Origin of the sequence: Paenibacillus anaericanus, assembly GCF_003994475.1 — a bacterium.
In the GTDB taxonomy this organism is placed as follows: Bacteria; Bacillota; Bacilli; order Paenibacillales; family Paenibacillaceae; genus Fontibacillus; species Fontibacillus anaericanus.
This window is the reverse complement of the sequence record NZ_RZNY01000015.1, coordinates 57,672-156,305: the sequence shown is the minus strand read 5'-3', so window position 1 is coordinate 156,305 and position 98,634 is coordinate 57,672. Positions and strand designations below refer to the sequence as shown.

Genomic DNA, 98,634 nt, shown 5'->3' with positions numbered 1-98,634 from the left:
GTACTTCAGTTTTATTAATGTCTACTTGACAGGGGTAAGATCACTCAACCGGCGTCAGCTTGTTTAGCTTTCTTTGGGGCCGATCCTGGTTATAAAAACGAATGAATTCTACCGAGTCAAATAAAAGGTAGAAAAGGAAAAAAATATAACTTCAATTAACTTATTATAAATTTTATATGATACTATAATAAAAGAAAAATATTACATAATTATACAACTAGGAGAGTAGATATTTTGTGAGCATTCCAAACAAACGATCGCACTAAAAAGGGAGGAGGTATTTTAATGAAGTCATGGCATTCAGCAACGTGTTCATAGCTAGCATAATGACAAACACTAATATAATTCCGGTTAAAATATAGCTGTGTATATAGAAAATCGCTTCGAACAAAATAGAAAATTGTATTGAAACTGCAACTAGAATTTATTTAAGTTAGGAGAAATATAGTCACTTGTGCTAACGTTTGCACAAAAGTCGATATTGTTGCATTTCTTATCAAGTCTGTTTAGTTGGCAAAAAACTTTGGGGAGGAAGGAAAATAATGAACAACAATTTCAAAACGATCTACGAATGTTTTCAAGATAGGGTCAATCAAAGCCCTGATTCAAGCTGTATCGAATACGGCGAAACTGTTTTGACTTATAGAACAATCAATGAAAGGGCAAACCAACTTGCCCATTATTTAAAGAGAAATAGCGCAGGTGCGGAATCACTCATAGGTATTTTCCAAGAACGTTCACCGCAACTTATTATTTCGATTCTTGCTGTATTGAAGTCAGGTGCAGCCTATGTGCCGATCTCAACAGCCTATCCTGATGAACGAATCGCGTACATTGTGAGTGAAGCGAACTTCATGATGATTCTAACAGGCTCTTCCTATCTGCAGAAAATAACAACGATAACGGATACGAATTCAACGTCATCGGTAAAATTGCTTGATATGGATAAAGAGTGGTCGCACATTTCTATAGAGTCTAGCGACAATATGCCTAGTCACAATTCGCCTAACGATCTTGCTTACATCATCTATACTTCAGGTTCTACAGGTACGCCTAAAGGCGTCATGATCGAACATAGAGGAATTCCTAATCTTGTTCAGGAGCAAATTCACAAGTTTCAATTGAACGACCATGACAGAGTGCTTCAATATGCTTCCATTTCCTTCGATGCTTCGGTCTCAGAAATTTTTACAACGTTTGTTGCCGGGGCAACACTTGTTCTAGTACCTGAAGATAGCTCATCTATTGGCGAAGGACTTCACCAAATTCTGAAGGAGAAACGGATTTCCGTAGTCACACTAGTGCCTTCTGTTTTGAATGGATTGCCGCATGAAGAGCTTCCTGATCTGAAGACATTGGTTACTGCAGGTGAAGCCTGCACGAAGAAACTGATTCATTATTGGGCGCCAAGGCTGAATTTCTTGAATGCATATGGTCCAACTGAAACGACGGTCTGTGCCACGATACATGCATGTGATGCAACTGATGAAATGATTTCATTAGGTGCTCCTATTGCCGGAACTGCTGTTTACCTTTTAAATAACCAGTTGCAGCCTATAGCAAATGGTGAGACAGGTATGCTCTACATCTCAAGTAAGGGGCTGGCACGGGGATACTTCAATGAGCCAGAACTGACAGAGAGGCATTTTATAGATAACCCCTTCAACGAGGGTATTAGCGATAAACTGTATCGCACGGGGGATATCTGTCTGCAGGCAGCAGATGGCGTAATCGAATGGATCGGTAGAGACGATCTTCAAGTGAAGGTATCCGGAATTCGCATTGAGTTAGGTGAGCTTGAATACGCGTTACGTGAATACGTAGATATTCAGGAGGCCGTGGTTACTTATAATTTTGAGCAAAATACGATAGGCGCTTATATGAGATCGGCCACTACGATTAAGCCAAACATTAGCCAAATCCGAAACTATCTATTAACCAAGTTCCCCAGTTATATGGTTCCGACTCGATTCCTATTTGTTGACGAGTTTGTGCTGTTGACTAGCGGTAAAATTGACCGTAATAATCTCCCCCCTATGGAGGAGGTTAGACCAAATATTGAGGTTGCGTATGTGGAACCAAGCACGCATTTGGAGAAAGAACTTTCGCAAATATGGAGTGAGGTCTTGAAGCTCGATAAGGTGGGCATTCATGATAACTTTTTCGAATTAGGCGGACAATCGTTAATGGCTACACAGATCGTATCACGTATCCGTTCTGTTCTCGGTATGGAAGTGCCGTTGCATATTATTTTTAGTGCCAAGCCGACCATAGAGCAGACGGCAGTAACGCTAGAAAAATATCAACTGGAACAGATGGATTCAAGTGAGCTTGAATTGTTGTTAGCCGAGTTAGAGAACGAATAGTTGAGGAGGAGCTCACATGAAGGTACTTCTGGTTCAGTCCATGGAATATCTGTATCCTTGGGGCGGCGCGCACAAAGCAAATCGAATATTGATGGAGGGACTGGCAGATAGAGGGCATGAATGTCGGGTGATTACGCCCTCGTTAGGCATTGTTGGTTATGAAGATTTTCTTGCAGAAAAAATTAGGAACAATGATTTCGAGATACTCGAGGATCAACCGGATGAGTTATTCGTTATCCGTAGGAAAGGGGTTAAAGCCTACACGGTTAAGAGGATGTTCCAAGTGTTCCCGTTTATCAAGAAAATTATTGATGAGTTCAATCCGGATATTACAATCGTATCTGAGGACAATACTCACTTACTACTTGAGACGGTATTGGAGACCCAAACGAGAACGGTGTTCTTCGCACATAGCCAGGCTACACTCCCCTTCGGTCCGGAATGCTTTCAAGAAGATCACTCCAAGATTGAGTTGTATAAGAAGCTTGATGGCATCATCTCCGTCAGTGAGTACTTGAAGGGTTACTTTCTCTCCCATGCAGGTCTAGATTCGGAGGTCATTTACTTTCCATCTTATGGTCCAGGACCATTTCAATATTTGGCAGATTTCAACAATAAATATATAACGGTTATTAATCCTTCGGCTATTAAGGGGCTCTCGATCTTCATCGGATTGGCGCGGCAAATGCCCCACCTGCAATTCGCGGCCGTTCCCACCTGGGCTACAACGGATGAAGAGATTGAGGAGATGAGATGTGTACCCAACATTACAATCATGAAGCCTGCTGAGAATATTAACGATATCTATAAACAGACTAAAGTGTTTCTTATGCCTTCGCTTTGGGGTGAATCATTCGGACAAGTCGTTGTTGAGGCTATGCTGCGCGGTATACCGGTCATTGCAAGCCATGTAGGCGGTATACCGGAGGCTAAGCTACACCTGGACCATATCCTACCTGTCAATCCCATTAAACAATATAGCAATGAAAAGGTACTTACCAGTTCCATTCCTGTCCCCGTCATTCCAGAGCAGAATGTGGAACCGTGGATCGAAGCCTTGAACAAACTGACCTCGGATGAAGAGCATTATCACAGTCTATCGCAAGCCTCCTACCAGAAATCTACTACCTTTCACGCTAAATTAAGCATTGCAGCCTTCGAGACCTACTTTCAACAAGTAATCAACACAGCGGAACAGCCTCAAGGCGATCTACCCTCTGACCCTGTCAACCTAACCGCAGTTCGCGATAAGAATAACCTATTAGAGCGGATTAATACGCTTTCTCCCGAGAAGCGTAAGCAGTTATTAGCAAATCTCCAGGAAAGAAGGTAAGGATTTGAGTGAACTATTAGATCGGATTAGCAAGCTCCCGCCAGAGAAGCGTCAGCAATTGTTAGATAAAATCAAAGATAAGACCACTCGGAAGCCATTGCCGAATCGAACTATTTCCCCATTACAGCGAGATAGTCATACACATGAGTTTCCGTTATCTTTCTCCCAGCAACGACTCTGGTTTATGTATCAATGGGAGCCGGATAGCCCATCGTATAATATACCTTGTGTATTCAGAATTCCAGTGGAATTAAATATTGCCTTATTAGAGCAATCCCTCAATGTACTCGTGGAGAGACATGAAATTTTACGTACGACATATAAAATGGTGCAGGAGGAAGAGACGGTTCAGGTTATACATCCATTCTCACCCCTAAGCTTGCAGGTATTCGATCTCAGTAGTCTATCTGAGAAGGACAAGAAGCGTCAGATGGAGACCCTTATTAAACAGAAATCGATGATACCGTTTAAGCTTGAGAATGAACTACCGATTAAGGCGCATTTGCTGACCCTGAATTCACAGGAACACTATTTATTCCTGAATATTCATCATATTGCTTGTGATGGTTGGTCACTCGGTATCATCATGAGTGAAATACAGCAGTCTTATAAGGCGCTCAGGCATAATCTACCCTTAGAACTGCCACCGATATCCATTCAATATGCCGACTATGCTGCTTGGCAAAGAAGCTTCATGGTTGATGAGGTGCTGAACTATCATCAGAGCTATTGGTTCGATAAATTTCAAGGGGAGTTACCGGTGCTCGAGCTACCTGTCGATAAACCGCGGCCACCCGTGAAGAGCTCTAACGGATCACATATCATACAACCCTTGTCCGAAGGTTTCTATCATCGACTGCAACAATGGTGCAAAGAAGAAGATGTGACAGTTTATATGATGACACTCACTGCCTATGCTATATTACTGTATCGCTATACAGGTCAGACCGATATCATTATCGGATCTCCCGTTGCTAATCGAAGTCGGGAAGAAATCGAGCGAAATGTTGGTTTTTTTGTAAACACGCTTCCCATTCGAGTTCATCTAAGCGAGACATCAACGTTCAGGGAAATGGTTAAGCAAATCAAACACATTGCCCTGGAAGCGCAAGAACATCAAGATTTCCCGTTAGATAAGTTAATCGAGCTGCTTCCGATGGAAAGAGATTTGAGTCATAGCCCTCTTTTTCAGGTCATGTTTATCTTACAGAACATGCATGTGGGATGGAATGATGACTCGGAAGAGTTTCCCTTACAGTTCGACAGTTCTACACATACGAACAGCTCTAAATTTGATATGACCTTCTCCGTTAATGCACATAATGTAGAAGTGGAGTATAGTACTGATTTATTTCATGAAGCTACGATGAAGAGGATGCTGGGACACTACTTCAATCTGCTAGATCACGCATGTTCCGATCCTGATCAGGTTATCGCTGGTATTAACCTAATGTCAGTAGAAGAGAAACAGCATTTACTTGTTGAGGGGAATAAGACGGATGCAGATTATGACAGTGAATTTCACCTTGTACAGCGTATAGAGGCGGAAGCCGACAAGTCACCTCATCATCCTGCTCTTATTTTTGAAGGTGTTACCTACACCTACGGTGATATGAATAAGTGCGCTAACCGTCTGGCTCATTATTTACTTTCCCAAGGGATCGGACCCGAACAGGTGGTTGGCATTTTTATTGAACGGTCTGCTGAGTATGTTATCGCTATGCTAGCTGTATTGAAAGCTGGAGGCGCGTATGTGCCACTCGATCCTTCCTATCCTAAGGAACGTTTGACTTACATGATTAAACAGTCGGGTATGCAGATCCTTCTTACGCAGAGCAAGCTATCGGGGGATATTCAGTTTGAGCAGATTGACGTTGCTGTCGTCGAGGTTGATCAAGCTAATCAGAGACTACTGTTAGAACAGCTTAGTGACGATAATCCAGTGTTGCACACGGAATCCGCCAATCTCATGTATATTGTGTTCACCTCAGGTACGACTGGCACTCCCAAGGGGGTTGCCGTTGAACTTCAGCAATTCCACAACTATATTCAGGGACTGATCAAGCATCTAAGTATTCAGGAGCCATTAAGTTATGCTATGGCATCAACCTTTGCCGCAGATCTCGGTACAACCAATGTGTTCGGAGCTTTATGTACCGGAGGAACACTACATGTCTTATCCTATGATCTGTCCTGTGATCCTGATGGCGTTGCTGAGTATTTCAGGACCAATCGAATTGATGTGATGAAGGTTGTGCCGAGTCATTTTGAAGTGATGATGGAAGCCGCTCAACCTGAACTCGTGATTCCGCATAAGATACTAATTCTAGCAGGTGAAGGCTTAAGTTGGGAGACCGTTCGGAAGATCAATAGACTGCGACCAGATGTGATGATTGAGAATCATTATGGACCCACGGAAACGACCGTATCGGCTTTCGCTTATCCGATCAAGGGCGATTTGCATGCACATCCCTTCAACACAGTGCCGATTGGGTATCCCTTTGGAAATGTACAACTTTATATTCTAGATACTTACCTTCAACCTATTCCTATAGGTGTACCTGGTGAATTATTTATTGGCGGGGCTGGTGTAGCAAGGGGTTATTTCGGAAATCAAGAGCTTACCGATACAAGATTCGTTCTGAATCCTTTTGTAGAGGATGAAGGTGCGCGGTTGTACAGAACTGGTGATCGTGTTCGCTATATGCCCAATGGTGCCGTTGAAATATTAGGACGGATGGATCGTCAGATCAAGATACGTGGTTTTCGAATTGAGCTTGGGGAGATTGAATCTGTCATTACTTCATTCCCTTTCGTAACAGATGCTGTGGTCTTATTGAAGGATGTGGGTAACCAGGAGAAGAAAATTGTTGCTTATGCTGTGTTCGACCTAGCTGAACAGGTGGGAAATCCGCAGGTTGGGCTGAGGAAGAAGCTAAAAGATAAATTGCCAGAGTATATGATCCCAACCCATATCATCCCAATGGATTCTCTTCCGTTAAACCCGAATGGTAAGGTAGACATAAGCCTGCTGGCAGCTATGGAAATAGCTGTGAAGGTGGCAGATCCTAACGGCGCACAGCCACAAACGGCTACTGAAATTAGAATTTGGGAAGTATGGAAAGTCATACTGGGCGTTGAAATGATCGGAGTGGATGACAACTTTTTCGAATTGGGCGGAGACTCCTTCAAAGCGCTGAAGGTTGTAAGGCGATTAGGCGATTGGATTAGTATTATGGACTTTTTTAAACAACCAACTATTCGTTCCTTGGCGGAGTACATCGATCAGGGGAAGGCATCGGATCATCATTTGCTCCACAAATTAACAACACACCCCGCACAGACTGCAGCAGATATGTCATTGGTGTGTATCCCCTACGCAGGGGGAAGTGCGATTACGTATCAACCACTGGCTGCTCAAATGCCCAGTCATATCGATTTGTATGCGATTGATCTTCCAGGTCATGATTACAGTCGTAAGGATGAAGCGTTACTTCCGATCGAGGAAGTTGCATATTTGTGTGTAGAACAGATCAAACAGATGATCAAGGGACCGGTTGCTCTATACGGTCACTGTGTGGGTGGAGCCTTAACGATTGAGATCGCAAGACAGTTGGATAATGAGAATTATCCGTTGAAGAGTGTCTTTCTGGGGGGCACTTTCCCGATCGCCCGAATTCCGGGGCGTTTCTTCGATTTCTATTCCAAGCTTTTCCCATCTGACCGTAGCATGTCCAATAAATCGTATCATGCATTCCTGAAGGCATTGGGCGGATTTACGGAAGTGGAAGATCAGGATGAGCGAGATTTCATGATACGTTGCTTGCGACATGATGCACGAGAGAGCGAGAATTACTATACTTCTGCTTATGCGGATCATCAATTGACGAAGTTAAGTTGTCCGATTACATGCATCATTGGGGAGAAGGACAAGGCAACCGAGCTTTATGAGGAACGGTACAAGGAATGGGAATATTTCAGTGAGCAGATTGATCTCGTCGTGATCCCTCAATCAGGTCATTACTTTATTAAGCATCAGGCGGATCAATTGAGTGGGTGGATCAGTGATATTGTTAAAGTCAAAGATAATTTGGCTAACGGCATTGAGGAGTTGACCCCGCCGCAAAAACGAGTTGCTGTTCCGAATTTAAGAATGTTCTTTACCGTTATATTGGGGCAATTAATGTCGATCTTAGGCTCAGGACTAACTGGTATTGCTATTGGCGTGTGGGTATTCTCACAAACGGGGTCCGTGGCGGATTTTGCGGCTATCTCTTCCGCATCATTAATTCCAGGTATACTTATTTTGCCTATTGCAGGTGCTATCGTTGACCGATATAACCGACGGCTAGTCATGTTATTCAGTGATGTGATGATGGCCATACCTATTATTGTACTTGCGATACTCATGGCTACGAATTCGCTTGAAGTATGGCACATTTACGTAACATCAGCTGTTGGTTCCATCGCCCGTTCTTTTCATAGACCTGCATTCATGGCGGCTATTGCGCAAATTATTCCGAAGCAATATTTGGGCCATGCTAATGGTCTTGTTCAGTTAGCTACTTCGACCAGTGAGATGATTGCACCCCTTATAGGTGTAGCGCTGTATACTATGATCGGTATGACTAACATATTTATACTCGATTTCTTTAGCTTTCTGATCGCTATCACTACACTGGCTATCGTAAGATTCCCGAATACATTATTCCATCGAAGAGTGGAATCATTCGCTAAGGAAGTGCTAATGGGATGGAAATTTATTATTAGAAGACCGGGTATGCTCTATATGATTGCGTTTTTCTTTGTAGGGAATGTTCTGTTCGGTTTGGCGACTGTACTCGTTCAACCCCTTATTCTTTCATTCGGGTCTGCGAGAGATCTTGCAACGGTTACGATGACAGGTTCCATTGGAGCCATGGTAGGCGGACTCTTGATGAGTATCTGGGGTGGTACGAAACGTATGGCAACAGGTATGGTTGGTTTTGTTATTCTAGAAGGGCTGTCAATGATTGTTGCTGGACTACGCCCTGATGTCTTCGTTACTGCCGTAGGGATCTTCGGCATCTGGTTCTCCGTTACACTCGTGAACACGCACTGGCAATCTCTCATCCAGTCCAAAGTTGGATTGGAACTTCAAGGACGGGTATTGGCCACCAATCAGATGATTGCTATGTCTAGTATGCCGATTGGCTATTTAATAGCTGGGCTACTCGCTGATTCGGTATTCGGTACAGCGATGAATCAAGGGGGCGTGCTTGCAAATACGCTTGGACCTATTCTAGGTGTGGGTCCCGGACGGGGGATTGGCGTATTGATCATCTGCGTAGGGGTTCTAGTGATGATCTGGTCGATCATTGGATTTAATTTCAAGCCATTACGTCATATGGAGGACCACTTAGATGATGCCGTTCCCGATGCAATCATGGGTGATATAGATTCCTTGCAGGAAAGACTTGATAATCACGTTAAGGAGAAAGTTAACTCAAGTAGCAATAATAACACGCTTAACGTGTAGATTTAGAGTTGGAGAAATTGACTACACAGGGATGGGATGAGATGGTCAGTCGACGCACTTGAAGAGCAATATCATGAAGAAGTTACAGAATTTATTTAGAAGGAACTGACAGCTGATAACAATTCACGCTGCAGGGCTATCGCCCCTTTGTTGTCAGATGTATAATCATGGAATAAACTCTGACAACAAACGCCCCAGCCTAAGATAAGAGTTATCTAAGGCTAGGGCGTTTCGTGAATACATAAACAATATATGAAATTAATGCAAAGACAATAGATGCATAAGGAGCAGATGATATGATTCTTGAACCAACCATACAGGAAATTAATGAGCTATTTCAATCACATCAAATTAACGATGAAATTGTTGGAGTTCAAAGGTTGTCCGGCACAACATCAGGGCTTGTATTAAGATTAGAATCAACTCAAGATAATAAGTATATTTTGAAATTTGATGATCCAAGTCAAATTCAATTAGTTCAAAAGTTGCTGGAAACTTATCAGAACTCAGAGTTATTACCAAAGATCCTATTAACAGCACAAGACAGTTCATATTTTGTCTATACATTTATTGACGGTACGACTCATTTTAATCGTGGATTGAAAAAGAGCTGGTTAACACTTCTAGTTAAAAATTTATTCAATAAATATGTGCATTATCAAGAAAATGATATTTGGGGGAGAATTGAATACCCCCGAAAGACCTGGAAAGAATTTAATCAAATAAGTATTGAGGAAGCTAGAATAAATATAGGAAATATTTTGCCGCTAGATGACTATAACTTCGTAAATTCAAAAGCGAAAAAAATATTCGATAATGATATAGACCAAGGTGAAAAGTTTTTATTGCATGGTGATACAGGGGTCCATAATTTTGTATATAATCAATCCACTCTAATCGGTGTAATCGATCCTTCGCCAATGGTGGGACCAATAATTTATGATTTTCTTTATGCGTTCTGTTCTTCACCGGATGATATTAATATTGAAACTTTATTTTCTTCCTTTGAATTTCTTGAACAAGGACATATAGAAAAGTCAAGATTGATAGAAGAAGCACTTATACATTTATATTGCCGAATTGGCCTTAGTGTAAAGCATCATCCTGATGATTTGCCCGAATATCTAAAAGCATGGAATGAATGGAAACAATTATGTGAGCGTGAAGGACAATGGAGGATCTATACGATTGACTAATCGACTACAGAGGTAAAAGCATAAGATCATAAGCACATAAGAACATTAATAAGCGGAGGATACATGAGCAATAATTCCTTTAACATTAATTCCATAAGATTAGATATTAAAGATAATCAAAGTCCTGGATTTTATTTAAGAACACACGGTCGCGGAGGCTTTATATATTTTGTTGAGGCTGATTACGTCGTGCCTATAGCAATTGAAATGCCTGCTGTTAAGGAGTTTGACTTATTAATATTTGGAGAAACAGAACAGATTAAAGAAAAGTATTATTTAATGACTAATGAAACCATGGTTATAGATACTAAAGATAGATTTAGAATACAGGAATTATTAGTACAGTGGTTGAAATTTAAAGGATTGAAACATGACATTAAGATCGGGATATGAAGTGGAGGGATATTATTGTGCTCCATCCTGTTTTTATTGAAGGAGATTTAATCGATAAGTTTCGGGATCATCTTTTACAGTATCCTTATTATCACGTTATTCATGAAGGATTAACGGATTTAGGATGCTCGATTGAGAGATTTTCCAATATTGAGGCTGATGGGATCATAAATAGTTTTAAGAAATCTGATTTCCCGCTAGCTTGTCATTTGGGAAGTAAGAGTACTGAGAAATTTTTTGATTATCACATAGCATTAAGATATGGGAACGACAAGAAAGAAGTCTTTGTTTATGAATTAGTAGTCCGTGAGGAAAAAGAAAAAAATATTATTAATGGATTACTCATGGCATTTTATCTACTGACAATAAGCAGATATGGGATTGAGAAGATGCTAATTCCATATAATCTAACAAGTTTAGGGACTATTGATGATATTAATGTTGAATCTATAAGTAATAACTTAACATTACTAACACTTAAAAAATAATTACGCTAGATATCGATGAATCGTTCGTAGATACAAGAACGTAAGGAAGGGGGAGTCTTAATGCAGTATGAGTGGATAGGAAGCAAGCAACCATTTCTAGATCAAATTTCCCTAAAGTCATTAGGAGCAATTCATATTGGTTGCTTTGGTGGCAGTAAGAGCAATGGAGCTTTCAAAAATGAAGATGCCCTATTTTTAATGCAAGAAGATGGGTCTTGGATATTTACCTGCCTATTAGATGCCCATAATAGTGCAGAAAGTGCAGAGATTATTATTGAACTTTTAAAGAATAATAGTAATCAAATACATAAGATTTGTAGTTCGGAGACTGCTTTTAGTGATATTGAACCTTACATCTTAAGTTTGTTTGTTGAAGACAATTTTAAAAGTCGATGCAAGGATATTACAGGTGAAACTTCTTGTCTGATTTGTTATCAATCTGGTGCGTATTTATGGTGGTTTTCGATTGGGGATTGTATGGCTTATTTGTTTCATCCAGATTTAGCAAAGTTTAATCAATATGGACTTAATCAAAGACAGTTTTTTGAATGGGTCGGGCAAGTTAATACATTTGATTTATCAGTACCTTGCTACACTTCTGGTAGGAGACAACTGAGATATGGTTCGAATTATATAGTATTAGCAACAGATGGAGTATTAGAGTATGGAGATGGATATTATCAATCATCACATAATCTGTATAATTCATTTGTAAAAGGAGATAGAATTGATCAAAATCTACATACGATTTTAGATAATATTATGAAAGATCGAGTTAGGGATAGCGCTTCAGTTGTTTGCTGGGAAGTAATAAATAAGCAGCAAGGTTTGTTTCCTTCAGATTAATCGAAAAGAGCATGAAACATTGACAGACCAGTTATATCTACATACCTCAACAACCTATATAGATGAACATAAAGAAGTGTAATTTTTAAATAAGGAGTAGAATTTGTGAGAGATCTTTCAGAACTTATCTTTGAAGATAACGCATGGGCGATGATTCAAGATTGGATTCGTGATTCACAAGCAAAGATACATATACTTGAGAATACAAGAGCTGAAGGTGAAGAAGCGCTTGTTCATTTACAAATCACTAATAAATCTACTATGGGAGCCATTGCTCTAGAGTGTGGAGGCTTAGTTGTTGACCATGGTTGGTTGTACATACTTGGTTCGGGGCACCCAGAGATTTTTGGCTCTCTAATTAATAACAAGCATCTATCACTTCTAGAAGAAGGATTTGTTGTGGCGTATGACGTAGTAGGAGGAATCTTTGCTATTAATACAGGGGGATTTGACAATAGTTCTCGTAATGTTTTTTATTTTGCGCCAGATACTTTGGAATGGGAAGACACAGGGAAAGGATATACTGATTTTATTTATTGGGTATTACATGGTGATCTGAATAAATATTACGAATCATTTAGATGGAGTAACTGGCTAGATGATGTAAATGTATTAACTAGTGATCAGGGGATATCTATATTTCCATATATGTGGACGACACAAGGCCAGGATATTGAAAATAGCTTTAAAAAAGCTATTTTTATTAAAGAAATATGGGGGATACAAAGTGATTTTAGAAGTACTATGATTTAGAGCCAGGGGGGAATTACATGCTTAGTTATAAAATCAATGACGATACTCAATTGAAACTTTTAGAATTACGTTATGCTGAAGAACTATATAAGTTAAGTGATAAGGATCGGGTATATCTACGAGAATGGTTACCTTGGGTTGATGCTACAAGTATTGAAAATATTAAGAATTTTATTCAATTTAACCTTAAGGCATTTGCAGATAATAATGGAATGAGTTTAGGGATCTTCTATAAAGATAAAATTGCAGGATGTATTGGTCTACATAACATTGATTGGGGAAATAGAAAGACATCGATTGGATATTGGCTTGGTAATGAATATCAAGGGCTTGGAATTATGACAAAAGCTTGTAAGTTACTAATTGATTATGCATTTAATGAATTAATGCTTAATAGAGTAGAGATTCGAGCAGCGGAATTTAATATGAAGAGTAGAGCAATACCCGAAAGATTGAAATTTATGAATGAAGGTAAAGTAAGACAGGCAGAATGGCTTTATGATCATTTTGTAGATCATGTTATATTCGGAATGTTGAAAGAGGATTGGAATAAACAACAATTGAATCCCAACGACAATTGATCAGTCCTAAGATAAGAGGTATTTAAGGCAGGGCATTTCGTGAATATCGAAACATTATTTTAAACTAGCTTAATAAGGAGAAGACAGGAATCCATGAACCATTTTTGATATTAATTATTGAAACTTGAAAAGGGTGGAAAGATCTATGGGAAACTCAATATCAATGCCTGAAAATCTTAGACACTTAGTTGATTCGATAAAAATGTCAAATGGATTAACTTCTGTATTTATTGAGGTGTTGACAATTAGTGGGTCGATTCTAGCTAAAGCAGATCGAGAAAAAGAAATAATAATATGGTTAGCTCAACAAGATCAATCTGTGGTAGGCATTGGAACAGTCGGTTTTGATATTGACGATATACCATGGACAACAGAAAATTTTGAAAGAGAGAAAGACTTCATGCTCAGAGCCATATCTAATGCTATAGGAGGATTAGGCTGGGAACGATTAAGTTATGAACCACGTAAAGATTGGGTTATTGGATGCTTAGAACAATTTAAGTTAATGATTGATATCTTTGATAAATCTAATATTAATATAAATAGTTACATAGAATGGTCTGAGATTGAAGAGGGTGACAATAACCCAACAATCCCCTTCGGCTATCCTAAATGTCAGAAACATAGTATTTACTTATCATGTCACGGATGTATTCTCTGTAATGATGAAAGTTATTAATAATATCTTTAAGATGCACTCCGGAGAAGTGTGAGTATGCAGAGAGCTCTGTAGACTGAATGGAGAGGAGTAGAAAAAGTGTATGTATAAAGTAATACTTTCAATAGCACTTTTCATTTTATTAATTGGATGCGCTGGAGTGGCTGATTATGATATTGATTTACCAGGAGATTATTCAGTCGTCAGATTATCAGGGCATCAAATTATTATTGCTCCTAAGCTTACAGATGATTCATGGGGATCCGCTGTTATTCCAACAGAAGTAGGTAGTGTTGGCTGGAATGATGATTTTATACTTGTAATGCAATATAGTATGATGAAAGATCCCAAAAGTTCAAACGGGTATGAAATTCCGGATAAATCAAAAATGAATTACTGGATTATTGATATACAACAAAATCAGATTATTGGTCCATTGAATCTTTTGGACTTTGAAGAAACTAAGACAAAATTAAAAATACCAGAAACTATAAAATTAATTGACCTAGCTAAGGTGAAAAAATAATAGTTCACTAAGGTCGATGATGTCAGTTATTTAAGCTAACTTATTGGTTATCATATCTATAATAATAGAATAAGCACAGACAACAAACGACCCAGTCTAAGATAAGAGTTATCTAAGGCTGGGTCGTTTCGTGAAAAGTTGAGTGTTATCAGAAATTCTGGGAAATTGGGAGTTGATACAATGAAGAAAGTGAGTACTTTGATATATCTCTACATATTATTCGTATTTGTTATAGCAGGATGCAATAATGCTGACACGGAGATTAAAGAAGTGAATCTACAAGGGCTCAACAACGATATCAAGACCTTTGTAGATAAAATTAAGAATAGTAACGGCTTATATTTATATTCACCAGTAGGTGACAAGCAATATCTAATAGTTAATTATTCGAATGTACTTCAAGGAGAAGAAGCAAAATTTCTTGATTCCATTAAAGCACAAATACTTGATCAAACCTTAATAATTAATTTTGAAGAACTAGGAACACATGATTACACTGATAAAAGATTAGAGAACATTAGAATCTTTAATTTGGGTAAAGTTCGAGAATATGAGAAGATCCAGATCTTTAAGAATGGAAAAGAGACTGAATTTGATTTAGTGGGCGGATAATGAGGGGTATGAACTTTGGTAACCTAGCACTCTTATAGAATATATGAAGTATTGGAGGTCAGTCATGGAAACACTCTTTTCTGGATATGGCATAGAAATAATCGAAAGAGATAAAAAACTTTTTATACAGTATGATGCTGGTGAAATAGTGGATCTAATGATAGAAGTCGAAGTAACAGAGGACGAATCAATAAAAGCACAGAAAAGTGACACAGATGCTTATGAAGTGATAATTAAATTACAAAATGAAAAAAGACCATATAATAAACTCAACTATTAAATGAAATAAGTAAACTTTCAGGAGAATTCAATATATGGATTATTGTAACCTTATTGAACTAATCAATCTTTCATATCGTATCGGTATTCAACACATTGAGCTTCATAGGGAAATGATAGGTAGAGTTTTTTTATTACATAATGAGGATAAACGCTATGTGTTAAAAGTATACCGCAGCAATAAAACGGATGACGCGTTGCAGACAGTTCGTATTCTTGATTATTTAAAAGCCAATAGTTATCCGGTTGTTTCCATTGTACAGACAGTTCAAGATGATAGCCACATCGTCCTCAATTGGCAGGATGATAATTGCATAGGCATAGTATATGAGTATATAGAAGGTGATACACCAGACGGTAAGATTGAAGCAGAATTGATTGGAGAACAAATAGGTTCACTACATCAATTAATGGAAAAATACCCTGACAAACTTATAAACAGAACAAAATTAGTGTACATCGATGACTATATTTCGATTATGCGAGAATTGGATTTTGATTCTGGTAAAGTAATAGAACTTGAACACTATGGAAATAAATTGTGGGAACGCATGCAAAGTCTTCCTAAAGGATTCTCTCACGGTGATCTTCATACAGGTAATATGATTACAAACCATAGCGGACAGTATGTTCTTTTTGATTTTGACGAAGCTTCTGGCGATTACCCGAGTATGGATGTGGCATACATGAGTGACGATACCAATTTCAATCTTTTTCATGACGCTGCTTACGATAGAACTATGCGTCTATATGAACGCTTTTATTCGGGTTATAGTAAAATACGCACATTAAGTGACAATGAGTTTTATGCTGTTTTCGATTTTATTGCAATAAGACATTATCAGATCATTTCAAGGATCGTTCGGTGCCAAGGTTTATCGAGCATTTCCAAAGACTTTTGCGATGAACAATATAATTGGCTCATAAGATGGAAGAATCTTTGTATGAAAAACAAAAACTAGGTTATTGATTGCATGTGCTTAGAGGGGGACGCTGACATCCGAAAACCCCGTATTCACGCTGCAAAGCCTAATATTATTAACATATCGATGAATTTATGGAACAAAAGTATTAGAAAATAAAGACGAAGTATGCTAACACGTATAGTTCTACGGATTACGTTTATAAAATGGAGGTTTCATGATGAAAGCAATGATAATTAAAAAATATGGGAAATATCCTCTTCAATTGGCAGACATTCCAACACCGGTAGTGGGTGATTATGATGTGTTGGCAGAAATCCATGCAGCAAGTATTAATCCTATCGATGTCAAAGTACGGGATGGCAAAGTTCGTATGCTGTTGAAATACGATATGCCGCTTGTTTTAGGAAATGATTTCTCAGGTATTGTCATCAAAGTAGGAAAAAAGGTTGAAAAATTTAAGATAGGTGATGAAATTTACGGCCGGCCAAGAAAGGATAGAATTGGAACCTTCGCTGAATATATTTCTATACATGAAGACGATATAGCCCTAAAGCCTCAAAATCTTTCCTTTGAGGAAGCTGCATCAATCCCATTGGTCGGGCTAACATCTTATCAAGCATTGCATGATATATTACAGATATCGGAGGGACAAAAGGTATTGATTCAAGCTGGATCGGGCGGCGTTGGTACTTTTGCAATTCAACTTGCCAAAGCGATGGGGATTTACGTTGCAACAACTACAAGCGATGCTGGAGTTGAATTGGTCAAGTCACTTGGAGCCGATCAAATTATCAATTATAAAAAAGAACAATTTGATAAGGTCTTACAAAATTATGATGGAGTATTCGATACAATTGGCGGAGAGACATTAGAAAAGGCTTTTAAAATAGTCAAACAAGGAGGACAAATTGTATCAGTTTCAGGGTTGCCCAATGCACGCTTCGGAGAAGAGTATGGGTCCGGGTTCATAAAAACAAATCTTTTTCGATTAATTACCCGGAAGCTGACAAAATTAGAGATGAAATATAATGTAAACTACAGCTTCCTGTTCATGAAACCAAACGGTAGACAGTTGGGCATAATTTCTGAGCTTATTGAAGCAGGAAAAATAAAGCCTGTTATTGATCTAATATTTCCTTTTGTAGAAGCTCAAAAAGCGATGGAGTATTCCGAATCGGGCAGGGCAAAAGGAAAGATCATATTAAAGATAAAGTGATAAGTAATTCGTAGAATGTCCCCGACATCTTATAACAACGTATTCACGTTGCGGGGCTATCGCCCCTTGGTTGTAATATGTATAATAATGGAATGATAACAGATGGCAAATAACCCAGCCTAAGATAAGAGATACCTAAGGCTGGGTTATTTCGTGGATAGCTAAACCTTAGGCGTAACTGCTAGAAGTAGGTAGTAGCTGATAAAGATCAAAAGGAGATATTATGACAATCAAACTTGTTGGAAAGTAGATCAAGGAGCATAATACTCCTGCGATATCTTTTTGGAGAATTCAAGATTTCAGTACAAAAGGATTGAACCAACATTGAGGGTAAATTTCATTAAAGTTAAAATGATAAAACCCAAAGAACTAATTATTATGAATATGGGGGGATGTCAAATGCAAGTAGAAACCCAAAGACTAATCATTCGTGACTTTAATATGGAAGACTGGGTAGATGTACATAAATACGCATCAAATCATGTGGTAACTGAACATATGATTTGGGGACCAAATAGCAAAGCTGAGACACAAGCATATGTAGAGGAGCAAATCACAAAACAACAATCAAGCGACCGAACCGATTTTGAGTTCGCAGTAATACTTAAAGAGGCAAATATTTTAATTGGTGGATGTGGAATTTATATCAAAGAAAATAATGCTGAGATAGGCTATTGTTTTAACCCCGAATGGTGGGGGAGTGGCTATGCTACAGAAGCTTCAAAAGCAATGTTAATGTTCGGATTTGAAAACTTCAAAGTACATAGAGTGTTTGCGACATGCCGCCCTGGAAATATAGGGTCAGCCAATGTCTTGAGAAGAATCGGTATGAAACAAGAAGGTCATCTAAGGGAACATATGTGGCACAAAGGGAAATTCCATGATTCTTATTTATTTTCAATATTAGAAGATGAGTATTACTGAAAAATATCAATAAATTTTAAGAGCTAGAAGAGGGCGATAAATTCAATTTAAATTTCATTTTTTAGGGAAGTGAATAAGTTGTTTAACTCAAAGGAACTAATACAAGAGAATCTAAATAAAATTATCAACAATTATAACTCAGAGATAGCTGGAAACGTCGAAGCTAAAATAACTTCTTTTAGTTGGAATGGGATGTTAAATGATTTCTTACTTGAATTCACTATTGGAAATACTAAATTAACTTTTCGAGTCAATAGTGAATTATGTAAAGAAAAAGGCTATAATTTCAATGATATGAATGTAATTGATCAATTTGAGAAAGAGATTCATTACTTGAAACGTGCTTATTATAGGGGGATTTACAGTAAAGATTATTTGCCCTTCGTTACATGGTAAATATAAAGAATGAGTAAAGACATCGCAGTGGAAGGAATTGGGTACATACTTAAGGAACATGAAGGAGAAAAAATCGTTAAGAATGTATGAATGTAAATAATACATATGGAGGTAATTACGTATGAAAACTCACTACTATCTCAGTTGGTTTAATGATTTTTTTCCAGAGAAGCTGGTCCAATGGTTGCATGAGGATATACAAGACAGAAAATCGCTTGTTATGATTAGCGCTGACCCGTCTGGTTATACAGGTGAGCAAATTAACTTTGATGATGTTTCTGAATGGACATGGTTGAATCAGGCTAATATTATTTTTGATGAATGTCATTTCATTGATTACCGCATGCAGAAGGAAGATGCCCGGCGATTAATTCAAAACGCTTCTGTCATTTTTTTATGTGGTGGATATCCTGTTTTGCAGAACGATTTTTTGGCTGAATATGAATTATCGGATGTTATTAAGAACAGCAATGCCGTTATAATGGGTGCCAGCGCCGGTGCGTTAAACATGGCTGCAAAATGGTTAAGCTTGAATAACACTGATGAAGTTGAAACAAGTACTATTTATGATGGTATTGGCTTTGATCATTTTGCCTATGAATCTCATTCTCAACGCGACTACGCCACGTTTGTTCAAGGTTACCTGTTCCCCTTGTCTGAAGAGATTGATGTTTACGCGGCAGAACAGGAGAGCGCTATACGTGTAAAGGACGGCAAAATAGAAATAATGGGTCCTTTATATTTAATTTCCCGCTCAAAGATTCAGAAATTGGTTGAGACGCTCTAATTAGGGTGAGTGGCTCTGACCTAACGGAATTAACTGTATTTAAACAGATGCAATCTTAATATCCCCAGGACTTATTGTTGGGCAGAAATGATAAATTGTTTAGACCGCCTTCAATGGCGGTTTTTCTATTGAATATACTTAAGAATATTGCTAAGGAAAGTGGTATGGTTGAAAGCAAATGATTGAAATTTAGAGGAGGTCAAGATGGATAGTTTTGGATTAGTGTGTTTAATCGCTCTAACACTATTAGTTATTGCAATCTTTTATGCATTTGTATTTTTGGACTTTATCAATCCAAGTGCTCTGCAAGTTCAACTATTAGGTGTACATATTTTACTATTCGGAGTGATTATTTTATTGGCATTTGAAGGTTCTTCTGGATATGGATTTACCTTTGGGTTAATTGGGCTTATTACAGGGATTTTCGGTTCATTTAGAGAACCCAAAGAGTCCAAAGATTGAAAGTTGATTAAATTGTAAGGAGGGCTCCCATGCAAGATAGAGTTTCATTACTAATAGTTTTATCAACTCTACGGTTACATAAGGAAATAACCAGGCCTAACAAGCAAGAAATAGTCAATTATACTCTATCAGAATTTATAAATAATATATCTGAAGAAACAATCGAGAGTAGTCTTAATCAATTAATAGGTAAGGGAATTATCAATTGCGTGGATGATATATTTGAAGTGCATCTCGGAGTCAGACATATATATGTTGAAATATTACAGTATGATGATACTAATGAGAACTTAGATGAAACTATTGCAATTCTTGATAAGAGAATAAAGGATATCGAAAAATTAGATTAAATAACATATTCGTAGAAGTCCCCGATATCATATAACATAGTATCTACGTAGATACGCAAACGTTAGATACAAGATCGGCAGTATCAAACCACAAAAAAAATGAAAGAGGAAATAGTATGACATGGATAGGACTTATAAGACATGGAGTGACTGATTGGAATTATGAACACAGAGCACAAGGACAAACTGATATACCTTTAAATGATGAGGGACGAAGACAAGCTGAATTACTATCTAGGAGAATGGAAAACGAAGACTGGGATTATATTTATTCAAGTGACTTATCAAGAGCACTTGAAACAGCTGAAATTATAGGGAGTCTTAAGAATATTGAAGTGAGAACTGATCAACGATTAAGAGAAATGAACTGCGGACTTATCGAGGGAACAACTGAACAAGACAGAGTTAATAAATGGGGATACGGATGGTCCAAACTAGATCTTGGCATAGAATCAAACGATGAGATAATGACAAGGGGAATGAAGTGTATTATGGACATTTCCGAAAGACATCCCGGCAAAAAAATATTGATAGTAAGTCATGGAGCACTGATTGGACTTACCTTAAAGAAACTAATTCCGCATATCGATACACAAGAACAGCTTCATAATACATCGGTGACAATTTTAAATAAAGACCAATTTAGATGGGATTGTGAACGATATAATTGTATTACTCACATTGAAAACGCTAAGCATAATGAATAGAAATCCAAAGAAGGCATTCCCGGTGCGAAAAAGTACAAATGTGATTGTATTCACACTACGCAGTACCATCCTTTAGTTGACAGAGGTATAATCATAGAAGACAACAAACGACCCAGCCTAAGATAAAAGCTATCTAGGGCTGGGTCGTTTTGTACAACTTTAGATGAACCCTGTGCATGATAATATTAAGGAGGCGATTTCATGGAAGTTGTGTTTAATGAATTTTGTATCAGTGATGACAAGACAAGAATTGATAAGGAAATCGTGATAGATTTTTTATCCCGAAGCTATTGGGCTAATAAAAGACCTAACGCTCGTACAATTAAAGCAATAGACAATTCTTATTGCCTAGGTGTTTACAAAGAAGCAAAACAAGTCGGTTTCGCGAGAGTTATTAGTGATGAGGCGACGTTTTTTTATATTTGTGATGTATTTGTTTTGGAGGAATGCAGAGGTAAGGGTATAGGAAAGAAGCTAGTTGAAATGATTGTAGACTCAGAAGAATTTGAAGGAATGATGGGTCTATTAGGGACATTGGATGCTCACGGGTTATATGAGAAACACGGATTTATTAAGGATCCAGATCGTTTTATGAAACGACCTCCCAAATGGAATGTATAAAATTAAAGCAATGGAAAATCAGAGAAGAGCTAACTTCGCTTAACATCGTATTTATGCATCAGGACTATCGCCCTTCGGTTATCAGTTGTATAATCGTGGAAGAAAACTAGGACAATAAATTATTGGCAGAGTTTTAATTAATTACATGAATTATTCGGATAGGTGTGAAATAAGTTGAATAAAAAACAGTTTAATTGGTTACTGATATCTTTAATTTTGTTATTTTCTATGGCCGCATGCAGTACTCCCGAAAAAAAAATCTCAACTAATCAAGAAAAAAAACTAGTAATCAATGATCAAGACATAACTAAAGGTGAAATTTATCTAGGAATGACATTCGATGATGTATTAGAAAAGATTCGGCTTTTAAATTTAGAACTATACTCCGAGGATACTGAGGAAGGAATAGAAAATTCTCGCACTGTTAACATGCTGGGCACGAATGAATATATTTTTAATTTCGATAAGTCTTTAAAATTAGTTTCAATAAGTACATTGGATACTTTAACAACTCCTAGTGGATTAGAACCGGGAAGTAGTATTGAAACAATGAAGCAAATTTACGGAAACAATACGGATACCGCCCAAGAAGGAGAATTCACCTTATACCGTTACAATAAAGGAGATTATAGTTTAGTATTTTATACGATGAATAGCAAAGTCTATTATTGGTCTATCTACCAAGATTGCAACTTTGAGATGATAGATAAAAATTTCTCATACTCTTGCAATAACTAGTAATAAAATATCAGCAATGGATAAGGAAAATCTAGGGATATTCTGGGGGTAAGAAAGTGGGAATTTCGATATTTAAATCTAGTCTCAGTGAAGCAACGATTATTCACGAAATGCAAATTAAAACCTTTATGCCGTTACTAAATAAATATCAAGACTTTGAAACTAGCCCTGCTAATGAATCTGTGGAACGAACAATAGATCGATTAAATCAATCATTTACGGATTATTACATTATTAAAAGTTCAAATCTTACCGTAGGCGCAATTAGAATTGTAAGGAAAGAGAACAAAAGATATCGTGTTGGCCCAATATTTATTTTGCCCGAACATCAAGGAAAAGGAATAGCTCAAAGAGTATTTTCGATTATCGAAGATATATATAACGATGCGGAATTTTGGGAGTTAGATTCGATAGTGCAAGAGTATGGAAATTGTGCTCTCTATGAAAAGTTAGGTTATCATAAGACCGGGGAGACCAAACAAATTAACAATAAAATGACAATTGCGTCTTATGAAAAAACCTTGAACAGCGTATAACAATTCGGAAGTTAATGAACTGATACATAATCAAAATTAATAAAAAACTATACGGAGGTGTATTTTGTTGATTGAATCTGATGAATTAAAGTTTCGGAAGACAGAAGTAGCTGATTTAACATTTGTCTTAAATGCCGAAACGGATCCTGAAAACACACCATTTATTGGGCAATGGACGGTTGAACAACATTTAGAATCATTAACAAATGAAGATATACATCATTTAATAATTGAGAACAAAAACGGAGACAAAGTTGGATATGTAATATTAACTGGTTTACTAGATTCGAATAAAGCTATATGCATAAAGCGTATTACTATTCAGATGAAAAACAAAGGTTATGGGAAGGAATCGTTGAAGCTTATAATCAATTGGTTTTTTGAAGAAACTGAGGTTCATCGGTTATGGTTAGATGTTAAAGAATTCAACACCCGAGCAAGGCATGTGTATGAATCCGTTGGCTTTATTTTTGAAGGAACACTAAGAGACAGTATTTTCAAAGGAAATAAATTTGAATCTATTTCTGTAATGTCGATTCTTAGGCATGAATACATGAGTAATCTACTGTTTAATTCTTATAGGTAACCAAAGCTTAAATTCACTGCTTCCGTTACCAGCAAACCATCCGGGCTGAAATATCTGTTCTTCTATGAATGGGCGATTTTCCATATCAAGCTCATAAGTTTTCATTTCAATTAGGCAGTCATATATTTCCTTTGATGACTTTTTCATGGACTGTCCAATATCAATCGACCCATCGTCGTGAAATTCATTCAGTACGACATCTCCGACAATATATAGTCCCTGTGGGGCGTTATCAACCTCAACACCATGAAACCGACCATTTTCATCTATTTCATGTTCATAGAGAAACATTTGTGCTACATATTCATGAGAGTCACAGTCCTCACCCTCTGAATGGTGCCCCATAGGTGCATAACCAATGCAACGTCTGGCAGCATAATCGCTTAATGCTCCTATTGCCCATTCACGAAGCATAGAAAATGCCTTATCTTCCGGATCTATGCCATCAACGCGGAATGTTGCGGCTTTTATTCCGCTGAATTCTTCAATTCGGACGATCGGCTTTCTTCCCATTATGATATTTCCTCCTTGTACTTTTAAATTAATTGAAATCCGCTCCAGCTCATTATAAATTCCTAGCTTTCGAACAGTAGCTGGTGGCATGCCATGGAAGGTATGAAATGCTCTTGTAAAACTTTCAGATGATTCATATCCATACATAGTAGCAAGATTAATAATTTTGATGTCTGAATTTATCAGTTCTCGAGCAGCCAGTGTCATCCGCCTACATCTAACGTATTCTGAAACCGTCATATCAGTCGCAAACAAAAAAAGACGTTGAAACTTTGTTAAAGAACAACAGGCTTTTTTAGCTACCTGATTATAATCGATTTTTTCATGAAGATGTTCTTCTATATAATTTATTGATTCATTTAGATTCTCTACCCATTCCATTTGATATTTTCCTTTCTTAATAGAGTATTAGCTGCGTATAACAGTAAAATAACTTATCTGTATATTACGACAAACTTAATAATAAATCCTTGCAGAACAAATTATCTTCTGCTAGTGTTGTTGCCTTTCAAGATTCGTGAATAAAACTGCAATGGCAGTTCATCGATTAGATGCGCTAGGGATGTATAGGATACCTGGAGAGAGAAGTCATTTATATGTAGCATTAATGAACCAGATAACGTCTTAATTGTGTAAGCTAATAATAATCTATGTCATCCACCCGGGGGGATGATTAGAGAAAAGAGGATTAATTATGGGGCTAGATGCATATGTGAATTGTAATTGCGTGAAAGAGGGAAAAGTTAAGCCTCCTCCTTTTGATATCAGCTTGCTGGAATGGACCGACGAGGGGATCGATTTATCGGACTCTGCCGATGACGGAACGTACCATCTTTTTTTGAAATGGCGTGAACATGCTTGTGAGCATGAGAATTTTAGATACTACTATAATCGGGTCGCCAATATCGCTGGAGGGAACTTCTTTTTTGGAGCGATGGAGCGACTGGGACAAGAAAATTTTCCGCTATTAAATTCGATATGGGGGAATACCTTATCCGCGAGCCAGGCGAATAAGGCTCTGAAAGAATTGGATATTCTGGAATCCAGGGTAAGCGAACTCCAGGGAGTATTTCTTCTGGAATCTAAGTCACAGGAAGAATATGCTAGGGCTCTGCCCGGCGATGACAGGTGGTTCTACTCTTCTGGAATGGAATTTACTTATCGGTTAAATGACAATGGATTCCGTATCGTAAACCAGGACAACCTAGAGCTATTTCGATCAATGGCATTCACGCAGGAAGTGGTCTGTTTGGAGAAAGATAGTCGAGTAGGCCGGCTAGTGTGGTTTTGCGATTCTGAGACGGGAAGCCTTCACAAGTCAACCCACCCATTGAGTAAAAAGATCTGGGGAGTCGAGGAACTCTACTATCCAAACTCTATGCAAGTCGTTACAAGGGAGCTTAAATGCTCAGATCTGCATTCAACAGTAGTATTAAGAGAGCTGTTTGAGGCGTCCCTTCAGACGGGTAATTCGATCATCTGGGTGTGAGCTGTAGTTGGATCGAATCATTGGAGAAAATATTATCTGTGGTAGTCAATCCGAGTCAATATACATATGAAAAGTGAGGATCAAGATGAATAGTGTAAATGTCCTGCATTATGATGCTTTTTCTAGTGTTCCGAATAAAGGAAATCCCATTGGTATTGTGTTGAATGCTGACTTCTTAACTGAGGATGAAATGCAAAATATAGCTTTTAAAGTCGGCTTTAATGAGACTGTGTTCGTGTTGAATTCAGAGAAGGCTGATCTAAGATTGAAATATTTTACTCCAGGACATGAGATAAATCTCTGTGGACACGCAACCATAGGGTCATTATATTGTCTAAAGTCCAATGGGATGTTCGAGGATAGAAATCTTATTCAGATTGAAACGAATGTAGGTATACTACCAATCAAATTTGATCAGATGAATGACCAACTATCAATAGAGATGAAACAAGACAGGCCTCAATTTACATCTTTTAATGGGGATATAGATAAGCTAGCCAAGTCAATAGGACTTGTGAAAGAAGAGTTGGATTTAGACAAGCCTATCGTTTATGGAAGTACTGGCACTTGGACTTTACTGGTCCCAATCAAAAAATTGAGCAGCTTTAATCATATGATACCTAATAATCAACAGTTCCCAGATGTACTTGCCGAGAATGTCAGATCATCCATACATCCGATTTGTTTTGAGACTTATGATAATAGAGCGTTGATGCATGCAAGACATTTTTCCTCACCTTACTCAGGTACAATTGAAGATCCAGTAACAGGGACGGCATCAGGTGTAATGGGTGCTTATTATTTATTGTATTTAAATCAAAACTTAAATTCTGTAGAGTTTATTGTAGAGCAAGGCCAGGAAATTGGAAGAGATGGAAGAGTACATGTAAAAGCAATACGAAGCGAAGAAGATATAGATATTTTTATTTCAGGAACAGCAATATTTGTACAAGAACTTAAGATTGAGTATGTATAATTGAAGAAGAGCCAACATTAGAAATCCGCGTCATTATAAAAAACTATATTCAAGGAGATGGAATAACTGTGGAGCTGTTTAAGCAAATACCATTGTACAGATTTTTGGCCTTATGTAATGAGAGTGGCATGGAAAAGACAATATTAGATTGTGGGGCTGGCGGAGATTCGCCTCCATTAAGTTTGTTTGCAGATTATGGATATTCTACATGCGGAATAGAAATGAATAACGAACAACTTAAGAAGGCCGATCAGTTTGGACAAACAAGAGGACAAAATTTAAACATCCTACAAGGCGACATGAGACACTTGCCAATGAGAGATGAGTCAACGAGTTTTGTGTACTCGTATAACTCCATTTTTCATATGAGAAAATCAGATGTGAAAGAGTCAATAAATGAAATGAAACGAGTTCTAAAACCTAATGGATTACTATTTGTTAATTTCTTAACCCTTAAGGATTTTCGAGTTGGAGACGGAGTTGATTTAGGAGAACATCAATATGAACAAATGGAAGATGATGAATTAGTAATACACTCTTATTATGATTATCTTGAAGCAGATTCTATGTTTGATGATATGCAATTAATATACAAAGAAGATAGAGTACTAGAAAGAAAGTTCGAAGGCGAATGGATACGGCAAGGGTTTATCGATTACATATATATAAAAAGTAAATAAGGGGGAGTAATATGGAAAAACAAAAATCTACAGAAACGTTGTTAAGTTGAAAAGCATTGACATGTTTCTGTTAATCAGAGCAAAAGGCAACGAAGCAATATCAGATGAAGATTTCACCAAGATGCAATCGCTAATCCCAAATTGCCTTGGCCATGAAATGTCACATCCCGACCACAATGTTCATTTAGGAAACAAAGAAGAGTTTTATAAATATTTTGATGAATTTTTGAAGAGTTAAGAACTGGCTCGTAAGGAGAATATATTATGGGTACTATGATCCTTAAACGTTTTAATGGAATTGAGAAGTTTAAACTATTAGAATCAAGGGCTTATGTTGTTCGTAGAGCTGATGAAGCAATAATGATGTGGTTTGAAACTGAGACAGACTCTCAAGCCATTATGTCAGTTGATGATACTGCTAACTTCGCAAGGAATCCAAATGCTGAAATTACAGTTTATCTAGATAAGTTAATACTCAAAGAATTTGGGATTAGAACATTTGAACTCTCGCAAGGATATAACGAAGAAAATAGAGACCTGGATGCTAGATTGTATTATTTTGAGCATCAAGATGTAAATGAAAACTTAATAAAATTGGAGTATAGAGGTAATGGGGTCTTTTTTCTTCAATGGAGTGGAACAACGATAGATATTAGTTATTATGACGACAGTAAACCAAAGACGATCCTTGAAATAGAAGGGGACTTTTTATTAGAGGATTACACATCTTGGGAATGAATGATCACTGACTCATAAATCCTTATATAAGGGGAGAGACTTATGATAGTACCACAGTTATATTTGAATGGTACTTGTTGTGAAGCTATAGAACTTTACAAAACGGCATTTAACACGGAAACAGATTCAATTATGTTTGACACTCAAAGGGAACCGGAGAAAATTGTTATTCATGCAGAAATGCACGTTCTTGGAACTAGATTAATGCTTAGCGACTTCGGAGGCACTAGAGAATCATCGGCAGATACTACTATGGAGATAGTCGCCATATTTGAGAATGATGATGTTTTAAGAAAGGCATATCAAGTTATGAATGATGGAAGTAAGACGATTACTCCAATAGGTCCAACATTTTATAGTCCATGTCTAGTTCAGTTTATTGATAAATTCGGCGTTAGATGGTGTTTTATGGTTTAAAGTTATTTTAGGAGGGGATCCATATGGAAGTTTTTGCAGAATATTTAGCACGTATCGATAACCCGCAACATCGGGCTAGAACGGAAGAAGTTTTGGCTTGGATAACTAAGAAATTCCCGCATTTAATGCCAAAAATAGCGTGGAATCAACCTATGTTTACCGATCACGATACATTTATCATTGGCTTTAGCGTAGCCAAACAGCACTTGGCTGTTGCCCCTGAAAAGGCAGGGATTAATCATTTTTCTGATGAAATTGTGCAGGCTGGATATGATCACACTAAGGAGTTGGTTCGTATCAAGTGGGATCGTCCAGTTGATTTCTCGTTACTTGAGAAAATGATCGAATTTAATATTTTGGACAAGGCGGACTGTTCAACTTTTTGGCGGAAATAAAAATAAGATTGCCTATAGAAGCTGGAGTTGGTACATGTAATGAAATTTGAATTTAAGAACTTTTCATGTGATGTGGATGTATTTTATAAAGATCAAGATATTGTAGTCAGGTTTTATGATGGTTCAAGAGAACAAACAGAAAATGAGATTGTAAATTTAGTCGTTGTTGATCCTGGTTTTGTTATTTGTTTCTTAAATTCAAAGGTGATGCGGCATTGCTCAGTGGTTACTTAGATGAAGTAGTTTTTAGGTCGGATGAGATGGTCGAGGCAGCGATTCAGTATATTGAAGGTTTAGCTACCCGATCAACAAATATATATATGCCGTATCATATTACACGAATTAAAGAAACTAGTTTTGTTGAGTACAATGGAGAATATTAATGAAGTATATGCTGCGGACCTGGCACTAACGCGCCTTAAGCCAGTGAGAGTTCGTGATTACATAAGTTAGGTGAAATTACTGAAAATCGAAATGGGGGGGTCACTGTGAAGTTTATATATGCCTTATTACTTTTTACTTTAATCCTGACGGGATGTAATAACTCTTATTCATCTGAGGAAGCAAAGAAAAACGGTGATATAATTACGGGTCCTCCAGGAGAAATTAACTTTGAAAAGATGGATAAGTTCATAGAAGACATAAAAAATGATCGGAAAGTAAGATTAGAATAACTAGTTATACAATTGAGGGAGATCCAATTCTAAATGATGTAGTTTACAAAAATGGCGTAATTAAATATACCTACGATAGTTCAAGAGATAAACATGGTGGAAAAGCTAAAGGAAAGTATAAAACTCAATGTAAGAAGATTGAAACAAGAGAAATCTCTGGAGATGGCGAAGGAGATAGGACTGAATATATATTGACTGGATGTGAAGAAATAATAGGAACACATGACTCAGACAATGAAGAAATATATATATTAAATAAATGGAAGTGAATTCGGTCTGAAATAAAAATTAAAGCAAGAAAATAAGTATAAGCTAGAACGAAGATGGCATCCGCAAGGAACTAAAATAATTCACTTAAAATGGAGAAACATTATGAAGCTTATGCCAGAATATGCGCAAACGTTAATTGTAGGCGTATTATTTCAAAAAACATGGAGTTGGTATATTACTGAAAGAGAATATTGGTTTCTAAATACTGAAATGGAAGATAGGTTTGGTATTACCGTATTGGATGTAACAACTGCAGAGACCTTTCTAGATAAGATAATTGATTTAAAGGTATCAACAAGTGATTTAAGGAAGTTACTTGTAGAGCTTGAAGATGCGTTTATGAGTACTGATGAAGTACTTGAGTTTATACCCACTATTTATGTGAATTTTGATGATAGAGTCTTTTATTCCTTCTTTCCAGAACCTATGTCATTTGAGAATTACGTTCCAGTAGGTTGGATTGGTGAATATAAAGATTTTTTTGATGAAGTACCAGAACAGGAACGATATTGGTTAGTAGATGGAGATCATTTTTTGGATGAAATATTTAAAAAGTTTAAGAAGATATAATGCAATGGAGGTGGTCCATTGATGAAGCGGAGAATCGCATTAATAATTATTTTGTTCATAGTTCTCGTTGCTGCTGGAATTATTCGATTTTATAAGAATCTTTCACCGGAAATAAAGCCAACTGATCTAGTAATAGAAAGTACAATTCAGAAATTGGACGACGATCTATTTATAATCGAGATGCAAGTGAATCGCAAAGCAGATGATAATTATTCGAATTTTGTGTATCCATTAGTATCTGGTCTAGGTAATATCTCTTTTATTGAAGAAGACAACTTATATTCACCTTCTTCAGTTGGAGATGACAGTGAAAGTCATGAACTGCTATTGAATAATTTTACTTTTAAGCAACTGAATTATGACCTTAACGGTTTTTCCATCCCAAGTAATAAAGGAATATATAAGATGAAATTTACTTTAAGAAAGTTTGATGATTTTCAAGAGATAAAAGATCCACATATTTATTATATTCATAAAGAAAAGAGGTTTGGAAAAACACTAAACTGGATTGAGAAGTTTGATGTAGAAATACTTGAATAAGTGGAATCGAGACGCTGGATAATTAGTGAGGTGATTGTGATGGCGAAGCGAATATTATTTACCGGTGGGGGTTCTGCAGGTCATGTGACTGTTAATATAGCTTTGATTCCTAAGCTTGTTAATATGGGCTGGGATGTTAAATACATGGGTTCAACACAAGGCATTGAAGCAGAATTGGTTAAGAAACTTGCTAATGTGGAGTACACTAGTATTTCAACTGGGAAGTTAAGACGGTATCTTGACTGGGAAAACGTAAAGGATCCTTTTCGTGTTATAAAGGGAGTTTTTCAAGCCTACCAATGTATAAGAAAAATGAAGCCAGATGTAGTTTTTTCAAAAGGTGGTTTTGTTTCGGTCCCTGTAGTTTTAGGAGCATGGTTGAACCGTGTACCGATTATTATTCATGAATCAGATATCACCCCCGGGTTAGCTAACAAGATTTCTATTCCTTTTGCCTCGAAGATATGCGTAACTTTTCCAGAAACAAAGGAACATATAAACAGTGACAAGGTATTATATGTTGGAGCAATTATCCGAGAAGAGCTTATGCATGGTAGTACGAGCAAAGGACTAAACCTGTGTAATTTTTCAAAAAATAAACCGGTTATTGTCTGTATGGGTGGAAGTCTGGGATCACAACGAATGAACGAGATACTTCGAAGAAATTTGCATCATTTAATCAATAAATTTCAGATTGTTCATATATGTGGTAAGGGACAAATAGACAATTCATATAATATCTATCGCGAATATAAACAATTTGAATACGTACATAGTGATTTGGTCGATATTTTAGCCATGACAGACATTGTTATTTCACGAGCGGGATCAAACTCTATATTTGAGTTTCTATCGCTAAAGAAGCCTATGTTATTAATACCTCTTTCTAAAGAAGTCAGTAGGGGAGATCAAGTATTGAATGCTCAATCGTTTAAGACCTCGGGTTACTGTGAAATTTTGCTTGAAGAAGACATGGATGATGATGCATTTAAGGAAGCCATTCATAATGTATTTGAGAAGAGATTTGAAATTATTGAGAAAATGGAACAGAGTGGAAATAACAATGCTATTAACAAAGTAGTTGAGCTAATTACGACTATTTCTATGTAGGGTTGAGGAGGTTCACAATTTGAATGGAATGATTAATAAAGGGAGAAACAATGTGAGGGGATTTAACTTCATTTTGGGAATTATTTTTCTGATAACTATAGTTTCTTGTTCTACGACAACGACAGAACCGGAGACGACAGGGATTAACGCTAATAATGATTTATTATCACAATTTGCATTCGAGGGTAGAATTTACTCTATTGAAGGTAACGTAACACCTGTCGAGAAAATAGAAAAAGAAGTTGGAGAAATAAAAGAAATTTTAGACGATGTTAAGGAAAACGGTCAAGCTAAATTATTCAACACCAAAATAGACTTAATAGAAGGAACAAAAATATATTCCATTCAAGATGTAGACAAAGATACAGTAGTAGCCGTCAAAATTAAAGATATATATTATACTGCGTTTTTTTTGGGGAAATTAGATTAGCTTTCGGGGGGAAGTATGAAACCTAAAGCAATTATCTTGGATTTAGACGGAACACTCTTAAATTCAAGTAAAAAAATATCGCTTAGAAATTTGAATGCAATTCAGGCCATAAGACAAAAGAATGTGTTGACATGAAAGATGTTCTTTGTTTTGGAGATGACTTTAATGATTTAGGATTGTTTCAATCATGTGGGTATTCAATCGCAATGGGAAATGCAATAAAGGAATTGAAAGAAATAGCATCTGAAACCACGGAAACGAATGATAAAGATGGAGTAGCCATAATATTGGAGCGAATTGTTAGCAGTTTCGAAAGGTAAGCGTCAAATAGCCCACACCTGTTCACCAAGATGTGGGCTATTTGATGCTCGCTATTTTCTCGCTATTCACAATTCTCAAATATTGGCTCAATATTTTCTTTGATAAATTCTATTCTATCTTTAGCACGTGGATTAAAAAGAGAAGCAATAGAAACTACCATTTTTTTCTTTGTATTGACATAAATAATATTTCCTCCATCTCCCATAGCTGCATAGCCATGCTCTTTATCATTACCAATCCACCATAAATATCCATATGACAGATTGAGTTTTTCCCATCGGCTATGTTCCTTTGTACTCTCGTCTATCCATCTTGTCGATACAATTTGTTTTCCGTTCCACATTCCGCCATCTAAGTATAATTGACCTACTTTTGCCATATCTGTAGGAGAGAGAGTAAGGCCCCATCCTCCTGTATTTACTCCAGCCCTGTCAGCAACCCAGCCACTGATATTTTTAGCTTTATTAAATGCGAGTTGTTCCTCTTTACTATGAAAAAACACATTACTCTCAACAGTAATTCCCAGTGGCGAGAATAAATTTTCTGTTGCGAAATCAAACACAGATTGCCCAGTTGCTTTTACAAGAATGCCCGATAAAATATCTGGTCCTATGAGGGGAGTGTATCTAAATTTCCCTATCTGCCCCCTACCTCCTAATAAATCAAGCGTAAATTTTACCCAGTCATCACTCGTGAAATACTTTATGTAGGGTGTAAACTTATATTTATACGGAGCTGTCATTGTCAGCAAATTCTTAAGTGTAACATTCTGTATTGTTTTTTCTCTTCTTTTAACGGTGTAATCCGGGAAAAAATCCAATACTCTCTGGTTCATACTTTTGATGTGCCCATTGTCCATGGCAATCCCAATCAATATGGAAATAATACTTTTTGTTACTGAATAAACATGGATTCGGTTAGTAGCAGTGCATTCATTAAAGTAATTTTCATATAGTGTTTTACCGTCTTTTAGTACAACCATGCCTGCAATATTGCTATAATCATTGTTTATTTTCTTTTCCAACTCTGTCACTTTTTCTTGATTCATATGTTTTCTCCTTTATCATTTATTGTCTTTCTAGCTCAATCGTCCTTTCTTAGTTCATATGATTACCTCCTCTATCTAAAGGTTAAATTGATTAGAAATTATTTTCAACACATTTTTTTTGATAAATTTTATTTATATATGGTACAGGTTATCTTGTTACAAGGTGGGGGGGATTTGACGCTTACTTTGAAAGAGAGTGTAACTTCAGCTAACACCGTATTCATGTTGCAGCTGGGCTTTCGCCGCTTGAATTCCGTATGTATAATAATGGAAGGGTATCGGATGACAATATATCATAGGTCAGAGTGCAGGAGCAGCAGTTCTCAGGACTTCAATTGAACATGCAATGATCTTGTAGTAAAGATTATTGTGAAGATTGCTTACTATTGTTAGGTAAGAGAAGAACTATAATTTGTGTAGATTGTTATAATCATTTTTTGAGTAAAATAAAGAAATCAACTATTAGAAGATATGTCTATGTGGTCTTCGGATTGATAATCTTAATCCTGTTAACAATAAATTTGTTGAATTATTTTATATCTGATAGTTCGGATATAACAATATTTTTATTAGTTGGATTTGGGCTATTTCTCGCAACAGTTGTGAATATAGTTAGATTGATTCAATATAGAAGTTGGAAGATAACAGAGAAATATTCAAGGACAATGAAAAATAAATAGAAGCTTTGTGAGAAGGATGATAGGTAGGTGGTGATATAGTGTGTAAGAGTTGTTTTGTTCTAAGAGAACTTTTTACAGCAGCAATAAGTGATGCACATCAAAAATATATTCCTACTATTTCCTTTATTAAAGAAATGATAAAGCAACAAAGACTTGAGTTATATGCTGGAGATTGTCCTTTAGAAGAAGTGGCAAGACATTTATCTGAAGAAATTCATTATACTGTTCGTCACTATTTAAGGTGCAAGAGTTGTAAGCAGTATTTCTTTATTGGTGCTTGTATTAGAGGTACGCCTATCTATAAAACAATAGAAAGCATTAATGATGTGAATGTCAAAAATATGTGGGGAAACTATGGATCCTTATACGAGACAAAAAGGAGTACATAAAAGAATGAGTGTTTTCAAGAAATTAAGAAATGAATATGTAATTTGGCATGCAAACCGCATTAAGTTCCCAAAATTCTCACCAAGCCCAATAGTTAGAAAAAAGGTCTCTTTTTCTGGTAGGGTGCAAAAAGTTGGATTCCGCTTAGAAATATACAGTATTGCTGAAAGAATGAAATTAACGGGATGGGTAAAAAATTTAGAAGATGGAAGCGTGGAAGTAGAGTTTCAAGGAGAAGAGTTGCAAATATCTTTTCTGGTCCATTGTATGCAGTCATTGAAACGGGCATCTGTAAAGAAACTGACCATAATTGATCTGCCTATTAGTGACGGTGAGGAAAACTTCATAATAGTGAGATAAGTGCTTATTTCAGCAATCGGGTACAATTCTCAGATAGTGATTACGACCAAATTGAAGGACAAATTTGTCTTTTGGCTTGGTCTATTTTGTTTTCGCTACATTCGAAGTGTATGAGTGTTCGAAAAAATAATAAACTTATAAATACTTATATCTTTTTCTATATTACTTATATATACTTATATTAATAAACGAAATACTTAAAAAAGGAGTGCATCCGATGTGTTTCAAGAAGACAGATTATTGAAAATACTTGATTACTTAAAACAACAAAAATCCATGAGTGTTGGAGAAATATGCTCGATCTTTCAAGTGTCGCGAGATACGGCGCGCAGAGATATTGTAAGATTAGTTCAAGAAGGAGTTGTTGTTCGGACGCATGGAGGGGTAGCCTTGCCTGAATTGCAAAAAGAGCTATCTTCCTATCAAGAACGTCTCATTGATGAATCCACCAGCAAGAACTATATTGGCGAGCATGGCGCTAAGTTGATTCGAGATCATGAGACTGTATTCTTGGACGTATCTACGACCGTACAATTTGTTGCGGAACATATTCAAGCGAAACAGATAACAGCGGTTACGCATTCTATTGATAATGTAGGAATTCTCTCCAAGCGAGAAGATCTGAGCATCTACGTGCTCGGCGGCTATCTGCATACCCAAAATCGCTTATTATACGGACCTTCTGTCATCGATAAAATTAGTGAAATTCGTGCCGACAAAGCGTTCATCGGAGCGACGGCAATCCAACCTGACGGACTCTATTATCCATATGAAGAAGATGTCCGGGTGAAGAGAGAAATGGCGCGGCGGTCAGATCAGGTCATTCTTGTTGTGGATCATACAAAATTCTCGGTGAAATCGAGGTTCAAGTTAGACTTTGATTGCGTGGATATTATTGTAACCGATCAATCCATACCAGCCGAAATGAAAGAAATATTAGACCACAAAAATATTACACTTATAGAATGTCAGACAAATCACCAACAGGACGGAGTTGAGTAGTAATGAATAACAAAAAAATTCAACATGTAAATGTACTGCTTCCACATCAAATACTTCCTTCTGCAACGGTCTGGATCGTTAACGGAAAGGTGGAGAGAATTGAAACACAAGATCATGAGAAATTCGAAGGTGATTATGAACCTATTGATGGCAGAGGGATGTGGCTCATACCAGGGATGATTGATGTTCATATTCATGGGGCCAATGGTTATGACATGATGGATGGAACCGAGGCAAGTATTCAAGAAGTATCACGCGCTTGTGCTGCAACCGGATGCACCTCATTTCTAGCGACATCCGTGAGTTCGACGATGGAAGATCTTTTGAATATGATTCGGAGCGTAAAATCTGTAATCGGACGAGAACAAGGGGCAAGGATCGCCGGCATTCACTTGGAGGGGCCTTATTTGAATCCGAAGCGCAAAGGGATGCAAAACGAGAAATATCTTCGTCATCCCGATCTTGAAGAAATGAAGTTAATTTTTCAGGAAGCGGGCTCGCTCATTAAAATGGTAACGATAGCTCCAGAATTGCCTGGGGGTATGGAGCTCATTTCCTTTCTAAAAGAACAGGATGTTGTGATTGCCATCGCTCACTCCGACGCCACATACGAGGAAGCAAAGATGGCTTTTGCAGCTGGTGCGAGTCATGTAACACATTGTTTTAACGGCATGAGACCGATTCACCATCGAGACCCTGGACTGATCGTAGCCGCATTCGAAGAACCACATGTAAGTCTGCAAGCTATTGTTGATCAAGTCCATCTTCATCCAGCAATTATCAGATTGATGCATCGTCTCAAAGGGCCGGAAGGCATGGTACTAATTACGGATGCGCTTCAGGCAATGGGGTTGGGTGATGGTAATTATATTTTTGGTGGTCACCATGTCACCGTATCCGAGGGAGTTGCAAGGCTAGCGGATGGCACCTTAGCATCGAGTACCGTAACGATGAATGAAGCGTTACGCCTGACAGTCGTTAACGGAATTTCGATGACGGATGCTGTGCACATGGCTTCAACATCGCCGGCGCGTATTCTAGGGTTATCTCACAAAGGAAAAATCGAGGTAGGATACGATGCGGATTTAATCCTGTTGGATGAGAGATATCAAGTGCAATGGACTATGATTGAGGGTGAACTTCTTTGTTAGAAAAGAAGTAATCACAAGAACCTTATTCTTACTGAGGGCTATCGCCGCTTGATTGTCATATGTATAATAATGGAATAGGTGTAGACAACAAATGACCCAGCCTAAGATGAGAACAATCTACGGCTGGGTCACTTCGTATATACCAGAACGTTACCAGAGATCCACGGAATAATTATTTTAAAATACAATCTTACTTCGATAGAAGGTGTTATGGAATGTTTACAATATTTCCGTTTATACTAGTTATCGTTTATGGTTTATTTATTTTACTTGGTCTATATGCTTTATATTTATTAATTAAGTTATTAATTCGTGGAATAGAAGCACTAGATATATATTTAGATGAAAAAAGAACTAGACGATTATAAATACCTAAGCACTCGGATTCGTGAATACAGAAACGTTATCAGAAACCGCAGATAAATCGGAGGAACTTGGGTGAAGAAGATTTTTGTTTTGATTGTAGCTTTTTTCATACTAACCGCTTGTACTAATGAGAACTTTAGTTATAAAGAAAACAAGACTAATGTTGTTAACAAAACCGATAAGCCAATAGAAACTGAAATAACTTTTGTTGAAAGAAAACTTGATGATACTATGGGGGGAATAAGCAAATTAATCAAAGAATATGAAATCAATCTAATTAAAGCTATAAATGAAGGTGAATTTTCATATGTAGAACCTAATCTTTTTCCCAATAGTAACCTGTTTGTATCGCAAAAGAAGCTAGTAAGTAACTTATTTACTAGAGAGATTACTGAGGAGTTCCAAAATTCAGATATATATTGGACTTATTATATTGATACTAATAAATTTGATGTTGAAGTTACTGAGTTAATTAAAATTAATTATCCAGGCAAGGATGGAGTGGTTAAGGAATTTCATTGGATATATTCGGTAGAGAAGGTTGGAGAGTCCTCTTATGTATTAAGTGATATTAGGGAATGGGCTAATTTTGAGCAAGATATTGAACAGCGTATGGGTGCAGTCAAAGTGGATGGTTACTATGTAGATGAACTCCTTGAATCTTACCCAAAAACTCTAGAAGAATGCTTAAATACTTTAGATATAACTGAAATCAAGAGAATATCAGCGAATGAAACTGTATTAGATAAACAAAAAGCCTTAATGACAAGTCTATTAGTTAATAGGTCCAATTTTTCTGTCCAAATGAGCATAGTAGATTATGGAGAAGTGGACTATATTGATATTGTGGAATTAATAATAACTTACACCAGTAAGGATTATAAGCAAGAAACATTTAGAGGCAAATACCAATTAGAGATTGATGAGATTAGAGATGCAGTAACATATGATGGTTATGCTGAGATTAAAGATATAAAGGAAATAAATATTTGAGGATTATATTAATCATATGTTGCATCATCTAGCACAAATTAGAAGCTAGCGTTTCGGTAGGTCGCAGAAAGGATTATTTCTATTAATTCTGGGGAGTGGTTACTTTGAATCGAAATCAAGCATCCATAATAATTAGTGAATATTTCGAATCATGGATTAAGAAAGACATTGAAATGTTTAGTAGGGCTGTACATGATGCAGCTATTATAAGGGAATGTACTGGTGCGGTCATGGAAGGAAAGAATGAGTTATTAATCTGGTTTGCTCAATGGAATGACAGTGACAATAAGGTTGATTACTGGGAAATCAAAGAAATTGGGTTTGATGAAGTACGTAATGTAGCTTTTGTGGAATGGAGATTCAAGTGCTTATATGATGGGAAAGAATACGAATGGGATGGGTCTAGCATAGTTTATTTCAAAGAATCATTAATTATTGAATTAAATGAGTATGAAATGAAACAAGATAAATTCTTTCCATAGCGTAGAAACCTTAGATGAACCCATCCACAAATCAATTAATAAATAATCTAAAGGGGTCTCATCACAATCATATTCGGGGGGGATATAGGGGGCGCTATGTACATAGCCTTGTGTTTGTCATTATTACTGACTTTTTCATATAAGATAGTCGAAGTCATTATAAAGAGATTTTCAGCTAACCTGGTAAGATACAGTTTATATTTCTGGGCTGTTGGCATTTTGATATTAGTACCTTTTTTTAAGTGGAATTATATAATTAATTCGCCAAGTAACATAATAAAAGTAATGCCAGTCTTCTTAATTCTTCTTATTGCCAATTGTATAGCGTCGCGATATTCGGGATATAATCCAGTCGGTAAATTCAACACAATTAATTTTATCATTGTATGGCCAGTTATTGAAGAAATTGTTTTTAGGGGGTTAATCCTTCCCTACCTAAACCAATATTTAGCTACCGGGCAGATATTTGAATTTATTTTTTTACCAGTGTCATATACGGTGATTATCTCTGCATTATTATTCGCAATTTGTCATCTGCAATATTATAAGTTATCGCGACAAAGTACAAGATTTATGGTTTTTGCTTTTGTTGGAGGAATTACATTTGGAGGCCTTGCAGATATAACACATTCGATTCTGTTAACATGTGTGCTACATATTGAATTTAATTTTTTGGCTGTCTACTTCGCGAAAAAGTCCTTGAGAAACCGTTCTTAGTGTGTCAAATCATGGATGAATTAAACTAGAGGAGAAATCATGATGTATACAAGAAAAATTGATGAGATTAACGGAAGAACTCTATCTTATTTGGACTTTGCAGGTTCTGGATTTCCATTGGTAGCTCTTCACGGTCATTTTGGAAGAAATACTATGTTTAGTGGCTTGTCGGAAGCGCTAGGTTCTGAATGGAGAGTAATAGCGATTGATCAACAAGGACATGGTTGGAGCGATCCATCCGGAGATTATAGTAGATCTTCCTATATTCAAGATACGGTTCAACTTATAACTAAGTTAGACATTGGTCCTGTTGTTTTATATGGACATTCTCTTGGCGGAGTGAATGCTTATCAGATTGCTGCTCAATATCCTGAGTTAGTGAAAGCAATCATTATTGAGGACATAGGTGCTGTTGCAAATGATGATTTATCCTTTATATTAGAATGGCCTGAACGCTTTCCAACTGTACGTTCCTTTAGGGATTTTCTTAAAGCAAAAGGTTTTAAGGATGATACATATTTTCTTGAGAGTTTAACAGAATATTCGGATGGTTGGGCATTAAGATTCAAGTATCAAGATATGGTACTCTCACAACAATTACTTAATGGAGATCACTGGGATGATTGGTTATCCTCTAAATGTCCAGCTCTGCTACTACATGGTCATAAAACATGGGTAATGACTACAGAGCATGCTAGAGAAATGGCAACACGAAGACCGAACACCGAATTGATTGAGTTTCCTGAAAGTGGACATACGATACGTGACGATGATCCTATAGGTCTTTATCAAGCTGTGAAATTATTTCTAAACACCCTTACCTTCTAGAAATTTAATGACAAGAGACGAGGGAAATATGATTTAAAAAAAAGTAGCTATTTATACAGGTATAGTAATCATTTTGCTTTTAATTTGTATCAATGGATACAGGACAATACGGAATCAAGAATTGTTTGAAAGTAGAAATGGAGATAACGTAGAATTTTTATCCAATACATATTTTTATGAACTTGATGACTTATATGAGCGAGTAAAATCAGAAAATGAAAAATGGTATATTTTTGATGGTTCAAATAGAGTTGCAGCCAAAGCAGTAATAACTAAGATGATGAAGGATTTAGAAAGTAACCCTAGTATTTTAAAAAATCATGAAAACGATAATCTTTATTTTGAAACATTTGATAAAAATATTAGAAAATTAAATAGTATTACAGAGGAAATACATTATTTTAGAAACACATTGAACTCATATAGTGATGCACCTACAAGTTTAGATGAAATGATAACCTTGACCTCTGAACATAAATGGAAGTTATTCAGTGCAAAATTCCATAGATATAATTATGAGGGAGTTAACGCGGCATTAAATGTTAAATTTATCTCAGCAGATGGTAGGTTTGAGGCTGTATATAATACAGAGACAGAAGAAATTGTCACGGATCCCGTTAACATGGGAACATATAATTACGCCCCCGGTTCAATGAATCCCAAAAAATATTATAAGCATTATTTTTTTGATTTAGTACCATGGAAAAAGTGGGGTAATGTTGAGGGAGTTTCATATAAGGATATTATGAGCTTAGCATCCAAACATGGTTCAGTAGAACAGAAGAATAATACAAAGAAAATCGAAAAATGGATAGAGGAAAAAATCGAATTGAAGTAACTAAAAGGAATGATGATTATAAAGAACAAGAAAGTAAGGATTATAGTAATCATAATGGCTCTCCTAGTAGCTTTATTAATAGTAACGCCCGTTATTTACGTACAAATGAACAAAAATATATATGCAAATAGAGTTACTGACTATCTATTAGAAGAACAGAATTATAGTAGAGCAGAAATAGAATCCGTTAAAGGAGTATGGGGTATTAAGCTGCCAGCATTTTATACGATCGTTACTTTTAAAGATGAGCCCTATGTGGAGTATGTATATTTTGCACATAATGAAGTATTGCAGTTTAGTTATATATTGAATGAAGAAGGCCTGGAAGAAGGTATTATAGAATCTGATTTGAAACATTACGATCCATTTGAGTAGATATATAAGAATAAAATTTCTTTGAGAATATATTTGAAAATTTAAGTGATTTGAAGGGGAGTAGAGCTAATTCATGAATATTAAGATAAACCCTCTCTCATCCAATGAGATTGATTCAGTTATACAACTTATTAAGGAATCGTTCGATACACAAGTATCTCCTTGGTATACTCCTGAAGGTGTTCAAGAATTTTATAAATACATAGATTTAAAGGCTTTTAAGGGAAGGCAATTTAAAGATCATGCGGTTTATGCTGCATATATGAATGATAGTTTAGTTGGAGTAATTGAAATAAGAAATAATAATCATATATCTATGTTGTTTATTAATAATGACTATAGAGGACACGGTGTCGGTACAACCCTGATTAAGTATATAGTCAATATCTTGCGGGTTCAGGATATCAGAATAATTACGGTAAACTCTTCACCCAATTCAGTGGATTTCTATAAAAATATGGGATTCAGCTATATTGAGGAAGAGAAGACTATAAATGGCGTTATATTTATACAAATGAAATTAGAGATTAATACACATTAAGTGAGTGAGAGATAAACAGACGTCATGAAGACGTCAATATATATATTAAGGCGGTGCAGAAATGTCAGACAATTGGAATACTTACTTTACATCCATCGACGATAAGCCAGCTTCAATCTTGTTGGATTTGGAGCCTTGGGTAAATAGATCAGATGAGATGTTGATCCATCTGTATCGGCTCAGTGTCACATTAAATGAACCAAATGAAAATGGACTTACTTCGAATATGGAAGCATCAATTTTGTATGATATAGAGGATTCAATCCATGATTCGTTAGATAGTAATTATATGTTTGTTGGAAGGATCACCACAGATGGTAAGAGAGATTTCTTTTACTATACGGATCATGTAGATGGAAGCAAATTAGAGAATATTGCCGAAAAGTTTCTTGAAAATTATAAGTACAGCATTAACTGCATTGAAGAACAGAAGCCAAGAGCCTTCTATCATGAGTTTCTATATCCAAATAAATCCGAATGGCATCGAATGGGTAACAGAGAGTTGGTAGATAAACTTATTGAGCTTGGAGACAATTTAGAAAAATCGCGATCAGTGAATCATTGGATCTATTTCAGTTCAGAAGAGTCATGTAATTATTTCAAAGAGAAAGTTCAAAAAGACAGATTTCAAATCGAAGATCAGGTTATTCAAGATGATAAGTACTCATTAAGAATTTCTAGAAATGACTTTGTTCAACTTCATGCCATCAATGAAGTAACCGATTATTTAGTAAGTGTGGCACAACAATTTCATGGAGATTATGATGGCTGGGAAACTCAAGTAATAAAAGAACAGGAAGGTTTTTCGAATAGGTTGAAAAGACTTCTTAAGTCGAAAAAATAGCCTAGTAGTCTATATCTTCGTATTAGATTCTTATGATGCCTGAGAGGAGAATGGTTGTGTTCGAAGAAGAAATCAATAATATTATTCAAGAATATATTAGTGCCTATAATTCATTTGATGTTGAGGGTATCGTAAATTTATTAAATAAAGATATTGAGTTTAGAAATATATCAAACGGCGATATTAATACAGAGACAAAGGGCATTCAAGAGTTTAGAGATTTGGCAGTGAAATCAGCAGAGATATTCTCAAGTCGTTGTCAAACGATTATTGATTGCGAGTTCTACGATGATAGAGTTGAAGTTGAAATTGATTATGAAGGAATATTGGCAATGGACCTTCCTAATAATCTAAAAGCTGGAGATAAGATTCGGTTAAAAGGAAAATCAATATTTAAAATCAAAGAGGGAAAAATATCAGTAATTGAAGACTATAGTTACGACGAATAGGAGCACAGATATGTACCTTAGAAGTGTAGAATTACTAATTGAAAAAAATGAAAATCTTGATCAGTATCCTTTTAATATTCCAACGATAAATTCATTGAACAAATTGGAATTCAGGAACAACGTTACTTTTTTTGTTGGTGAAAATGGATCGGGTAAATCTACAATACTTGAAGGTATTGCTCATCAATGTGGGTTTAATACTGCCGGGGGCGGAAGGAATAATTTTTATGAGATTAATGCTGCTGGCTCTTCATTAGGAGAATATTTGCGACTATCTTGGTTACCCAAAATCTCTAATGGTTTCTTTATGAGATCCGAATCATTTTACCAATTCGCGTCTCATATTGATAGCATTGGTGCCCATGAGCATTATGGTGGACGTTCATTGCATGAACAATCTCACGGGGAGTCATTTCTAAATCTGTTTGTGAACAGATTTAATCGAAAAGGGCTGTATTTACTCGATGAGCCTGAAGCTGCATTATCTCCAGCTAGGCAACTATCTTTATTGCGCATTATTCGTGATCTTGCTGATACATCTCAATTTATTATCGCTACTCATTCTCCCATTATCTTAGGTTATCCGGGAGGACAGATATTGAGTTTTGATAATGGAGGAATAGCAGAAATTGCTTATGAAGATACAGATCATTATCAAATAACTAAAAGCTTTCTGGAAAACCGAAATGGAATGTTGAAAGAACTATTTAAGGACTAATTGGAGCATTTCTTAGAAATGAGGAACGTTCTTTATTTTTGTCTAAAACAATGAGAGAGTTGGAATAACGATGGCGAATCTTTCTATTTTGAAGAATGGCAAGGCAAAGGCGATTCGATTATCCACTTTAGAGGCGATTTGTAAGGCTTTAGAATGTCAGCCTGGAGATGTTTTAGAATACCAAAGTGACGAAGACACGCAAGAATAATGAATTATGGAGTAGCTGGGTTTTGTATTATAATGGAATAAGCTCAACAACAAATGACCCAGCCTACGATAAGAGCTATCTAAGGCTGGGTCATTTTCATGAATAAACTGAAGGAGCAATATAAATGATAATTTATTCAGAAGAAAAAGAACAACGTGCAAGAGATGTTGCTGAAGTCTTTAAGAACTCGGGAATCAAAAGACCATTTGATGACTATGAGAGAATACAAAAAATGATAGATAACTCAGATGTTATGATTACCGCTTGGTTTGATGGAAAGATGATTGGCGTAGCAAGAGCAATAACTGATTTTTCATATTGCTGTTATTTATCTGATCTTGCAGTAGATAAAAGATACCAAAAGCATGGAATCGGAACTGAATTAGTAAAACGTATACAATCTATAGTTGGTGATGAATGTTCTATGGTACTGCTTTCTGCTCCAGGAGCAGTTGAGTATTATCCACGATTAGGGTTTGAAAATTCGGATAAAGCATTTGTGATTAAAAGAAAGAAGTAATGAAGGAGGAATATGGATGAGGGAAAGTTTTAATATAAATGATTTAATCTGTCGAACAGACGTTACAGCCCCATTGATAGTAATGATGTGTGGTGTGGCAGGGTCAGGCAAAACAACATTTGCTCAGCGTTTAGAAAAGGTGGGCTTTGTACGTCTCTCCATTGATGAAGAGATATGGGCTACTAATGGTCGATATGGGATTGATTATCCAATTGAAATGTATGAGCAGCTTAAAGTAAACGCAGAATTAAAGTTACGTAATCAATTAGTGATTTTAGTGGAGGAAAAGCGCAACGTAGTCATTGATTTTAGTTTTTGGCAACAGAAGAGAAGGAATGAATATAAGAAGCTTATTGAAGATGTTGGTGGAGAGTGGAAACTTATTTATTTGAAAGTCCATCCGAGTGATTTACGTGAACGACTTCGAGTACGGAGCCAGCGATTTGATGCAAATGCTGCATTTACAATTACAGATGAAATATTAAATTCATTCCTACATGGTTTTGAAGTACCTTCAGGAGAAGGGGAAATTGTGATAGAAGATAAGGAACAAACATAAGGGAACAATAGTGTAAGGCGAATGGAGTGAATTACCGTTGGATATGGATGAAATATTAAAATCAAAAATCGGGGAAATATTTACGCTATCTACTGGTGAAAGAGTGAGGGTAGTTAATGGATTTTCTTGTTATGAAGCAGATTATCTCGAAATTATGAATATTGGAGATGCTTCTGAAAAAGTCTATAGAATAAACATAACAGACATGAGGATACTTAAAAGTCCTGACTTTAAATGAGTGTAAGTTTTAGCGTTAAATGAAGAAAACAAAATAGGGAGGTATTACAATGTCCATTAGTGAATGTATGATATGTGAAAAAAATTGCAATGATGTGCAGCAAGAAGCTTATCTGCCAACGGTAAGTATTTCAAATGAGCAGGTTAAAGTAATCATGGTATCTGAAGCATTGCCTAAGAATTTGGACGACTATTTTTATACTAATGAAGAAGCCTCTTTTTTCAGGACGACTCAGCAAGCTCTAGCGGATTCTGGGTATAACATAAATTCTCTCGACGACCTTAAAGATATGGGAATATATCTAACAACAGCAATTAAATGCAGTAAGAAAGATTATTTAGTTTCCGCTACTACAATCAAGAATTGTAGTCTGGTGTTAGAAAGAGAGATTGAGCCATTTATTAATGCTAAATCTATAATGTGTATGGGGGATTTCGCGATTAAATCAATGAATTACATATATAAGAGAAAGCATGGTGTCAAAGTTATACCAAGTGGATCCACATATAAAATCAGAAACCAAGAGTATATATATAACAATATTAGATTTTATCCGTCATACACACAGACTGGAGATAGTTTTAATATCGAGAAGAGTAAGAGATACATGATAGCTGAAGACATTAAGAATGCTTTTGAATATGCAGGAATTATTAAATAATCGAACTTAGGTGAATAAATGAATATCATTTCAAAAAAGATGATAACTACAATCGCTTTAGGAATAGTAACAATCGTATTCCTGTGTTTTGGTTTAATTACTTTTTATATGAAGTCTTATTTACCCGAATTGCCTTTTGAAGGTATGACGAAAAAACAGGTATATGAAAAAATCACCAATAACAATTCAATAATATATCTGACTAACAGTAAAGGATACAATTGGTATATTTATCAAGGCAATCAAAAGGATGGACGAAATGAAATAATAAAACGATTTAACACATTAGGAATAGTATTTAAAGAACAACTGGGGGCAGGTATTATATTCACTAGCAATAATAACAAAGACGAGATAATTGTCGAATCAGAGATGTGGACAGGTAAATATATTATTTTTCAAGTACCAGATGCAGTGAAATTCTAGAGATTTTGGGGGTGGTTGAATGGGGAAGATAATTTGTTTTATATCAGAGGATTTTGCTGATTTTGAGATTACCTTAGCATTTCATAAAATTAAGAATATTGGGAAAAAGGAAATATTCTCAATGGGATATAATTATGAATCTGTAATTAGCGAATCTGGTCTGTATTATAAACCCAATTTGACTGTTAATGAAGCAATGGAACTTGAAGATATTGAGGGACTTATTATCCCTGGCGGACCGATTCGAAACCAGCAGAAAGAATTAACTGAACTTATTATTAAACTTGATCAAGAAGAGAAGATGCTAGCTGCAATATGTCATGGACCACAATATCTGGCAAGATCAGGTATATTAAATAGGAGGAATTTCACCACATCTTGCTCTATAGAAAGAATAAAAGAATTAGATGTTGAAGATCCGTTTCCACGTGAGAATTTCATAGATCAGCGAGTAGTTAGAGACGAACATGTGATTACTGCCAAGGGACGTGCTTTTGTTGATTTTTCCTTTGAAATTTTCGATTATCTAGACATTTATCAAGGCGAGCATCGAGATAAAGAGCAATTATTTAAAGATATAATGGACAGATAATTAAGAACAAAGAGGTGAACTATGAGCGAAGTTAAAATCACACCATTCGATTCAAAAGGATTATTACAATTGAAGGATTTAGATTGTTTTCCGTTGCCCATTGAAAGAGATTCAATATATATTATGTTTTATAGATTTTTCAGAAACACCTGTAGACTTGCTTACATTAATGAAGAATTAGTTGGATTTGTATTAGGAGTGGTTGACCAGACTGAGCAAAGTCACGTATACATTCACTATTTATTTGTTAAAGAGGAACATAGAGGGCAACATATTGGTATAGGACTTATGAATGAATTAATTCATTATTTAAGAAATAATAATTATTCTAAAGTTACCTTAATGACAGGAAAAGATAATGAAATTAACAAACGTTTCTATTCGAGACTTGGATTTAAATTGGAAAATGAAATAAATGAAGAGCTGGAAAAAGACCTTGTTATTAATTACATATTGAAAGACAAAAAAATGCTATTCTTTAGACTGGATTTATAGAAGATCAGAAAACCATTTTTTGAGAAGGATCTCGAGTTTTACAAAAATAATTTTATAAGCAACAAAACAGGTTTTATCCTGTTTTGTTGCTTTTTATATTGAGCGTTAATTAAACTATACCGGTTGTATGGGTATACATATTTCACAATAATCGTTAAAAATCATGTCACCAATGTATCTTTCAAAAATGGCCTTGTTATCAATTTGGTACCCGTTATTTTTCAAATAAGGAAAAATCTCAGTCCATGCTTTTTGAATTTCTTCTGCTGTATGCTTGAGTTCACAAATAACATATTTTCCACCAGAAAGTTCGCTTTCGTAAATTGAATCATCGATTTGAAAATCGTTTGAAATGACAATGCAAGCATCATATCGACAGTTTTCTGGAAGTGTTGTTTCCGGGTTATCTTGTGGAATTCCGAGTAGGATTGTCGATTCAGTAAGCAGGTTTTTCTCCTTTGCCCATTTTTTCAAATTTTCCATTGCTTGATTGTTCACAGGACCATATGGACCAACTTGTCGTACATATGCGATGCGATAATTAGGTAGAGTTTCGATGTTAATATTCATATTTTCATTTCCCTTCTGTATTAGAATATTCTTACATTTCGAATGCTAACATGGTATAAAAAAATAATCATATGTTTTTTTTGAATTCTCAAATGTCTACTAAACAATTTACGCCCTTGGCTCTATCTCTTGGCATACTCGCTAAGGCTAGGCTTATAGTGAGTTATAGTTCTTATTTGGAAGGTATTTCATTTCTAAGATGGAATAGAATATAGAGTCATGACGTACTGAAAACTAAACTATAGAAGGGGAGTTTTCGATGGAACTTCAAGAAATCAATCAAAAATTAAAAGAAACAAGAGACGAATTACTAGGAATTCTTAATGGATTACGCGAAGATCAATTTAATAAACGGAAAGACCCATACAGCTGGAGTGTTAGTCAGGTATGTCAACACATAAGTAAGACAGAAGAATTATATGTCGTAGCAATAAAGAGAGGATTAAAGAGCAAAGAAGATTCGTTTATAAAGAACAAAGCATTAGAATTTCTACTTGATAGAAGTAAAAAGTTAGAAGCTCCAGACATTGTTAAACCAACTGATGAAATTTTAAAATCTCAAGAAATCATTGATAAATTAAATGATTCAAGAGAGAAGTTAAATGACCTATTAAACACAATAGAAGATCCATCCTTGCTGAGTAGAAGGCAATTTATACATCCAGTTTTTAAAGAGATGTTATTAATTGAATGGGTTAGATCACTGTACTTGCATGAACAAAGACATATTAAACAAATTAATGAAATTAAAAATGGATAAATTAACTGAAGACAAACTTAGGGAATTGCATATCAAACCTGAAATCACCGTTTATGATTACATGCATATAAAAACCGATCGTCATAGAAACATTGTTGGAAATACTGACTGCATAATAAAAAAAGCGATTAGCGATGATATTATGCTTGATGGCAGAAATGTCGATGTACTAGCAAATGAAGCGACAATGGGTAGGGATTTTGCGCAAAGACGAATACATCGTAAGTCTAAAGTATACCAAACGGATAATCTTCCGCTCGATTTATATGTTTGTTATCATAATGACTTACCTATCGGAAATTGCGAATTAATGGTCTTGCATAACATAGCCAAGATCGAAGATTTTGATATATTAGAAGAATATCAAAGGAAAGGTTTTGGTAGCACTATTATCAAATATTTACTAAAAATCGCAGAAGAGAACGATGTGAAAGATGTATATCTAATTACAGATAGTTCTGACACCGCTAAAGAGATGTATAAGAAATGTGGATTTGAAAAAATAGGAGTTAAAACAGAATTGTTTTTTGAATTGAAATAAATTCGAATAGAAGAAGGTACCGAAAGACAACAAATGGCCCATCCTAAGATAATTAAGGTTGGGTCGTTTCGTGAATTCACAAACGCTATACGTAATTCTTGACATCATATAAATTTTCGCGAGGTGTTTCAATGAAGCTGTTATATCACTTTAGTGAGGAATCTAATATTAAGTTGTTTAAACCAAGGGTTAAACATAACAGACAAGACATGCCCCCAGTAGTTTGGGCTATTGATCAAGAACATGAACATACTTTTTATTTTCCAAGGAATTGCCCAAGGATTGTATATAGAAGAAATGAAGGAATAAGTGCTGAAGATAATCTCAAATTTTTTGGGATAACTAATGCAGATACAGTTATTACTGTTGAAAACCACTGGTATGAAACAATAATGAATACAACGACGTATCGTTATTCAATGCCAGCAGAAAGCTTTAAATTATTCGATAAGACAGCTGGATATTACATAAGTGAACATGAAATCACGCCAACAGAAATAAAACCGATAAATAATTTACTTAAAAGACAAGTTGATTTGGGGATTGATGTAAGATTTACAACGAATCTAAGTCCATTGAGAGAAGCGTTAAGACATTCAACAGTTTCAGATTTTGGAATACATAGATTTGAGAATGGTATGTGAAATTCCTGAAATAAATAATTAATAGAAATACAATGTATCACTGACGCTTACTAAGAATATTTTCGAGGGGAGATTATGTATGAAAACGATACCGACAATTCAATTAGAAAGATTAATATTACGACCTTTCAGTTTAGAGGATGCCAAAGAAGTTCAAGAATTAGCAAGTGATAAATATATTGCAGAAACTACATTATATATCCCACATCCTTATGAGGATGGAATGGCAGAGAAATGGATAGAAACACATAGTGATAATTTTAATGAAGATAGATTGCTTGAATTAGCTATTGTACATAAAGAAGAAAAATATGTAATCGGTGCAATAAGCATGGGCTGTAATAAGAAGTTTGATCATGGGGAACTTGCCTATTGGATTGGGAGAAAGTATAAGAATAATGGATATTGTACTGAAGCAGCTAAAGGAATAGTAAGATATGCGTTTGGAGAAATGAAATTAAACCGTGTATTTGCACGTCATCTAGGGAAGAATTCTGCATCGGGTGCAGTTATGAAAAAACTAGGCATGAAGCATGAAGGAGTGTTAAGACAGCATGTTAAAAAATGGGGGGAATATGAGGACCTTGTGCATTATGGTCTTTTAAAGGATGAATTTAATTAAACATAATCGCTTGACTTGGAGTTAACTCCAAGTGGTAAGCTATTTATGAAGGAAACAATAACTAATGGAAAGTGAGAACAATCAAATGGAATATGTGAAACTTGGAAATACTGGCCTCGATGTATCTCGGCTTTGTCTTGGCTGTATGAGCTTTGGTGTAGCAGAGCGGTGGGTTCATCCGTGGGTCCTTGATGAAGATCACAGTCGTCCTATTATAAAAAAAGCACTGGAGCATGGAATTAATTTTTTTGATACGGCAAATGTGTATTCAGACGGAACAAGCGAGGAAATTGTTGGACGAGCACTAAAGGATTATGCTAATCGTGATGAAATTGTCCTTGCGACAAAGGTTCATTTCCGTATGCATCAAGGTCCCAATGGTGCTGGTCTTTCCAGAAAGGCAATCATGAGTGAAATTGATAAGAGTCTAAAGAGATTAGGAACAGATTATGTAGACCTTTATCAAATCCATCGCTGGGATTACAATACCCCTATTGAAGAAACAATGGAAGCATTGCATGATGTTGTGAAGGCTGGGAAAGCAAGATATATAGGTGCTTCTGCTATGTACGCATGGCAGTTCCAAAAAGCACTACATGTAGCTGAAAGAAACGGATGGACTCGGTTTGTATCGATGCAGAATCATTTGAACCTTATCTACCGAGAAGAGGAAAGGGAGATGCTACCTCTTTGTAAGGAAGAAAAAATCGGTGTAATTCCATATAGCCCGCTTGCTTCAGGAAGATTGACGCGTGATTGGTCAGAAACCACAAAGCGCTCCGAAACGGATCAAGTTCAGAAATCTAAATACGATGCAACTGCAAGTACGGATCGAGTGATTGTGGAGCGTGTTGCGGCCATTGCAGAACAACGTGGCGTTCCCCGCGCTCAAATCGCACTTGCTTGGTTATTGCAGAAAGAACCAGTAACTGCTCCTATTATCGGTGCTACGAAAATGTCTCACCTTGAAGATCCAGTAGCTGCTCTTACGATTGCCTTAACAGATGAAGAAATTACATCGCTGGAAGAGCCATATGTTCCCCACCCGGTAATGGGTGCAATCTGATAGAAGAAATGACAAGAACGCCCTAGCATTTTCAAGGGCGTTCTTGATTTGAATGGGGAGGGGAAACAACATGTTGATTGCAGAAGTAAGTAGAAAATTTGATCTTTCACAGGATACACTGCGTTATTATGAACGAATCGGACTTATACCACGAGTGAACCGAAATAAAAGCGGAATCAGGGATTATACGGAAGAAGACTGCCGGTGGGTTGATTTTATCAAATGCATGCGAGGAGTAGGTCTTCCAGTTGAAACTTTGATTGAATATGTTGGATTATTTCAACAGGGGAATGAAACCCTAGAGGCCAGAAAAGAACTCCTAATCGAGCAAAGAAAGCAGCTCTTAACCAGAATGGAAGATATGAAGAACGTATTGGAACGCTTAGAATATAAAATTTCTAGCTATGAACAGACAATAGGTGCAAAAGAAAAAACTCTAATTAGACAGCAAGATTAGTTTTGTGATTAACAGCGCGTATAAACCATTCACAACCCAGGTCTGGAGTAGTGTAATTGGGGGGCTATCGCCCCTTAGTTGTCAGATGTATAATCATGGAAGGATCATCCTATGTGGAGGTGTTTGTATGATTAGAGTAGGCATTGTTGGAGGAACAGGGAAACTGGGTAAGGATATAATTAGGTTATTAATTGAACATACAGAAATTACATTGGGTGCTGTTGTTGCCAGAAAGAATAACCCATTTGCAGGCAAGGAATTGGGCTCATTAATCGAAAGTCAGATTACAGATATCATAATCCAAGATGATATTCTTGGAGCGAGTGAGAAATGTGATTTATATATTGATTGTACAAATGTTGACTCTTTTATGGAAAATTATGATGCATATGTTCTTGGTAATAAACCAGTCATAATAGCAACTACAGGTTTTGAGTCTAAGGATATGGAGAAAATTAATTTGCTTGCTGAATCAATTCCTGTTGTTGTTTGTCCTAATTTCAGCATTGGAGTATACAAATTCCTCAAATTAATCAAACTGGCAGCCAGTGAATTTTGTATAGATGCAAATATTGATATATTAGAATATCATCACAAATTCAAGAAAGATAAGCCAAGTGGTACTGCAATAGAAATAGCCAAGACAATAAGAGAATCAGGTTTTGAAGAGCAAATTAATGTACATAGTGTAAGGGCAGGAAATATTGTTGGAGAACATAGTGTTTTGTTTACTACAGATGATAACGAAAGAATTGAGATTTCACACAAGATATATTCTCGAGATGGCTTTTCCAGGGGAGTAATGGAGACGATAAAATGGATTATAGATAAAGATGTTGGATTGTACGGAATTGAAGATATATTTAACTAACACTTTAATCTTATCATAATGAAAGCTGGGATTGAGATGGATTTGCAACAAAGGCAGTTATGGAATGAGGATCACAAAAGATTAACAAGTATTATACAAAAACCAACAGAACATGAGAAAACAATTGAACTTTTTTTAAATCAACATGCCTTGTTATACTCTTCCAAGATGGATAATTCACAGGTTAATACTTTAGAGGATGAATTGTTAAATAATATTACTGATGAGACATTTCGAAAATACCCAGTTGTATCTCCAGGTACAAAAAACTCAATTGTATGGCACATTTGGCATATTGCTCGGATTGAGGATATGACTATGAATATTCTTGTAAGTAATAATGATCAGGTTTTGGATTCTGGGGAATGGAATAAGAAACTAAAGATAGATTATATTCATTCCGGAAATGAAATGATAGAGATGGAAGTAGCAGAGTTAAGTTCTAATATAGATATAAATGCTTTGTTATCGTATCGTATTGAAGTGGGTCGGAAAACACGGGCAATAATAAAGTCGTTACAACCGGGTCAATTTAAACAGAGTGTAGAGTCTGTAAAAATAAAAAAACTATTGGATCAAGGAGCAGTTAAGAAGGAAGCAACATGGTTACTGGAATATTGGGGGAAGAAGAACATCGCTGGTCTAATCCTTATGCCAGCAACCAGGCATAATTTTCTTCACCTAAATAAATCAATACGTATTAAGGATAAAATTCAGAAGTAATATTATGAATATTGTAACTGCTTAAGATTCTATTTTTGAGGTGAACCTAATGAAGATTATTCTTAAAGAATTAATGCCAATTGAAAGCCAAGATGTATTTCATATGATTCAAGAAATCGGAGAAGGGCAAAATGGATTTGTAAATAACTTATATTCTGATGACCTACAAGTATTTCAAGAAAAACTAAATAGAAATCATGGGATGTCACAAGGTATTAATTTGCCCGGAGGGGCCGTGCCTCAAACCATATTCTGGTTCTATATTGAGGACAAGCTTGTTGGGTACGGGAAGATGAGACATTATTTAAATGAAAAATTACAAGAACATGGTGGACATATTGGTTACATAATTCGTCCCTCGGAGAGACGAAAAGGATATGGGGAAATTGCCTTAAAAGAATTAGTAATCAAAGCGAATGAAAAAGGAATTCAAGAGTTATTACTTACATGTGATGAGTCTAATATTGCGTCAAGAAGAGTAATAGAATCAAATAAAGGAATACTAAGTGAAATGAAAGATGGAATATGTAAGTACTGGATAAAGGCGTAATTCAAAATATAAACTAAAGAAGGTAATGAACATGAGGATTGAACATATTGCCCTTTGGTCAAATGACCTTGAACAAATGAAATCATTCTATATGAAATACTTTAAGGGAATTGCGAATGACAAATATACAAATAAAATGAAACAATTTGAGTCTTATTTTTTGGTCTTTGAAGATGGAGCAAGAATTGAATTGATGAAGAAACCAGAAATACTAAAACACGACAATAGGTTAACTTTATTTGGGTACGCACATATTGCATTTTCAGTAGGCAGTGAAGAAAAGGTAATCGAACTTACAGAAACATTACGAAATGATGGATACACCATTTATAGTGAGCCGAGAACTACAGGGGATGGTTATTTTGAAAGTAGTATTCTTGATCCTGAGGGTAATTTAATTGAAATAACAATTTGAGATGCAAAGATATGAAAGTGAAACCTGAACTGGAGGTGTTATATGATAATCTCATTGATTGCGGCTATATCGAAGAATAAAGTAATTGGAATGGATGAAGTAATTCCGTGGAGTATACCAGGTGAACAAATACGATTTAAGGATTTAACGCTAGGTAAATCAATCATCATGGGAAGAAAAACGTATGAGTCGATAGGTAAACCATTACCAAATAGAAGGACCATTATTGTTTCAAGAAATCCAGAACTATTAGTTGATAATTGTCTTACTGTAAGGTCACTTGATGAGGCATTCAGATTGTTAAAAGAGGAGGAAGAGATTTTTATTGCGGGTGGTGGAGAGATTTACAAGGAGGCATTACCACAAGCAAACAAAATCTACCTAACCGTAATAGATAAAGAAATTGAAGGGAATATCTACTTTCCTGAATTTAATAAAGAAGATTACATAACTACTTATGAAAAGAGGAATGACGGTGAAATGCCCTATACATACTACACATATGAGAGAAAAGAGAGTATTGTAGTTTAATATGAACTAAATTTATACTAGGGAGATATGGAAATGAAAAATACAGCACTCTTAGTTGTAGATGTTCAAAATGCATTAGTGCAAGCACAACCTTTTGAAATAGAAAAAGTGATAAGTAATATAAAAAGATTAATTACGACATGTCGAGAACATAGCGTAGAGGTAGTTTATATTCAACATAATGATGAAATCGGTGATGAATTAGAACCAAATACAGAGGGCTGGAAGATACATAGTGAGATAAGTCCAAATGCAAATGAAACAGTAATAAATAAACACTTTAATTCTTCTTTTAAGGATACGAATTTAAAAAACTATTTGGATAGCAAAGGAATAGATCAATTAATAATTACAGGTCTGCAAACAGAATACTGTATAGATACTACTTGTAAAGTTGCGTTTGAGTATGGGTATAAGTTAATTATTCCAGAGAAAACAAACACCACATTTGATAATGGAAATATGTTAGCGCCGGATTTGTATACATATTATAATACCAATATTTTTAAAGGCCGATTTGGTATTGTAGAAGATATTGAAGTGACTATAGAAAGATTAAAAGCCTAGACATCAAGAGCCCCAACCTGAGGATAAGAACTATCTAAGGTGGGGCTTTTTTAGGCAAAAAGGAGGATGTACTTATATGAAGATTGTAAGTGTTCTCGAACATTATGAATTACTCATTGATGAGGGTAATGATCCTATACAAGATCCTCCACAACTACAAGCGTATATGAACAGGTGGGATGGACCGTCTTTTTTCAATGAATTAAATCCTGAGAATAAAATAGTTTTAGAAATTGGAGTTGGAACGGGAAGAATTGCAAAGACCGTATTAAGCATGGGCTGTGAATTTCTTGTAGGAATTGATATATCACCAAAGACGATTAACAGGGCTAGATCTAATCTAAGTTCGTTTTCTAACATTGAACTAGTGATGACGGATATAATTAATTACAATCGTCCGAACACATTTGATCTAGCATACTGCGTACTGACATTTTTGCACATAGAGGATAAGAAGAAGGCGTTAAGTAACATTTACAATGCACTTAAGGATGAGGGGACGTTTGTTTTATCTGTTAGTAATGACGATGAGTGGATTGAGTGTGGTGATAGAAAGATAAAGCTTTACCCAGCTGGAATAGAAGAATATGTTCGTCTTTTCCAATTAACTGGTTTTCAAATTCAATCAATACAGGAAACGGAAAGTAAATATGAAACGATTATTACAGGTAAGAAGTAGACGTACTACTAACACTGTTGGTGTGGCTGTTAAATCCGATCGGAGGAATAATGAAGAAGACAAAACTGTTTATATTTATAGGTATTATGATCGTTATAATAGGTAGTATTTTTGTTTATAGTAATTTATCTGAAAATGTAACAATAAGAACTGTGAGTACATTAATAGAGAAGGTTGATCGGGGGGATATTAAGGGGGAGCTGAGTAATGAACAGGTGGATTCAATAAAAGAAATGTTTGCATTCTCTGATCATAATGAATTAGATAAACCTAGAATAGACATAAGAAGAACCTACAAAAACAAAGATGAAGAACAATTAATCGCGACATTTGAAGTGTTTCAATATAGTAGCAACAATCAGCTTGAGAATATATACGTAGGGCATTTATCTTTTACATTAGTGAAGAAATCAATCTTCAAATGGGAAGTAGTAGATGTTAAGACTATAAGTACGATGAAGAAACAATTGTGATGAGATCTTAGCTCTTAGGGATTCTTACAATCAAACAGTGAAAAAACCGTCCTTTTGGACGGTTTTTGTATCACTTATACATATTCAAAATAGTGGAGGGATCTTATTTTGTTTCATCATCAAAGGTCACCCGGACTTATAAATTTCACCTCTGGATACATGTCGTTCGGCCCCTGAATAAGATTTCCACCCGTTCCTTTCAGTTGCTTATTAAAGAAACCGAGTACATATTGATTTACGATGCTTGATCCTCTTTTACCATTTATATCTCCTGTTATCCCAGTCAGTTTAATCAACTCAGAATAGAATTGAAGGTCCGTGAAATTAAAGTGTTGGGTTCCTTCTACATAAATCGCACTTCCCCCCTGATTGATAACATTTTTAAAAATGTGCAGCTCATCTGAAAGTTGTTTAATTATTTCGTTATCCGAATTTTTATCATTTTTAAAATCTACTAACCAGTCTTTAAAACTTCCCGATCTTATGAACATAAACGGCTTGTTTATAACATCTCTATTTTCCACTTCAAATAGTGACCCATCCATATTAATCCCGGCCTTGATTCTATGATCTAAATAAGTTGCATTAAACGCCGTTGCACCCCCAAAAGAATGCCCCATCACGCCTACGTTATTTAAATCTATTTTCCCTTTAAATTGACTTTCGATTGCACCTGAATTTAGCTTTTCAAATTGATTGATTACAAACTCTACGTCTTGTGTCCATATATTTCCAACTCTTTTACGATCATCTAGTGTTGTATTCTTTGTTTTATAGCCCGTTACACTGCCATTGGGAAAAATGGTAGCAAAGGTGCTATACGTATGATCGATTGTGACCACGATAAACCCATGACTGGCAAGATTCTCGGCTTGTGATGCATGTAGAACTTTACTGGTTCCCATGCCATGAGATAGCAGTACCAAGGGATAAGGACTTGTAGAAGGTAATATTTCTACATTTTCATAAGAGTTGGTTCTACTGTACTTCCAGTAATCGAACACAAAATCGGGAAGGTTTAAAGAATTAGAGTATGTCTGAATATACTTTTTGAACATTTCTTTATCTTTTGGAAAAAGAGCTTCACGCTTGTTGTTATTCCTATTTTCAGTAGGATACCAAATTTGAACCATTAGCTCCCGCTTATCGCCTTTATCTTCAGTTAAGACTTCATCTCTGTTCTGATCCGTAAAATGAAATGTTTGAGTACCCACTTTCTCTGGACCCTCAGGCTTTGGCAAATCAAAGACAGGCAAGACTATAGATAAGCTGGTAGATACAACAATGAGAATGATGATGAGGGAAGATAAACTATATTTCAACAGCTTCCCTATTTTTAGATTCACCATCTTTTTGGAATGTCTGAATAAAACGATGAGTATGAATAGAACCGTCATGATATATACCAAAAGCAACTGCCATCTGTATCCTTCAACAAACAATTGAACTACTAATATAACGCTACTTCCTATACCCAAACCCAATCCTGTTTTCTTTGCACTTCTTTTAATAAACAATAAATCTACGAGTAAAGCGAAACAGGATAGAACTAAAAGTATTTCAAATAATCTCATATGTAACCCTCTCTTTCATCAATGGAATATCCTAATTCAAGCGTGAGCGGTTAAGACCTGGGAAATAAAGTATGCGGCAGGACGCCGGCCGAATTGGACAAACTGTGTAAAACCGTCCCAAAGGACGGCTTTACATATCGCTTATTAGCGTCTGGAAAATCGTGGATGAAACTTACTCCGTACACTTATTTTGCTTCTTTCATAAATGATCTAACGTCCTCAGCGATTTCTTTGAATTTGGTATGGTGCAAATAATGGGATCCATCCATGGTTATTACTTTTCCATGTATCGAGTCTTTGATCTGCCCTTCATGCAGAGGTATCCATCCTTTTACACCTTGATTATCTGCTTGTACAAAGAGTAGAAGCGGAAGGTCTTTAGGGAATGTTAAGCCCTGAGCCCCTTTGAAATTGGAAGAAATATGGTCCATCTCATTCAACATCGTGGAACTATTCGAGTTTTTATTCGACTGCATTTTCATCTGCTCTACGGTGTGATCATCAAATGCGAGTTCAGCGTAGGGGTCACCACCAAATTTGACCGCCAATCTTTGGAGACCTGATTTTTTAAGAAATGCAAAGGTTTTTAATGGGAATTTAACATCCATACCCGGTTGTGTTGGAACACTGCTANTGGGAATTTAACATCCATACCCGGTTGTGTTGGAACACTGCTATCGATTCCGACAAATGCAGTCACCTCGTTTGGATATTTGTTCACATAATCAATGCCGTAGATGCCTGCAATGGAGTGGCCCATGAGCATGTATCGGTTAATGTTAAGCTGCTGTAGCGCTTCATGAACTTCACTTACGATATTCTCTGTGGTTCGTTCTTTTTCAGTTCCATCACTTAATCCATAACCGAAAGGTTCAACTGCAACAACTTTGTAGAATGGAGATAATTGATCGATGAGCAGCTTAAAATCAAGCGCTGGTGCAGCTGTTCCATAACCAGGCAGAAGCACGATCGTTTCCTTACCTTCGCCTTGAATTAACACATTCATATTTTTCCCGTCTACAGATACGTGCTGGCCGTAGGGCTCTATTTTCCCTTGCTCCGATTTTGTGGCGAACACATTCACGATAAATACAATGGCTAGAAAAAGCACGATGGCAACGGCTATAGCTCCTAAGGTTTTGAGTAAAATGCGCAGCGGCTTACGCATCCTCTTTTTCGTTACCTCTTCTTTTGGTTTCATGTTCATCTTCTCCTGTCATTCTTCTCTATATTGGGCTGCCTTGAATAAGAAGCCGTTAAGAGAAGCATATACGCCGAAGATGTACTCCCCATGACGTCAATATGAACGGAATATGAACTGGCCTAGTACACTTATTTTATTTCTTTCATAAACGCTCTGAAGTTCTCTACGATTTCTTTGGCTTTGGTACGATGTATATAATGATCTGCTTCAAACCGCATCACTTTTCCATGTACAGAATTTTTTACTTGCGCTTCATGCTCCGGTACCCATCGATCCGTTACTGGATGATTCGCTTGGATAAAGAAAATAATAGGAAGATTTTTGGGGAATGATATGCTCTCAGCTGCATTAAAATTAGAATACATATGTTCAACTTCATTTATTATGTTCGCATTAAACATGTTTTTGTGCATAAGAATTCTCATTTGTTCTTTCGTTCCATCATCATAGGGAAGTGCAGCTAATGGGTCCGTACCCAATTTCATGGCTAATCTGGAGAGACCTAATTTTTTGAGCCATTTAACCATTTCGAGCTGGGACGATTCAACCTTCTCCGTTAGCGTCGGAACACTGCTATCGAGCCCGACAAATGCAATAACCTCGTTTTCGTATTTATTCACATAGTCGAGTCCGTAAACCCCTGAAATGGAGTGTCCCATGAGAATATAACGTTCAATGTTAAGACCTTGTAAGGCATCGTGAATTTCACCGACAATATTCTCTGTGGTCCGTTCCTTTTCGGTTACATCACTTAATCCATATCCAAAAGGCTCGACAACGACGACTTTATAAAAGGGGGATAGTTCTTCGATTAGCGGCTTAAAATCCAGTGCGGGTGCCGCTGTTGCAAGACCAGGTAGGAGTACGACGGTTTCTTCGCCTGTTCCTTGGATCAGAACATTCATATTTTTACCATCTACAGATACGTGGTGACCATAGGACTCTAATCTTTTTGATTCTGATTTATTACATAAAATATTAACGGTATAAACAATAGCAAGAAAAAGCACGATAGCGATCAATATTGCTCCGATAACTTTAAGAAACATGTTTCGTACTTTATTGGATCTCGTTCGATTCCTCGTTTTCAATTCCGCTTGGTGTACCATTCGCATCTTCTCCTGTTCATAAATCTGTTTATTGGGCTAGCCTACAAGAGGCCTACGAATGAAAGTGTAACCAATGAAGATGTACTCCCCGTGACAACAATATGAACCGAGTATGAACAAGCAAAAAAAAGGCCGCGTCATCCTATGCACAGCGAAAAACCGCCCAAAGGACGGTTTTCTATATCACATTTTTACTTTGCTACTTTCATAAATGTTCTCACGTTTTCAGCGATTTCTTTGAATTTGGTATGGTGTAAATAATGGGATCCATCCATGGTTATTACTTTTCCATGTACCGAGTCTTTGATCTGCCCTTCATGCAGAGGTATCCATCCTGCTACACCTTGATTATCCGCTTGTACAAAGAGTAGAAGTGGAAGGTCTTTCGGGAATGTTAAGCCTTGAGCCCCTTTGAAATTAGAGGAGATATGATCCATTTCATTCAAGGTTGTGTCATTATTCATGTTTTTAAATGAAATCATTTTCATTTGTTCTACGGTTTTTTCATCAAATGCCAGTCCTGTATACGGGTCTGCACCTAGTTTCATCATCAATCTTAAGAGACCTGATTTTTTGAGGAATTCTAATTTTTTTAATGGGAAATTGACATCCATACCCGGTTGTGTTGGAACACTGCTGTCGATTCCGACAAATGCAGTCACCTCGTTTGGATATTTGTTCACATAATCAATTCCGTAAATACCTGCAATGGAATGGCCCATGAACATGTATCGTTTAATATTAAGCTGCTGTAGCGCTTCATGAACTTCACTTACGATATTCTCCGTGGTTCGTTCTTTTTCCGTTTCATCACTTAACCCATAGCCGAAAGGCTCAACCGCGACAACTTTATAGAATGGCGATAATTGATCGATGAGCAGCTTAAAATCAAGCGCTGGTGTAGCCGTTCCAAAACCAGGCAGGAGTACGATCGTCTCCTCGCCTTCGCCTTGAATTAACACATTCATATTTTTCCCGTCTACAGATACGTGCTGACCGTAGGACTCTATTTTTTCTTGCTCCGAATTCGTGGCGAACACATTCACGATAAATACAATGGCTAGAAAAAGCACGATGGCAACGGCTATAGCTCCTAAGGTTTTGAGTAAAATGCGCAGCGGCTTACGAATCCTCTTTTTCGTTACCTCTTCTTGTGATTTCATGTTCATCTTCTCCTGTCCCTCATCTCTTTATTGGGCTGCCTTAACGAGCCGCTAAGAAAGCTTATACGAAGAAAATGTACTCCCCATGACGTCAATATGAACTGAATATGAACAAGTAAAAAAACTGCGGCCCACATACAAGGAAGTTTGCATGTGGCCGCAGTAGCATGGAGAACGCGGTTTAGTCAATCTGATGGATACCCGGTGAAACTAACTAATCAGTTGGCGTAGTGATTGGCAAGGCGATAATGAAGGTTGTTCCTTGACCAAGCTCACTTTCCACTCGGATGTCACCTTGATGGAGCGATACGATCTGTTTAACGATGGCGAGTCCCATACCACTACCGTCATACTTACGACTGTGGGAACGATCGGCCTTAAAAAAACGCTCAAATATACGCTTCTGATACTCAAGGGGAATACCAATGCCAGTGTCAGATATTCGGACTGTCACATTTTTGATATCTTGTTTGATGCTTACGTTAATTACGCCGCCATCTTCGGAAAATTTGATGCTATTGCCGAGGATATTCGTCCATACCTGATTTAACAGGTCATGATCAGCGGTTACTTTAACGGTCTGTAAATCAAGCTCGAAATGTATGTTGCGAGCAGACCATTGCGGCTGGAGCGCCACGAGTACCCGCCTTATTTGTTCATCAAGGCTGAGTGTGAAGAGCCGAAGTTGCTGTGACTGCGATTCAAGCAAACTCAGCTTTAGCAGGCTATCGCTCATTTTGGACATCCTCTTCGCTTCAGCGATGATAATATCAAGATAACGGCTTCGTTCGTAATCTGAGAGGTCAACTTTCTTAAGCGCTAGAGCATAACCGGATATCGAAGTAAGCGGAGACTGAACCTCGTGCGACACGTTCGTTACGAATTCCCTGCGCATCTGCTCAAGTTGCTGCAAATCGTGCATCATTTCTTCGAAGCTGCGGGCCAAAGTACCCAACTCACCCGTTTGCTTAATATTCAGCTTGACGTTGAAGTCTCCAGCTGCTATCTGCCTAGTCGCTTTTGTCAGTTTTTTGATCGGCGTTACCAAGAATATAGAGGCAACCAGAATCAATAAGCTTCCTGTAATCAACGAACAGGTTGCAAAGATTATTGCCCACCTTATGACAAAAGAGGCGGAAGGTGGGGAGAGCATCTCCAGAAACATCGCTTTCGTTCCCATTTCCGTTTTCAACGGCAACCCTAAGAGGACCGTAGCAATACCTCTCGGAGAGTCTTGAACAACTCCTCCGTCTAATACTTTCTGTAGTTGCTCCATCGTCACATTGCTAGGTTTCTGTCCGTTAGGTTTTCCGTAAGACTGGAACTGGCCCGTTGCTTCGTAAATTCGAATATGATAAGAATTGAGCTGCTTCATTCCACTTACGAACGAGTCCGCTTCACTTAACGGAAGGATCTTATAAATCTGGACAATGTCTTGGCCAAAGTTACGTAAGTTGATTTGAGCGTTTTCGTTCAATTTTCCTTCAAATATCCAAGTTGACACATAGAAAGAAATGATCGTACCCGCGATGACCGAGACTAGAAATGTCAAGACAACACGTATATATAAGGATCTGATCATTCGTATACCTCAAGCCGGTACCCAAGCCCGCGTACCGTTTCGATACGGAAATCGGGTGTATTTGCGAACCGTTCGCGCACGCGTTTAATATGTACGTCTATGGTTCGATCATCTCCAGCATAATCGATCCCCCAAATTTGATCGATCAACTGCTCGCGTGTATAGACTTGTCCGGGTGTTCCAGCGAGCTTATATAGCAATTCGAACTCTTTGAGCGGCAAAGTGAGTGATTCCGTCCCTCTCGTCACCTTATATGTCTGCCGATCAAGAATGACGTTGCCGATCTGGATCGTCTGCGTGGAACCAATCCGGTATCGTTTCAGTAACGCCCTAACACGAACCGTTAACTCTAACGGATCGAATGGTTTCGTCAAATAATCGTCCGTCCCAAGTTCGAAGCCTTTCACTTTCTCCCATGTTTCGCCTCTCGCAGTCAGCATAAGTATCGGAAGATCAGGATTGGCTTTTCGGAGCTCCTTGCATAATGTCCAGCCATCCATAATAGGCATCATAATATCGAGTACGACAAGATCGACATGCGTTGAGGCGTAAATGGCTAGTGCTTCTTTACCATCCGCGGCCTCGGCAATTTCGAATCCATCGTTGCGTAGAAACAAACAGACGAGTTCACGAATGTTCGCATCGTCGTCAGCAACTAGTATAGTAGGCATCGGTTCCCTCTTTTCCTGTTTCCACCCTAAATAGTAATAATCATTATACTACAAATCGTTTCGAATTCATCGGGGCTATTCCCTTTGGGGTTTCGGGATGTATAATAATGGAATGACAAAGGTAGGAAAAATAACCCATATTTTAAGTAAATAAGGAGGAAATCATGGAATTGTTAAAAGACGAACAAAGACTCCATGATGCTAATGGAAGTAATGGAAATGATCGATGGAATATTTGGCTTAAGATTTGGATCAGACCCAGAGAGACGATGAGGCGTATTCTTAATGAACCAAACAATGTAGATCAGGTCATTGTACTCTTGCTAGTAGGAGGGTTTATCTACGGTTTGAATCAATCAGTCCTAAAGAATTCAGGTGATTCAACATCATTATGGTCTCTACTTTTATCACTAACATTCGCAACGATTATAGGAGCAATTATTTACTATTTTGTAATCGGGGGATTATTTTACTGGGTAGGTAAGTTGTTAGGTGGAACTGGTTCATATCGAGATGTTCGTTTGTCATTAGCTTACGCGTACATCCCTAGTGTAATAACACTGGTGACTTGGATCCCATCCCTTATCTTGTTTGGCAAAGAAAACTTTACTTCAGAAACTCCAAGGATGGATAGTAGTATTGGTTTACTCATCATTTTTTTAATTTTTGGAATAATTGAGTTTATTATAGGCATTTGGAGTGTTTTTATTTTCTTAAAATGCCTTGGGGAAGCTCATCGGTTTTCTGCTTGGAAGGCTTTGTTAACGTTTATATTACCATTTATCTTACTAGTAATACTTGGTGGAATAATCGCAGTAGCTTTAGGTGGATAATTTGTAGGTGAAGGTGGTTGGCAGATGGATAAGTATACAAAACCAAACTGTCATCTTATATCCATCATACATATTATCCGTGTGTACAAAGTGGGGAGTGCTGTCTATGGGAGAACGATTATATTACCTTATTGAATTTATTGTATTTATTGGAATTGGGGTCTATTCTCTATTTAAACCAGAGTACCTAAAGAAACTAATAAGTAATAAACTTGTAGTAAGGATACTTGCAGTGGTATGTCTGGCTTATGGTTGTGTGAATCTTTATAATTTTTTGAATTACTAATTCATATTGCGATATGTATAATAATGGAATAAGTCCAGTCGACTCGACAAATGACCCAGTCTAAGATAAAAGCTATCTAAGGCTGGGTTATTTCGTGAATATGTGAACGTTGTTGTGGGAAAGATCTTTGCCAATTACCTTGAAAGGAAGATCTAGAATATGATTATAGAAACCGACAGGCTTTTTATAAGTGATTTTAAGGAGGAGGATTGGTCGAAGGTTCATAGTTACTGTTCCGATGAAGAGGTAACAAAATATACATTGTGGGGCCCCAACTCAGAAGACCAAACGAGGGATTATATTAATAGCTCTATTTTAGCTCAGTATATAAAACCTAGAGAAAAGCATGAGTTAGCAATAACTATCAAAACTACTAATGAACTAATTGGTAACTGTTGCTTAAACATTGAGGGGAGCAATGCTGAGATTGGGTACTGTTTTTCTAAGGAATATTGGGGAGACGGGTTTGCTACAGAGGTTGCAAATGGACTGTTAAAGTTTGGCTTCAACCAAATGGGACTTCATAGAATTTATGCGACGTGTAGACCACAGAATACCAGCTCAGCAAGAGTAATGGAGAAGATCGGAATGAAGAAGGAAGGCCATTTAAGAGAACATGTTAGATCCAAGAATAATTGGCAGGATTCGTTTGTTTACTCAATACTTATACAAGAATTTGAATCTATTTTGAATAACAATAAGACTACTTCTGGGATAATTCTATGAAAGCTATCGTAGTCTTATCGTTGCTTCTAGTACTTATGGGATGCTCGGGTGGGTTGAATTCAAAAGACGAACCTATCTCGCCAAATGCCACCAACTCCACTAATGAACTCAAACAACCAATCGGAATTGAGACTACGGACGTAACATTCAATGATTTTATTGTACCTTCAGAATATCAATTAAAGCGGAATCTTAGTCATTCTGATATCGATGCTACGTACAGATTATACGAGTTCGAAGTGGGCAACTCTCTTCAAGAGATAGAGGATTGGATAAGAAGTGAATCATCTCGCTTGGGTGGAGAAATTATGGAGCGATACACGTTTGATACTAAGTCTGAGGAGAGTATGGATTTAATCGTTCTGTTACCCTCCAAAGTCGGAACGAGAATAATTAGCACGTATACTCCCCGATACATGGACAAGAAACACTTAGTAATTGAAGAAACACTTATTAAGCAACCCAGAACAATTGACCAAAATTACGAAGACCATGCCTTAGTTATATATACTCCTACGGAGAATGGATTAATAAAAGAATCATTTAAAGGTAATTACTATCATCAACATACCGATATTTTTTCAGTCTATTTCTATACACAAGCATTTTTCCAAGAGTTAATTGAAGTTAATAAATACAATCTAGAACTTAAATATGATATGACCAAAGATGAGTTGGATTATACTGTTGGATATTTTGATAAGGAAGGAAATGAGATGGATCCATATGACATAACGGATGAGAATCGTGATGAATTTACGTTCGGGATTCAACTAAAGAAAGATTTCCTACCCCGTGATGAAACCCAAAGAGAATTGATATTATTCAATTGGGCAAAGACAGTTTTAATTGGTGACAAAGCGGATTCACGAGTGTATGAAGGTAGTGAGAAAGTTAATTTTTTATCTGCAGGAAAAGTGTTTAAATCATTTACATTATACGAGTTAGTGACTTGAAGAAAATTGAACTGAATTATTGGACTGATGATATACCAAAAAATCTGGGAGGAGCTTAGCGCATGAGTATTTTAGAATCACTAATCGAACAATCGAAGAATCCCAATAAAAGAATAGGCAAAATCATGTTAAATATCATGAACAAAGCTCATATGAGTAGAACAAAGTTTGCATTAAATAAGCTAAGCATAAAAGAAGGTTACATCCTATTGGATATCGGTTGTGGTGGAGGGGAAACCATACGTGAAATGTCCAAAATGAACACCGATATAAGAATATTTGGGGTTGATTACTCGGAGACATCCGTAAATTTATCAATTGATAGAAATTCTAAAGATGTGCAGTTTGGGAAGGTTGAAATAGTTGTAGGAGAAGTATCAAAATTACCCTTCGAAGATAATTATTTTGATATCATTACAGCAGTTCAGACCCATTACTATTGGCCCGATCTTAAAAATGATGTAAAAGAAGTGTACAGAGTGATGAATACAAATGGGAAACTCTTAATTGCTGCAGAAATATATAAAATTAATTATCATATGGAAGGTTATAAAACAAGTGATGAAGTGAAAGAATTGCTGCAAAGTTTAGGATTTAGGAAAGTGACGATAGAAGAAGATGGAAAATGGCGATACGTTATAGGAGAAAAATAATGCTAGCAAATCAATTAGACGGTAAAGAAACTATACATAAAGTTAGACTCTTAAGAAAAATGTATTTGGCTGGGCTATTGGGCGGGAAAGTGATGCCTGAGGACGCTAATCCAGGTTTAGACAGGGATTCTGCAACCAATTACTTATATTTCACTTTACCGATGGCACTTAACTATCAACGTAATTCATACACACTATGGGATTCAGCACAAAAATCCTTTAACGATAAAGAAACTGTTGGAATATTTAATCCTAGTTATGTAGCATCAATAGATGAGAATGAATTGAGAGAACTACTATTGAAACATAAGCTAGCGCTGCAGCCAAATAAGCATTGCGCTACTTGGAGAACATTATGCCAAACTATACATACTCACTTTGAGGGTGATATCCGAAATTTATTTATTGAGTGCGATTGGTATATCCCGAATATTCTTGAGTATATCCAAAAGTCGCATAAACAGCATTTTCCGTACCTGAGTGGTCCAAAGATCTGTAACTATTGGCTATATGTTATTAGTAACTATACGGGTGCTAAATTGTCTGGAAAAGAGGCATTGTCAATTGCCCCTGACACCCATGTAATTCAATCGACAGTACGTTTAGGTTTAGTAGAAGAAAGAGATATAAATGACAGTAATATTCAAAGTAAAGTAAATAAAGTTTGGAAGGATCTTTTAACTAACACGGAATTGTCGTTAATTGATCTCCATACTCCCTTATGGTTGTGGAGTCGTAATGGATTTAAGGAACTAGTAGAAAGTTAACCAGGGACACCAACAATTATATGGAGGTATTTATGAACACTTATATTTATATGGTAAGGCACGGAGAATCACTTAAAACGGAGGGGAACGAGAGAACACGAGGGCTAACTGACAAGGGTAAGACGGATGCCCATATAATAGCTGAATTATTAAAAGATGAGGGAATAAATACGTTCGTTTCAAGTCCGTATAGTAGGGCAAGTTTAACTATAGAGAATTTAGCCCATTCATTAGGTAAAGAAATAGTAGTATTTGAAGATCTTAGAGAAATAGACTTCTCAAGCGATGATAAGATATTGGATGATAAAGAAGTGTACCCAGCAGTAAGAAAGATGTTTGCTGACCCAGACTTCTCGTTGCCTGGAGGGGAGTCTATTACGACTTGTCAGAAACGATCTATAACTACCTTGAAGCAAATTCTAAGGGAATATAAAGGTCAGAAAGTTGTACTAGGAACTCATGGGGCAGTTATGACATTAATGATGGGGTACTTCGACAGTCAGTACGATCTGGATTTTTTATTTAAAACTTCGAAGCCCGATATTTACAGAATGGAATTCGATGGGGAAGTATTGAGGGAAACCAAGAGATTATGGCAAGGTTAATTACAGCAGTGTGCCTGAAATCCTCAATAGAAGGAGAACAATAAAATGCGACTCCACAGGATGATTCCCTTTTTACTTTTATTTTTCACCATGGGTTGTTCAAGTTCAAGTCCCGTTTTCGCACCACCACCTTCAGTTTCAAGTAATCTAGAACCTAAAAGCAAGATGTATAGTGACGGATCCATGCATATTGAAGAGAAGGCAACTTCACTTGGAATTGTGCCATTCGATACGACAGATACAAGTGGAAATGATAATGTTGACTTTGATTATTTAATAGAAGAAGTTCCTGAAGTAGAAGAGTATAAATTAATGAAGCAAGGGATTAATCCAGATTACGATTTTTATATTTATGAAAATCCAGAGGCAATCTTTCTTAAAAGTACTGATTGGGAGAGTGAATACTATATAGTAGAAGTTGGAGAGAGAACTGGATCAGAAACGATTCATATTTGGCATAAATTTGCGGTTGAATATGAACTAGAAGATGTCTTGATCTATGATAGTTCAACTGGAAAATACATAACGTTAGATGAATGGAGATCGAAGAAGTAGCGAAGCATAAACGATCATTATAAAAGAAGGTGCATAGCGTATGAATAATGGGTTCTCACACTGCCTACAAATCTTTCCGACGATCAATATTAACAGAACAGCAGAATATTATGAGAGATTGGGGTTCAGAGCTGTCTATTATCTAGATTCGATAGAGCCACATGTATGTTTATATCGGGATTCAATAGAGATTATTCTAACACAGTCTAAGCAAGATATATTTGTACCCAATAGAGTAAGTCATGGATATGGTTATGACGCTTACTTTATCGCAACTGAACAACAAGAAATAGAACATGAGTTTATAAATCTAGGTGTTAAGATCGTGCGCCCATTATCAACTACTGATTATTACAATAATGAATTTGTATTTGAAGACGTTGATGGTCGATGGATTGCAGTGGGTAATAAGATATTATAGATGAGCAGAACGAGAATATATCGGAGGGTGAACTAGATGAAAAAGTATATTTTATTACTAAGCCTGTTACTTGCTGTTGGATGTTCTAATAACAAAGTAAATAACGAAGTTCAAACACCTCTAGATTATACTTTAGAACAAGCAGAGAAGAATGGTGACATTATCGTGGGTCCTTCGGGTCAAAGGAATACGGAAAAAATGGATGATTTCATATCAAGCCACAATAATAATGAGAAGGCAACATTAAGAATTGCTACTTATACTGATGAAGGTGATGCAATTCTATATGACTTAAGTACAGACGAAGATACAATTTATTATTCAAGTGACAATACTAGAGACGCTTTCGGTGGAGATGTTGGAATTAAGAAGACAACATGTAAGAACATAGTTAAAGAAGAAGATACAGAAACCACATTATATATTATCGAGGGATGTAAAGATCGTATAGGACCCTATGATTCGGTAAGAGATATAGATATAGTATTAACATTAGTAAAGTAGTATCTCCTTGGCTCTCAGAGGTATACACTTTTAGTAAAACGAAGGAGGACTTACATGCAAACATTTTTCCGTTATAACTGGACGGTAAGAGAACAATGGTATCAATGGTGTGAAGATGTAATGTATGATGAGTTGATTCGTGAACGAACCGGTGGTGTGGGTAGCATATTGCAAACTCTATTTCACATTATTGATGTTGAATGGAGTTGGATCCGTATATTACAAGGAAAGCCAGACTTCCAAGAAGATTTTGAGAATTATAAGACTTTAGATAAACTTATAGAACTAGATCTTAAGTTTCGGCCTGAGGTAGAGGAATTTGTTGAAGCATGGAACGAAAGCATGGAGAAGCGCCCTTGTTATGATCCCCAGCCTGATGGAAATGTAGCTATAGATGCGTGGGGAGAAGTTATGCGTCACGTGATTGCACATCAGATCCATCATATGGGACAATTATCGGTATGGGCGAGAGAAGTTGGCAAGAAGCCAATATCCGCAAACGTCATTGGTAAGGGTCTCATTAAACTAGAAACAAAAGTTGAAGATAACGGATAAAATTCTAGTGTCCAAGTGGAGGTTATCGATATGGTCATGTCTATCAAATTAGCTAAAGAACAAAAAGCAGAAATTATTAATAACATTCAAGCCTATTTTGAAGAAGAACGATCCGAGAGCATAGGGGAATTAGGGGCGGATCAATTAATTGATTTTATGATACAAGAATTAGGACCGCACATTTATAACAAGGCAATTGAAGACTCAAGAAAGCTAATAACTGAAAAAATGAATCAAATTGATGATGAGTTATACACATTAGAGAAGCCTATTAAAAACTGGAAAAGATAGCTTTCAGACAAAAGACGCCTCAGCCTAAGATAAGAGTATCTATGGGCGGGGCGTTTCGTAAATACTCAAATATTGTTAGGGGTGATCAGATGGGGTTGAAAATACATATAATAGGCGGTGCTGGAAGTGGTAAGTCCTACATAAGTGAGAGATTGGCTCAGCAATTAAACATTCCTCATTATGATTTAGACGATATATTTTGGGATAATACCTCGTATAGTTATGGTGTTAAAGCCGATGAGGATTTACGAAACCAACGCTTTCAAGAAATAGTAGACTGTGATTCATGGATAATTGAAGGGGTATATCTGGGGTGGATTAAATCGAGTATTGAAAGGGCCGATAAGGTATTTATATTACAACCAAATATGAAGCTTCAACATAAACGTGTTATTTTCAGATTTATTAGGAGAAAGTTGGGTCTCGAACAAGTAAAAATGAAGGAAACGTTCAAAGGACTAAGAGAACTATTGAAATGGAATAAAGGATATAACGAGAAGAAACTTCCGAGTTTTATTGCTTCGCTAGACCAATACAAGAATAAAGTAATAGTAACGACCGATAGTGAGGACATATTTAAATACATATAAGATGAAGAATGCCCCTATGTTATTTGTGGGTAGATAAAATATTAAATTGTTGAGGTGATGTTGATGAAGTTAAGGAGAGCAGAACCAAGTGATATTGAAGGGCTTGCCTATGTTAGTGTTGAGACTTGGAAAACCACATATGCTGGTTTAATTTCAGATGCATTTTTATCAACTTTAACTGTAGAAGGGCGCAAGGAGATCTGGGATAGGTCTTTCAAGAATCTTAATATAGATGAAGTAACATTTGTATTGGCTGATAATCAGGATAGAATAATAGGATTTGTAAAGGGTGGTCGCTGTAGAGAAAGTAATTGTGATTCGGCCGCAGAGGTTTATTCAATATATATATTGAAAGAGTTTCAAGGAAGTGGGTATGGAAAATTACTATTCAAAGAGATGGTAGAACATTTAATAGGAAGCCATTATCATACACTTAAAGTGTGGGTTCTGGAAGGTAATCCAGCAGTACACTTTTATACTAATTTAGGAGGCCAGATAGTTGGAAAGAAAGAAATAAAGATAGGAGAAGAAACACTCATAGAATTAGCAGTACAGTGGAAGGACATTAAAGATATACGCTAGCTGTAGGAATGGGACGAAACAAGTTGAATGTTAAAGAGGTCATACATATGAAAATAATGATCATTGGCTCGAGTGGTTCAGGTAAGTCAACATTTTCACGGGAAATAGGAGAATTATTAAAGTTGCCTGTGTATCATCTAGATGCTTACTTTTGGAAGCCAGGCTGGATTCAGACTCCACATGAAGAATGGGAGAACTTTAATACACGTTTAGTAACGAAAGAGGAGTGGATCATTGATGGCCACTACGGAAGAACGGTTGAAATTCGAATGCAGGCGGCGGATGTTATTATTTTCTTTGATTTGTCTCCGTGGATCACAACATACAGAGTAATTAAGAGAAGAGTTCAGTATCATGGGAAGACAAGACCAGATTTAAATGAAGGTTGTCCAGAGTCGTTAGACTGGCAATTTATAAAATATGGTTGGAATTTCCGCAGGGATAAGAGACCTGGAATAATTGAAAAACTTAAGAAGCATTCATCGGATTCAAAAATCATAATAATTAAGAATCGTAAGGAGTCAAGGTTGATAATACAAGCACTAAGAAGTACAGGTAAAAGCTATTTAGAAGATAAGGAGAACGCCCCAGACTAAGATAATAGTTATCAAAGCCTGGGGTATTTCGTGAATACAAAACAGCTGCTTGAAAGGAGAGCATATGTCGTTTTACAACAACTATCCACTAAATTCGAACCAGGATATATTTTCGAAAAATTCAACGGGACGATATTTTGCCTATTTATCGAACAGGAGCAAGTGTTTATCTTTTTTATCAAATAACATAGAAGACTTTGATTTTAATAGCAACGAATTATATAAGGCGATGCCAATGGGTTACACGACACTAACCATTTTAGAAAGGGCGTTTCTTATTGATGGTGAGGGTATCAAGACATGGCCTGTTGAGAACGAAGGAAAAATCTACATTATTAGAAATGAAATGGTGCCGAAGCATTACTGGGGTCAAGACCAGAAGGAATATCATTTACTTCTTGAGTCATTTAAGGGAACCTATGCATTAAAGAATGCAACGAAGTGGTGTGAGGATTTATTTATAAAAATTAGTAACGAAGAGAGTAATAGTAACGTTTCAAAATTAATAGGGGCTGTAGTAGTAGAAGAATTTAACTGGCATTAGTTGAAAAGGAGAAAACTTATGACTCAATCCATCGCAATTATTTCAGATATTCATAGTAATAGTATTGCACTAGAGGCTGTATTAAAGGATATTTCAGCTCGCGATATTAAACTAATCGTTAATTTAGGAGATAGTTTGTTCGGTCCGATTGATCCAGTAGGTACGGCTCGTCTATTAATGAATAATACAGATGTTATAAATATTATGGGGAATTGCGATCAGATTCTTTTAAAGGAAGAAAGTGATTCTGCTACATATAAATTTGTAAAACCATTTATCAATGATGAGATCAAGCAGTGGATCAGATCATTTAAAACCACATGGGAGTTTGAAACCATTCTGTTCTGTCATGGAACACCGTTTTCAAATGAACAGTATTTGTTAGAAGAAGTAAATGAGATGGGTGTTCAATATAAGAATCAACAGCAACTTTCAATGGAACTTGAGGAAGTGCCACATCATTACATTTTTTGTGGTCACAGTCATGTATTTAGAACAATATATTTACCTAGTGGTAAGTTGATTGTGAATTCTGGAAGTGTAGGGTTACCTGCCTATGATGACGAGGCACCTTTTCCGCATGTGATGGAATCTAACTCCCCCTATGCCGATTACGTTATTGCTCATAAGACTGAGGATGGAAATTGGAGTATTGAACATATAATGATTCATTATGACTGGGATAAAGCTAGTTCTATTGCTGAAGATAATGGGCGAAGAGATTATGCATTTGCAATAAAAACAGGCAGGGCATTAAGGGAGTGATGCCCCAACACAACTGAATTTTCTATTATAAAAGGAGATCTATGATGAAAAGGAAATGGTTGCTGTACATTATTATAATTTTATTATGTTCAAACCTAATTACGCTCTATTTTTTATGGAATTCTAGACCAGTCGTTGAATCACAAAAGGATACTAATAATTTTGTTCTATATGAATTAGAGGGAAAGGGAGACAACTGGCAGGTTAATGATTATAAGGTTCTCAAAACGACAACGAAAATCAAAAGAAGTTTAGCCAGATTAGTGTACCTAGGAGAAAGCAATCAACTAGATCAATCAACATACTTTACATTCCAGGTCATTGAAGAGAATAAGGTCGTATACTCGAATGAATACACAAGTGAAGGTGGATCCATTAGTATATTATTAAACATTGATGATTTAGGCTCAATTGAGAGTGAGTTAACTAAGTTCGATATGGATATCAGCCGTGAAAATATTGAAAACACAGAAATTAAATTGATATGGGAAGATAACAATGGAAAAATAAACGAAGAAACGATTAAATTATCTATAATTGATGAGGTATCAGACGTTTATCTAAAACCTAACAAATAATCATTGAAAGTGGGATCACCATGATTACTATACAGCAAATTAAAACTGAAGATTTAGAAGATCTATGCGAACTCTTCGATGAGCTAATTAGCGAAAAGACAAATTACACAAAACTAGTAGAGGTATTTCAAACTATAGAGAACAATGATAATTATATTATTCTTGGTGCATTCAATGAGGATGGATTAGTTGGTACTCTTATGGGGATCATTTGTCATGATTTTGTAGGAGAATGTAAGCCATTTATGGTAATCGAGAATGTTATTGTGTCCAATCGTGCTCGAAGACAGGGAATTGGGAAGAAGCTAATGTTAGAAATCGAAAGGATCGCCAAAGAAAGAGATTGTTACTATATCATTTTAGTATCGGGGGAACAAAGAAAAGAAGCCCATGTGTTTTATGAGAAGTTAGGATTTAAGGATGAAAAAGTAGAGGGATATAGAAAACATTTATAGTAAATGGAGGGCTCAAAAATATGATAACTATTCAATCGGTCGAGTATCATCAAAAATCAACATTACGGAACCTTATTGAACTATATAAATACGATTTTACTGAGTATTATCCAGAGGATGTCAATGAGAATGGTCTATATGAATATAAGTATTTCGATCATTATTGGACCGAGACCGGTAGACATCCATATTTTATTCGTGTAGAAGGTATACTGGCTGGATTTGCTTTGGTAAGGGAGATCGAAACTACGGATAATAGTACAATTTATTCAATAGCTGAATTCTTTGTAATGAAGAAATATAGACATCAGGGGATTGGCCAATATGTTGCAGCCGAATTGTTCAATAAATTTAATGGAGTTTGGAAAGTTGCTCAAATTGAAACGAACAAACCTGCTCAGAAATTTTGGAGAAAGACCATTGAGGGATATACAAATAACAATTTTCAAGAAATTAGAGAAGATGGGTGGGATGGACCCATTCAAACATTTTCGACAATAACCTAATAAAGCAGAAGATAATTCAGACTAGAAGGAGCAATTAATGTGCTGAGAAAAGAAGCATTCATCTTATACCTAGTTCTAGTAATGTTCGTATCTGGATGTTCGTCAAATTCGCTAGAGGGTATGCAGAAATATCAAAACGATAAACAAGGAATAGAATTTAAACTTCCAGAAGACTGGACGGTCACAGATAAATCAATGGGGCAAGGGATTACATGGCTAGTTGTTTCAGAAGATGAATATATTGAATTAGAAGGACACACTGGGCCATTTATAAATATCTATGGCTTCAAACCTGGTGATATGAGCATTATTTCTGAAAAATTGGAATCTCTTAGAGAGATTAGTGATGGTAAGGATTTAACTGAAACTACATCAAAAATAGGAGGCAAGGAGGCTATAAAATTTGTAACCGAAGAGCTTGGTGAAGGGAACGAAAAAGGGAGAATCGTATTTTACATAATAGACGATAAGGACATGTCGATGTTAATTGAGACCATTGAATTAGCAGAAGATCACGATAATAGTATAAAGAAAATGGACAATACAATTAAGTCGATAAAGTTTAAATAATAATCAAAATACATAAGATTCAAAAGGGAGGACACATGAAATTCATTATCATTTTTGGGCCACAAGCAGTTGGTAAGATGACAGTAGGGCATGAGCTAGAGAAAATAACGGAATTAAAACTTTTCCATAATCATATGACTATTGAATTAGTTTCTCCCTTTTTTAATTATGGTACAGCTGCGGGAAAAAGATTGGTTGGTTTATTTCGTCGGGAGATATTTGAAGAGGTTGCAAAGAGCGATTTAGAGGGATTAATTTTTACATATGTATGGGCGTTTGACTTGAAAGCTGACTGGGACTATGTTGATAAAATATGTGATATTTTTGAATCCAAGGGCGGGGTTGTTTACTTTGTCGAGCTGGAAGCAAATTTAGAAGAAAGGCTTGAGCGTAACAAAACCCCACACAGATTAAATCACAAACCAACAAAAAGAAATATAGAGCGTTCTGAACATGATTTAAGAAGTACAATGGAAAAATACAGATTAAACTCTTATGATGGAGAAATCCATAAGGAAAATTATATTAAAATTAACAATACTGAACTAAGTCCCGAGGAAGTCGCAGTGATCATCAAGGAGAAGTTTCATCTATAGACTACACATGACCCAGTCCAAGATAAGAGCTATCTATGGCTGGGTCATTTCGTGAATCGAAAAATATTGAGGAAGAATATCTTAAATATAAACTAAGAAAGGAAGAAAAATTATGAACGAATGCCCTTGGTGTGCAAAGGAAGTAGTTATAGTGAATAATATTTGCCCTGAATGTAAGCATGAAGTCTTACTGGATAAACAGGGGAATGTTACTTTTGAATATGCTGAAGAAATAGAAGAGTCTACAAATAGCGAGGAAAATTTAGAACAAGCAATAATGGAAAGATTTAAGTGTGTAAAGTGTGGTCACAATGAATGCGATGTTAAGGAAGTAGCAATGACAGGGACAGGATTAAGTAAAATTTTTGATGTGCAACACAATCATTATTTATTCGTATCATGTGATTATTGTGGGTACGTCGAAGTGTACAATCCAGATATTCTTGCAAGGAAGAAAAGTGGAACCGTAGGAACTATCATGGACATATTCTTTGGGAGTTAAGTTAATTATTTATAGGGTTGACTTAGAGTGAACTCTAACTAGTAAAATGAAGTTAATCAAAGAGGAGGCCTCTTCATGATTGATACGGAATTATCCATTCAGCAGGTTGCAGCTAGAATAGGACTTAGTGTACACACCCTTCGATATTATGAAAAGATTGGTCTGATGGAACCCATATGCCGAGCATCAAACGGACATCGTACTTACCATACGCATGATCTTGAATGGATTATACTTCTTATGCGATTACGCTCTACCGGAATGCCGATTGCTGAGATGCAACGGTTTGCGGATATGATGCGTCTAGGGGATGCGGGGATTAGTAAGCGAAGGGAACTGCTGGAGGAACATGAGCAAAAACTGCTTTTGCAAGCTAAGGAGCTCCAGGATACTTTGAGTGTTCTACGTGACAAGGTTACATATTATAGGGCATGGGAAGCAGCCCAGCATCAAGAGTAGGATGAAATGATCAGAGTCCAGACTCACTTTTGTTGAGGAGGAATGTTACAGTGCAACAACTGCCATTAGGTGCCACAGGTATGAAAGTAAGTGCATTAGCCCTAGGGTGTTTAAACTTCGGCTCACGTACAAATAAAGAGATGTCCTATCGTTTACTAGATCAATATCAGGACGCAGGCGGATCTTTCTTGGATACGGCGAACAATTACGCCTTCTGGAATGATGGATGCGTTGGTGGGGAAAGTGAATCGCTGCTTGGTCAGTGGATGAAAGAACGTGGTAACCGGTCACGCATGACTATAGCAACAAAGGTTGGAGCTAAGCCGACCTTTCCGGGTGGTGGATTTGAGCATAAGGAAGGATTAAGTCGCAAAGCAATCGAGCAAGCGATCGATGAAAGTCTGCGGCGTCTTCATACTGATTATATTGATTTGTATTATGCTCACATTGACGATGCGGACATACCTCTGGAAGAGACGCTAGAGGTTATGGAAGGATTAGTTCGGGCGGGGAAGGTTAGGGCTCTTGGTTGTAGTAATTATAGTGTTTCTCGAATAGAAGAGGCTCGAAGTATCAGTCAAGCCCATAACTGGACATCATACTCCTGCATTCAGCAACGTCATACATATCTTCGTCCGAATAGGGATGCGGATTTTGGCGTACAGCTGAGTGCGGATGATGATTTGTTAAAATATTGTGAGCGCCATGAGGACTTTTCAATCCTTGCTTATTCACCTTTACTTAATGGTGCATATACACGTGAGGACGTACCTTTTCCCGAGCAGTACGAAGGACCAGAAGTTCAGGCAAGAATGAGAGTTTTGAAGGAAGTAGCTGCAGAGACAGAAGGGACAATGAATCAGGTAATCCTGGCTTGGCTACTGCAAAATACTCCGTCCACGATTTCGCTGGTTGCTGCAAGTAGTTTTGGACAACTTAGAGAGAATTTAGGCTCTTTGGACATCCGGTTAACTCAGGAACAGTTGGAGCGATTAAACAAGGCATAGACATCATCAAAGTTGAATCGGTGAACACGTTAATCAGCTTAAGGCATGGTGCCTTAAGCTGATTAACGTCATAAAATGTGAAAAGGTTAAGAATTCAACAAGAGAGGAGTCACAAATGCATAAATCCTTAATGTTAACAATGCTACTTGCTCTTTCATTGCTATTGATGAGTTGTTCAAAAGATAATGCAACACAATTATTAGGTATTTGGGAAGCGGATCAAGTAAGTCAGAAAGTGGGTAGTAAGGAATTAATAAGTCAATATAATCATTGGGAAATAACTGAAGAGAACATAATACTAAAAAGTTTTAATTTCGAAATCCAAGGAGACACAACAATACAAAAATTTAGTGAGCAAACAAGGACATTAAAATATACATGGGAATCGAATAAACAACTCCAAATAGATAATCAAACATTTAATATCAAGCTGAAGAAAAATGAGATGAACCTAATAAATGAAAATATTGTTATACACTTTAATAGACAAAAATAATGGATTAACACCGCATTTACGATACAGGGCTACCGCTTCTTGTTTGGCAGTTGTATAATCATGGAAGAAGATAACAATAACCCAGTCTAAGATAAGATCAATCTAAGTCTGGGTTATTTCGTGAACCCTCAAATGTTATACACTAACACTGTTATTTCGGAGGAGTGGGTATTTGTGAAGATCAAAGCGATTAAAGGATTAGATGAGATCAGGGAAATTGTGAAAGTGTCCATGGAAGAATCTAAGTCTGTTATTGAAATGTTCGATGTCTTCGATGAAAAGATGATCAAGATCGGTATAGATAGTCGAGAAAATGTGCATGCCAAAGGGCTTTGGCATCAAACATTTCAGTGTTGGATAGTTAATCATACGATTAGCGAAGGAGGAAGTTTTCTTTTTCAATTACGACATAAAGACAAAGATACATATCCGGGGTTACTTGATATATCGTGTGCTGGACATCTGCAAGCTGGAGAAGTAGTGGATGATGGAGTTCGTGAATTACAAGAAGAGCTTGGTATTACAGTTTCGATCGATGAATTAACATACTGTGGGATGATAGCAGAAGAAAATTTCATTTCGACGGAAATTATGGATAGGGAATTTAATCATGTCTTTATTCATGAGAGCAATAATAATTTAGAGGATTATGCCTTTCAGAAAGATGAGATTTCCGGTTTATACTTCGTGAATATGAAGGAATTCCAGAGGCTACTAAATGGAAAAATAGACACCATCTTAATTGAAGGGATAGTAATGGATGAGGTACTGCAGACCGTACGGCCTGATCAAAGAAAAGTTCAAGGATCCGATTTCACTCCAAATTCATACGAGTATTATCAACTGATATTTAATAAGATTGATAGCTTACTCTAGTATTAAATTAATAGACAGGTAGTGGTATGATGCTTATGAATAGCGTATTGATCATTGGATTTTTATTTTCTCTTGTTGCTATTTTTAGAAATGATGAAGAAGAATAATTAAAGAGTTTTTTAAAATCGATTTCTGTTTTTTCAATACTACTGTGTGTACTAAAAATAAATGAATCAACTAGCCATCTAGCAGTAGTAAATTTCTTGATAGGTGTTTCAGTGGTATCATTTTTGATCTATCAATTTTTAGAGACAGATATTAGATGGAAATAGTATAGAGACGAAGAATGATGGATTTAAGTTGATTTTTAGTTTTGATTATAGCAACTATGTGACTGCCAAGGAGGATCTACTATGAGACTACTTTTACTAGAAGAAAATTACGTAGTAGTTAAATTCAAACCCAATCATGGGTTACCACAGTGGGCATCGGATTATGATGGTGGACTGCTATCCATAACTTTTACCCCAGAAGAGCTATCGATAGTTTGTAAAGAAGAAAAAGCATTAGTTGAAAATGTAGAACATATTGAAAAAACGTGGAGATGCCTAAAGGTTGAAGGGCCACTTGATTTTAATCTAACCGGTATTTTAAATGAGTTAACCAAACCGTTAGCAGAACAACAAATTAGTATATTTGCTATCTCAACATTTGATACAGATTATCTATTAGTCAAATCATACAATATTGATAATGCAATTCAGGCTCTTGAGCAACAAGGACATATATGTACAAGATAGTATTTTTTGATGTTGACGGTACCTTATTAAGTGAAATTGACAGAAAAATGCCGCTGAGTACACAAGTAGCAATTGAGAAGTTAATGAATAAAGGAATAAAAGTAGTGCTTGCTACAGGCAGACCGTACAATTTGTGCGCAGAGTTTAAGATGATGGGAATAGATACTTTCATCTCAGCAAACGGAGCTCTTGTTAAATGTAATGAGAACACCATTTATAAATCAGTGCTGACAACAGAGACAGTTGAAAGTGTCTCAGCTTTCGCGGAGTTGAACGGGCACGGTATTTCTTATTTCACTGAGGGCTACACCATGAACGGTATAGGTTCTGAAAATGGGCGGATTATGAATGCATTAAGAGAGACTTTGTCGCTTATGGATTATCCAGAAAAAATGGGCTCATTGTCAGAAGAAATATACGGTATGTGTTTGTATGCAGACGATAGCGAAGCTCAAAAATTCGTGGACAGATTTCCAGCACTGAGTTTCAAGCGATGGCATGGCTATGTAATGAGCGTGTTTGAAGAAACGGAAGCATGCAAATCATCAGCGATACAGAGAGTATTGGAGCATTTCAACATTTGTAGATCTGAAGCCATCGCTTTCGGAGATGGTGGAAACGACATCGATATGTTGGAGTATGTAGGGTTAGGAATTGCCATGGGGAACGGAGGGCAGCAGTTACAACAAATAGCGGACTTTGTTACTAAAAAGGCTAGTGAAGACGGAATTTCCTACGCGTTAGAAAAATTTGGTATCATATAATATAAGAGATGTATGAACATAAGTTATAATTACAAAAAGTACTACTACAACAATGACCCAGTCTAAGATAAGTGTTATCTAAGGCTGGGTTATTTTGTGATTGGGGGATAGTGATGGGAAGAAAGAGTATCAACACGCAGGTAACTTCGAGCAATCCGATGCACTTTAAAACTTCAGAGAAAGAATTGAAATACAATATTGCATATGAAAAAAGTCTTTCTTTATGGAGTGTCCCATATACAACAATGTATGTTCCTACACGATTTGGACGAACCCATGTTATTTCTTGCGGTCCAGATGATGGGGAACCCCTCATTCTTTTACATGCCATGGGATTTAGCTCAACGATTTGGTTTCCCAATATTGAACCGTTAGCTACAAAATACAAAGTGTATGCCATTGATTTTATCGGTGATTTGAATAAGAGTGCACCCAGCATGTTACCTGCAAATAGGGAAGAGTGCGGAGAGTGGTTAGACGAAGTGCTGAATAGATTGGGAATCGATGCCTGTATTATGGGTGGGATTTCTTATGGAGGTTTTCTAGCCTTAAATTATTCTATTTATGCGACTTCTAGAGTTAAAAAGTTGTTCTTGCTTAGTCCAGCATCCACATTTGTACCGTTACACAATCAATTTATTTATCGAATTATTGCGATGAATGCAATTCCAGTGAAATGGAGTGTACATCACTTTATAAAGTGGTTATCCAAACATAAACTAAACAAAGCGCTTGTAGACCAATTTCACGCAGCATTTAGATATGGTTCTCTTTCGTTACGAGTTCCTCCAAGTGTATACAGCGACGATGAGCTTAAGAAACTTGTTATGCCTGTCCTTCTTCTCCTCGGAGATCAGGAAGTAATTAGCGACGTCAACTTGGCATACACTCGTGCCACTCAATTAAGTAAGAATATACTTGCAGAGATTATTCCTGGAACAGGTCATCTGCTTAATTTAGAGAATCCGGACTATGTAAACATGAAGATTAATGAGTTCTTGCATTATGGATAAATTAATATCGATCTTAGAGGAACAAGATATTGAGTATGAGATTCTCGAACATAGAGAACAAATAAACACCGCACAGGAAGGTGCAGACTACTTTGGTATTGTTATTGGTCAAACTGCTCCGACTCTTATCTTGAAAACAGAGAAAGGAATTTATGCTTTAATTGTCTCAGGGGATTATGGAAGAGTGAACCTTGATATTATCAAAGAATTAATATCCGTAGAGCAGGTGAAATTAGCTTCCCCCAAGGAAGTTGAACAAGTGACGAGTAGTAAGATCGGAAGCGTATCCTTAGTCAATCCAGGAATTCCAACTATTTTGGATAATCAACTGAATCGCTATGCATTTGTGTATGGAGGAACAGGAATCCCGCAGACGACATTAAAGATACGACCAAGTGATTTAGAGAGGGTTAATGAAATCGAAGGTTATATAGGATAGGTATTTGAGAAAAGATCTTAACTACTACACAAAAGAAGGTGCGTTTAATGGAGCGAAGAATAGTAAAGGGTGGGATTTACAGTTTCATTATTGGCTTATTAATTGGTGTGTTAGTTTTCCCAGATTATCAAACCACGAAATTGGCTGGGTCCAATGTTTATGAAATTGTTCATGATCCATTAAGAGTCTATTTATTTAAACTTATTCGATTCTCATCTATATTATCGCTATTAACTATGATTATGGCATGGGTGACTGGATACTTTGTGTTTACGAATGAGAAGACTAAATTTAGTGAATTAGTAAAAGGATTTATAAAGGCATTGGTCGTAGGTTTGCTAATCATTTTAGTGGCGTCTTTAATTACTAGTTTATTTAAATGAATTATCACCTGTATAACTTGATTGTAAATATACTCTTGAAGGAGCTGGGAAATATGCAAAAAGCTTTAATAGTTTACTTTCTTACGGAAAAGAGAAACAATATTGATGAACTTAATAATCTTTTAGCAGAAGGATGGAAAGTGGAAAGTCAAAGACCGATGGGTGTCGGAGATAATAACGCAGCATTCTCACTAGTTATTTTAGAAAAATAACTCAGACATACAACCCGGCCTTAGGTAGAACTAAGGTTGGGTTGCTTCACTTCATAGACGTGAGGAGATTGGAGAGATCTATAATGGTAGAAAGAACAAAAGTAGTTGAGGTTGTACCCTACAATCCTGAATGGAAAACGGAGTTTGAACAGATCAAGACGATGATAATGAATTATATTGGCGATGTAATCCTTGCCGTTGAACATGTTGGCAGCACTTCTATTGAGGGATTATCCGCTAAACCCATTATTGATCTTGATGTTGTTATGGACAGTTATGATGTACTGCCAGATATTATTGAGCGTTTAGAAAAGGCCGGATTTGAATACCAGGGTAACTTAGGCATTGAAGGCCGTGAAGCATTTAAGAGAACTTTTGACGACGGATTTATGAAATATCATCTCTATGTATGCCCTAAAGATGGAAAAGGATATGTCGAGCATATTGCATTTCGAGATTACTTACGTGCAAACGAATCGGCTAGAAAAGATTACGAAACATTAAAGCTTAAATTAGCGGAAACCTATCGCTATGATATTGATAATTACTGCGATAAAAAAACAGACTTTGTAAAAGATATCCTAAGATTAACTCTTTTGAAACCTTATGCATATCCGCGGCTTGAAACATCAAGATTATTATTAAAAGAATTAACTTTAGAATATACGAACGAAGTATTTGCACTCTTTTCAGATCCAGTTATCGCAAAATTCATGGATATTGAACCCTGCCATACTAGGCAAGAAGCGGAAGAAATCATAACGTTTCATCTAGAGGATACAGGAACCAGATGGGGGATATTTTTAAAAGAAGAGAATAGATTCATCGGTACATGCGGATATCATTGTTTAGATATGAATACCAAAGCAGAAATAGGATTTGATCTTGCTAAAGACTATTGGGGAAAGGGATATATGCAGGAAGCTTTAGCTCCGGTAATTGACTTTGGGTTATCTCAAATGAATCTTGTATTTATTGAAGCGACGGTCGATGTAGAGAATATGAGGTCGCAAAGATTACTAGAGAAACTCAGCTTCATTAAAGCTGAAGAACTTAAGGATGATTTATATTACTATAGCTTGCAAAGTTAGTTTGACATTATGAGACAACATGGCCATTATTTATTTGGGATCATAAGTGGAATGACTTTCATATCCGGACTATTTGAAACAAAGCATAAGAAGTTAACTACAACATACTAAGGAGTCATACGAATGAAGCATACGATGTCATTATTTAACGAGCCTTTTGAAGCCATCAAATCAGGTGAAAAAACAGTAGAGATTAGACTAAATGATGAGAAGCGAAGATTAATTCAAGTAGGGGATAATATTGAGTTTTTAAAACTTCCAGATAAGCAAGATCGTATAGAAGTGCTCGTAGAACAATTGATGGTTTTTAAGACTTTTGAAGAGATGTACAATACACTATCGTTCAAAGACTTTGGTTGCGAAGGCAGGTCAATGAAAGAAATGATCGATGGAACATATGAAATATATACTTCTGAACAAGAAGATAAGTGGGGCACGCTTGGCATTAGAATCAAGGCCAATTAGGCTATTAAAGGAGTGTTTTACTTGTCGAATATTAAAGATTACATATTGAGTTTTATTACTTTAGATAATAATTTATTAGGTTCAATTAGTGAAGAAGAAGCACAGAGAAAGGATATTCAACCGGGAGTCGGACCGGAAGTTGGTAAATTATTAGGTCTGCTCATAAGATTAATAGATGCCAAAAGTGTCCTTGAGTTTGGGTCTTGTATCGGTTATTCAACAATTTGGATTGCTGAAGCTCTGAAGGAAACATGTGGGGAGCTATTATCCATTGAATATAATGAAAATATTTTAACAGAGGCAAAGAAGAATGTAGAGCGAGCTGGGTTGGATCAAGTTGTGAATTTCAGATTGGGAGATGCCAGTGAAATCATCAAAAGTTTAAGTGGCCCCTATGATCTGATTATTCAAGATTGTGATAAAGCATTATATCCAGAAATGCTAGAAGAGTGTATAAGATTAACACGACTAAATGGGATTATTATTGCTGATGACACATTATTCAAGCCAATGGGGATTCCAGACAAATTTAGTAGACCTGTCGATGAGTATAACCACAAAGTATTTTCTGATGATAGATTGTACAGTATAATTCTTCCGATTGGTGACGGGATAACAATAAGTATAAAGATTAAGGAATAATGAGAATGAATAGGGAAACTTACATGAAATCGGCAGAGAGAGGTACCATGATGAATGGAAAACTAACTTTAAAACGATTATCAAACTTGGATGAAGCGGCTTTACTAGATCAACAATTTTCTCAACATTTCCCGTGGTACAAATCAGGAGACTATTACAAGAGTGTCTTGAAGAGAATCGTGAAGGTAAAAGAGTTACACTAATGGCGTTTTACGAAGATCAATTAGCAGGATGCTGTCACTTACTATACGAATCGAAATATCCTTTTTTCCAAAGTGATAATATACCGGAAATTAATGACTTGAACGTATTCCCAGAATTCAGAAGAAAGGGGATAGCAAGCAAATTATTTGATGAAATAGAGTCCATAGCAGCAACAACATCTAAGTATATAGGTCTGGGTGTTGGACTTTATAAAGATTATGGGAACGCTCAAATGATGTATGGTAACCGTGGGTATGTAATGGACGGTAAAGGAATGACATATAGCAATATTCAAGTGCAACCGGGTCATTCCGTAATGGTTGATGATGAATTACTTATTTATCTAGTAAAAGAATTAAACTAAGCATCATTAGACTTAAGGGGAGAAACGTATGGCTTTATGGGAGCAACTTTTACTATTTGGAATTCCAGGGCTTTTATTGTTTTGTGGTTTTCATTATTGGACACCGAAATTAACGAATAAAGGAGTACCCCTGATTTTTTCGTTCTGGTTCTTTTTATGGATGCCAGTTATTATCTTACTTCCCTTATCCATTTTGTTATATTGGTTAGGTGGGGGGAGCATGATATTTGCTGATTTCAAAGAACGATTTCATCTTGTCGCCTTTTCCCATACCGATTGGCTTTGGGTGGTTGGGGCTGTTATATTTACCATCATCGCTGATCAACTGTTAGAACCCGTAGGCAAATATTTTGCAAGATTACGTTTTTTCTCCCCACCAAGTTACCTGCCAGCACCATTTAATCCACTGAAGAAATTTGCAATACCCCCAAGTAAGTTTTTTGGCGTAACGCTAAAAGGGAATTGGTGATTGCTAGCTGTCTTTATACCAATACATATCATTGCCATGTTTAGTGAAGAGTTAATGTGGAGAGGTTACATTTTACCATTACAGGTAGATACTTATGGGGTTTATGCATGGATTATAAATGGTTTACTCTGGGCGTGGGTAGTGCATGCTTGCTTAAAATGGCATCTAATTGGCATGATCCCTGGAATGTTAATCGCACCTTGGATAGCGCAGCATACAGGTTCAACCTGGGCCTCATTTGCTGTACATGCCATTGGCAACGCCCCACTTTGGATCATTTTACTTGTAGGTGTTCTAAAGTCGACGATAGATGAAGAGCCTAATCATGTAGAAAAAACAGCTTGAACTAGCATTATTGTATAACCACCGTATAACAGCACATTTCTGTATTAGGGAGTGCCTCTCTGATTAGGAGTCTGCTGTTTTTTTGATAAGGCATAATGCAGCCTGCGCCGAGGGCGAGAGGAATGTCATTTTACACTGTGATACAATATTTGTAATTGAACTCTGGTTTATCCAATATGGGAAGGTGAAAACAATGGAATTTGAGCTTTTGTTACGGGTTCTTCTCGCTGGAGTATGTGGCGTAGTTATCGGATATGAACGTAAAAACAGAAGGAAGGAAGCGGGGATCCGGACGCATTTTGTTGTAGCCGTGGGAGCTGCACTAATGATCATCATTTCGAAATATGGGTTCCAGGATCAGATCGGTTGGGAAAATTTATCGTTGGATCCATCCAGAATGGCTGCTGGGGTTGTCAGTGGTGTCGGCTTCCTTGGAGCAGGAATGATCTTCATGCAGAAGCAAAGTGTAATAGGACTTACAACAGCAGCAGGGATATGGGCTACAGCAGGTCTGGGAATGTCTATAGGTGCAGGAATGTACCTTATTGGTATTGGAGTTACACTGATCCTAGTTTTGGGACAGATTATTTTGCATAGCCATTTCATTTGGACTAAATCCCCCAAAACCGAAAGACTTCTGCTCGAATTAGCCAATGAAGAAGGCGCCATCGATAAAGTCATGGAGAGATTGCAAGATGGACGCATTGAAGTGTCGAGCTTTACATCCGAGAGTCATGAGTTGGAGATTTCGCTGGAACTGACCGTGACATTTCAAGGAGCGGCTACAGTTATGGACCTGGTAACATTAATTCAAGATGAACCTTTTGTGAAGAAGGTTGCGGTGGAATAGCAGTTGGAAAAGAGGTCAATATGAATAGTGAAGCGCGTATTATCAAACTTGCTGAAGTGTTTGTGAAGCAAGAATTAGAATTTGATTCATCCGGTCATGATTGGTGGCATATTGATCGAGTAAGAAAGCTCGCCTTGGAAATTGCTAAGACCGAGAAAGAAGCAGATGGTTTCATAAGTGAATTATCAGCTCTTCTACATGATGTAGCGGATGAGAAATTGAACGATTCAAAACAAGCGGGACTAGACAAGGTTGAAAATTGGCTAGCTAGCAACATTGCAGACAAGAACATCACAAACAGAGTAATGACTATTATTGCGACTATGTCTTATAATGGCGGACAGAATCCACCTATGGAATCAATTGAAGGGGAAATTGTTCAAGATGCCGATCGTTTAGATGCACTTGGGGCCATTGGCATTGCTAGAACATTCGCATACTCGGGGGCCAAAGGTACAATCATACATAATCCAGAACAAGAGTTTTCACATTTCTCGCAAATGGATTACAGGTCTAATGGCAAGACGGCGATATACCATTTTTATGAGAAATTATTAAAATTGAAGGATTTAATGAACACACCATACGCCAAAGAACTGGCTACAAAAAGACATGATTTTATGGAAGAATATCTAAGACAGTTTTATAATGAGTGGAACTTAGAGGATAATGGTGGATTATAGAATAGAAACCGAGGTGAACTCATGGACAGAATAGCGTTAATTAGAACAGAAGAAAAGAAATATCATGACCTCTGTTATGAGAATCACAAGTTATTCGAACCGGGATCTTGGTTACATAAGCCTGTCAAAACAGTAATGGATCTCATGGAAGAATTCAGCGGGCAACAAAATTTAAATGTGCTTGATCTGGGTTGTGGAATCGGTAGGAATAGCATTCCTATTGCTGAAACACTAAAGAATAGAAACGGCAAAGTAGTATGTGTTGATTTACTTGAATCAGCAATAGAAAAGTTACAAGAATATAGCGAGAAATTTGAAGTTCAACAATATATTGAAACGGTACAATCTGATATTGAATATTTCCATATCGCAGAGGATGAATATGATGTCATCATAGCTGTCTCAGCATTAGAACATGTAAGTTCAGAGGAAGCATTGGAAAGAAAGCTTCATGAGATGGCGGTAGGAACAAAGCCAAATGGGATGAATTGTATTATTATTAACTCCAACATAAGAGAGATCGAAAGGGATTCAAATGTAGATCTTGAACCGATGTTCGAAGTGAATTTAGCAACCGATAACATGCTAGAATTGCTGGATCGACAATATGAGGGTTGGGCGATTCAAACAAGATTAGTGAAACAATTGGAGTATGACATTTACCGTGATGAGCACCTTGTAAGTTTAATTACAGACTGTATAACCTTCGTGGTTAAGAAGATATAGAATAAATCTTGTAAGGGGTTATATATATGAAGGTCAAAATTAGTTTGTTGGAAGACATTAAAGATGCACCATGGGACTTACTACTATTAGCCGATCCTTCAAGTGAGTTAATTGAAGAGTATTTGAGTAGGGGGCAATGTTTTGTTACCTTAATTCATGATGAAATTGTTGGAGTGTTCGTACTTATAAGAACTCGGCCAGAAACAATGGAATTAGTAAACGTTGCCGTTCGAGATGATTTTCAAGGTAAAGGAATTGGAAAGCAGTTAGTATTAAGTGCAATCGACAAGGCCAAAGAACAAGGGGCTAAGACCATTGAAATCGGAACAGGGAACTCAAGCATGCACCAACTCGCGTTATATCAGAAATGTGGATTTCGCATCACTGGCGTCGATCGGGACTTTTTCATTCGGCATTATGAAGAAGAGATCTATGAGAATGGAATTCAGTGTATAGATATGATTCGGTTAAGTATTGACGTGTGATTTATAAGCTCTCTTTCATTAGTGAAAAGGTGGTATATTCGGGGTGGTTATTTTTTCATATTCGTCAATTGGACAATGGGTTGCAGGGGGATTAATCATGATTAGCGAAACTGTATTAAGTCGGATTCTAGAGTTATTAAATTATCCATCAGAAGACATTCATTTAATTGGTGGATATTTCAATAATGTTTATGAAATCTCTGCCGTTCCACCCATTGTTGTTAAGATATTTGATAGAGGGATAGATAGTGAAGAGAAGATAATGTCTGAAATCGCATGGACTCAGTTTCTCAAAGAAAATGGGGTACATGTAGCGGTTCCGATATTAATAAGGAACGAATCGTATATTTATAGTTTGACCGAAGAATTATTTTTTGTTGCTTACAAAAAAGTTAATGGAAGGCATATAGATATCAATCATGAAGATTGGAACGATAAATTGTTTCATCAATGGGGTAGAGGGATGGGGACCATGCACTCCTTATCCAAGTTATACAAAGGTAAATACGGGCGCCCAGAATGGAATGAGCATCCGATGTATCAATTGGATATGAATCATTTTGATCCTACTATTAAAGAAAAATGGGAGAACTACCTTGTAGGTATCCATTCAATTCATAAATCCAAAGATTCGTATGGGATAATACATGGCGATCTACATCAACATAATTTTCTATATGACAAAGGTGAATTAGCATTTATAGATTTTGGAGACAGTGAATGCAATTGGTTCGCGTATGATATAGCTATAGCAATTTATCATGCATCCCAATCCTATGCAATGGACAAGCGAAATAAATTTGCATCTTCATTTTTTAATGCTTTCATTGATGGTTATTCAATGGTAAATTCAGTGGATGAGACATTGAATAGCATAGATTTTTTCGTTAATTTCAGGCACTTGTATTCGTTTGTTTATCATACACAATATTCAGATAGAACTAAGTTAAATGAACGACAACTTCAATATTTAGAAGACATGAAATTATCGATCCTGAATCACGATTCTTATTTAGGGGTCAGATTAGTTTAAAGGAGGAGCAACAATGGATGAGAAGGCAGCAGAGCGATGGGACGATATAAGAGCAAAAGGAAGAAATCACTTCATTATAAATACTGGCGTTATACGATGGGGATTAGGAACAGCAATTCTATTCTCTATAATTGTTACTTATATGAATAAGGGTGCAGCGGGAATAACGTTTACGGATCAAGACTTTTTGAGGAACTTTATTATCTCCCTTATTATATTCCCAATTGGAGGATATTTCTGGGGTGCGTGGATGTGGAAATCGCAAGTTAAAAAATATATGAAGTAATAAAAGGGGCGGTGCAGAGATGTTGATATATACAACTGAAGAGCTCACTGTCCGTGAACTTGAGAAAACCGATGAGGTTTTACTTGTAACTTGGTTATCAAATCCTGTAGTACTGAAATATTATGAAGGTCGTGACCGGCCACATGACCTCGATTTGGTGAGGGAACATTTTTACAAAAATGATAGTGTGACTCGCTGCATTATCGAATTCGAAGGTAAGCCTATTGGATTTATTCAATTCTATCCTTTAGATGAAGAGTCACGGAATGAATATGGATATATAAACCCTGATGAGAAGATCTATGGAACAGATCAATTCATTGGTGAAATTAATTACTGGAATCAAGGTGTTGGAAAGAAACTTGTTACATCGATGACAGGTTACTTAATCAACCACAAACATGCAGATAAGATCGTAATGGACCCGCAAACATGGAATTTACGTGCTATAGCATGTTATGAGAAATGTGGATTTAAGAAGATCAAATTAATGAAAGAGCATGAAAGTCACGAAGGACAATTAAGAGATTGTTGGTTGATCGAATATTCGGCATTGGAATAATCACATGTCTCTACAATAGAAAGAGGGGGGAGATTTGAGAAAGCATATCGTTTTTGATTTTGACGGAACACTTGTAGATACGACTAAAGTAATTGTTAAGGTGTATAACGAATTAGCTGATCAATACAAACTCAAGAGGTTATCTCAGGAAGAGTTTCAAAATATTATGAATCTCACATTGAGACAGAAAATGAAGGCTCTTGAAGTATCAATCTTTAAGGTGCTGAGGATGAGAAGGATCGGTCAAGAATTTAAAGAGAAGTATAAATCTTATCTGGGAACGGTTGATTTCTGCGATGGAGTACTAGAGGTCGCACGGCAATTGGAAGATAAGGGGTATGTGCTATCCATTCTTACTTCGAATTCAGAATTAAATATCACCTACTACTTAAACAGTAAACAGATCAACTTATTTCAGCATATAAGGTCTTCAAAAGGACTAATGGGTAAAGACCAAGCCATTAAGAAGTATATGAAGGAGCATCAATTATCTAATCAAGAACTGATTTATATTGGGGATGAGGTTAGGGATATTCAGGCTTGTAAGAGAAATAATGTGGAAGTCATTGCTGTTTCCTGGGGTATTTACAGCAGAGACCTACTATTATCTGAGGAACCCAACTATTTAATCGATGATCCACATGAAATTATTAAAATCATTTGAACCGGAGGCATTTAAAATGATCAATATGGATAATATTTATCTCATCACGGATATCCCCGGATTTACGCCTCAAATCGGTCGCCTGATCTCTATGATGAATTACGCTAGACACACAACCATTGAAGCGACTAAGGATCTATCTGTTGACCAATTAGATTACTTATTAGACTCTGAAAGTAATTCGATTGGTGCATTATTGTTACACTTTGCTGCGGTAGAATATGCTTACCAAGTGGAGACGTTTGAAGGGAGGCACTTGTCAGAAGAAGAGTTAGCCGTTTGGAGGCCAGCTCTAAACTTAGGAGAAGAAGGCCGAGATAAGATTAAAGGGAACGATTTGAATTTTTATTTAGATAAGATGAATGAAGTAAGGCAAAGAACGTATGAATTGTTCCAAGGAGTTAATGACGACTGGTTATATAAGCAAGAGGAGTTTTGGTATAACAAACAGGCAAATTACTACTTTATGTGGTATCACGTGTTTGAGGACGAGATTAATCATAGAGGTCAGATTAGAATGATTAGAAAGAGATTTTAGAAACGGGGAGCGAGGTTTTTTTATGAAAATTGCCTTTGTCATCTTTAATGGAATGACGTTTCTAGATTTTATTGGATTTTATGATGTCGTCTATCGCTTGAATATGTTTGAAGAAACTAAAGGGACCACTTGGGACATTTGTGGACTCTCAGAAGAAATCTCCGATGAATTAGGATTAACTGTTAAAGTAAATCGGGTCAAACCAGACCTTTCTGAATATGACTTATTATTTGTCCCAGGAGGAATGGGAACACGTGAACTTCGATATGATGATGAATTTATTACATGGTTAAAACAAGCTGACAAAGTTAAATACAAAGTGTCTGTTTGTACAGGTTCGCTTTTACTTGGAGCAGCAGGATTTTTAGAGAATAAGAAAGCGACAACCCATCCTAATGTCTACGAGTTGCTTGAACCGTATTGTGCAGAAGTCATTAAAACTAGGATTGTGAAAGATGGAGATCTGATAACAGCTGGCGGAGTATCGACCTCTATTGACCTTGCGTTATATGTTGTTAACCTTTTTGTAAACCAAGAGGCAGTAGAGATTATCAAACAACAAATTGACTACCCATATGAAGTGCAAGGAATCATTGAAGTCTAAGCCTCTCAAGATAAATTTGAAGATGGAGGATATTTATGAGCATTGGGTTAGATGAATTTTTCGTTCTATTGGATGATGAGGATAAACTTTTATACGCTCAAATCGCGGATTATGTAATTCATCTAGGATACAAACCTAGAAAAGCAAAGACCCAAGCAATAAATTATGTTTTTACAAACAACAAAACAAAGAGACATTTGCTCAAGTTTTCCATTGAGGAAGGGATTCCTCATCTTAAGATGAAGTTTTATGCTACTAAGAAATATTCACTAATATTCCATGAAGGTGTAAGAGCGGTGGTTGAAGAGTTCAATTATAAATATACAGGTTGTTATAAGTGTGGAAAATGTAAAGATACATTAGATGGTTACGAATATACATATCCGGATGGTCGCAGATTTTTTAGATGTGGTAGTGAACTAATTAGTTTACCAAGATTCTCGCAAAGTGATATACCGGAAATCCTAGAATTAATCGAGAAGCAGCATACCTATTATGTGTCGAAGTTATAAATGGATTTTAAGTTTGTTGGTCGTATCCTTATTAATAAATTTCATTCTTTTGTTTATAACATATAGTTACCATAATAAGATAAATCATGTGAATGAAAACATACTGTTGTCAGCAGTGAAATCAAAAATAACTTACCTATCTGACACGATAATCTCGAATAGTAGCGAGGGGTGGGAGAAGGAATTTGAAGTCACAATCGCTATTGACGATACGCTCAATGCTTTAGGGAGCTTTATTATTGTCGGAGATGATACGGAGTGGTTGTCTGAGAATGAGCAGCATGAGTTATGGGGTTTTTATAGGGTAATAGATAGCAGCCCACCTAAGAGTGGCACAAAATATCGTGTACTCTCGGATGCTGAGAGGATTCAGCTCATTGAATTGGCAGAAATGTTGAAGCAAGAGGACTGGAAAACAATTCAGAGTTTAGACCAATTTATACAGGCTATCTCAAGATTAATATAAGATAGAGGTGACATGTTTGATTTACTCCAGAGTATATAGCTGAGCTATCAACATGCAGGAAAGTATATGTTGCTATCAAAGATAATTCAATTATTGGTACTGCAAGCCTTGATAAAGATACTATATATACCGTTTTTATCGATATTAAGCAGCACAATAAGGGAATTGGGCGGCAACTGATTCATTATATTGAACAGATTGCCATTGACTCTGGAATAACATTACTTAAACTTCCTAGTAGTATAACAGGGCAAAAATTTTATGAGAATCTAGGGTATCATGCAGTAGATGTTGTTGAGTCCGAGGTTTATGGTAGAGATATCATTATGATAAAGAACTTAATCAAAGATTAAACAACATATAAAAAAACACAAATGCTAAAATGATTCCCCCACACCGTTGACGTGTTATTCCTGAAATGGACAAGTCTGCGCTGTGGGTTATTTGTATTCGTCGTAGTTAATCAGAAATTAATTTAGATAATTTAGAGGAGAATTTACGTATGACTAATACGAATGAAATAATTGCAGGGGGTAGGACAGCCGAGATTTTATCTTATGGCAAGGATCAAATATTAAAACTATTTCGTCCAGGTATTCCTGAGCATCTAAGTAGTGATGAATTCAATATTAGTTCGGCCGTATTTAATTTAGGTTTATCGTGTCCTAGGCCTATTGAGATAATTGATTATGAAGGGCGCAAGGGGATTATCTACTCCCAAGTTGTCGGGATAACCATGCTCAAAACAATTAAAAAAAAGATGTGGACAATCTCTAAACAAGGTAGAAAAATGGCAACACTTCATCGTGATATTCACTCAAGATCCGTATCGAACCTGCCAAAACAGCGTGATATTTTAATAGACCGAATTCAGCATGCCCCGCTATTAACAACAGAAGAGAAGAACACAATCATTTTAAAGTTAATGGCCCTTAAAGAGGACACTAAACTTTGTCATGGAGACTTTCACCCTGACAATATCATGCTCGGAGAGAAGAAAGAATGGGTTATCGACTGGATGACAGGAATGGAAGGGAATCCAGCCGGAGATGTGGCTAGGACTATATTAATGCTGAAGCTGGGGAGTACATCTGAAGGAACTCCAAGAATCATTTCAGGTTTAATTTCTCTTATAAGAAATAAGCTCCGTGCTGCTTACACTAAGGAATACTTGGATAACTCGAAGATAACCATGGAAGAGATTAACCAATGGATAGTTCCCGTTGCTGCAGCCAGGTTAACGGAGTGGTTACCTGATCAAGAAAAGAAAGAACTTGTCGAATTAATCAGAAGAAATTTGAGCTAAACATAATATTTTTAAGGAGAGTAGTTACAGATGCCTAATGAATTGATTAGAAATACGGATGATATTCTCAACATGCTAGACGCATTGATGCGCGAACCAGTCTTGTTCTGGGATAAGTTCTATAGTGATCGGAGTAAGAAGGTTCCGTTTTTTATCAATCACCCTGATGAGAATCTGGTGTCTTATCTTGATTCAGGACATGTGCAAGTTGGAAAAGTGTTAGAGGTAGGATGTGGACCAGGAAGAAATGCGATATATCTTGCCCAGAAGGGCTTTACAGTAGATGCTGTTGATATTTCCGAAGAGGCGATAAGATGGGCTCAAGATAGGGTAAATGAACATAACGTTGATGTGAATTTTCAGTGTATCTCATTGTTTGAACTTCAAGCGGTTGAAGAATATGATTTCGTTTACGATTCAGGATGTTTACACCACATTTGGCCGCACAGACGGATCGAATATATTGAAATGTTGAATAAAGCGCTGAAGCCAGGTGGATATTTTGGGTTAAGCTGCTTTGCCCCTGGATTTGCTGAAATCGGCGGGGCACTCGACACAACAGACTGGGAAGTGTATCGCGAACGGAATATGAAAGGCGGACAAGCGTATAGCGAAGAACAGTTGAAGATACTATTTCAAGATTATTTTGACTGTGTAGAGTACAGGGTGATGACAGAATGTAGTGAAAGTGAAGAGAAATTCGGAGTTCCCTTTTTGGGGACATCACTTTGGAGGAAGAAGTAACTGAAAACCATTTGCGTGCCAATTGGTCAAAAAATACGTTCAGTTGCATATCTATTATATTATGACATTCCTCGGTATTCAGAATATTAATAGGCTTTGGCTAAAATAAGAAAGAAGGAAAAATCATGGGAACCATTGTAGTTATTGGTGGAGGAGAATTAAGTGAACTTGAGACATTGGAAATCGATCGTGAGGTTGTAAATTTAACAAACAAGTTGAAACCCAAGGCATTATTTATTCCCACAGCTAGCAATGATGCACTAGGTTATTGTGATTCTTTTGCAAGCGTATACGGTGATCGGTTAGGTTGTGAGACAAGAAGCTTATTACTTGCAACTAACAGTTATACACATGAAGAAATTGTCGATGCAATCATGTCTGCTGATTTGATTTATGTAGGTGGAGGTAATACCGCGAAGATGCTAGAGATCTGGAGGAAAACTGGGGTCGATACTCTTTTGAAAGAAGCATATGCTTCTGGAACAGTACTATCTGGACTAAGCGCAGGTTCCATATGCTGGTTTGAGTATGGTCATAGTGACTCAGAGGCATTTGAGGGTAATAAAGGATGGAAGTATATAAAATTAGAAGCGATGGGA

Annotated in this window: 139 protein-coding genes and 1 pseudogene (1 of these 140 cut by a window edge); 131 read left to right on the top strand and 9 right to left on the bottom strand. The window is 36.6% G+C overall.

All coding sequences use genetic code 11. The features are described 5' to 3' along the window. The first annotated feature begins 542 nt into the window (after positions 1-542). From EJP82_RS18155 to EJP82_RS18035, 25 genes are all read left to right on the top strand, one after another. Positions 543-2,366: a non-ribosomal peptide synthetase gene (locus EJP82_RS18155; RefSeq protein ID WP_127193485.1), complete on the top strand. Its 1,824-nt coding sequence runs from the start codon at positions 543-545 to the stop codon at positions 2,364-2,366. Positions 2,367-2,382: 16 nt separating this feature from the next. Beyond that, the gene (locus tag EJP82_RS18150) at positions 2,383-3,699 is read left to right on the top strand and encodes a glycosyltransferase family 4 protein (protein ID WP_127193484.1); all 1,317 of its coding nucleotides are present in this window, start codon (positions 2,383-2,385) and stop codon (positions 3,697-3,699) included. Between the two features lie 4 nt (positions 3,700-3,703). Next, positions 3,704-9,217, top strand: a complete 5,514-nt coding sequence (locus tag EJP82_RS18145; RefSeq protein WP_127193483.1) for a non-ribosomal peptide synthetase/MFS transporter — start codon at positions 3,704-3,706, stop codon at positions 9,215-9,217. Positions 9,218-9,513: 296 nt separating this feature from the next. Next, positions 9,514-10,413 (top strand): hypothetical protein, encoded by a 900-nt coding sequence (locus EJP82_RS18140; protein WP_246054243.1) that lies wholly within the window; start codon positions 9,514-9,516, stop codon positions 10,411-10,413. A 63-nt stretch (positions 10,414-10,476) separates the two neighbouring features. Continuing rightward, positions 10,477-10,806 carry a hypothetical protein gene (locus EJP82_RS18135; protein WP_127193482.1) on the top strand — a complete coding sequence of 110 codons (330 nt, stop codon included), beginning with the start codon at positions 10,477-10,479 and terminating at the stop codon, positions 10,804-10,806. Positions 10,807-10,823: 17 nt separating this feature from the next. Further along, positions 10,824-11,294, top strand: coding sequence for a hypothetical protein (locus EJP82_RS18130; RefSeq protein WP_127193481.1), 471 nt, complete (start codon positions 10,824-10,826; stop codon positions 11,292-11,294). A 60-nt stretch (positions 11,295-11,354) separates the two neighbouring features. Then, positions 11,355-12,140, top strand: a complete 786-nt coding sequence (locus EJP82_RS18125; RefSeq protein WP_127193480.1) for a PP2C family serine/threonine-protein phosphatase — start codon at positions 11,355-11,357, stop codon at positions 12,138-12,140. A 105-nt stretch (positions 12,141-12,245) separates the two neighbouring features. After that, positions 12,246-12,893, top strand: a complete 648-nt coding sequence (locus EJP82_RS18120; RefSeq protein ID WP_127193479.1) for a DUF2625 family protein — start codon at positions 12,246-12,248, stop codon at positions 12,891-12,893. A 17-nt stretch (positions 12,894-12,910) separates the two neighbouring features. Next, positions 12,911-13,474 carry a GNAT family N-acetyltransferase gene (locus EJP82_RS18115; protein ID WP_127193478.1) on the top strand — a complete coding sequence of 188 codons (564 nt, stop codon included), beginning with the start codon at positions 12,911-12,913 and terminating at the stop codon, positions 13,472-13,474. Positions 13,475-13,619: 145 nt separating this feature from the next. Continuing rightward, entirely contained in the window at positions 13,620-14,153 is a 534-nt protein-coding gene (locus EJP82_RS18110; protein WP_127193477.1) for a hypothetical protein, read from the top strand. Positions 14,154-14,235: 82 nt separating this feature from the next. Then, the gene (locus tag EJP82_RS18105; protein WP_127193476.1) at positions 14,236-14,658 is read left to right on the top strand and encodes a DUF3997 domain-containing protein; all 423 of its coding nucleotides are present in this window, start codon (positions 14,236-14,238) and stop codon (positions 14,656-14,658) included. A 180-nt stretch (positions 14,659-14,838) separates the two neighbouring features. Further along, positions 14,839-15,270 carry a hypothetical protein gene (locus EJP82_RS18100; RefSeq protein ID WP_127193475.1) on the top strand — a complete coding sequence of 144 codons (432 nt, stop codon included), beginning with the start codon at positions 14,839-14,841 and terminating at the stop codon, positions 15,268-15,270. Between the two features lie 64 nt (positions 15,271-15,334). Continuing rightward, complete coding sequence (locus EJP82_RS18095; protein WP_127193474.1) at positions 15,335-15,550, top strand: hypothetical protein; 216 nt, start codon at positions 15,335-15,337, stop codon at positions 15,548-15,550. A gap of 34 nt (positions 15,551-15,584) precedes the next feature. Further along, positions 15,585-16,511, top strand: coding sequence for a phosphotransferase (locus tag EJP82_RS18090; protein ID WP_127193473.1), 927 nt, complete (start codon positions 15,585-15,587; stop codon positions 16,509-16,511). A 181-nt stretch (positions 16,512-16,692) separates the two neighbouring features. Further along, on the top strand, positions 16,693-17,691 hold the full coding sequence (locus EJP82_RS18085) for an NADP-dependent oxidoreductase (protein WP_127193497.1): 999 nt from the start codon (positions 16,693-16,695) through the stop codon (positions 17,689-17,691). A 399-nt stretch (positions 17,692-18,090) separates the two neighbouring features. Beyond that, positions 18,091-18,615 (top strand): GNAT family N-acetyltransferase, encoded by a 525-nt coding sequence (locus tag EJP82_RS18080; protein ID WP_127193472.1) that lies wholly within the window; start codon positions 18,091-18,093, stop codon positions 18,613-18,615. 78 nt (positions 18,616-18,693) lie between these two features. Continuing rightward, positions 18,694-19,011 (top strand): hypothetical protein, encoded by a 318-nt coding sequence (locus EJP82_RS18075; protein ID WP_127193471.1) that lies wholly within the window; start codon positions 18,694-18,696, stop codon positions 19,009-19,011. A 121-nt stretch (positions 19,012-19,132) separates the two neighbouring features. After that, positions 19,133-19,798: a Type 1 glutamine amidotransferase-like domain-containing protein gene (locus tag EJP82_RS18070; RefSeq protein WP_127193470.1), complete on the top strand. Its 666-nt coding sequence runs from the start codon at positions 19,133-19,135 to the stop codon at positions 19,796-19,798. Between the two features lie 204 nt (positions 19,799-20,002). Further along, on the top strand, positions 20,003-20,260 hold the full coding sequence (locus EJP82_RS18065; RefSeq protein ID WP_127193469.1) for a hypothetical protein: 258 nt from the start codon (positions 20,003-20,005) through the stop codon (positions 20,258-20,260). 29 nt (positions 20,261-20,289) lie between these two features. After that, positions 20,290-20,610: a hypothetical protein gene (locus EJP82_RS18060; protein ID WP_127193468.1), complete on the top strand. Its 321-nt coding sequence runs from the start codon at positions 20,290-20,292 to the stop codon at positions 20,608-20,610. A 116-nt stretch (positions 20,611-20,726) separates the two neighbouring features. Next, the gene (locus EJP82_RS18055) at positions 20,727-21,317 is read left to right on the top strand and encodes a histidine phosphatase family protein (protein WP_127193467.1); all 591 of its coding nucleotides are present in this window, start codon (positions 20,727-20,729) and stop codon (positions 21,315-21,317) included. A 201-nt stretch (positions 21,318-21,518) separates the two neighbouring features. Continuing rightward, positions 21,519-21,938, top strand: coding sequence for a GNAT family N-acetyltransferase (locus EJP82_RS18050; RefSeq protein WP_127193466.1), 420 nt, complete (start codon positions 21,519-21,521; stop codon positions 21,936-21,938). A gap of 174 nt (positions 21,939-22,112) precedes the next feature. Continuing rightward, complete coding sequence (locus tag EJP82_RS18045) at positions 22,113-22,676, top strand: hypothetical protein (RefSeq protein ID WP_127193465.1); 564 nt, start codon at positions 22,113-22,115, stop codon at positions 22,674-22,676. Positions 22,677-22,732: 56 nt separating this feature from the next. After that, the gene (locus EJP82_RS18040; protein ID WP_127193464.1) at positions 22,733-23,212 is read left to right on the top strand and encodes a GNAT family N-acetyltransferase; all 480 of its coding nucleotides are present in this window, start codon (positions 22,733-22,735) and stop codon (positions 23,210-23,212) included. A 67-nt stretch (positions 23,213-23,279) separates the two neighbouring features. After that, the gene (locus EJP82_RS18035) at positions 23,280-23,798 is read left to right on the top strand and encodes a GNAT family N-acetyltransferase (protein WP_246054242.1); all 519 of its coding nucleotides are present in this window, start codon (positions 23,280-23,282) and stop codon (positions 23,796-23,798) included. Here EJP82_RS18035 and EJP82_RS18030 read toward each other — a convergent pair. Next, a complete protein-coding gene (locus EJP82_RS18030; RefSeq protein ID WP_127193462.1) occupies positions 23,775-24,692 on the bottom strand; it encodes a helix-turn-helix domain-containing protein in 918 nt (305 codons plus the stop codon). The genes EJP82_RS18035 and EJP82_RS18030 overlap by 24 nt on opposite strands. Positions 24,693-25,005: 313 nt before the next feature. On the opposite strand from EJP82_RS18030, the gene EJP82_RS18025 reads away from it, so the two are divergent. From EJP82_RS18025 to EJP82_RS17950, 15 genes are all read left to right on the top strand, one after another. Then, positions 25,006-25,800, top strand: coding sequence for a hypothetical protein (locus EJP82_RS18025; RefSeq protein WP_211350177.1), 795 nt, complete (start codon positions 25,006-25,008; stop codon positions 25,798-25,800). A gap of 85 nt (positions 25,801-25,885) precedes the next feature. After that, the gene (locus EJP82_RS18020; protein WP_127193461.1) at positions 25,886-26,776 is read left to right on the top strand and encodes a PhzF family phenazine biosynthesis isomerase; all 891 of its coding nucleotides are present in this window, start codon (positions 25,886-25,888) and stop codon (positions 26,774-26,776) included. A 68-nt stretch (positions 26,777-26,844) separates the two neighbouring features. Next, positions 26,845-27,456, top strand: a complete 612-nt coding sequence (locus tag EJP82_RS18015; RefSeq protein ID WP_127193460.1) for a class I SAM-dependent methyltransferase — start codon at positions 26,845-26,847, stop codon at positions 27,454-27,456. 264 nt (positions 27,457-27,720) lie between these two features. Further along, positions 27,721-28,194 (top strand): hypothetical protein, encoded by a 474-nt coding sequence (locus EJP82_RS18005; protein ID WP_246054240.1) that lies wholly within the window; start codon positions 27,721-27,723, stop codon positions 28,192-28,194. Positions 28,195-28,236: 42 nt separating this feature from the next. Then, positions 28,237-28,611 carry a VOC family protein gene (locus EJP82_RS18000; protein WP_127193458.1) on the top strand — a complete coding sequence of 125 codons (375 nt, stop codon included), beginning with the start codon at positions 28,237-28,239 and terminating at the stop codon, positions 28,609-28,611. A 23-nt stretch (positions 28,612-28,634) separates the two neighbouring features. Continuing rightward, positions 28,635-29,006, top strand: coding sequence for an iron chaperone (locus tag EJP82_RS17995; protein ID WP_127193457.1), 372 nt, complete (start codon positions 28,635-28,637; stop codon positions 29,004-29,006). A 39-nt stretch (positions 29,007-29,045) separates the two neighbouring features. After that, positions 29,046-29,240, top strand: a complete 195-nt coding sequence (locus EJP82_RS17990) for a hypothetical protein (protein ID WP_127193456.1) — start codon at positions 29,046-29,048, stop codon at positions 29,238-29,240. A gap of 254 nt (positions 29,241-29,494) precedes the next feature. After that, positions 29,495-29,680: a hypothetical protein gene (locus EJP82_RS17985; RefSeq protein ID WP_127193455.1), complete on the top strand. Its 186-nt coding sequence runs from the start codon at positions 29,495-29,497 to the stop codon at positions 29,678-29,680. Further along, positions 29,671-29,949: a DUF4362 domain-containing protein gene (locus EJP82_RS28890; protein WP_127193496.1), complete on the top strand. Its 279-nt coding sequence runs from the start codon at positions 29,671-29,673 to the stop codon at positions 29,947-29,949. Before EJP82_RS17985 ends, EJP82_RS28890 begins: the two co-directional genes overlap by 10 nt. 103 nt (positions 29,950-30,052) lie before the next feature. Further along, a complete protein-coding gene (locus EJP82_RS17975; RefSeq protein WP_127193454.1) occupies positions 30,053-30,520 on the top strand; it encodes a hypothetical protein in 468 nt (155 codons plus the stop codon). Positions 30,521-30,541: 21 nt separating this feature from the next. Beyond that, positions 30,542-31,060 (top strand): hypothetical protein, encoded by a 519-nt coding sequence (locus EJP82_RS17970; protein ID WP_127193453.1) that lies wholly within the window; start codon positions 30,542-30,544, stop codon positions 31,058-31,060. Positions 31,061-31,099: 39 nt separating this feature from the next. Beyond that, on the top strand, positions 31,100-32,170 hold the full coding sequence (locus EJP82_RS17965) for an undecaprenyldiphospho-muramoylpentapeptide beta-N-acetylglucosaminyltransferase (protein ID WP_127193452.1): 1,071 nt from the start codon (positions 31,100-31,102) through the stop codon (positions 32,168-32,170). A 19-nt stretch (positions 32,171-32,189) separates the two neighbouring features. Next, entirely contained in the window at positions 32,190-32,600 is a 411-nt protein-coding gene (locus tag EJP82_RS17960) for a hypothetical protein (protein ID WP_127193451.1), read from the top strand. 15 nt (positions 32,601-32,615) lie between these two features. Continuing rightward, the gene (locus EJP82_RS28885; RefSeq protein ID WP_127193450.1) at positions 32,616-32,735 is read left to right on the top strand and encodes an HAD family hydrolase; all 120 of its coding nucleotides are present in this window, start codon (positions 32,616-32,618) and stop codon (positions 32,733-32,735) included. Further along, positions 32,732-32,920 carry an HAD family hydrolase gene (locus tag EJP82_RS17950; RefSeq protein WP_127193449.1) on the top strand — a complete coding sequence of 63 codons (189 nt, stop codon included), beginning with the start codon at positions 32,732-32,734 and terminating at the stop codon, positions 32,918-32,920. The genes EJP82_RS28885 and EJP82_RS17950 overlap by 4 nt, the downstream gene beginning before the upstream one ends. Before the next feature lie 62 nt (positions 32,921-32,982). On the opposite strand, the gene EJP82_RS17945 is transcribed toward EJP82_RS17950, so the two are convergent. Continuing rightward, positions 32,983-33,969, bottom strand: a complete 987-nt coding sequence (locus tag EJP82_RS17945) for a serine hydrolase domain-containing protein (RefSeq protein ID WP_127193448.1) — start codon at positions 33,967-33,969, stop codon at positions 32,983-32,985. A gap of 718 nt (positions 33,970-34,687) precedes the next feature. Between EJP82_RS17945 and EJP82_RS17940 the strand changes: the two genes are divergently transcribed. The 22 genes from EJP82_RS17940 to EJP82_RS17835 all read left to right on the top strand — a co-directional run bounded on the left by EJP82_RS17940 (position 34,688) and on the right by EJP82_RS17835 (position 48,399). Further along, positions 34,688-35,038, top strand: coding sequence for a hypothetical protein (locus EJP82_RS17940; protein WP_127193447.1), 351 nt, complete (start codon positions 34,688-34,690; stop codon positions 35,036-35,038). A 4-nt stretch (positions 35,039-35,042) separates the two neighbouring features. After that, positions 35,043-35,396 (top strand): acylphosphatase, encoded by a 354-nt coding sequence (locus tag EJP82_RS17935; RefSeq protein ID WP_127193446.1) that lies wholly within the window; start codon positions 35,043-35,045, stop codon positions 35,394-35,396. 219 nt (positions 35,397-35,615) lie between these two features. Next, positions 35,616-36,398 carry a DeoR/GlpR family DNA-binding transcription regulator gene (locus EJP82_RS17930; RefSeq protein ID WP_127193445.1) on the top strand — a complete coding sequence of 261 codons (783 nt, stop codon included), beginning with the start codon at positions 35,616-35,618 and terminating at the stop codon, positions 36,396-36,398. Positions 36,399-36,400: 2 nt separating this feature from the next. Then, on the top strand, positions 36,401-37,549 hold the full coding sequence (gene nagA / locus EJP82_RS17925) for an N-acetylglucosamine-6-phosphate deacetylase (RefSeq protein ID WP_127193444.1): 1,149 nt from the start codon (positions 36,401-36,403) through the stop codon (positions 37,547-37,549). 438 nt (positions 37,550-37,987) lie between these two features. Continuing rightward, entirely contained in the window at positions 37,988-38,908 is a 921-nt protein-coding gene (locus EJP82_RS17920) for a TcaA NTF2-like domain-containing protein (protein ID WP_127193443.1), read from the top strand. Positions 38,909-39,003: 95 nt separating this feature from the next. Then, positions 39,004-39,390 carry a nuclear transport factor 2 family protein gene (locus tag EJP82_RS17915; protein ID WP_246054238.1) on the top strand — a complete coding sequence of 129 codons (387 nt, stop codon included), beginning with the start codon at positions 39,004-39,006 and terminating at the stop codon, positions 39,388-39,390. A gap of 96 nt (positions 39,391-39,486) precedes the next feature. Next, positions 39,487-40,107 carry a CPBP family intramembrane glutamic endopeptidase gene (locus EJP82_RS17910; protein WP_127193441.1) on the top strand — a complete coding sequence of 207 codons (621 nt, stop codon included), beginning with the start codon at positions 39,487-39,489 and terminating at the stop codon, positions 40,105-40,107. A gap of 39 nt (positions 40,108-40,146) precedes the next feature. Continuing rightward, a complete protein-coding gene (locus tag EJP82_RS17905) occupies positions 40,147-40,935 on the top strand; it encodes an alpha/beta fold hydrolase (protein ID WP_211350175.1) in 789 nt (262 codons plus the stop codon). 121 nt (positions 40,936-41,056) lie between these two features. After that, entirely contained in the window at positions 41,057-41,773 is a 717-nt protein-coding gene (locus tag EJP82_RS17900; protein WP_127193440.1) for a hypothetical protein, read from the top strand. Between the two features lie 9 nt (positions 41,774-41,782). Continuing rightward, the gene (locus EJP82_RS17895; RefSeq protein ID WP_127193439.1) at positions 41,783-42,148 is read left to right on the top strand and encodes a DUF3139 domain-containing protein; all 366 of its coding nucleotides are present in this window, start codon (positions 41,783-41,785) and stop codon (positions 42,146-42,148) included. A 73-nt stretch (positions 42,149-42,221) separates the two neighbouring features. Further along, positions 42,222-42,689, top strand: coding sequence for a GNAT family N-acetyltransferase (locus EJP82_RS17890; RefSeq protein ID WP_127193438.1), 468 nt, complete (start codon positions 42,222-42,224; stop codon positions 42,687-42,689). 61 nt (positions 42,690-42,750) lie between these two features. Further along, a complete protein-coding gene (locus EJP82_RS17885) occupies positions 42,751-43,533 on the top strand; it encodes a DUF695 domain-containing protein (RefSeq protein WP_127193437.1) in 783 nt (260 codons plus the stop codon). 50 nt (positions 43,534-43,583) lie between these two features. Continuing rightward, a complete protein-coding gene (locus tag EJP82_RS17880) occupies positions 43,584-43,982 on the top strand; it encodes a nuclear transport factor 2 family protein (protein ID WP_127193436.1) in 399 nt (132 codons plus the stop codon). 10 nt (positions 43,983-43,992) lie between these two features. Continuing rightward, positions 43,993-44,700, top strand: a complete 708-nt coding sequence (locus EJP82_RS17875) for an AAA family ATPase (protein WP_127193435.1) — start codon at positions 43,993-43,995, stop codon at positions 44,698-44,700. Positions 44,701-44,764: 64 nt separating this feature from the next. Continuing rightward, positions 44,765-44,908, top strand: coding sequence for a helix-turn-helix domain-containing protein (locus EJP82_RS17870; RefSeq protein WP_281278204.1), 144 nt, complete (start codon positions 44,765-44,767; stop codon positions 44,906-44,908). Positions 44,909-45,032: 124 nt separating this feature from the next. Further along, a complete protein-coding gene (locus EJP82_RS17865) occupies positions 45,033-45,428 on the top strand; it encodes a GNAT family N-acetyltransferase (protein ID WP_127193433.1) in 396 nt (131 codons plus the stop codon). A 16-nt stretch (positions 45,429-45,444) separates the two neighbouring features. Next, positions 45,445-45,987: a P-loop nucleotide/nucleoside kinase family protein gene (locus EJP82_RS17860; RefSeq protein WP_127193432.1), complete on the top strand. Its 543-nt coding sequence runs from the start codon at positions 45,445-45,447 to the stop codon at positions 45,985-45,987. A gap of 37 nt (positions 45,988-46,024) precedes the next feature. After that, positions 46,025-46,225: a hypothetical protein gene (locus EJP82_RS17855; protein WP_127193431.1), complete on the top strand. Its 201-nt coding sequence runs from the start codon at positions 46,025-46,027 to the stop codon at positions 46,223-46,225. 49 nt (positions 46,226-46,274) lie between these two features. Beyond that, positions 46,275-46,886 carry a uracil-DNA glycosylase family protein gene (locus EJP82_RS28480; protein ID WP_246054233.1) on the top strand — a complete coding sequence of 204 codons (612 nt, stop codon included), beginning with the start codon at positions 46,275-46,277 and terminating at the stop codon, positions 46,884-46,886. A gap of 18 nt (positions 46,887-46,904) precedes the next feature. Beyond that, positions 46,905-47,312 (top strand): hypothetical protein, encoded by a 408-nt coding sequence (locus EJP82_RS17845; RefSeq protein WP_127193430.1) that lies wholly within the window; start codon positions 46,905-46,907, stop codon positions 47,310-47,312. Between the two features lie 19 nt (positions 47,313-47,331). Then, a complete protein-coding gene (locus tag EJP82_RS17840) occupies positions 47,332-47,904 on the top strand; it encodes a DJ-1/PfpI family protein (RefSeq protein ID WP_127193429.1) in 573 nt (190 codons plus the stop codon). 21 nt (positions 47,905-47,925) lie between these two features. After that, positions 47,926-48,399 (top strand): GNAT family N-acetyltransferase, encoded by a 474-nt coding sequence (locus EJP82_RS17835; protein WP_127193428.1) that lies wholly within the window; start codon positions 47,926-47,928, stop codon positions 48,397-48,399. A 114-nt stretch (positions 48,400-48,513) separates the two neighbouring features. On the opposite strand, the gene EJP82_RS17830 is transcribed toward EJP82_RS17835, so the two are convergent. Then, positions 48,514-48,969, bottom strand: coding sequence for an AraC family transcriptional regulator (locus EJP82_RS17830; RefSeq protein ID WP_127193427.1), 456 nt, complete (start codon positions 48,967-48,969; stop codon positions 48,514-48,516). A 259-nt stretch (positions 48,970-49,228) separates the two neighbouring features. On the opposite strand from EJP82_RS17830, the gene EJP82_RS17825 reads away from it, so the two are divergent. From EJP82_RS17825 to EJP82_RS17760, 14 genes are all read left to right on the top strand, one after another. Beyond that, positions 49,229-49,729, top strand: coding sequence for a DinB family protein (locus EJP82_RS17825; protein ID WP_127193426.1), 501 nt, complete (start codon positions 49,229-49,231; stop codon positions 49,727-49,729). Then, positions 49,722-50,270 carry a GNAT family N-acetyltransferase gene (locus tag EJP82_RS17820; RefSeq protein ID WP_170220223.1) on the top strand — a complete coding sequence of 183 codons (549 nt, stop codon included), beginning with the start codon at positions 49,722-49,724 and terminating at the stop codon, positions 50,268-50,270. Before EJP82_RS17825 ends, EJP82_RS17820 begins: the two co-directional genes overlap by 8 nt. Positions 50,271-50,401: 131 nt before the next feature. Further along, positions 50,402-50,914 carry a DUF6886 family protein gene (locus EJP82_RS17815; protein WP_127193424.1) on the top strand — a complete coding sequence of 171 codons (513 nt, stop codon included), beginning with the start codon at positions 50,402-50,404 and terminating at the stop codon, positions 50,912-50,914. 79 nt (positions 50,915-50,993) lie between these two features. Continuing rightward, a complete protein-coding gene (locus EJP82_RS17810) occupies positions 50,994-51,536 on the top strand; it encodes a GNAT family N-acetyltransferase (protein WP_127193423.1) in 543 nt (180 codons plus the stop codon). Between the two features lie 85 nt (positions 51,537-51,621). After that, a complete protein-coding gene (locus tag EJP82_RS17805; protein WP_127193493.1) occupies positions 51,622-52,602 on the top strand; it encodes an aldo/keto reductase in 981 nt (326 codons plus the stop codon). Positions 52,603-52,672: 70 nt separating this feature from the next. Continuing rightward, on the top strand, positions 52,673-53,059 hold the full coding sequence (locus EJP82_RS17800; protein ID WP_127193422.1) for a MerR family transcriptional regulator: 387 nt from the start codon (positions 52,673-52,675) through the stop codon (positions 53,057-53,059). Between the two features lie 127 nt (positions 53,060-53,186). Further along, positions 53,187-53,930: a 4-hydroxy-tetrahydrodipicolinate reductase gene (gene dapB / locus EJP82_RS17795; RefSeq protein ID WP_170220222.1), complete on the top strand. Its 744-nt coding sequence runs from the start codon at positions 53,187-53,189 to the stop codon at positions 53,928-53,930. 36 nt (positions 53,931-53,966) lie between these two features. Next, complete coding sequence (locus EJP82_RS17790) at positions 53,967-54,653, top strand: DinB family protein (protein ID WP_127193420.1); 687 nt, start codon at positions 53,967-53,969, stop codon at positions 54,651-54,653. Between the two features lie 49 nt (positions 54,654-54,702). Then, positions 54,703-55,203 carry a GNAT family N-acetyltransferase gene (locus EJP82_RS17785; RefSeq protein WP_127193419.1) on the top strand — a complete coding sequence of 167 codons (501 nt, stop codon included), beginning with the start codon at positions 54,703-54,705 and terminating at the stop codon, positions 55,201-55,203. Positions 55,204-55,234: 31 nt separating this feature from the next. Further along, on the top strand, positions 55,235-55,618 hold the full coding sequence (locus EJP82_RS17780) for a VOC family protein (RefSeq protein ID WP_127193418.1): 384 nt from the start codon (positions 55,235-55,237) through the stop codon (positions 55,616-55,618). Positions 55,619-55,660: 42 nt separating this feature from the next. After that, the gene (locus tag EJP82_RS17775) at positions 55,661-56,149 is read left to right on the top strand and encodes a dihydrofolate reductase (protein ID WP_127193417.1); all 489 of its coding nucleotides are present in this window, start codon (positions 55,661-55,663) and stop codon (positions 56,147-56,149) included. Between the two features lie 33 nt (positions 56,150-56,182). After that, on the top strand, positions 56,183-56,716 hold the full coding sequence (locus tag EJP82_RS17770; RefSeq protein ID WP_127193416.1) for a cysteine hydrolase family protein: 534 nt from the start codon (positions 56,183-56,185) through the stop codon (positions 56,714-56,716). A 76-nt stretch (positions 56,717-56,792) separates the two neighbouring features. Then, a complete protein-coding gene (locus EJP82_RS17765; protein WP_127193415.1) occupies positions 56,793-57,395 on the top strand; it encodes a class I SAM-dependent methyltransferase in 603 nt (200 codons plus the stop codon). Between the two features lie 50 nt (positions 57,396-57,445). Continuing rightward, positions 57,446-57,868: a hypothetical protein gene (locus tag EJP82_RS17760; RefSeq protein WP_127193414.1), complete on the top strand. Its 423-nt coding sequence runs from the start codon at positions 57,446-57,448 to the stop codon at positions 57,866-57,868. 119 nt (positions 57,869-57,987) lie between these two features. Here the strand turns inward: EJP82_RS17760 and EJP82_RS17755 are convergent, their stop codons facing one another. The 6 genes and pseudogenes from EJP82_RS17755 to EJP82_RS17730 all read right to left on the bottom strand — a co-directional run bounded on the left by EJP82_RS17755 (position 57,988) and on the right by EJP82_RS17730 (position 65,171). After that, on the bottom strand, positions 57,988-59,442 hold the full coding sequence (locus EJP82_RS17755) for an alpha/beta hydrolase family protein (protein WP_127193413.1): 1,455 nt from the start codon (positions 59,440-59,442) through the stop codon (positions 57,988-57,990). A gap of 185 nt (positions 59,443-59,627) precedes the next feature. Then, a pseudogene (locus EJP82_RS17750) lies at positions 59,628-60,643 on the bottom strand (alpha/beta fold hydrolase). A 131-nt stretch (positions 60,644-60,774) separates the two neighbouring features. Further along, positions 60,775-61,755, bottom strand: coding sequence for an alpha/beta fold hydrolase (locus EJP82_RS17745; RefSeq protein WP_127193412.1), 981 nt, complete (start codon positions 61,753-61,755; stop codon positions 60,775-60,777). Between the two features lie 191 nt (positions 61,756-61,946). Then, a complete protein-coding gene (locus tag EJP82_RS17740; protein WP_127193411.1) occupies positions 61,947-62,918 on the bottom strand; it encodes an alpha/beta hydrolase in 972 nt (323 codons plus the stop codon). A gap of 214 nt (positions 62,919-63,132) precedes the next feature. Beyond that, positions 63,133-64,500 carry a sensor histidine kinase gene (locus EJP82_RS17735; protein ID WP_127193410.1) on the bottom strand — a complete coding sequence of 456 codons (1,368 nt, stop codon included), beginning with the start codon at positions 64,498-64,500 and terminating at the stop codon, positions 63,133-63,135. Then, a complete protein-coding gene (locus EJP82_RS17730; protein ID WP_127193409.1) occupies positions 64,497-65,171 on the bottom strand; it encodes a response regulator transcription factor in 675 nt (224 codons plus the stop codon). The genes EJP82_RS17735 and EJP82_RS17730 overlap by 4 nt, the downstream gene beginning before the upstream one ends. 164 nt (positions 65,172-65,335) lie before the next feature. Between EJP82_RS17730 and EJP82_RS17725 the strand changes: the two genes are divergently transcribed. The 55 genes from EJP82_RS17725 to EJP82_RS17465 form a co-directional block, all read left to right on the top strand. After that, entirely contained in the window at positions 65,336-66,004 is a 669-nt protein-coding gene (locus tag EJP82_RS17725) for a Yip1 family protein (protein ID WP_127193408.1), read from the top strand. Between the two features lie 445 nt (positions 66,005-66,449). Then, positions 66,450-67,016, top strand: a complete 567-nt coding sequence (locus EJP82_RS17720) for a GNAT family N-acetyltransferase (protein ID WP_127193407.1) — start codon at positions 66,450-66,452, stop codon at positions 67,014-67,016. Further along, on the top strand, positions 67,013-67,972 hold the full coding sequence (locus tag EJP82_RS17715) for a hypothetical protein (protein WP_127193406.1): 960 nt from the start codon (positions 67,013-67,015) through the stop codon (positions 67,970-67,972). The genes EJP82_RS17720 and EJP82_RS17715 overlap by 4 nt, the downstream gene beginning before the upstream one ends. 62 nt (positions 67,973-68,034) lie before the next feature. Next, a complete protein-coding gene (locus tag EJP82_RS17710) occupies positions 68,035-68,625 on the top strand; it encodes a class I SAM-dependent methyltransferase (RefSeq protein ID WP_127193405.1) in 591 nt (196 codons plus the stop codon). Further along, on the top strand, positions 68,625-69,392 hold the full coding sequence (locus EJP82_RS17705) for a hypothetical protein (protein ID WP_127193404.1): 768 nt from the start codon (positions 68,625-68,627) through the stop codon (positions 69,390-69,392). Before EJP82_RS17710 ends, EJP82_RS17705 begins: the two co-directional genes overlap by 1 nt. Positions 69,393-69,424: 32 nt before the next feature. Further along, positions 69,425-69,997 carry a histidine phosphatase family protein gene (locus EJP82_RS17700; protein ID WP_127193403.1) on the top strand — a complete coding sequence of 191 codons (573 nt, stop codon included), beginning with the start codon at positions 69,425-69,427 and terminating at the stop codon, positions 69,995-69,997. Between the two features lie 45 nt (positions 69,998-70,042). Continuing rightward, a complete protein-coding gene (locus tag EJP82_RS17695; RefSeq protein WP_127193402.1) occupies positions 70,043-70,552 on the top strand; it encodes a hypothetical protein in 510 nt (169 codons plus the stop codon). Between the two features lie 40 nt (positions 70,553-70,592). Continuing rightward, complete coding sequence (locus EJP82_RS17690; protein WP_127193401.1) at positions 70,593-70,973, top strand: VOC family protein; 381 nt, start codon at positions 70,593-70,595, stop codon at positions 70,971-70,973. Positions 70,974-71,009: 36 nt separating this feature from the next. Next, positions 71,010-71,477, top strand: a complete 468-nt coding sequence (locus EJP82_RS17685; protein WP_127193400.1) for a DUF4362 domain-containing protein — start codon at positions 71,010-71,012, stop codon at positions 71,475-71,477. A 54-nt stretch (positions 71,478-71,531) separates the two neighbouring features. Continuing rightward, positions 71,532-72,032 (top strand): DinB family protein, encoded by a 501-nt coding sequence (locus EJP82_RS17680; protein WP_127193399.1) that lies wholly within the window; start codon positions 71,532-71,534, stop codon positions 72,030-72,032. A 30-nt stretch (positions 72,033-72,062) separates the two neighbouring features. Further along, positions 72,063-72,323: a DUF2164 domain-containing protein gene (locus EJP82_RS17675; protein ID WP_127193398.1), complete on the top strand. Its 261-nt coding sequence runs from the start codon at positions 72,063-72,065 to the stop codon at positions 72,321-72,323. An 89-nt stretch (positions 72,324-72,412) separates the two neighbouring features. After that, on the top strand, positions 72,413-72,913 hold the full coding sequence (locus EJP82_RS17670) for a P-loop NTPase family protein (protein ID WP_127193397.1): 501 nt from the start codon (positions 72,413-72,415) through the stop codon (positions 72,911-72,913). Between the two features lie 63 nt (positions 72,914-72,976). After that, the gene (locus EJP82_RS17665) at positions 72,977-73,495 is read left to right on the top strand and encodes a GNAT family N-acetyltransferase (protein WP_127193396.1); all 519 of its coding nucleotides are present in this window, start codon (positions 72,977-72,979) and stop codon (positions 73,493-73,495) included. 47 nt (positions 73,496-73,542) lie between these two features. Next, positions 73,543-74,091 carry a DNA topology modulation protein gene (locus tag EJP82_RS17660; RefSeq protein WP_127193395.1) on the top strand — a complete coding sequence of 183 codons (549 nt, stop codon included), beginning with the start codon at positions 73,543-73,545 and terminating at the stop codon, positions 74,089-74,091. A 64-nt stretch (positions 74,092-74,155) separates the two neighbouring features. Beyond that, positions 74,156-74,635, top strand: coding sequence for a hypothetical protein (locus tag EJP82_RS17655; protein WP_127193394.1), 480 nt, complete (start codon positions 74,156-74,158; stop codon positions 74,633-74,635). A gap of 18 nt (positions 74,636-74,653) precedes the next feature. Further along, positions 74,654-75,400: a metallophosphoesterase family protein gene (locus EJP82_RS17650; protein WP_127193393.1), complete on the top strand. Its 747-nt coding sequence runs from the start codon at positions 74,654-74,656 to the stop codon at positions 75,398-75,400. A gap of 44 nt (positions 75,401-75,444) precedes the next feature. Beyond that, complete coding sequence (locus tag EJP82_RS17645) at positions 75,445-75,978, top strand: hypothetical protein (protein WP_148125751.1); 534 nt, start codon at positions 75,445-75,447, stop codon at positions 75,976-75,978. 20 nt (positions 75,979-75,998) lie between these two features. Then, positions 75,999-76,433 (top strand): GNAT family N-acetyltransferase, encoded by a 435-nt coding sequence (locus EJP82_RS17640; protein ID WP_127193391.1) that lies wholly within the window; start codon positions 75,999-76,001, stop codon positions 76,431-76,433. A 20-nt stretch (positions 76,434-76,453) separates the two neighbouring features. Next, a complete protein-coding gene (locus EJP82_RS17635; protein ID WP_127193390.1) occupies positions 76,454-76,939 on the top strand; it encodes a GNAT family N-acetyltransferase in 486 nt (161 codons plus the stop codon). A 39-nt stretch (positions 76,940-76,978) separates the two neighbouring features. Further along, complete coding sequence (locus tag EJP82_RS17630; RefSeq protein WP_127193389.1) at positions 76,979-77,509, top strand: hypothetical protein; 531 nt, start codon at positions 76,979-76,981, stop codon at positions 77,507-77,509. Between the two features lie 35 nt (positions 77,510-77,544). Beyond that, entirely contained in the window at positions 77,545-78,105 is a 561-nt protein-coding gene (locus tag EJP82_RS17625; RefSeq protein ID WP_127193388.1) for an AAA family ATPase, read from the top strand. 112 nt (positions 78,106-78,217) lie between these two features. Continuing rightward, entirely contained in the window at positions 78,218-78,607 is a 390-nt protein-coding gene (locus tag EJP82_RS28735; RefSeq protein ID WP_127193387.1) for a zinc ribbon domain-containing protein, read from the top strand. Between the two features lie 75 nt (positions 78,608-78,682). Continuing rightward, the gene (locus EJP82_RS17615) at positions 78,683-79,066 is read left to right on the top strand and encodes a MerR family transcriptional regulator (protein WP_211350174.1); all 384 of its coding nucleotides are present in this window, start codon (positions 78,683-78,685) and stop codon (positions 79,064-79,066) included. A 50-nt stretch (positions 79,067-79,116) separates the two neighbouring features. Then, positions 79,117-80,073, top strand: coding sequence for an aldo/keto reductase (locus EJP82_RS17610; protein WP_211350172.1), 957 nt, complete (start codon positions 79,117-79,119; stop codon positions 80,071-80,073). 115 nt (positions 80,074-80,188) lie between these two features. Next, complete coding sequence (locus EJP82_RS17605) at positions 80,189-80,569, top strand: hypothetical protein (RefSeq protein WP_127193386.1); 381 nt, start codon at positions 80,189-80,191, stop codon at positions 80,567-80,569. 174 nt (positions 80,570-80,743) lie between these two features. Then, entirely contained in the window at positions 80,744-81,445 is a 702-nt protein-coding gene (locus EJP82_RS17600; protein WP_170220221.1) for an NUDIX hydrolase, read from the top strand. A gap of 353 nt (positions 81,446-81,798) precedes the next feature. Then, on the top strand, positions 81,799-82,185 hold the full coding sequence (locus EJP82_RS17595; RefSeq protein ID WP_127193384.1) for an ACT domain-containing protein: 387 nt from the start codon (positions 81,799-81,801) through the stop codon (positions 82,183-82,185). Further along, positions 82,173-82,949 carry a Cof-type HAD-IIB family hydrolase gene (locus EJP82_RS17590; RefSeq protein WP_127193383.1) on the top strand — a complete coding sequence of 259 codons (777 nt, stop codon included), beginning with the start codon at positions 82,173-82,175 and terminating at the stop codon, positions 82,947-82,949. The genes EJP82_RS17595 and EJP82_RS17590 overlap by 13 nt, the downstream gene beginning before the upstream one ends. A gap of 113 nt (positions 82,950-83,062) precedes the next feature. Then, positions 83,063-83,962 (top strand): alpha/beta fold hydrolase, encoded by a 900-nt coding sequence (locus tag EJP82_RS17585; protein WP_127193382.1) that lies wholly within the window; start codon positions 83,063-83,065, stop codon positions 83,960-83,962. After that, positions 83,955-84,401, top strand: a complete 447-nt coding sequence (locus EJP82_RS17580; RefSeq protein ID WP_127193381.1) for an aminoacyl-tRNA deacylase — start codon at positions 83,955-83,957, stop codon at positions 84,399-84,401. The genes EJP82_RS17585 and EJP82_RS17580 overlap by 8 nt, the downstream gene beginning before the upstream one ends. Before the next feature lie 47 nt (positions 84,402-84,448). Beyond that, positions 84,449-84,784, top strand: coding sequence for a hypothetical protein (locus tag EJP82_RS17575; RefSeq protein WP_127193380.1), 336 nt, complete (start codon positions 84,449-84,451; stop codon positions 84,782-84,784). A 53-nt stretch (positions 84,785-84,837) separates the two neighbouring features. Beyond that, positions 84,838-84,996: a hypothetical protein gene (locus EJP82_RS27995; protein ID WP_170220220.1), complete on the top strand. Its 159-nt coding sequence runs from the start codon at positions 84,838-84,840 to the stop codon at positions 84,994-84,996. A gap of 83 nt (positions 84,997-85,079) precedes the next feature. Further along, positions 85,080-86,087, top strand: coding sequence for a bifunctional GrpB family protein/GNAT family N-acetyltransferase (locus EJP82_RS28730; protein ID WP_127193379.1), 1,008 nt, complete (start codon positions 85,080-85,082; stop codon positions 86,085-86,087). Positions 86,088-86,210: 123 nt separating this feature from the next. Next, a complete protein-coding gene (locus EJP82_RS17565) occupies positions 86,211-86,552 on the top strand; it encodes an ASCH domain-containing protein (RefSeq protein WP_127193378.1) in 342 nt (113 codons plus the stop codon). A 21-nt stretch (positions 86,553-86,573) separates the two neighbouring features. Continuing rightward, positions 86,574-87,194 (top strand): O-methyltransferase, encoded by a 621-nt coding sequence (locus EJP82_RS17560; RefSeq protein ID WP_127193377.1) that lies wholly within the window; start codon positions 86,574-86,576, stop codon positions 87,192-87,194. Positions 87,195-87,199: 5 nt separating this feature from the next. After that, the gene (locus EJP82_RS28470; protein WP_246054231.1) at positions 87,200-87,397 is read left to right on the top strand and encodes a hypothetical protein; all 198 of its coding nucleotides are present in this window, start codon (positions 87,200-87,202) and stop codon (positions 87,395-87,397) included. Next, positions 87,397-87,762 (top strand): GNAT family N-acetyltransferase, encoded by a 366-nt coding sequence (locus EJP82_RS17555; RefSeq protein ID WP_246054229.1) that lies wholly within the window; start codon positions 87,397-87,399, stop codon positions 87,760-87,762. The genes EJP82_RS28470 and EJP82_RS17555 overlap by 1 nt, the downstream gene beginning before the upstream one ends. A 28-nt stretch (positions 87,763-87,790) precedes the next feature. Continuing rightward, complete coding sequence (locus EJP82_RS17550; RefSeq protein ID WP_127193376.1) at positions 87,791-88,231, top strand: hypothetical protein; 441 nt, start codon at positions 87,791-87,793, stop codon at positions 88,229-88,231. Further along, entirely contained in the window at positions 88,232-88,576 is a 345-nt protein-coding gene (locus EJP82_RS17545; RefSeq protein ID WP_127193375.1) for a CPBP family intramembrane glutamic endopeptidase, read from the top strand. Positions 88,577-88,769: 193 nt separating this feature from the next. Further along, positions 88,770-89,426 carry an MgtC/SapB family protein gene (locus EJP82_RS17540; protein ID WP_127193374.1) on the top strand — a complete coding sequence of 219 codons (657 nt, stop codon included), beginning with the start codon at positions 88,770-88,772 and terminating at the stop codon, positions 89,424-89,426. A gap of 20 nt (positions 89,427-89,446) precedes the next feature. Continuing rightward, positions 89,447-90,109 carry an HD domain-containing protein gene (locus EJP82_RS17535; RefSeq protein WP_127193373.1) on the top strand — a complete coding sequence of 221 codons (663 nt, stop codon included), beginning with the start codon at positions 89,447-89,449 and terminating at the stop codon, positions 90,107-90,109. A 21-nt stretch (positions 90,110-90,130) separates the two neighbouring features. After that, positions 90,131-90,835 (top strand): class I SAM-dependent methyltransferase, encoded by a 705-nt coding sequence (locus tag EJP82_RS17530; RefSeq protein WP_127193372.1) that lies wholly within the window; start codon positions 90,131-90,133, stop codon positions 90,833-90,835. Between the two features lie 26 nt (positions 90,836-90,861). Then, positions 90,862-91,320, top strand: a complete 459-nt coding sequence (locus EJP82_RS17525; RefSeq protein WP_127193371.1) for a GNAT family N-acetyltransferase — start codon at positions 90,862-90,864, stop codon at positions 91,318-91,320. Positions 91,321-91,417: 97 nt separating this feature from the next. Next, positions 91,418-92,353, top strand: coding sequence for a phosphotransferase enzyme family protein (locus EJP82_RS17520; RefSeq protein WP_127193370.1), 936 nt, complete (start codon positions 91,418-91,420; stop codon positions 92,351-92,353). 13 nt (positions 92,354-92,366) lie between these two features. After that, positions 92,367-92,639, top strand: coding sequence for a hypothetical protein (locus tag EJP82_RS17515; protein WP_127193369.1), 273 nt, complete (start codon positions 92,367-92,369; stop codon positions 92,637-92,639). 19 nt (positions 92,640-92,658) lie between these two features. Then, positions 92,659-93,201: a GNAT family N-acetyltransferase gene (locus EJP82_RS17510; RefSeq protein ID WP_127193368.1), complete on the top strand. Its 543-nt coding sequence runs from the start codon at positions 92,659-92,661 to the stop codon at positions 93,199-93,201. 34 nt (positions 93,202-93,235) lie between these two features. Beyond that, complete coding sequence (locus tag EJP82_RS17505; RefSeq protein WP_127193367.1) at positions 93,236-93,865, top strand: HAD hydrolase-like protein; 630 nt, start codon at positions 93,236-93,238, stop codon at positions 93,863-93,865. A 16-nt stretch (positions 93,866-93,881) separates the two neighbouring features. Beyond that, the gene (locus EJP82_RS17500; protein WP_127193366.1) at positions 93,882-94,403 is read left to right on the top strand and encodes a DinB family protein; all 522 of its coding nucleotides are present in this window, start codon (positions 93,882-93,884) and stop codon (positions 94,401-94,403) included. 22 nt (positions 94,404-94,425) lie between these two features. After that, complete coding sequence (locus EJP82_RS17495) at positions 94,426-95,007, top strand: DJ-1/PfpI family protein (RefSeq protein ID WP_127193365.1); 582 nt, start codon at positions 94,426-94,428, stop codon at positions 95,005-95,007. A 35-nt stretch (positions 95,008-95,042) separates the two neighbouring features. After that, entirely contained in the window at positions 95,043-95,519 is a 477-nt protein-coding gene (locus EJP82_RS17490; RefSeq protein WP_127193364.1) for a hypothetical protein, read from the top strand. A gap of 88 nt (positions 95,520-95,607) precedes the next feature. Next, positions 95,608-95,985, top strand: a complete 378-nt coding sequence (locus EJP82_RS17485; protein ID WP_127193363.1) for a hypothetical protein — start codon at positions 95,608-95,610, stop codon at positions 95,983-95,985. A gap of 35 nt (positions 95,986-96,020) precedes the next feature. Beyond that, positions 96,021-96,338: a GNAT family N-acetyltransferase gene (locus EJP82_RS28880; protein WP_127193490.1), complete on the top strand. Its 318-nt coding sequence runs from the start codon at positions 96,021-96,023 to the stop codon at positions 96,336-96,338. Positions 96,339-96,487: 149 nt separating this feature from the next. After that, positions 96,488-97,291, top strand: a complete 804-nt coding sequence (locus EJP82_RS17475) for a phosphotransferase family protein (RefSeq protein WP_127193362.1) — start codon at positions 96,488-96,490, stop codon at positions 97,289-97,291. A 30-nt stretch (positions 97,292-97,321) separates the two neighbouring features. Then, positions 97,322-98,035 (top strand): class I SAM-dependent methyltransferase, encoded by a 714-nt coding sequence (locus tag EJP82_RS17470; protein ID WP_127193361.1) that lies wholly within the window; start codon positions 97,322-97,324, stop codon positions 98,033-98,035. A gap of 125 nt (positions 98,036-98,160) precedes the next feature. Then, positions 98,161-98,634, top strand: partial view of a Type 1 glutamine amidotransferase-like domain-containing protein gene (locus EJP82_RS17465; protein ID WP_127193360.1) — the 5' portion only. 258 nt of this gene lie beyond the right edge of the window; the window shows 474 of its 732 coding nt (coding positions 1-474); its start codon is at positions 98,161-98,163; its stop codon lies off the right edge, out of view.

Excerpts from the sequence above, each read along its gene's own strand:
- EJP82_RS17705 (WP_127193404.1), top strand. The coding sequence starts at position 68,625 with ATGCTAGCAAATCAATTAGACGGTAAAGAAACTATACATAAAGTTAGA.
- EJP82_RS27995 (WP_170220220.1), top strand. The coding sequence starts at position 84,838 with ATGCAAAAAGCTTTAATAGTTTACTTTCTTACGGAAAAGAGAAACAAT.
- EJP82_RS18050 (WP_127193466.1), top strand. The coding sequence starts at position 21,519 with ATGGAAGTTGTGTTTAATGAATTTTGTATCAGTGATGACAAGACAAGA.
- EJP82_RS17635 (WP_127193390.1), top strand. The coding sequence starts at position 76,454 with ATGATAACTATTCAATCGGTCGAGTATCATCAAAAATCAACATTACGG.
- EJP82_RS17845 (WP_127193430.1), top strand. The coding sequence starts at position 46,905 with ATGAATATCATTTCAAAAAAGATGATAACTACAATCGCTTTAGGAATA.
- EJP82_RS17655 (WP_127193394.1), top strand. The coding sequence starts at position 74,156 with ATGTCGTTTTACAACAACTATCCACTAAATTCGAACCAGGATATATTT.
- EJP82_RS28735 (WP_127193387.1), top strand. The coding sequence starts at position 78,218 with ATGAACGAATGCCCTTGGTGTGCAAAGGAAGTAGTTATAGTGAATAAT.
- nagA (WP_127193444.1), top strand. The coding sequence starts at position 36,401 with ATGAATAACAAAAAAATTCAACATGTAAATGTACTGCTTCCACATCAA.
- EJP82_RS18085 (WP_127193497.1), top strand. The coding sequence starts at position 16,693 with ATGAAAGCAATGATAATTAAAAAATATGGGAAATATCCTCTTCAATTG.
- EJP82_RS17550 (WP_127193376.1), top strand. The coding sequence starts at position 87,791 with ATGGCTTTATGGGAGCAACTTTTACTATTTGGAATTCCAGGGCTTTTA.
- EJP82_RS17625 (WP_127193388.1), top strand. The coding sequence starts at position 77,545 with ATGAAATTCATTATCATTTTTGGGCCACAAGCAGTTGGTAAGATGACA.
- EJP82_RS17815 (WP_127193424.1), top strand. The coding sequence starts at position 50,402 with ATGAAGCTGTTATATCACTTTAGTGAGGAATCTAATATTAAGTTGTTT.
- EJP82_RS17555 (WP_246054229.1), top strand. The coding sequence starts at position 87,397 with ATGGCGTTTTACGAAGATCAATTAGCAGGATGCTGTCACTTACTATAC.
- EJP82_RS17710 (WP_127193405.1), top strand. The coding sequence starts at position 68,035 with ATGAGTATTTTAGAATCACTAATCGAACAATCGAAGAATCCCAATAAA.
- EJP82_RS17470 (WP_127193361.1), top strand. The coding sequence starts at position 97,322 with ATGCCTAATGAATTGATTAGAAATACGGATGATATTCTCAACATGCTA.
- EJP82_RS18105 (WP_127193476.1), top strand. The coding sequence starts at position 14,236 with ATGTATAAAGTAATACTTTCAATAGCACTTTTCATTTTATTAATTGGA.
- EJP82_RS17990 (WP_127193456.1), top strand. The coding sequence starts at position 29,046 with ATGAAATTTGAATTTAAGAACTTTTCATGTGATGTGGATGTATTTTAT.
- EJP82_RS17475 (WP_127193362.1), top strand. The coding sequence starts at position 96,488 with ATGACTAATACGAATGAAATAATTGCAGGGGGTAGGACAGCCGAGATT.
- EJP82_RS18000 (WP_127193458.1), top strand. The coding sequence starts at position 28,237 with ATGATAGTACCACAGTTATATTTGAATGGTACTTGTTGTGAAGCTATA.
- EJP82_RS17680 (WP_127193399.1), top strand. The coding sequence starts at position 71,532 with ATGCAAACATTTTTCCGTTATAACTGGACGGTAAGAGAACAATGGTAT.
- EJP82_RS18115 (WP_127193478.1), top strand. The coding sequence starts at position 12,911 with ATGCTTAGTTATAAAATCAATGACGATACTCAATTGAAACTTTTAGAA.
- EJP82_RS18135 (WP_127193482.1), top strand. The coding sequence starts at position 10,477 with ATGAGCAATAATTCCTTTAACATTAATTCCATAAGATTAGATATTAAA.
- EJP82_RS17590 (WP_127193383.1), top strand. The coding sequence starts at position 82,173 with ATGTACAAGATAGTATTTTTTGATGTTGACGGTACCTTATTAAGTGAA.
- EJP82_RS18070 (WP_127193470.1), top strand. The coding sequence starts at position 19,133 with ATGAAAACTCACTACTATCTCAGTTGGTTTAATGATTTTTTTCCAGAG.
- EJP82_RS17700 (WP_127193403.1), top strand. The coding sequence starts at position 69,425 with ATGAACACTTATATTTATATGGTAAGGCACGGAGAATCACTTAAAACG.
- EJP82_RS17730 (WP_127193409.1), bottom strand. The coding sequence starts at position 65,171 with ATGCCTACTATACTAGTTGCTGACGACGATGCGAACATTCGTGAACTC.
- EJP82_RS17585 (WP_127193382.1), top strand. The coding sequence starts at position 83,063 with ATGGGAAGAAAGAGTATCAACACGCAGGTAACTTCGAGCAATCCGATG.
- EJP82_RS17640 (WP_127193391.1), top strand. The coding sequence starts at position 75,999 with ATGATTACTATACAGCAAATTAAAACTGAAGATTTAGAAGATCTATGC.
- EJP82_RS17775 (WP_127193417.1), top strand. The coding sequence starts at position 55,661 with ATGATAATCTCATTGATTGCGGCTATATCGAAGAATAAAGTAATTGGA.
- EJP82_RS17520 (WP_127193370.1), top strand. The coding sequence starts at position 91,418 with ATGATTAGCGAAACTGTATTAAGTCGGATTCTAGAGTTATTAAATTAT.
- EJP82_RS17840 (WP_127193429.1), top strand. The coding sequence starts at position 47,332 with ATGGGGAAGATAATTTGTTTTATATCAGAGGATTTTGCTGATTTTGAG.
- EJP82_RS17880 (WP_127193436.1), top strand. The coding sequence starts at position 43,584 with ATGGTTGTGTTCGAAGAAGAAATCAATAATATTATTCAAGAATATATT.
- EJP82_RS17535 (WP_127193373.1), top strand. The coding sequence starts at position 89,447 with ATGAATAGTGAAGCGCGTATTATCAAACTTGCTGAAGTGTTTGTGAAG.
- EJP82_RS17885 (WP_127193437.1), top strand. The coding sequence starts at position 42,751 with ATGTCAGACAATTGGAATACTTACTTTACATCCATCGACGATAAGCCA.
- EJP82_RS17725 (WP_127193408.1), top strand. The coding sequence starts at position 65,336 with ATGGAATTGTTAAAAGACGAACAAAGACTCCATGATGCTAATGGAAGT.
- EJP82_RS17995 (WP_127193457.1), top strand. The coding sequence starts at position 28,635 with ATGGAAGTTTTTGCAGAATATTTAGCACGTATCGATAACCCGCAACAT.
- EJP82_RS17820 (WP_170220223.1), top strand. The coding sequence starts at position 49,722 with ATGGATAAATTAACTGAAGACAAACTTAGGGAATTGCATATCAAACCT.
- EJP82_RS17650 (WP_127193393.1), top strand. The coding sequence starts at position 74,654 with ATGACTCAATCCATCGCAATTATTTCAGATATTCATAGTAATAGTATT.
- EJP82_RS17745 (WP_127193412.1), bottom strand. The coding sequence starts at position 61,755 with ATGGTACACCAAGCGGAATTGAAAACGAGGAATCGAACGAGATCCAAT.
- EJP82_RS18030 (WP_127193462.1), bottom strand. The coding sequence starts at position 24,692 with ATGGAATGGGTAGAGAATCTAAATGAATCAATAAATTATATAGAAGAA.
- EJP82_RS17565 (WP_127193378.1), top strand. The coding sequence starts at position 86,211 with ATGAAGCATACGATGTCATTATTTAACGAGCCTTTTGAAGCCATCAAA.
- EJP82_RS17540 (WP_127193374.1), top strand. The coding sequence starts at position 88,770 with ATGGAATTTGAGCTTTTGTTACGGGTTCTTCTCGCTGGAGTATGTGGC.
- EJP82_RS18090 (WP_127193473.1), top strand. The coding sequence starts at position 15,585 with ATGGATTATTGTAACCTTATTGAACTAATCAATCTTTCATATCGTATC.
- EJP82_RS17950 (WP_127193449.1), top strand. The coding sequence starts at position 32,732 with ATGAAAGATGTTCTTTGTTTTGGAGATGACTTTAATGATTTAGGATTG.
- EJP82_RS17530 (WP_127193372.1), top strand. The coding sequence starts at position 90,131 with ATGGACAGAATAGCGTTAATTAGAACAGAAGAAAAGAAATATCATGAC.
- EJP82_RS17910 (WP_127193441.1), top strand. The coding sequence starts at position 39,487 with ATGTACATAGCCTTGTGTTTGTCATTATTACTGACTTTTTCATATAAG.
- EJP82_RS18055 (WP_127193467.1), top strand. The coding sequence starts at position 20,727 with ATGACATGGATAGGACTTATAAGACATGGAGTGACTGATTGGAATTAT.
- EJP82_RS17720 (WP_127193407.1), top strand. The coding sequence starts at position 66,450 with ATGATTATAGAAACCGACAGGCTTTTTATAAGTGATTTTAAGGAGGAG.
- EJP82_RS17605 (WP_127193386.1), top strand. The coding sequence starts at position 80,189 with ATGCATAAATCCTTAATGTTAACAATGCTACTTGCTCTTTCATTGCTA.
- EJP82_RS17810 (WP_127193423.1), top strand. The coding sequence starts at position 50,994 with ATGAAAACGATACCGACAATTCAATTAGAAAGATTAATATTACGACCT.
- EJP82_RS28480 (WP_246054233.1), top strand. The coding sequence starts at position 46,275 with ATGTCCATTAGTGAATGTATGATATGTGAAAAAAATTGCAATGATGTG.
- EJP82_RS17770 (WP_127193416.1), top strand. The coding sequence starts at position 56,183 with ATGAAAAATACAGCACTCTTAGTTGTAGATGTTCAAAATGCATTAGTG.
- EJP82_RS18060 (WP_127193468.1), top strand. The coding sequence starts at position 20,290 with ATGCAAGATAGAGTTTCATTACTAATAGTTTTATCAACTCTACGGTTA.
- EJP82_RS17500 (WP_127193366.1), top strand. The coding sequence starts at position 93,882 with ATGATCAATATGGATAATATTTATCTCATCACGGATATCCCCGGATTT.
- EJP82_RS17665 (WP_127193396.1), top strand. The coding sequence starts at position 72,977 with ATGAAGTTAAGGAGAGCAGAACCAAGTGATATTGAAGGGCTTGCCTAT.
- EJP82_RS18005 (WP_246054240.1), top strand. The coding sequence starts at position 27,721 with ATGGGTACTATGATCCTTAAACGTTTTAATGGAATTGAGAAGTTTAAA.
- EJP82_RS17860 (WP_127193432.1), top strand. The coding sequence starts at position 45,445 with ATGAGGGAAAGTTTTAATATAAATGATTTAATCTGTCGAACAGACGTT.
- EJP82_RS17945 (WP_127193448.1), bottom strand. The coding sequence starts at position 33,969 with ATGAATCAAGAAAAAGTGACAGAGTTGGAAAAGAAAATAAACAATGAT.
- EJP82_RS17835 (WP_127193428.1), top strand. The coding sequence starts at position 47,926 with ATGAGCGAAGTTAAAATCACACCATTCGATTCAAAAGGATTATTACAA.
- EJP82_RS17685 (WP_127193400.1), top strand. The coding sequence starts at position 71,010 with ATGAAAAAGTATATTTTATTACTAAGCCTGTTACTTGCTGTTGGATGT.
- EJP82_RS28730 (WP_127193379.1), top strand. The coding sequence starts at position 85,080 with ATGGTAGAAAGAACAAAAGTAGTTGAGGTTGTACCCTACAATCCTGAA.
- EJP82_RS17690 (WP_127193401.1), top strand. The coding sequence starts at position 70,593 with ATGAATAATGGGTTCTCACACTGCCTACAAATCTTTCCGACGATCAAT.
- EJP82_RS18140 (WP_246054243.1), top strand. The coding sequence starts at position 9,514 with ATGATTCTTGAACCAACCATACAGGAAATTAATGAGCTATTTCAATCA.
- EJP82_RS28470 (WP_246054231.1), top strand. The coding sequence starts at position 87,200 with ATGAATAGGGAAACTTACATGAAATCGGCAGAGAGAGGTACCATGATG.
- EJP82_RS18110 (WP_127193477.1), top strand. The coding sequence starts at position 13,620 with ATGGGAAACTCAATATCAATGCCTGAAAATCTTAGACACTTAGTTGAT.
- EJP82_RS18095 (WP_127193474.1), top strand. The coding sequence starts at position 15,335 with ATGGAAACACTCTTTTCTGGATATGGCATAGAAATAATCGAAAGAGAT.
- EJP82_RS17715 (WP_127193406.1), top strand. The coding sequence starts at position 67,013 with ATGAAAGCTATCGTAGTCTTATCGTTGCTTCTAGTACTTATGGGATGC.
- EJP82_RS17510 (WP_127193368.1), top strand. The coding sequence starts at position 92,659 with ATGTTGATATATACAACTGAAGAGCTCACTGTCCGTGAACTTGAGAAA.
- EJP82_RS17965 (WP_127193452.1), top strand. The coding sequence starts at position 31,100 with ATGGCGAAGCGAATATTATTTACCGGTGGGGGTTCTGCAGGTCATGTG.
- EJP82_RS17595 (WP_127193384.1), top strand. The coding sequence starts at position 81,799 with ATGAGACTACTTTTACTAGAAGAAAATTACGTAGTAGTTAAATTCAAA.
- EJP82_RS17865 (WP_127193433.1), top strand. The coding sequence starts at position 45,033 with ATGATAATTTATTCAGAAGAAAAAGAACAACGTGCAAGAGATGTTGCT.
- EJP82_RS18155 (WP_127193485.1), top strand. The coding sequence starts at position 543 with ATGAACAACAATTTCAAAACGATCTACGAATGTTTTCAAGATAGGGTC.
- EJP82_RS17575 (WP_127193380.1), top strand. The coding sequence starts at position 84,449 with ATGGAGCGAAGAATAGTAAAGGGTGGGATTTACAGTTTCATTATTGGC.
- EJP82_RS17935 (WP_127193446.1), top strand. The coding sequence starts at position 35,043 with ATGAGTGTTTTCAAGAAATTAAGAAATGAATATGTAATTTGGCATGCA.
- EJP82_RS17975 (WP_127193454.1), top strand. The coding sequence starts at position 30,053 with ATGAAGCTTATGCCAGAATATGCGCAAACGTTAATTGTAGGCGTATTA.
- EJP82_RS17490 (WP_127193364.1), top strand. The coding sequence starts at position 95,043 with ATGAGCATTGGGTTAGATGAATTTTTCGTTCTATTGGATGATGAGGAT.
- EJP82_RS17735 (WP_127193410.1), bottom strand. The coding sequence starts at position 64,500 with ATGATCAGATCCTTATATATACGTGTTGTCTTGACATTTCTAGTCTCG.
- EJP82_RS17765 (WP_127193415.1), top strand. The coding sequence starts at position 56,793 with ATGAAGATTGTAAGTGTTCTCGAACATTATGAATTACTCATTGATGAG.
- EJP82_RS17875 (WP_127193435.1), top strand. The coding sequence starts at position 43,993 with ATGTACCTTAGAAGTGTAGAATTACTAATTGAAAAAAATGAAAATCTT.
- EJP82_RS17740 (WP_127193411.1), bottom strand. The coding sequence starts at position 62,918 with ATGAAATCACAAGAAGAGGTAACGAAAAAGAGGATTCGTAAGCCGCTG.
- EJP82_RS17895 (WP_127193439.1), top strand. The coding sequence starts at position 41,783 with ATGATGATTATAAAGAACAAGAAAGTAAGGATTATAGTAATCATAATG.
- EJP82_RS17645 (WP_148125751.1), top strand. The coding sequence starts at position 75,445 with ATGAAAAGGAAATGGTTGCTGTACATTATTATAATTTTATTATGTTCA.
- EJP82_RS18025 (WP_211350177.1), top strand. The coding sequence starts at position 25,006 with ATGGGGCTAGATGCATATGTGAATTGTAATTGCGTGAAAGAGGGAAAA.
- EJP82_RS17525 (WP_127193371.1), top strand. The coding sequence starts at position 90,862 with ATGAAGGTCAAAATTAGTTTGTTGGAAGACATTAAAGATGCACCATGG.
- EJP82_RS17825 (WP_127193426.1), top strand. The coding sequence starts at position 49,229 with ATGGAACTTCAAGAAATCAATCAAAAATTAAAAGAAACAAGAGACGAA.
- EJP82_RS17790 (WP_127193420.1), top strand. The coding sequence starts at position 53,967 with ATGGATTTGCAACAAAGGCAGTTATGGAATGAGGATCACAAAAGATTA.
- EJP82_RS18065 (WP_127193469.1), top strand. The coding sequence starts at position 20,003 with ATGGATAGTTTTGGATTAGTGTGTTTAATCGCTCTAACACTATTAGTT.
- EJP82_RS28885 (WP_127193450.1), top strand. The coding sequence starts at position 32,616 with ATGAAACCTAAAGCAATTATCTTGGATTTAGACGGAACACTCTTAAAT.
- dapB (WP_170220222.1), top strand. The coding sequence starts at position 53,187 with ATGATTAGAGTAGGCATTGTTGGAGGAACAGGGAAACTGGGTAAGGAT.
- EJP82_RS18080 (WP_127193472.1), top strand. The coding sequence starts at position 18,091 with ATGCAAGTAGAAACCCAAAGACTAATCATTCGTGACTTTAATATGGAA.
- EJP82_RS17515 (WP_127193369.1), top strand. The coding sequence starts at position 92,367 with ATGGATGAGAAGGCAGCAGAGCGATGGGACGATATAAGAGCAAAAGGA.
- EJP82_RS17495 (WP_127193365.1), top strand. The coding sequence starts at position 94,426 with ATGAAAATTGCCTTTGTCATCTTTAATGGAATGACGTTTCTAGATTTT.
- EJP82_RS17905 (WP_211350175.1), top strand. The coding sequence starts at position 40,147 with ATGATGTATACAAGAAAAATTGATGAGATTAACGGAAGAACTCTATCT.
- EJP82_RS17830 (WP_127193427.1), bottom strand. The coding sequence starts at position 48,969 with ATGAATATTAACATCGAAACTCTACCTAATTATCGCATCGCATATGTA.
- EJP82_RS17890 (WP_127193438.1), top strand. The coding sequence starts at position 42,222 with ATGAATATTAAGATAAACCCTCTCTCATCCAATGAGATTGATTCAGTT.
- EJP82_RS17695 (WP_127193402.1), top strand. The coding sequence starts at position 70,043 with ATGCGACTCCACAGGATGATTCCCTTTTTACTTTTATTTTTCACCATG.
- EJP82_RS17615 (WP_211350174.1), top strand. The coding sequence starts at position 78,683 with ATGATTGATACGGAATTATCCATTCAGCAGGTTGCAGCTAGAATAGGA.
- EJP82_RS18100 (WP_127193475.1), top strand. The coding sequence starts at position 14,839 with ATGAAGAAAGTGAGTACTTTGATATATCTCTACATATTATTCGTATTT.
- EJP82_RS17755 (WP_127193413.1), bottom strand. The coding sequence starts at position 59,442 with ATGAGATTATTTGAAATACTTTTAGTTCTATCCTGTTTCGCTTTACTC.
- EJP82_RS17580 (WP_127193381.1), top strand. The coding sequence starts at position 83,955 with ATGGATAAATTAATATCGATCTTAGAGGAACAAGATATTGAGTATGAG.
- EJP82_RS17670 (WP_127193397.1), top strand. The coding sequence starts at position 72,413 with ATGGGGTTGAAAATACATATAATAGGCGGTGCTGGAAGTGGTAAGTCC.
- EJP82_RS17800 (WP_127193422.1), top strand. The coding sequence starts at position 52,673 with ATGTTGATTGCAGAAGTAAGTAGAAAATTTGATCTTTCACAGGATACA.
- EJP82_RS17675 (WP_127193398.1), top strand. The coding sequence starts at position 72,063 with ATGGTCATGTCTATCAAATTAGCTAAAGAACAAAAAGCAGAAATTATT.
- EJP82_RS17760 (WP_127193414.1), top strand. The coding sequence starts at position 57,446 with ATGAAGAAGACAAAACTGTTTATATTTATAGGTATTATGATCGTTATA.
- EJP82_RS17785 (WP_127193419.1), top strand. The coding sequence starts at position 54,703 with ATGAAGATTATTCTTAAAGAATTAATGCCAATTGAAAGCCAAGATGTA.
- EJP82_RS18125 (WP_127193480.1), top strand. The coding sequence starts at position 11,355 with ATGCAGTATGAGTGGATAGGAAGCAAGCAACCATTTCTAGATCAAATT.
- EJP82_RS18150 (WP_127193484.1), top strand. The coding sequence starts at position 2,383 with ATGAAGGTACTTCTGGTTCAGTCCATGGAATATCTGTATCCTTGGGGC.
- EJP82_RS17805 (WP_127193493.1), top strand. The coding sequence starts at position 51,622 with ATGGAATATGTGAAACTTGGAAATACTGGCCTCGATGTATCTCGGCTT.
- EJP82_RS17970 (WP_127193453.1), top strand. The coding sequence starts at position 30,542 with ATGAAGCGGAGAATCGCATTAATAATTATTTTGTTCATAGTTCTCGTT.
- EJP82_RS17780 (WP_127193418.1), top strand. The coding sequence starts at position 55,235 with ATGAGGATTGAACATATTGCCCTTTGGTCAAATGACCTTGAACAAATG.
- EJP82_RS18020 (WP_127193461.1), top strand. The coding sequence starts at position 25,886 with ATGAATAGTGTAAATGTCCTGCATTATGATGCTTTTTCTAGTGTTCCG.
- EJP82_RS17660 (WP_127193395.1), top strand. The coding sequence starts at position 73,543 with ATGAAAATAATGATCATTGGCTCGAGTGGTTCAGGTAAGTCAACATTT.